The sequence below is a fragment of the Chromohalobacter canadensis genome (assembly GCF_034479555.1).
Classification (GTDB): Bacteria; Pseudomonadota; Gammaproteobacteria; order Pseudomonadales; family Halomonadaceae; genus Chromohalobacter; species Chromohalobacter canadensis.
This window is the reverse complement of the sequence record NZ_CP140151.1, coordinates 1,476,461-1,587,260: the sequence shown is the minus strand read 5'-3', so window position 1 is coordinate 1,587,260 and position 110,800 is coordinate 1,476,461. Positions and strand designations below refer to the sequence as shown.

The following is a 110,800-nucleotide window of genomic DNA, read 5'->3' as shown; positions in this document are numbered from 1 at the left end:
CCAGCAGCAGGTAACCCCCATCCAGCCCTGGCTCGTTGGCGAAGGCGCAAGTGGTCTCCAGCATCGACTTGCCCATGGCTCTGCCGCGCTTGGCCTCGATACGCTCGGATTCATCTAGTAAACGCAGCTGTTCGAGCAGTTCGGCGGCGGACATCACGAGGTGGTCTCTTTATGCAAGTCGCGCGAGCGCGTTTTCGACGGTTCAGTGTGCATCGACAAGATCACATGGCCTGCCATTAACGACAAGGCCCCGCAGATAAGGGGCCTTGTCGTGCTGGCTCAATCCTGCTCGGCAGCTCTAGCTGCCGGCCGGCTGACGGCGCGGGTCGCGCCCCAGCGGATGCGGCTCGCCGCGTTGCTTGGCAAGCTCGATCTGACGCTGGCGTTCGCGGGCACTGGCGCGCGTCTTCTCCGGTAGACTGTCCCAGCAATGCGGGCAGCTTACGCCGGGCTCGTATTTCGCGGAGGCCATGTCGGCTTCGGAGATCGGGCGACGGCAGGCGTGGCACTGTTCGAACTCGCCCTCGGCGAGGTCGTGGCGCACGGTCACGCGATTATCGAAAACGAAGCACTCGCCCTGCCAGCGTGACTGTTCCTCGGGCACCTTCTCCAGGTAGCTCAGAATGCCGCCCTTGAGGTGATACACCTCTTCGAAGCCTTCATTGAGCATGAAGCTCGAAGCCTTCTCGCAGCGGATCCCGCCGGTGCAGAACATCGCCACCTTCTTGTGCTGGGCGGGGTCGTAGTGCGCCTTTACGTAGTCGGGAAACTCGCGGAACGTCTTGGTTTGCGGGTCGATGGCGCCCTCGAAGGAGCCGATTTCCACTTCGTACTCGTTGCGCGTGTCGATGACCAGCACTTCCGGGTCGGCGATGACATCGTTCCAATCCTCGGGCTCGACATAGGTGCCGACTGCCTGGTTGGGGTCCACCCCGTCGATGCCGAGGGTGACGATCTCACGCTTGAGCTTGACCTTGGTGCGATAGAACGGATGCGCGTCGCAGTAGGATTCCTTGTGGTCGACCGCGGCCAGGCGCGGGTCGGCGCGCAGCCAGGCGAGCAGCGCGTCGATGCTTTCGCGCGTGCCTGAGACGGTGCCGTTGATGCCCTCAAAGGCGAGCAGCAAGGTGCCTTTCACGTCGTGGGCACGCATCGTCTCGAGCAACGGCTCGCGCAAAGCCTCGTAATCGTCGAGGGTGACGAACTGATAAAGCGCCGCCACCACGATGGCCGGCGTGTCGTGCGGATCGGTCATGTCTGTCTCCTGGTAATCGTCCCCGTAAAGGACGGACCGGGTAAGGCTCGGCAATAGGCCGAGGCGCGCATTTTACGCATTCCAGGATGGGGATGCATCTGCGGCAGGATGCCGCCCCGACGGGGCGTCTCCTCTCCATGACTCCATGACTCCATGACCTGGCGGTATGGCGCGTTAGACATAAGGCTAGCTTGTTCTGGGTGTGATAATATGCTCTACCGCTTAATGAATCCGTCCGCCGGCGACGCCTCGTCATCCGGCAGACCCGACCTGTCGATATTTCCATGACGCATCGTTACCTCAATACCTCCTTGTTGCTGGGCGCCCTGGGCGTTTCCGGTGTTGCCTTCGCCCAATCCTCCTCGCCGGAGGTAATGGAAGTCACGGCACCACGCCTCGATCGCGAGCTGTACACCACCCCCGCTGCGGTGTCCGTGATCGAACATGATGACATCGCCGCAGGGCAACAGCGCGTGCGTCTCGATGAGTCGTTGGTGCGCGTGCCGGGCGTATTTCTGCAAAATCGTGACAACTTCGCCCAGGGCGAGCGCCTGGCGATTCGCGGCTTCGGCGCACGGGCGCCTTTCGGAGTGCGCGGGATCACGGTGATGACCGATGGCATTCCCTATACATTGCCCGATGGTCAGGCACAGCTCGATGCCATCGATCTCGACAGCGCCGAGCGCATTGAGGTTATTCGCGGTCCGTCGTCGGTGCTTTACGGCAACGCGGCCGGGGGCGTTCTCAGTGTGACTACGGCCGATGGCCGCGATGATCAGAAGACGCGCCTGGGCGCCGAGATCGGCAGCGACGGCTACCAGAAATATCGCTTCAGTGATGGCGGCGTGAATGGGCCCTGGTCGCATCATGTGAGTGTGTCGGCGCTGAATTTCGACGGTTATCGCGATCAGAGTCAGGTCGAGAAGTACCACCTCAACGCCAAGATACGTCGCGAGCTGGGCAACGACCGGGCACTGACGGCCATCGTCAACTTGCTGGACAATCCGCGCTCAGAGGACCCGGGCGGGCTGACACGCGAGCAGGTCAACGAAGATCGCGACCAGGCTGGTGACTTCACTGAGGAATACGATACTGGCCAGAACGTCGACCAGCAGGTACTGGGGCTGCAGTACGAGGATCTTTCTGCGGGGCCGGGCGAGTTGTACGTCAAGGGCTTCTATCTGCAGCGCGACTTCGAGCAACAACTGCCCTATCCCGGCGACAGTCTTCTTGGCTACAAGCGCGATTACTACGGTGGGAGCGCCGAGTATCACCAGGATCTGACCCTCGGCGAGCTGCCGCTGCGCTATGTGGTCGGTGTCGATGTGGCGCATCAAGAAGACGATCGCTGGCGGCGTGACGTCGAGTTCGACGGTACAGTCAGCGGTGAAGCCGCCGACGAGACTCAGGAGGCGACCTCTGTAGGGATTTTCGCCCAGGGCGATCTGGATCTCACCGACAAGTTGACGCTATCGCTGGGGACTCGTTACGACCGCGTCGATTTCGACATTGACGATGACTTCGACAGCGATGGCGACCAGAGCGGCGATCGTACCTTCCGTGAGTGGAGCGGCTCGGCCGGCTTGAGCTACCGTTACCTGCCGACACATCAGATTTATGCCAATACCGGTACGTCTTTTGAAACACCCACGTTTTCTGAATTCGCCAACCCTAGCGGCGTGGGTGGTTTCAACCCGGCCATCGAGCCACAGCAAGCTTGGAATCGTGAAATCGGGCTGCGGGGCAATTTCAACAATGGCGTAGATTACGATCTGGCGCTTTTCTCGGTGCGGGTGCGTGACGAACTGGTGCCTTACAACGAGAATGGGCGAGACTTTTACCGCAACGCCGGTGACTCCTCGCGTGATGGCGTCGAGCTGGCGCTGGGCTGGCAGATGACGCCGAGCTGGCGTCTCGATAGTGCCTTGACGCTGGCCAAGTACGAGTTCGACGAGTACGACACCCAGGATGGCAACTACGGCGGTAATCGCATCCCCGGCTTGCCGGAACAGACTTGGATGAACCAACTCTCCTGGCAGGGTCTCGACGAGCGCTTCGCGACGCTCGAGACGCAGTATATCGGCGACATGGTGGCGGATGACGCCAACGACGTGGAGGTCGATGATTACTGGTTGGTCAATCTACGCGTCGGTGATGGCTGGCACCTGGGCGGCGATACCTTGCTCAAGGGCTACGTTGGCATGCGCAATCTCTTCGACCGCGAGCATTTCGCCAATGTGCGAATCAATGCCAACAACGACCGCTATTTCGAGTCGGCCTCGGGGCGGACCGTCTACGCTGGTATGGAAGTCGCGTTCTAAACGCGTCGCGTCATTCGCTCACTGGTGCGTAGCCTCGGCTAGTGGGCTCGGGATCGATCAGCGATAAAAGAGGGAGCGTATGCGTTATCTATTTGCGGTGGTGGGAACCGCGCTGCTGCTGGCGGGACTCGCCGGCTGCACGGTCAATACCTATGACGATGGCCATCGTGAGGTCAAGAAGGGAGTGCCTCAGAGCGGGCCGACCAGCAATCCGGCGGATGCGTCGCGTTCCAACGAGACGCCGTAAGGCCGCGATAGGGAAGTCGCTGAAACTAGCAGGCCACAAACGCAACACGGCCCCTCAAATGAGGGGCCGTGTTGCGTTGGGGCAGGGCGTGCGCCGTGCCGTCTGGCAGGTGCAGGGATATTTGCACGGCCGGTGCTCTTTTTCACTAGCGTTTATAGCTTAAAGAGGGATCGTTAGTTTCTTGTGTGTAGGCTGAGTTATCCGTTTCAGATACCTTTTGGTAGACAATCTTGAAGCCAGCCAACGCCATGGCGATGGAGATGATCGGCACGCTGTAGTTCAGCACGGCGTAAGGAGCGTATGACCAGGCGCTTATACCCAGTGCGCTATAAACGAAGATGGCATCGGTGCTCCATGGCACCAAGGGTGAGGTGATCGTGCCGCCGTCTTCCAAGGCGCGGGAAAGATTCTTGGGATGCAGCTTTTTGTCGCGGAAGGACTGAGCGTACATTCTTCCTGGAATAATGATGGAAATGTACTGTTCGGCGGTGACCACGTTGGTCAAAAAAGATGAGCCGACGGTAATGGCACACAACGACCTGCCGCTTCTTGCCAGTCTCACGACTTTGCCTACCAGCGCGCTTAGCATTCCGGTACTTTCCATGATGCCGCCAAATATCATCGCGATCATCGCTAGTGACACGGTATACATCATGGATTCCAGGCCACCTTGACTCAGTAGGCTGTCGACAGTTTCGTTACCTGTATCCGATACATAGCCGCCCTGCAGAACGGAAAATAGCGTTTTCATGTCGCCGCCTTGAACCCAAAGATAGGAAAGGCTGCCCAGCACGATACCGATAAGTAGAGTCGGAATGGCTGGCACCTTGCTGGTTGCCAATACCGGAATCAACAAAGGAATGATGAACAGCCAAGGAGAGATGATGTAATTCGCCTGGAGACTATTCACGACAGTGCCGATCGATTGGGATAGTTCATTAGCGTCAGTGGAATGGGCCATGAACATGAACACGATCAAGGCGATGACAAGCCCGGGGATGGTGGTATAAAGCATGTGGCGGATGTGCGCGAAGATATTCGCGCCCGCGATGCCTGAGGCAAGAATTGTTGTGTCGGACAGCGGTGACATCTTGTCGCCGAAAAATGCGCCGGAAACGACCGCCCCGGCAATGGCCGCCGGTGGCAGTCCCATGCTGGTACCGGCTGCCATACCCGCCACGCCCAGGGTGCCGATGGTTGACCAGGAGCTACCCATCATCAGCGTACTGAATGCGCAGATCAGCAGCAGGGCGGGTAGGAAATAGTCGGGTGACAAGAACTCCAGACCGTAATAGGTCATCGCGCCGACAACGCCGCCAGCGACCCAGGAACTGATCAACAGCCCCACCAGTATCAGGATAACGACGGCGGGTAGCACTTTCTTAATGCCATCGTAGATATAGCTTTCAAGTGCCTCCCATGAATACCCATTGAACCAGGCGACGATGCCCGCCGTCACGGCGCCGATCAAGAGAGGAATGTGTGGACTGCCCTCGAAAATCATAATGGTCGTCATCATCGTGACGATCATCACGATGAAAGGCAGCATGGCGGCAAAAAAAGGAATGTCTTGTGATTGTTTGGACATGATGTTCCTTCATTGTAAGGATGGTTTTAGATAACTCAGACCCGCGATACGTGAGTATCGCGGGTGATCTGTCAGTAGCTGGGCAGCAGATTGTCTGGCACTAGCTTGCTGAGTGTACGCGTGAGCAGTAGCTCGGTAGTTGCCTCGATGTCCGGGGCGAAGAAACGGTCCTTGTCGTAGTAATCCACACGCTCACGCAATGCGCTGCGGGCTTTCTCCAGAGGGATGGTGGTGGTGAGATCGTCGCGGAAGTCGAGTCCCTGACAAGCGGCCAGCCACTCGATGGCCACGGTGCCACGCACATTGGCGGCCATCTCCCAAAGGCGTTTACCGGCGGCAGGCGCCATAGATACATGGTCTTCCTGGTTGGCGGATGTCGGCAGACTGTCGACGCTGTGCGGATGGGCCAGGGCCTTGTTTTCGCTGGCCAGCGCTGCGGCAGTGACTTGGGCGATCATGAAGCCAGAGTTGACGCCGCCTTTCTCTACCAGGAAGGGGGGCAGTTGAGACATGTTCTTGTCCATCATCAGCGAGATGCGCCGCTCGGTGAGCGAGCCGATCTCGGCGATGGCCAGCGCCAAGTTGTCGGCGGCCATGGCCACCGGTTCAGCATGGAAGTTGCCGCCGGAGATGATGTCGCCTTCCGCAGCGAATACTAGGGGGTTATCGGAGACGGCATTGGCTTCGACTTCCAAGATTTCGGCGACTTGGCGCATCTGGCGCAGGCAGGCACCCATCACCTGCGGTTGGCAGCGTAACGAGTAGGGATCTTGTACCTTGCCGCAATCAACATGGGAGTCACTGACCCCGCTACGCTCACCCAGCAGGTGGCGATAGGCACTAGCGGCATCGATTTGACCCTGCTGGCCACGAACGTCGTGAATGCGAGCATCGAAGGGCGCGCGTGAACTGAGCGTCGCTTCGACGGTGAGGGCACCACAGACAGTTGCGGCTGCATACAGGTCCTCGGCCTCGAACAATCCACGCAGAGTATAGGCGGTGGAGACCTGAGTGCCGTTGAGCAGTGCGAGCCCTTCTTTGGGCGCTAGTGCCAATGGCTCTAGACCGGCGATGGCTAGCGCCTGGTGTGCAGGCAACCACTCACCCCGATAGCGGGCCTGACCCTCACCCAGCAGCAGGGCACTCATGTGAGCCAACGGGGCCAAATCGCCGGAGGCCCCCACCGAGCCTTTGAGCGGGATACGTGGGTAGATTTCCGCATTAATCAATGTGGTCAGGGCATCCAGCACCTGGCGACGAATACCTGAGAAGCCTCGTGCCAGAGCATTGACCTTGAGCACCATGACTAGCCGCACCAAAGAGTCGTCCATAGGTTCGCCGACGCCGGTAGCATGCGATAGCACCAGTGAGCGCTGTAAGTCTTCGAGATGGTCCTTTTCGATGCGGGTCTGGGCCAGCAGGCCAAAACCGGTATTGATGCCATAGACGGTACGATCTTCCGCCAGCACCTGGTTGACGCAATCCACGCCGTGCTGGATGGCTGCGTTGGCGCTATCCGGCAGGCTGACCTGGATCGGGGCTTCAAACACCCGGCGCATTTGTGCCAAGGTCATCTTTCCTGGGGAAATCTCGAGATGGCTCATCACTTGCTCTCCTGTGCGTCGATCATCGGCAGATCAAGGCTGTTTTCGCGAGCGCTTTCTTTAGCGATCTCGTAACCGGCATCGGCATGGCGCATCACCCCGGTGCCGGGGTCGTTGCGCAGCACCCGGCCCAGACGCGCGTGCGCGTCATCCGTGCCATCGGCGACGATCACGACTCCGGCGTGCTGGGAGTAACCCATACCTACGCCACCACCGTGATGCAGTGAGACCCAGGTGGCTCCGCCGGCGGTATTCAGCAGGGCGTTGAGCAGCGGCCAATCTGAGACCGCGTCCGAGCCGTCCAGCATGGATTCGGTCTCGCGGTTGGGGCTGGCGACCGAGCCGGAATCCAGGTGATCGCGGCCGATGACAACCGGTGCCTTGAGCTCGCCATTCTTGACCATCTCGTTGAATGCCTGACCGAGGCGGGCGCGATCCTTGAGGCCAATCCAGCAGATCCGTGCCGGCAGGCCTTGGAAGCTGATGCGTTCGCGAGCCATGTCGAGCCAGTTATGCAAGTGTGGATCGTCGGGGATCAGCTCCTTGACCTTGGCGTCGGTCTTGTAGATATCTTCCGGATCGCCGGACAACGCCGCCCAGCGAAACGGCCCGATGCCCTGACAGAACAGCGGGCGAATATAGGCCGGCACGAAGCCGGGGAAATCGAAGGCTCTCGTCACGCCTTCATCTTGGGCCATCTGGCGAATGTTATTGCCGTAGTCGAAGGTCGGAACGCCCATTGCCTGGAAGTCGAGCATGGCCTGGACATGCAACGCCATGGACTGCTTGGCAGCCTTGACCACTGCCTCGGATTCGCTCTTGCCGCGAGCCGCATAGTCGTCCCAGGTCCAGCCGGCGGGTAGGTAGCCATGCAGTGGGTCGTGAGCACTGGTCTGGTCGGTGACCATGTCCGGACGCACGCCACGCTTAACCAGTTCCGGGAGCACCTCGGCGGCGTTGGCGCACAGGCCGATAGAGACCGCCTGACCTGCCTGGGTGTACTTTTCGAGTCGCGCCAGGGCGTCGTCGAGATCCTCGGCTTGTTCATCGAGATAGCGCGTACGCAAGCGAAAATCGATGCGTGATTGTTGGCACTCGATGTTCAGCGAGCAGGCGCCGGCCATACTTGCGGCCAGCGGCTGCGCGCCACCCATGCCACCAAGGCCAGCGGTGAGGATCCAACGTCCCTTGAGATCACCGTCATAGTGCTGTCGACCGGCCTCGACGAAGGTCTCATAGGTGCCCTGGACGATGCCCTGTGAGGCAATGTAGATCCACGAGCCAGCGGTCATCTGGCCGTACATCATCAGTCCTTTCCTATCCAGCTCGTTGAAGTGCTCCCAGTTGGCCCAGGCCGGCACCAGATTGGAGTTGGCGATCAGTACCCGCGGGGCATCCTTGTGGGTCTCGAACACGCCTACTGGTTTACCGGACTGGATCAGCAACGTTTGATGATCTTCCAGGCGCTGGAGTGTCTCGACGATCTTGTCGTAGCACGCCCAGTCGCGGGCGGCGCGGCCGATGCCGCCGTAGACGACCAGATCCTCGGGGCATTCGGCGACATCCGGGTGAAGGTTGTTCATCAACATGCGCATTGGCGCTTCGGTCAGCCAGCTCTTGCACGAGAGCTCGGTGCCATTGGGGGCGGCGATCTGGCGGCTGGGGTCGTGACGCTTGTCGGTGTTGGACATGCTTGTGGTCTCTTGGGGTTTTTTAGCAAACATTAGGGCTGGTTGAGACAAATCGGCGGCTGGGAGGCCATGATTCGATCAGCCGGTCAGAGTCAATTGATGGACGAGACGCGCCGCGATCTTGGCGGTGCGATCGTCGATGTCGTAATCGGGATTGAGCTCGGCGATATCGGCGAGCCGTAGCTTGCCGCTATCGCGAATAATCTCGATCAGCGGCTCCAGCAGCGCCAGTGACACGCCTCGCGCGGCCGGCGCGCTGACTCCTGGCGCCTCGGCAGCGGGCAGCGCATCGAGGTCGATGGTCAAATAGAGGTGCTCGCAGCGAGCAATGAAGCGCTTGATGTCACGCACGATAGCGTCTAGCCGTGCTGTGGTGACTTCGCGGTCCTCACGCACCAGCACGCCGAGCGTCTTGGCACGCTGGAACAGTGCGCGAGTGTTGCTTGCGCGGCTGACGCCAAGGCAGGCATAGCGGAACGACCAGCCACGTGCCTCGCACTGATCAAAAATCTGGGCGAAGGGCGTGCCGGACGAGCGTACGTGAGCGGGATCGCGCAGGTCGAAATGTGCGTCGAGATTGATGATGCCGATCTTGGGTGCCTGTCTGCATTGCGCTTCCAAGTGTTTGGCGAGGCCCTGCCAACTGCCATAGGCCACTTCATGACCACCACCCAACACGACAGGCAACTGCCCGGCATCGAGGAGGCTGGCGACACCTTCCGCGAGGCACTGCTGAGCCTGTTCCAGTGCATCGCCTTCGCAAGTGACGGTGCCAGCATCATAAACCGGCCTCTTGCGGTGCCAGGCGAGATTGGCCAGTGCCCGGCGGATCGCCCAAGGCCCGCCGGAGGCGCCCGAGCGGCCGTGGTTGCGCTTGACACCGGCATCCGAGGCAAAGCCCAGCAGGGCGGCGCCGTGCGTCGCGTCTGTTTGCCAGGGTCGCACGCATTGGTGCCAGCGTAGGCTGTCCGGCTCGGGATCGACACGACCCTGCCAAATCGACATGTCGATATCGCCCGTATCGTGAGTTTCGCGATCAGTGCTCATGAGTGATCACTCCCTGGAAGACCCGTTGACGCAGCCGGCCGGGCTGCACGGCATAGGCGAGCTCCGCTGGACGCTGAATATCCCAAACGCAGAGGTCGGCGAGAGCGCCTACCTCGAGCCGCCCGAACTGTTTGGATCCGAGTGCCTGGGCGCCGTGCGCGGTCATGCCCGCCAGCGCTTCACGCGGCGTCAGGCGGAACAGCGTGCAGGCCAGATTGAGCATCAGAGTTGGCTGGAACAGCGGCGAGCTGCCCGGATTGGCGTCGGTGGCGACGGCCATTGGTATCCCGGCTTCGCGTAGCGCCTCGATGGGCGGCTTTTGCGTCTCGCGCAGCGTGTGAAACGCCCCAGGCAGGATCACCGCCACGCTATCGGCATCGGCCATGGCCGTGATACCGGCCTCGTCAAGATACTCGATATGATCCGCCGATAGCGCACCATGTCGCGCAGCCATCGCCGTGCCGCCCAGATTGGAAAGTTGCTCGGCGTGCGCCTTGATCGGCAGGCCATGTGCCTCGGCAGTCTGGAAGACGCGCTCGCATTGCGTGACGGAAAAAGCGATTTTTTCGCAGAATACGTCGACGGCGTCGGCGAGCCCCTCGGCCACTGCGGCGGGGATCATCTCGTCACAAACCAGATCGATGTAAGCATCGCTGGTGTCCTGATATTCCGGTGGCAGGGCGTGGGCGCCGAGCAGGGTGGTCACCACCCGCACCGGAAGCCGCTCACCGAGGCGCCGGGCGACGCGCAGCATCTTAAGTTCGTCGGCGACGTTCAGACCATAGCCGGACTTGATCTCGACAGTGGTTGCGCCGTCGTCGATCAGAGCCTGAAGTCGGGGCAGGGCAAGCTCGAGAAGTTCACTCTCACCGGCTTCGCGGGTGGCACGCACGGTGCTGAGGATGCCGCCGCCGGCCTTGGCGATCTCCGCGTAGCTGGCGCCTTCCAAACGCCGCTCGAATTCGTCGGCGCGGTTGCCGCCGAACACCAGGTGGGTATGACAATCCACGAGCCCGGGTGTCATCACTCCGCCCTGACCAGCGTCATGGGCATCCTGGAAAAGGGACGCATCGAATTCGTGCATTGGGCACAGCGTCTCGATGCGATCACCACGGGTGATCACCGCCATGGGCTCGGGCAATTCCTGCATCCCATCGAATACCGTCATGTCTCGCCATAGCTGCCGTGGTGTCTCCGCCATGTAGGGCTCCATAAAGAATTCCGTCTTGAATTGTATATACAAATAACGAGGCATATCGTCGCCGTCAAGTCGAACCTGGATCGATGCCGGTTCAATCGTATTGAAGCGGCTATATATGGGGGTTGCGTCGGGGTTAGACATTAGTCGAGATGCGAGATGCGGCGCAAGACAACAGGCGGAAGGTTTATTATTGTATATACAAATATCAAGTCACAATAAGAAACAAGGGGACTTCATGTCACACCGAGACAAGACACAAGATGCGAGTGGGGGTCAGGAGCAGAGGTATTCGCTGAAGATCGCGTTATACCTGTTCATTCCTAGCTTGCTAGGCATTCTGATTTTTTTCGTACCTGTGACGCTGGCGGGACGGACCACCATTCCACTCGATCATATGGTAACGGGAGCGCGATACCTGCTGGGACCGTTGGACGGTTGGTATGCCTTGGCACTGATCGTCGCCGGGGCGATATACCCGTTGGCGACCGGGCGCTGGCGGCGTAGTGTCACCGAGCGGATCTTCACCGTGCTCAAGCTATTGGGTGTCGTGGCGGCGGCTATGGCGCTCAGCGGTTGGGGGCCGGCGTTACTGCATACCCCGGACATGCTGCCGTTTCTGTTCGGCAAGCTGGTGATTCCGGTGGGGCTGATCGTGCCGATCGGCGCCATTTTCCTGTCGCTACTGATCGGCTATGGTCTGCTCGAACTGATTGGCATCCTGCTGCAGCCGGTTATGCGCCCTGTCTGGCGTACGCCGGGCAAGTCGGCGATCGATGCCGTGGCGTCATTCGTCGGTAGTTACTCGATTGGATTGTTGATCACCAACCGTGTCTACCAGTCGGGAGAGTATTCGTCGCGCGAGGCAGCGATTATCGCGACCGGTTTTTCAACGGTATCGGCGACTTTCATGATCATCGTAGCCAAGACGCTGGATCTCATGACAGTGTGGAATCTGTACTTTTGGCTGGCGCTGCTGATCACCTTCGTGGTGACCGCGATTACCGTGCGCTTGCCGCCGTTAGCGAACATGGACAATGAAAAGTCGGGTGATGAGCCTAAGATAGCTCGCGGGCGTCGTTTGGCCACCGCTTGGCATACTGGGCTCGATGTGGCCGCCAAGGCGCCGAGCCTGACGCATAGTGTGGCGCTCAACTTCAAGGAAGGGTTGCTGATGGCGATCAGTATCTTACCGTCGATCATGTCGGTAGGATTGATAGGCCTGTTGCTGGCCAAGTATACGCCGTTGTTCGATTGGTTGGGCTTGGTGTTCTATCCGGTGACAGCCCTATGGGGGCTCGATGAGGCGATGGCACTAGCCCAAGCCGCTTCGACGGGGCTTGCGGAAATGTTCCTGCCGGCCTTATTGATGGGCGATGCTGCCTTCGTCGCGCGTTTCGCCACGGGTGTGGTATCGGTGTCGTCGGTGTTGTTCTTCTCTGCTTCGATTCCTTGCATTCTTTCCACCACGATCCCGATTAGTATTGGACGGATTGTGGTGATCTGGTTTCTGAGAGTGGTTTTGAGTTTGCTGCTGGCGGTCCCGGCAGGTTATGCCGTGCAGACATTGACTGCTATTGGATGATGGCAAAAAAATATATTGTCTGTAGCTGTGCTCTTTCAGGGAGTATTTCGATGCACTGAGGAGCGCAGCTTGTAACGTTCACCGGGATGTATCAGTCGTGCATAACTTATTAAGTGATCTCCAGACCATGTGCGGCGTGTCATGCACAAACAGGGGCGTGCAGTATCGATCTCAAGATGGGTAGCCGTTTGCTTATCGACCAGTATGGCTTCAACGATATGCTCGACATCGTTGATGGGGCAGGCGGTCACTAGTACTTCATTGGGTGTATGTAGCGTGAAGTCAGTACTAAGATAATCTGGTACCCAGCGTGGATTGACGAAGCGATCTTCCAGCTGAATAGGAGTGCCATTTTCTCGATGTACTATTAACGTGTGGAAGACTTGGGTGCCGAGTCGTACGCCCAAGCGCAATGCTACCTCGTCATCAGCCTCCATGACGTCGCTCGATAATACGTTGCAGCTATACAAGTGGCCGCGTTCCCTAACCTCTTCAGCGATATTGTGGACTTCGACGAGGGAAGATTCTGATTTCAGGTCGGTGACGAAAGTTCCTAGTCCTGGCTGCCGGGACAGGTAGCCTTGCTGTACGAGGTCGCGGATCGCTTTATTTGCTGTCATTCGGCTAACGTTAAAATTCTTGGCCAGCTGTTCTTCAGGGGGGATCTGGTGATGAGCTTTCCAAGTGCCATTTTGTATGTTTTCTAGTAAATGTTGCTGTATTTTTAAATAAAGTGGCTGTGCGCGGCCCATAGTTAGAGTGTCCCTTTTAGTATACGATAACGGGTTTTAAGTTATATGGATAAAGACATTTTGGTTATTAAGCGCCAAGACCCAAACCATGGGGAAGCATGTTGAATCCTATGCTAGCGTATAATTACAAAAGCCCCTCCTTGGAGGGGCCGTTTTGCGTTGGGCGGTCAGCGTGCCTCAAGCTTCGAAGTTGCTCTCGGAATAGAGCACGCGCAGGCGCAAGGTGTGGTTGACGCGCTTGAGCGCTTCCAGCGCCTTGGGACCGTAGGCCTTGTCGACATCGATGACCACGTAGCCGACGCCGCTGTTGGTCTGCAGGTATTGCGCCGAGATGTTGATGCCCTCGTCGCCGAGTACCTTGTTGATCTCGGACATGACGCCCGGCACGTTCTCGTGAATGTGCAACAGGCGGTGTTTGTCCGGATGGGCGGGCAGCGCGACTTCGGGGAAGTTGACCGAGGTAATGGTGGTGCCGTTGTCGGAATAAGTGATCAGCTTCTCGGAGACCTCGATGCCGATGTTTTCCTGGGCTTCCAAGGTCGAGCCGCCGATATGCGGCGTGAGGATAACGTTGTCCTTGCCGCGCAACGGCGAGACGAACTCATCGTTGCTGCCCTTGGGTTCGACGGGAAAGACGTCGATAGCCGCGCCGAGCAGCTTGCCGCTCTCGAGTACGTCGGCCAGCGCCTCGATATCCACCACGGTGCCGCGCGAGGCGTTGATGAAGATGGCGCTCTGCTTCATCAGCGCCAGCTGGTCGCGACCGATCATCCAGCGTGTGGAGGGTACGTCAGGCACGTGTAGGCTGACGATGTCGGCACGCGCTAGCAGCTCCTCGAGCGAGCCCACCTGGCGGGCATTGCCCATGGCCAGTTTGGTGATCACATCGTAATAGAGGACATCGAAGCCGAGCGATTCGGCGAGCACCGAGAGCTGGGCGCCGATGCTGCCATAACCGATGATCCCCAGTGTCTTGCCGCGCGCTTCATGGGAATTCTTGGCCGACTTCAACCAGCCGCCCTGATGGGCGCGGGTGGATTTCTCAGGGATGCCGCGCAGCAGCATGATGGCTTCGGCGAGCACCAACTCGGCCACCGAGCGGGTATTGGAATACGGCGCGTTGAAGACCGGAATACCGCGCTCGAGCGCTGCGTTGAGGTCGACCTGGTTGGTGCCGATGCAGAAACAACCCACGGCGGTGAGCCGCTCGGCGGCGGCGAACACGCGCTCGGTGAGCTGCGTGCGCGAGCGCAGGCCGATGAAGTGAACGTCGCGGATCTTCTCGACCAGCTCGTCCTCGGACAAGGAAGTGGAGAGCGTTTCGATGTTGGTGTAACCGGCATTCAGGAGGTTGTCCACGGCGGACTGATGAATGCCCTCGAGCAGCAGAATCTTGATCTTGCTCTTGTCCAGAGACGTCTTGGCCATTGTCGGTTCAACCCTTTCGTCGACTGATGCGACGTTTATCTATCGGTATGGTGGTGGCCTGTCCAAGCGGGCGATCCGAGGCCCCGAGGCAAGAAAAGGGGGAGGAGGCCGCCCAGCGACAGGGCCCATATCGTAGCACAGGCGCCCTGTTTGAGGATGAATTCGCTGCACCTTGCGCATGAACGCGTTTGCATCGGCAATGCTTGCGGCCACGCCGGGGCAGACGCGTCCCCGGGGCTTGGGTGTATACTGTGGGGCCAACTCTTGGCAAGCCGGGCCGTGGCATCGGTCCGCACGGATGAGCGAGAAACGCCATGGTGGAAAAGGATGCATCGGTTGGCGATGGCGCCCAGCCCGACGAAGCGGATGTTCAGGACGCTACCCCGGAGGATTTCGCGGCAACGTTGACACGCCTGGAATCCCTGGTGGCTCAACTGGAGTCGGGTGAGCTGTCTCTGGAAGCGTCATTAGTGGCGTTCGAGCGCGGTGTGCACCTGACCCGCGATGCCCAGCAACGCCTGGAAAACGCCGAGTTGCGCGTCAAGGCGTTGCTGGAGCAGCCCGATGGGAGCTTCCATGAGACGCCCTTCGATGCAGGGGAGGTCGATGGTGAGCGTTGAACCCCTGGCCGAGCGTGACATTATCACTACGGCGCGGGCGCGTACCGAGCACGTGCTGGCGCGGGTCTTCGAGCGCACGACGCCGGTCGCCGGCGAGCTCGATGCCGCCATGCGCTATGGCGTACTGGGCGGCGGCAAGCGCCTGCGCCCGGTGCTGGTGTATGCCGCTGGCCGCGCACTAGGCGCTGAGGACACCGCACTGGATGCCCCCGCTGCCGCTATCGAGCTGATCCACGCTTATTCGCTGATCCACGATGACTTGCCTGCCATGGACGACGACGACATGCGTCGTGGACGTCCTACCGTGCATCGTGTCTATAACGAGGCGATGGCCATCCTGACCGGTGACGCATTGCAAACGTTGGCTTTCGAGGTGCTCGCCGAGGCGCGCTCGCCACGTCTGGGGGCCATGGTGGGCGTGCTCGCTCACGCTTCGGGACGTGACGGCATGGCCGCCGGTCAGGCGCTGGATTTGTGCGCGGTGGGCGGCCAGCTGGATGTCGATGCCCTGGCGACCATGCATCGTTACAAGACCGGTGCGCTGATTCGTGCTGCCGTGCGGCTCGGCGCTCTGGCGGCCGTCGATGAAGATGACCCCCGTGTGGCGGCGCTGGATGCTTACGCTGCCGCCATCGGCTTGGCGTTCCAGATTCAGGATGACATCCTCGATGTCGCTGGCGACGCCGCGACCCTGGGCAAGGCCACCGGCGCTGACGCGGCGCGTGCCAAACCCACTTATCCGGCTTTGCTCGGCCTGGAAGGCGCCCGTGCCAAGGCGCACGGCCTGCTCGACGAGGCGCTGGACGCCTTGGCTCCCCTGGGCGAGCGAGCTTTTCCTCTGGCCGACTTGGCCCGCCATATGATCGACCGCGATCACTGATCGGTTGTAAATGACGCTTATGAAGCTGTTCGATGAGATTCCTGCCGAACGTCCGGCCACGCCGTTGCTCGACTCGCTCGAGTCCCCGGCGGCGTTACATGATTTCAATGCGGCGCAGCTGCGAGAACTGGCCGACGAGCTGCGTGCTTACCTGCTCTATAGTGTCGGCTGTACTGGCGGCCACTTCGGCGCGGGGCTGGGTGTGGTTGAGTTGACCGTCGCCTTGCACCATATTCTCGACACACCGTATGACCGCCTTGTCTGGGATGTCGGCCATCAAGCCTACCCGCACAAGATCCTCACCGGGCGTCGTGAGCAGATGTCGACTATCCGCCAGTTCGGCGGACTGGCGGCGTTTCCCAAGCGGGATGAGTCGCCCTACGACACCTTTGGTGTCGGCCATTCGAGCACCTCGATCTCGGCGGCGCTGGGCATGGCGCTGGCGGCGCGAACCAAGGGCGAGAAGCGCCGCGTCTGCGCGGTGATCGGCGACGGCGCCTTGAGCGCCGGCATGTCGTTCGAAGCGCTGGCGCATGCCGGGCATGTCGATGCCAATATGTTGGTGATTCTCAACGACAATGAGATGTCGATTTCCGAGAACGTCGGCGGTATGGCCAGTTATCTGGCACGCATCCTGGTCAGCAAGCCGTATACGGTGATGCGCGAGAACAGCAAGCGCGTGCTTTCGCATCTACCGGGCGCGCTGGAATTGGCGCGCCGCACCGAAGAGCACGTCAAGGGCATGGTCAGCCCGGCGACCTTGTTCGAGGAGATGGGCTTCAATTACATCGGTCCCATCGACGGCCACGACTTGCCGACCCTGGTGCAGGCGCTCGGCAGCATGACGAACCTCGAAGGGCCGCAGTTCCTGCATATCAAGACCTGCAAGGGGCGTGGTTTTCGCCCTGCCGAGGCTGACCCCATTGGCTACCATGCCATTACCAAGCTCGAGAAAACCGCCAGCGAGCCGCCGCCCAAGAAAGAGCCACGCTCGCCCAACGCGGCCATGGCTGAGCCTGAAGCCAAGCCCCAGTCCAAGCCCAAGGCCAAGCCACGCAGCGAAGATGTCATGCGCCCGACCCCGCGCAAATATTGCAATGTCTTCGGCGAGTGGCTCTGCGACATGGCGGCCGCGGATACGCGCTTGATCGGCATCACGCCAGCCATGCGCGAAGGTTCCGACCTGATTCGCTTCTCGCGCGAGTATCCCGAGCGTTACTACGACGTGGCGATCGCCGAGCAGCACGCGGTGACACTGGCGGCGGGCATGGCGTGCGAAGGCATGAAACCCGTGGTGGCGATCTATTCGACCTTCCTGCAGCGCGGCTATGATCAGTTGATCCATGACGTGGCGGTGCAGGCGCTCGACGTCACCTTCGCTATCGACCGCGCAGGCGTGGTCGGCGAAGACGGCCCCACGCACCATGGGGCGCTGGATCTCGCTTATCTGCGCTGCATCCCGGGCATGGTGGTGCTGGCGCCTGCCGATGAAGCCGAGTGCCGGGCCATGCTGAGTGCCGCCTATCATCACGAAGGACCGGCGGCGGTGCGCTATCCGCGCGGTACCGGGCCGGGTGCGACGCTTGCGCCCGGTCTCGAGGCACTGCCCATCGGCGAGGCCGAGACGCGGCGTACCGGCGCGCAGGACGGTGTGGCGCTGCTGGCGTTCGGCAGCATGAACGGTCCCGCCGCCGAGGTTGCCGAACGCCTAGATGCCACGCACCTCAATATGCGCAGCGTGAAACCGCTGGATCGTGACGCGATACTGGCGGCAGCGCGCCGACATCGGCTGCTGGTAACGCTCGAGGAGAATGTCGTCGCCGGAGGAGCGGGGAGCGGCGTCAATGAACTCTTGGCTGCCGAGGGTGTCCAGGTCGAGGTACTGAATCTTGGCCTGCCGGATGCCTTCGTCGAGCATGGCAAGCCCGCCGAATTGCTGACGGCGTGCGGTCTCGACGCCGAGGGCATCGAGGCCGCGGTGCGCCAGCGCTGGGGTGCGCCACACCACAATGACTAACATTTAGCGACAAGACGGAAATTTCATGCTGATCGCCATTTTGATTGGGGCCGGGCTCGGCTTCATGTTCGGTAAATTGCCGGGACTGATTATCGGTGCCATGTTGGGGTATTGGGTCGCGCGGCGTCTGGTACGCCGCGTGGTCGTCTCCAAGCTATCGCAAATGCAGGGTCAGTTTCTCGACTCGACGTTTGCCGTCATGGGGTGCATCTGCAAGGCGGACGGCCATGTCAGCGGCGACGAGCTGCGTGTCGTCGAGGCGCTTTTTGAGCGTTTACGATTGAACGAGGCGCAGCGCGAGAGCGCGAAGGCGGCCTTCGAACGCGGCAAGGCCGATGACTTCGACCTCGACGCTGAATTGGCCACGGTGCGGCGGGTGACCGGCGGGCAGCGCGCGCTGTTGCAGGTGTTCCTGCAAGTCCAGCTTTCGGCCATTGCCGCCGATGGTGAATTGCATCCCGCCGAGCATGAAATGCTACTGCGCGTGGCGCGTGGACTGGGATGCAGCGAAGCCGAGATCGAACAGATCGAGGCCATGCTGCGTGGTGGTCAACAGCAAGCCGGCGGCGGTGCGACAACGCAGCAGGCGCTGACCGACGCCTACCGGGTCCTGGGCGTCGAAGCAGATGCCAGCGATGCCGAGCTCAAGCGGACCTATCGCCGCCTGATGAGTCAGAACCACCCGGACAAGCTGGCCGGTAAGGGCCTGCCCGAGAGCATGCGCGAAATGGCCGAGACTCGTACCCAGGAAATCTCCAACGCCTACGACCTGATCAAGAAGTCTCGCGAAGCGAACGCCTGATCCCGTAGCGGTCTTCACCCATGATGCAGAGAAGCCCTCGGCCAAGGCCGGGGGCTTCTTGCTTTTGTCGGGCTGACGCGACTTCAACTACCGCGGTAGGTGGAGTAACCGTAGGGGCTCAACAGCAGCGGAATATGATAGTGCTGTGAGGTATCGGTGACCTCGAAGGGCACCGGAATCTCGGGGAAGAAGGTCTGGGTGTCGTGTTCGGCGAACCAGTCACCGGTTTCGAAGGTCACGCGATAGATGCCCGGGGTAAAGGCTTGGTCATCGGGATAGAGTGCCGAGATGCGGCCGGACTCGGCCGTGCTATCGGTGGCCAGCGACTTCCAGCCGCTCTCGGTGCGCTTCTCGAGCTGGACCTCGATCCCCGGCGACGGCTGGCCGGACTGGATGTTGAGCACGTGCACGCTCAGCGGGTTATCGGCAGCCAGGGCCGGGGTGGCGGCGCATAGGCCGAGGGCGGCGATCAGCGTGCGGGATAGGCGCATGGTAAGACCTCCTGTCGTGATTGAGGTGTCATCCTGGCAGTGCCGTGCCGTCGACTGCCTGACGGCAGGATTACGACTTTGTAATGGGCAGCCCGCGCGCGACGGGCTAGCCTGTGGCGTCATTGATCGAGAGGCATGCTGCATGCGCATCCTGCTGGTGGAAGACGAGAGCAAGACCGCCGACTACCTAGCCAGGGGGCTGGGGGAGGTCGGGTATCGGGTCGAGGTAGCCCGGGACGGACTGGACGGCCGGCATCTGATCGAGGAGGCCGACTTCGACTTGGTCATCCTCGACGTCATGCTGCCGGGGCTCGACGGTTGGGAACTGCTGCGGCTGATCCGGCGTAATGGTCAAGTGCCGGTGTTGTTCCTGACCGCCCGGGACGCCGTGGAGTACCGGGTCAAGGGCTTGGAGCTGGGCGCTGATGACTATCTGGTCAAACCTTTCTCTTTCGTCGAGCTGCTGGCCCGGGTGAGGACGCTGCTGCGCCGTGGTCCGCTGCGGGAGCGGGAGTGCTTTCAGGTGGCCGAGCTGCACATGAACGTGTTGAAACGTCGGGTCACACGGGGTGAGACGCGGCTGGCGCTGACCAATAAGGAATTCGCGCTGCTGCAACTGCTACTCGAGCGCGAAGGCGAGGTATTGTCGCGGACCTTGATCGCCTCCGAAGTATGGGGCATGAACTTCGATAGCGACACCAATGTGGTGGAGGTGGCCGTGCGGCGGTTGCGAGCCAAGGTGGACGATCCTTTCACGCGTCGATTGATTCACACCGAGCGTGGCATGGGCTACGTGCTGGAGGACCGCGGCTGATGCGCGCGCCGGCCTCCCTCTCGATGCGCCTGTCGTTGCTCTTCGCCCTGGTGAGCCTGGTGCTGCTTGGCGGCCTTGGCGCCTATCTCTACCATGCCCTGGGCCAACAGATCGCCTGGCGCGACGACCAGATGCTGCAAGGCCGTCTTGAGCGCATGGAGGCGCTTCTGGACGACGGCGAGAGCATTGCGGCGCTGCGCCGCCGGCCGCTGCTCTACGCCAACATGCTGGGCAATCGCGAGAGCCTGCTGTGGATGCTCGATGCGCACGGCGTGCCGCTGATCGAGGTCAATCCGCCGGGTTTGCCGGTGCCGGAACTGCCGCCGGCTCCGGAGGGACGACTCGGGGCGCATCCTGCCGCCGAGTCGACGCGTCTGGCCTGGCGCACCCTCGAGCATGACGGGCGCCGCCTGACCCTGGTGGCCGGCAAGACGCTCGACGAGCGCGAGCGGATGCTGGCCGCCTATCGGTTGCGGCTATGGCTCGCCATGGGGGCGGGCGCGGTGCTGGCCTGCGGTCTGGGCTGGGTCGTCGTACGGCGTGGCCTGCGGCCGGTGAGACGGCTGGCCGCGCGGGCGCGCACGATCGACGTGGCGCATCTGCATCGGCGCCTGGAGGCGAACGACGAGACGACGGAGCTGCGTGAGCTGAGCCGTGCGCTCAATCAGATGCTGGCGCGCTTGGAAGAAGGGTTCGCCCAGCTGTCACGCTTTTCCGAGGACCTCGCCCACGAGATGCGAACGCCCTTGGGCAACCTGCTGGGGGCGACCCAGCAGGCCTTGCAGCGGGAACGCACGCGGGAGGAATACCGCCAGCTGCTGGGCTCTCACGTCGAGGAGTACGAGCGGCTGTCGCGCATGATAGAGACCATGCTGTTCCTGGCGCGCACCGAGCAGCCCTCGCGGGCGCTGCCGCGTGAAACGGTCGACCTGCAAGGCCTCGCCGACCAGCTCTGCGACTACTTCGAGGGCATGGCCGACGAGGACGGGCGCGAGCTGATGAGCGACATGCAGGGGCGGGTGAGGGCCAATCTCGACCTGCTGCGCCGGGCGCTCGCCAACCTCATCGATAACGCGCTACGCCATGGGCGCAGCGGCACCGAGATCCATCTAGTGTCGCGGCGAGATGCCGGGGATTGGCACCTCGGTGTGATCAACCACGGGGAACCGATTCCTGATGCGGAGCGGGCGCGGCTCTTCGAGCGCTTCTATCGCGGCGATCCGGCGCGATCCCAGTCGGTGGGCACTGGTGGCCTGGGGCTGGCGATCGTGCGTTCAGTGGCGCAGCTGCATGGGGGCGAGGCCTGGTGCGAAAGCGATGCGGCCGTCAACGCCTTCTGGTTGAGTCTGCCAACGGGCGACGACGACCGCGTTGACAGGTGCCCAGGCCGTGGGCAACGCTAAAGGTGCTAGCGCCCCGCGTGGCGCGACACTGGAGACGTGGATGCCCGCGAGATTGCAAGTGTACCGCGCCATGGCACGCGTTCTGGGAACATTCGACTCCTTGGGATGGCGCGTGGGTTACCGTTATGGTGATCGCCAGTTGTTGGAGAAGGTGATCCTCCCGGCGCTGGCCAGGGAAGTCGGCGTCGGTCATGTGCTGCTCGTCGGCTGCGCCTGGTACACGCGCGATTATCCTGACCTCTTTCCCACAAGCCGCGTGACCACCCTGGACGTCGACCCGGCCAAATCGCCCTTCGGGGCTGAGCGCCATATCGTCGCGGACATGATCGCGTTGGCAGCGCATCTGCCGCCCGAAAGCCTGGATGCCGTGGTTTGCAACGGTGTGCTCGGCTGGGGGTTGGATTCGCCCGACGATATCGAGACTGCCTTTGCCTCGGCGGTGGCCTGTCTGCGGCCCGGTGGTCACCTCCTGCTGGGCTGGAACGATATCCCGCCCTACAACGCTGTGCCCCCGGATGCCGTGGCGGCGCTCGATGAGGTGTACCCGCGCGCGATTCCCGGTCTCGACCAGCACAGCCTGATCGCGCTGGAGCGCAATCAGCACTGCTACCAGGCTTTTCAGAAGCCGGAGGCGAGGTCATGAACTGCGTCGGCGGGTGGCCATGATGCTGATCGTATTCGTGGCCTGGTGCATGTTACTCGGTGTGCTGTTTGTCGCAGCGTGTCTCTGGGGGCTGCGGCGCATGACGCGTGGTCTGGCCCGCGAGGCCGAAGCGCAGTTACCGCCGTGCGGCAGCTTCATCGACACCTCCGGCGGGCGCTTGCATTACATCGATGTCGGCCAGGGGCCGCCGCTGGTCATGATCCATGGCCTGGGTGGCCAGCTGCAGCATTTCACCTATGCCCTGGCCGAGGCACTGGGCAATGATTTCCGTGTCATTGCCATTGACCGGCCGGGGTCGGGATATTCCGATCCCACCGATGACCGGTGCGCCCATTTGGCCTGTCAGGCCCAGGCGTTGCACGAGGCGTGGCAGGCCCTGGGTGTCGAGCGGCCACTCGTGGTGGGGCATTCGATGGGCGGTGCGGTGGCCCTGACGCTGGCGTTGGAGTATCCCGAGGAGGTCGCGGGGCTGGCATTGCTCGCGCCCTTGGTGGCACAGGTGTCGGATGTACCACCGGCGATGCGTCTGTTGGCGATTCGCTCGCCACGCCGGCGGCGCTGGATGGCCGAGACGCTCGCCATTCCCCTGACGCGCGTGACCTCGCGGCAAGCATTGGCGCAGGTGTTCGCACCGGAGGCGGTCCCTGCGGATTACGCGACCCGCGGCGGCGGATGCTTGGCATTGCGTCCCCAAGCCTTCCATGCAGCCTCCACCGACCTGGCCATGCTCGAGCACGAATTGCCACGGCAAGTACCGCGCTATGCGGCGCTGGAAGTGCCAATAGGCGTCATGTTCGGCGCGCACGACCGGATTCTCGAGCCAACGTTGCATATCGAAACGCTGCAGCGTCAGTACCCCGATATGTTCGTGCATGTGGAGCCGGAAGCGGGGCACATGCTGCCCATCATGAGGCCCCAGGCAACGGCGGCTTTCATTCGGCGCATGGCGGCACGGGCTTGGCCTTCCTCTTTGAATTCCTGATACAACCTTTCAGGCTTCCACTCCTGCCCAAAAGACGGCCCAGGCCCCTTCCAGACGTCGTTCGAACGTATCGGCATCGTAGTAGAAGTTCTCGGCGAACAGGCCATCCATCAGGCAGTAGAAGGCGGCGATGAACTGCGCCTCGGGCAGTGCGCGTAGTTCGCCAGCTTGGCGGCCATCTTCGAAAAGTACGTGCAGATGGGCGTTGATGCGCCGCTCGTTGTCATTCGAAATAGCGGCGACTTGTGTCGCCACATCCGTGGGCGGAAAGAGCAGGTAGCGCTTGTAGAAAACGCCCTGGTGCTCGCGACGGATGAAGGTGGCACACGAGCGGATGAGTCGCTCTAGGCGCTCACGCGTGGGCAAGTCGTGGGAACGTGTCAGGCTGTCGTCGATGAGCGCGACGATGCCGCTTTCGACCTCTTCGAAGATCGCCAGGAAGAGCGCCGCCTTGTTGGGAAAATGGTTGTAGATGGACGGCTTCTTGATGCCCGTTTCGGCGGCGATTTGCGCCAGGCTGGTGCCTTCATAGCCATGTTGGGCGAAAAGGGCGAGACCGGTGTGTTTGAGTTTTTCGCGGGTATGCACTGAACGTCCCTGGGCCTGCGTGGATATGCTCATGATCGCGGCTTGCGCGCATGATTGCCAAGTCGTGTCGCCAACTCTATACTAACGACCGTTAGTTAGTTTAGGCGCTCTTGGCGTAAGACGTGCTACTAAAAGCGTGAGGCGCAGTAGAGCAAGGAGGACAGCATGACAATGCGTTGGTTGATTCTACCGTTGGCGGCGGTGGCCGAAGTCGGTTGGGCGACGGGGTTGAAACTAGCCAGTAGTCCGCTTGAATGGCTGGCGACCGTGATCGTGGCTGCCATGAGTTTGCTGCTGGCGGTACGTGCCGTGCGCTTTCTGCCGGCCAGTACCGTGTACACGGTCTTCGTGGGCTTGGGCGCGGCGGGCACGGTGGTGATCGATGCCTGGCTGTTCGGAACACGCTTTTCCTGGCCTTCGCTTGCCTGTATCGGGGTGATCCTGGTGGGGGTCATCGGCCTGCATCAATTTAGCGGCAAGCCCGCCACGCAGACATCGGCACCCCGTGCCGACGCCTCGCGGGAAGGAGTTTCGTCATGACCTGGCATTGGTTGGCCCTAATGGGCGCGGGCATTTTCGAGGTGCTCGGGGTCGTCGGTTTCGCACGCGTGAGTCGAGGCCAGGCGCTTGCCGGCGGCTTGCTCATGACACTGGGATTCGGTACGGCGCTCGGGTTCCTGGCCCTGGCGTTGCGCGGCATCGATCTGGGCATCGCCTATGCCGTGTTCACCGGCATCGGCACCGTCTGCGGTACGCTGCTGGGGATGCTATATTGGGGAGAGTCACGCCATCCCCTGCGAATCGCCTTTACCGCACTGATTGTTCTGGGTGTAGTAGGGCTCAAGCTATTGGCTTGAGCCATGGTATTTTCTATCCAAGCGATAGAAAAAGGCTATAAGTGCGATAGTAAGACTATAGTAGGATAATTTTTAGCGGGCTAATAGAATGTGTCGTGTTCACTCACGACAAGGAGACATTCCCATGGCACGTTCCATCATTGCTATCGCACTACTGGCCGCTGCCCTGCCGCTAGCCGCCCAAGCCAGCACGGCTTCCCAACAAGCCGCCGCCGTCAATCACGAGCCGCTGCAAATGGCCTCTCAAACGACGACTGAGTCGAGCGTGCGCCACGCCGACGCGGCAGGCTATAGCGATGCTGGCATGAGTGTCGCCATGGCGGACAGTCAGCGCGCCGTCGATGCGGATACCCACGACGCCAATCAAGCCGATGACGAGCGTAGCTGGCTGGAGATTCTTTCTGACAACAACCGTGACCTCGGCGCGCCCGCCGGCTGGTAATCAGGACGTTGCGCCACGCCTTGCGCGTTGCATGCGTGCCTCGACGGATGGCGTCGGTGGCCGGAGCGTGCCCGCCGGAGTGGCGGACACGCAAGCAGCTCAGAACTTGTAGTTGATGCTGAAGTAATGACCGGGGCCTGAGGTATCTTGGCGGACCCCGGAGGCATCGGTGTCGTCGCGGTAAAAGGCCATGTTGTTGTAGATCTTCAGGCCATAGCCGATGGCGAAGCGATCCGCGTGGTAGTACAGGCCGTTGAACCACTCCAGGCTGTTGCTGCTGCGTCCCGCCTGGTCGGCCACGGTGTCCGCGCCGAACTTGTAGTCGAGGTACCCCTGGTAGGCGAGAAAGTTGCCGTTGCCAAAGGTGTAGAATGGCTTGAACCAGTCGGTGGAGGCCATGAAACCGTCCCACGAACTCTCATCCGGACCGCCGTAGTTCTCGCGCACGTAGCGCGCGGTAAGGTTGAGGCCGATCTCACCGAACCATGGTACCTCCACGTCCGACCCCAGGCCGACGTAGTGTTCCCAAAGGCCGCCGCCGGGGCCGTTGTCACCGATGTTGGTCACGGTGGCGATATACCATTCCTTGACCGGGCCCACCGAGAGGTCGCGACCGCTCATGGCATCCAGCGAAAAGCGCGGCGCGAGCTTGATGAACATGTTGTCGCCGCCATTCTGATCGTCGCTGCTATCGTCGAGGGCATCGAACATGTCGACATAGCCGTAGAGGTCGACGATGCCCGAGCGTCCGCCGAATTCCATCTCGACGTAGGTATCCTGAGCGTTACGAAACGGCAGGCGGTTGTCCTCGCTGTGCATCAGATTGAAGGTCAACCAGAGGTTGTCGTCTTCATGAATGCCGTCCGAGTAATCCGCGGCCATGGCCGGAGTAGCACCTACCATCGTGGCAAAGCACGAAGCACCAACCCACTTGCTTATTGTGATCTTGTTCATGGTCATTGTTCCCATCTTTACGTTTTGTACGTTGTGGTCTAGAGACGTTCAGCGTTACGCCAAGCTAATGAAAAGCCCCGCAATGGTGGCCGACATCAGATTGGAAAGTGTCCCGGCGAGCACGGCCTTGAGGCCGTAGCGGGCGATTTCCTGGCGGCGGTTGGGCGCCATGAGGCCGAGCCCGCCGAGGAGAATGGCGATCGAGGACAAGTTGGCGAAGCCGCAAAGCGCGAAGGACAGCACGGCGGCAGTGTGCTTGGACATGGCCTCGCCGGTGGCGGCCACGACGGTGTCGCCGGAGATGTACGGCGCCAGATTGATGAAGGCGACGAATTCGTTGACGACGATCTTTTGGCCGATAAATGAGCCGGCCAGCGTCGCCTCGCCCCAAGGGATACCTAGCAAAAAGGCCAGCGGTGCGAAGAGCCAGCCGAGAATCATCTCCAGGCTCAGTGATTCCATGCCGAACCAGCCGCCTACGCCGCCGAGGATGCCGTTGAGCAATGCGATCAAACCGATGAACGCCAGCAGCATGGCGCCGACGTTGGCTGCCAGCATCATGCCGGAGGTGGCACCGGTGGCGGCGGCATCGAGCACGTTGGCGGGTTTGTCATCCGCTTCGATCTTCTCTTCGGCGCGCGAGATACTGTCATCGGGCGTTTCGGTTTCCGGCATCAACAGCTTTGCGAAGAGCAGCCCGCCCGGTGCCGCCATGAAGGAGGCCGCGATCAGGTATTCCATCGGGATGCCCAGACTCGCGTATCCCGCGAGCACCGAGCCTGCGACCGAGGCCAGCCCACCGCACATGACCGCGAACAGCTCGGAGCGTGTCATGGAGGCGATGAAGGGACGTACGACCAGGGGCGCTTCGGTCTGTCCGACGAAGATGTTCGCCGTGGCCGACATCGATTCGGTGCGTGAGGTGCCCAGCACGCGCTGGAGCGCGCCCCCCAGCAGTCGGATGATCCACTGCATGATCTTCAGGTGGTAGAGCACGGCGATCAGCGACGAGAAGAAGATGATGACCGGGAGTACCTTGAAGGCGAAGACGAACCCGACGCTCTCCGGGTCGGCTAGGTCGCCAAACAAGAAGTCGATACCGTCATTGGCATAGACGATGACCTGGCTGACCCCCTCCGAGATCGTGGCCAGGACGGCTTGTCCGAAAGGAATGTAAAGCACGAAGGCGCCGATGGCGGCCTGGATGGCGAAGGCGCCACCCACCGTGCGCAGCCGAATCGACTTGCGATTGGAAGAAAACAGCACAGCGATAAGGATCAGCGTCGCCATCCCTACCAGGCTCATGATAGCGGTCATATCAGCATCCTGATGACGTTCGATTGTGGGTTGTTATACAGGGAACGGCATATGCCAATGTTTGGCTTGTCGTTTTGTTATTAGAGTCACAGTGATGTGCTATTAAAATAACACACGCTGCTCGATGTCAACTTCCTGGGAGGACTTCGTGGGCCGATAAACAAGATTGTCGGCGATTTGTTCTACACTTCACATCCCCGCGTGTGAACGTATTCAAGAACGGAAAAGCCGTCCAGGGGGCTGAGAGGGGTGGCTGGAGGAAGACGGGCCGCCTACGCTGACAGGCTCGTTCCATCCCATCCCGAGGAGTTCCATCATGCATCCGGTCGTGCATACGCTGGTCATCGGCGTCATCAGCTATCTGGTCCTGATCGTCATCATTCGGCTATCCGGCAAGCGCACGTTGTCGAAGTGGAACGCCTTCGACTTTGTGGTCACCATCGCGCTGGGGTCGACGCTGTCGACGGCGTTGGTCTCGACCCAGGTGTCGCTTGCGCAGAGCATCACGGCGTTTGCGATCATCGTGCTGTTGCAGTTCGCTATCACGTTCTCCTCGGTGCGCTCGCCCCGGGTCAAGAACCTGGTCAAGTCGCAGCCGACATTGCTGCTGTACGCGGGTGAATATCGCCATGCAGCGATGCGTCAGGAACGTGTGGTCGAAGCCGAGGTCATGGCGGCTATCCGGGAGAACGGTATTGCCGACATCGAGAACGTACACGCGGTGGTGCTGGAAACCGACGGCACCTTTAGTGTCATTCCCGAGGCTGGCAGGAGCGACTCGGCGCTCGATGGTGTTGCGGGCATGCCGTCGTCGAAGGGTTAGGTTTTGTCCGAAAAGTCGGGTTTGCTAAGGTGCACCATGCCGCAACTGCATAGGTGATGCATGGCAGGACGTTACGAGCTCTCCGATCAAAGCTGGGAGATGATCGAGGATATCGTCTCGCCCTCTCAGCCAATAGGCCGCCCACGTAGGGATGACCGCCAAGTGCTAAACGGGATCTTCTGGATCCTGTGCTCTGGCGCCAAATGGCGCGATCTTCCGGAACGGTATGGTCCTTGGAAGACGGTCCATGACCGATTCCGGCAGTGGCGCGACGATGGCACTTTCGAGGCTGTCCTGGATCGGCTCCATCTCAAGCTGCGTGAAGACGGGCTGATGGATCTGGATACCTGGATGATCGATTCCACGTCGATCCGAGCCACTCGCGCTGCCTCAGGAGGCGGCAAAAAAGGGGGTCGAGAGAACCCGTAGACCATGCACTGGGGCGGAGCCGAGGCGGCCTGACCACCAAGATCCACATGGTCTGTGATCGACATGGTTGGCCGCTGACTTTCACGCTATCACCGGGTCAGGATGCTGACACTCGGCATTTTATCCCCACGATGGAAGCGATTCACTTGCCAGGAAAGGTGGGGCGGCCCAGAAAGCGCTGTCGCTACGTCGTGGCAGACAAGGGCTACGATAGCGATGCGTTACGCCACTACTGTGACCGTTACCATATGAAGCCGATCATTGCTCAGCGCAAGATGAAGCGGCGGCCGCGTCCAGGGCTGCCCCGGGGGTTCGACAAGCCCAAGTACCGGGAGCGAAACGTGATCGAACGTGGCTTCGGCTGGGTTAAGGAACTACGGCGCATCGCCACCCGATACGACAAGCTCGCCAGTAGCTTTAGCGCCATGGTATGTCTGGCTTGCATAGACCGTTGCCTACGTGCTGACTTTTCGGACAAAACCTAGCGAAGGCTCAGGGCGTTTCGGTCGCCGCCACCTCACACTCCAGGAAGCCTCCGGACTGGCGCCGCCATAGCCGTGCGTAGAGGCCATCGTGGCGGATCAATTCTGCGTGGCTGCCCTGTTCGACGATGCGTCCTTGCTCCATGACCACCAGGCGGTCCATGGCCGCGATGGTGGAGAGCCGGTGGGCGATGGCGATCACCGTCTTGCCTTTCATTAGCTGGTCGAGGTTCTCTTGAATCGCGGCCTCGACGTCAGAGTCGAGTGCCGAAGTGGCTTCATCGAGGACCAGGATCGGCGCGTCCTTGAGCATCACGCGAGCAATGGCGAGGCGTTGGCGTTGGCCGCCGGAGAGCTTTACGCCACGCTCGCCGACATGCGCGTCGAAACCGCCGCGGCCCTGGATGTCGCGCAGCGACTCGATGAAGTCAGCGACATGCGCCCCGCGGGCCGCTTTCCAGGCCATCTCGTCGGTGGCATCCGGGCGCCCGTAAAGCAGGTTGTCGCGTACCGAGCGGTGCAGCAACGAGGTGTCCTGGGTGACCATGCCGATCTGCGCGCGCAGGCTCTCCTGGGTTACCTCGGCGATGTTCTGGCCATCGATGCGAATCGCGCCGCCTTCCAGCTCGAAGAAACGCAGCAGCAAATTGACCAGCGTCGACTTGCCGGCGCCTGAGGGGCCGATCAACCCGATCTTTTCACCCGACTGAATGGCAAGCGACAACTCGTCGATGACGCCGCTGCCCTTGCCGTAGTGAAAGCGAATCCGGTCGAAGACGATTTCACCCTGCTCGATGTGCAGTGGCTTAGCATCTTGCTGGTCCTCGATCTGGCGTGGCAGCGACAGCGTCGCCATGCCGTCCTGGACTGTGCCGATATTCTCGAACAGTCTTGAGACCTCCCACATGATCCACTGCGACATCCCCCACAGGCGCATCACTAGGCCTAGTGCTACCGCCACCGCGCCCACGCTCACCGCCTCGTTCACCCATAGCTGAATCGAGAGCCAGCCGATGCTGAACAGCAACAGCGCATTGAGCAAATAAAGCGAGCCTTCAAGGCCAGTGACCAACCGCATCTGGCGGTGTACCGTCACTAGAAAGCCGCCCATGCTCTCCTTGGCGAAGGCGGCCTCCCGCTTGGCATGGGAGAACAGTTTGACCGTCTGGATGTTGCTGTAGCTGTCGACGATGCTGCCGGTCATGCGCGAGCGGGCATCGGCTTGGGATTTGGACACGCGACCCATGATCGGCACGAAGATGCGTAGCAGAACGATGTAGCCGGCAAGCCAGGCCACCAGCGGGACGGCTAGGCGCCAGTCGGCGTTGCCCACCAGGAGCAGCGTACCCAGGAAATAGACAACGACGTAGTTGAGCACGTCGAATAGCTGAATGACGCACTCGCGTACGGCCAGTGCTGTCTGCATCACCTTGGTGGCGATGCGCCCCGCGAACTCGTCCTGATAGAAACCCATCGACTGTCGCAGTAGATAGCGATGCGCCTGCCAGCGGATGCGCATGGGGAAATTGCCCATCAGCGTCTGCTGCTGGAATAGCGAATGCAGCCCCACCATGCCAGGCAGCAGCACCAGCACGATCAATGCCATACCGGCCAGCTTCCAGCCCTGATCGGCAAGGAACGTCTCGCGATCCTGGGCCGCCAGCCAATCGACGATGTTGCCGAGAAAGCCGAACATCCATACTTCGATACCCGCAATCAGCGCCATCAACACCGTGGCGACCATCAGATAAGGCCAGGCGCCACGGGTGTAATGCAGGCAGAAAGCGACCAGAGTGTCCGGTGGGCGTTGTGGCTCTTGGGGCGGAAACGGAGCGAGACGGTTTTCGAACCAGCGGAACATGTGTATTTCCTGGCAGGGTGACGTCGCCGCGCTTTACGCCTGAAACGGCAGCACGGCGGTGTAGACGGCGAAGTAGTGACATACACTGCCACCCAGGACGAACAGGTGCCAGATGGCGTGATGAAAGGGGATCGCGCGGATCGCGTAGAACACCACGCCCAATGTGTAGGTGATACCGCCGGCGACCAAGAGGGCGAGGCCGGGAGTATTGAGGCGGGCGTCGAGTTCGCCTGCCGCCAGTACGATCATCCAGCCCATCAACAGATAGACCCCCACGCGCAGCATACCCAAGCGATGCGGCCATATTATCTTCAGCGCAATACCGCCTAGCGCGAGGCTCCAGATCGCCGTGAATAGCGCCCAGCCCCAAGGGCCGCGCAGGTTGACCAGCAAGAACGGCGTATAGGTGCCGGCGATCAATAGATAGATAGCGCAGTGATCGAATACCTGGAACAGGCGCTTGAGACGTGCACTACGTAGGCCATGATAGAGCGTCGAAGCCGTGTACAGCAGCAGCAGGCAGACGCCGTAAAGGCTGACGCTGACGATCTTCCAAGGATCGACTTCGGCCGCCAGGCTGGCTGCAACGATGAGCACCACCATGCCGGCGAGGCTGAGCACGGCGCCGATGCCATGGCTGATGCTATGCAGTGTTTCTTCGAGACTGGAAAAAGGCGCGTCTTGTTCGGGCGAAACGGATGGGGATTCATGTGACATGGCGAACTCCTGGACGTAATACGTCGCGCTGACATCGAGACAACATGCGCATCAGTATAGTTCGTCAAATGGCAGCGTCAGCGTTCCCGATCACCTTTACGGGTAGGGGAGAAGTCGTCCAGCGTCATCATGTGCCCGAGCTTGCCGACCTTGGTGGCCAAGTACTGCTCGTTGTGGGGGTTGCGCCCCGCAGTGATCGACAGACGCTCGGCGACACGCACGCCATCGCGTGTCAGGGCGTCGACCTTGCGCGGATTGTTGGTCATCAATTTGAGCGCTTGCACGCCGAGGTGGTCGAGCATGGGCACGCAGAGGTCATAGCGGCGCATGTCGGCGCCGAAGCCGAGGTGTTCGTTGGCTTCCACGGTGTCGAAGCCTTGATCCTGAAGATGATAGGCGCGGATCTTGTTGAGCAGGCCGATGCCACGGCCTTCCTGGCGCAGGTAGAGCAATACACCGCGTCCTTCGTCGGCGATGCGCTTGAGCGCCTCCTGCAATTGGTAGCCGCAGTCGCAGCGCATCGAGAACAAGGCGTCCCCCGTCAGGCACTCCGAGTGCACACGCCCCAGCACGGGCTCGGATGTCGAGACATCGCCCAGGGTCAAGGCAATATGTTCCTTGCCTGTCGCCTCGTCCTCGAAACCATGCATGGTGAAGGTGGCCCAAGGGGTAGGCAGTTGAGAGGCGGCGATGAAGCGAATCGTCACGATGAACCTCGGTGATGCACATTACGGTGCGGAAAGGGAAAGCGTCCGGGGCGAGCATTCTATCAGGCCGTGACGCGGGGCTCATCCCGTGAGTGCCGCGTGCGCGCTCACTACGGAAGAATACGTTGCTAGCAGGCTACTAAATGGGGATGCGTCACCGTGAATCAAGTCGTGGCGCTCGGCATTCGTTACAATGAGGGCAAAATCGACGTCTGGAGCTCCCATGCCATTGCAAAATGACCGCCTACTGCGTGCCCTGGCACGCCAACCAGTAGACCGCACACCCGTGTGGATGATGCGCCAGGCGGGCCGTTATCTGCCCGAGTACCGGGAAGTCCGCGGCCATGCCGGCAGTTTCATGGACCTGTGCCGCAACGCCGAGATGGCGTGTGAGGTCACCATGCAGCCGCTGCGTCGCTATTCGCTCGATGCGGCGATTCTGTTTTCCGATATCCTCACGATTCCAGACGCCATGGATCTGGGGCTCTACTTCGAAACGGGCGAAGGCCCCAAGTTTCGCAAGACGGTGCGCAGTGCCGAGGCAGTGGACGCCTTGCAGGTACCGGATGCCGAGCGGGATCTCGATTATGTGATGAACGCGGTGCGTACTATCCGTCACGAGTTGGCGGACAGCGTGCCGCTGATCGGCTTTTCGGGAAGTCCCTGGACGCTGGCTACCTATATGATCGAAGGCGGCTCGAGCAAGGACTTCCGGCACGCCAAGGCGCTGATGTATGGCGATCCGGCGGCCATGCACGCGCTGCTCGACAAACTGGCGCAGTCGGTCACCGACTACCTCAATGCGCAGATTCGTGCCGGTGCCCAGATCGTGCAGATCTTCGACACCTGGGGTGGTGTGCTGTCGACACCGGCGTATCGCGAGTTCTCGTTGACCTATATGGCACGCATCGTCGAAGGGCTGATCCGTGAGCACGATGGACGCCACGTGCCGGTGATTCTGTTCACCAAGCAGGGCGGCCAGTGGCTGGAAACCATCGCCGATAGCGGCGCCGATGCCGTGGGCCTGGACTGGACCACCGAATTAAGCGACGCACGGGCCCGTGTCGGGGATCGTGTGGCATTGCAGGGCAATCTCGACCCCAACGTGCTGTTCGCCTCGCCCCAGGCGATTCGCGATGAAGTGGCGCGTATCCTGGCCAGCTATGGCAGTGGGCCGGGCCATATCTTCAATCTGGGGCACGGCGTTAGCCAATTTACTGATCCCGATCATGTTGCCGCCTTCATCGAGGCGTTACATGAGTTCAGCCCGCGTTATCATGGCTGAACGCGCCATGTTGCTCGTGCTCGACGCCGAGTGCCCATTGTGTCGGCGCGCGGCACACTTCGTGCTGCGCCACGCGCGGGCACCGGTGTACCTGGCGAGCTTGCACGAGGCGTCGGCGCGACGCTTGGGTGAGCACTTCGGCGCCGACCCCGGCCAGCTCGATAGTGTCTGGCTGGTGCGCGCGGGTGATCTGCATCGCGACAGCGCTGCGCTGTGGCGTCTGGCCCAGGGGCTGCGATGGCCCTGGCGTGGCCTGGCGGCTCTGCGTTGGCTGCCGCATGGCTGGCGTGACGGCGTCTATCATGTCGTCGGACGCTGGCGGCATCGGTTGGCGCCGGCGACGGACTGGTCGCAGCAGGTTGGTCCGCACTGGGTATCGCGTCTGGACGAAGTGACCTGCCGGCGGCTGGGATTGCCGCTCGCCTTGGTGGATGACAATTCGGGCCCTGCCGACACACCACAAGGAGAGTGAGTCATGCGTGTTTCCTTTCGCCGTCTTCGCGGGTTATGCCTGATATTGGCTGGTGTCAGCGTCGCCGTGATCGCCTGGGGCAGTCTGACGCCTGGTGCGGAAATGCCACAAAACCTGCCTTGGGATAAGTTCAACCACTTCATCGCCTATGCGGGGCTGGCGGCGCTCATTCGGCTGGGCGGCCTGCGTGCGCTGGCATCGCTGGGCCTGTCCATCGGTTGTGGCCTTTTCATTGAGGGTTTGCAGCTAGGCGTGCCAGGACGTAGCGGCGCCGATTGGGCCGATGCGCTGGCCAATACGCTAGGGGCGCTCGCCGCCGTAGGGGCCTGTCATTGGCTGCTGCCAAGGCGCTTTCTTGTCGCGCGCGGATAGGCTATGTTGCGCGACTTTCCATGAATGCGATTCCGGCCTCTCGAAGGGGCTTAGACGATAGCGATTACGAGGGTTCCCATGACCGAGCGTCTCGACCAGGGCTGGTTCACGGAAGTGTTCGACAGCCACGGCAGTGCCTTCTCACTCATGATCAAGGAGAAGTTGCACGAGGTACAAAGCCCCTATCAGCATCTGGAAGTCTACGCCACCGAGACCTACGGCAACCTGATGGTACTCGACGGCTGCGTGATGCTCAGCACACGTGACAACTTCCTCTATCACGAGATGATCGCGCATCCGGCGCTTTTCTCTCACGCCGCGCCCAAGCGCGTAGTGATCATCGGCGGCGGTGATTGCGGCACGCTGCGCGAAGTGCTCAAGCATCCCGGTGTTGAAGAGGTCATACAGATCGACATCGACGAAGAGGTTACTCGAGCCTCGCAGCGTTACTTTCCCGAACTGACGTCCTCCAACGACGACCCGCGTGCCACGCTCAAGTTCGAGGATGGCGTCAAATGGGTCGAGAATGCGCCGGCCGGCAGCGTCGATGTCATGATCATCGACTCCACCGACCCCGTGGGCCCGGCGGAAGGGCTGTTCGAGGCTGACTTCCTGGCGCGTTGTCACCGCGTGCTGGCCGACGGCGGCGTGCTGGTGCAGCAGAGTGAGTCGCCGCTTTATCACACTGGCTCGATCATTCGCGAGCTGCGCGCCGACATGCAGCGCGCCGGTTTCGATAGTGTCGCCACGCTGCCGTTTCCGCAGCCGGTCTACCCCTCGGGCTGGTGGAGCGTCACGCTGGCCGGCAAGAGTAACGACGTGACGCGCTTTCGTGAGACCGCTGCCGCTGCGGTGGAATTCCCGCTCGAGTACTACAGCGTCGAGACCCATCGTGGTGCATTGGCGCTGCCACCGTTCATGCGTCGTGCATTATCGGTGTGATGCGCAACGTGTGAAAAACGTTAAAGGTACGTGACTTAGGTATATTGGCTAGACTGGCAAGCTCTTTGCTAATGTTAAACGTGGCTCTCGAATAAGCCATCACAATAACGCAAGGAGCTTCTGCATGCTGTACAAGAACAAGTTCATGGTTGCCGTTCCTGCCGCCCTGTTGCTGGGAGGGCTGGCAACAACCTCCCAAGCGGCGACGCTCGATGATGTAAAGGAACAGGGCTCTCTCACTTGCGGGGTGAACGTCGGGCTGGCGGGATTCTCGGCGCCGGACTCCGATGGCAAGTGGCAAGGGCTCGATGTGGAAACCTGCCGAGGGATTGCTGCCGCTATCTTTGGCGATCCCGAGAAAGTCGAATTTACACCGTTGACCGCGAAGGAGCGCTTTACCGCGCTGCAGTCGGGCGAGATCGACGTCCTTTCGCGTAACACGACCTGGACAGCGACCCGTGACAACTCGTTGGGGTTGAACTTCACCGCCACGACCTTTTATGACGGCCAAGGGTTCATGGTGAGTAAGGACCTGGGCATTGAAAGCCTGGAAGACCTCAACGGCGCTTCCATCTGCATCCAGTCCGGCACGACCCACGAACTGAACCTGGCCGACTACTTCCCCTCGCGCGATATCGATATCAATACCGTGACGTTCGACACGCCCGACCAGACCGCCCAAGGGTTTGCTCACGGACGTTGCGATGTGCTGACCTCGGATACCTCCCAGTTGAGTGCACTGCGTTTGCAGCTTCCCGAGCCGGATAGTGTCGAGATTCTCGAGACACTGATTTCCAAGGAGCCGCTGGGCCCGGTGGTACGCCAAGGCGACGATCAATGGCTGGATATCGTGCAGTGGAGCATCTTCGCCATGATCAACGCCGAGGAAATGGGCGTTAACAGCGACAACGTCGATGAGATGCGCGATAACCCGCCCAATCCGGGTGTGGCGCGACTGTTAGGCCAAGACGGTAACTACGGCGAACAGCTAGGCCTTTCCAACGACTGGGCCTACAACATCATCAAGGAAGTCGGCAACTATGGAGAGGTCTTCTCCAGCACGGTGGGTGAGGATTCACCTTTGAAAATTCAGCGGGGCATGAACGCCCTGTGGAACGAAGGGGGGATCCTCTACGCGCCGCCGATCCGCTGATACGGTTCGTTAAGTACTCGGTTATAGCACCCCGCATGATCTGCGGGGTGTCTTCTTGTGCCAGCGTATTAGAGGATCGATATGTCGCGTTCTCCTTCCGGCGACCGGGTTGCGTTGTGGCGTAATCCGGCGTTTCGTGCCTATGTATTGCAAGGTGTGTTATTAGCGGCGTTAGCGGCGTTAATTGGTTTTATCGTCACCAACACGATGGCCAATCTCGAGGCAAGAGGAATCTCCACAGGGTTCGGTTTTCTCGATGAGCGTGCGGGCTTCTCCATTCCGCAGACGTTGATCGAGTATTCCGGCGACAGTACCTATGGACGTACCTTTATCGTCGGCCTGCTCAATACCTTGCTGGTCTCGGCATTGGGCATCGTAGTCGCGACGATCATCGGTTTCGCGGTGGGGATTGCGAGGCTGTCGCCGAATTGGCTATTGGCGCGCTTGGCGGGCGCCTATGTGGAAATCTTCCGTAACATTCCCCTGCTGGTCCAGATCCTGTTCTGGTATTTCGCGGTGCTGCAGGCATTACCCAGCCCTCGCCAAAGCCTCAGCCTGTTGGAAATCGTCTTTATCAATGTGCGTGGCTTGGTCATCCCCGACCCGCAGCCACTAAGCGGCTTCGCGGCGACCCCCTGGGCCCTGCTGGTGGGCATCATTGCGGCGATCACGCTGGGTGTTTATGCGAAGCGGCGCCAGGCTCGCACCGGCAAGGCGTTGCCGATCTATTGGCTGGGTGCGGGCTTGATCATCGGTACGCCGCTATTGGTGTTCCTGCTGACGGGGGCGCCGCTCGAATGGTCCATTCCCGAGCTTACGGGCTTCAATTTCAGCGGTGGCGTGAGAGTCCTGCCTGAGCTGGTGGCCTTGTGGCTGGCATTGTCGATTTATACCGCGTCTTTTATTGCCGAGATCGTGCGCTCGGGCATCCAGTCGGTTCCCGAGGGACAGGTCGAGGCGGCCAATGCGCTGAGCCTGCCGGGCGGCATTACCTTGCGCAAGGTGGTGATTCCTCAGGCGATGCGCGTCATCGTGCCGCAACTGACGAGCCAGTATCTGAATCTCATCAAGAACTCATCGTTGGCCACGGCGATCGGTTATCCCGACTTGGTGGCCGTCTTCTCGGGTACGACCCTCAATCAGACCGGGCAGGCCATCGAGATCGTCGCCATGACCATGGCCGTGTATCTGGTGATCAGCCTGTTGGTATCGGCACTGATGAATGTTTATAACGCGCGTACGTTGCTCAAGGAGCGTTGAGATGGCCGGTGAATCCATGCGTGATGTGATGATTGAAGCGCGGCGTCCACCCAATGCGCATCGGGGCGTCTTGAAGTGGCTACAGCGCAACCTGTTTAACGGCCCCATCAATAGCGTGGTGTCGGTGGTTACTATTGGCGTGTTGCTCTGGGCGTTGTGGCCCTTCGTGCAATGGGCCTTGATCCAGGCCGACTGGCTCGGCGATTCGCGTCAGGCGTGCAGTGGCGAAGGTGCCTGCTGGGTGTTCATCAGCGCACGGTTCGAGTCGATCATCTATGGTTTCTACCCCGAGGCGGCGCGCTGGCGGGTGGATATCGTCTTCGCATTGATGGCGGGGCTGCTTGCCTGGTTGGCGATCCCCCGGATCCCGGGCAAACGCTGGGCCGCGGTCATTGCGGTGGTCGGCTTTCCGATCGCGGCGTATTTCCTGCTTCTGGGTGGCCATTTCGGGCTGATGCACGTTTCGACCCGCAATTGGGGCGGACTGATGCTGACCCTGACCGTGGCCACGATCGGTATCGTCGGCTCATTACCGATCGGGATCATACTGGCCTTGGGGCGGCGTTCGAACATGCCGCTGGTCAGGGCGGTGAGCGTCGTCTTCATTGAATTCTGGCGCGGCGTGCCACTCATCACCGTGTTGTTCATGGCCTCGGTGATGTTGCCACTGTTCGTGCCGACCGAGGTCGAGTTCGACAAGCTCCTGCGTGCCCTGGTGGGGATCATGCTGTTCTGGAGTGCCTACATGGCAGAAGTCATCCGTGGCGGACTACAGGCCATTCCCAGTGGGCAGGATGAAGCGGGCAAGGCGCTGGGACTCGGGTATTGGCATCGAATGGGGCTGATCGTTTTGCCTCAAGCCTTGAAGTTGGTCATCCCAGGGATCGTTAACACCTTCATTGCGCTGTTCAAGGATACCTCGCTGGTCTTGATCATCGGGCTTTTCGATCTGCTGGCGATCATCCGTGCGGGCCTGACCGACAGTGATTGGCTGGGCTTTGCCACCGAGGGGTACGTGTTCGCTGCGCTGGTGTTCTGGGTGTTCTGTTTCAGCATGTCGCGTTATAGCCAGTACATCGAGAAGCGCCTGCAGACCGGCCACACGAACTAAACCAATAACGACTCCCCCTGAATAACGATAATCCTGAGGAACTGCATCATGAGCCAAGCGACTGCTACCTCTCACGACGAGACACCGATGATCGAGATGACGGGTCTCAACAAGTGGTACGGCGACTTCCATGTTCTGCGCGATATCGACCTGACGGTGAAGCGCGGCGAGCGCATCGTCGTGTGCGGCCCGTCGGGATCGGGCAAATCAACGCTGATTCGCTGCATCAACCACCTCGAAAGCCATCAACAAGGCGAGATCGTGGTCAACGGCGTGCCCATGACTCAGGACGTCAAGCGCATCGAACAGATTCGCCGCAACGTGGGCATGGTGTTTCAGCACTTCAATTTGTTTCCGCATCTCAGCGTGCTGGAGAACTGCTGCCTGTCGCAGACCTGGGTGCAGAAAAAACCGCGCGCCGAGGTCGAAAAGACCGCGATGGAGTATCTGGAGCGCGTTCAGATCGCCGATCAAGCGTACAAGTACCCAGGGCAATTATCGGGGGGGCAGCAGCAGCGAGTGGCGATCGCGCGGGCGCTGTGCATGCGCCCTGAGGTGATGCTGTTCGATGAGCCGACCTCGGCGCTTGACCCGGAAATGATCAAGGAAGTGCTCGATGTCATGGTCGAGCTGGCCCGCGAAGGCATGACCATGCTCTGCGTCACGCACGAGATGGGCTTTGCCAAGACCGTGGCTGACCGTGTCATTTTCATGGACCAAGGGCAGATCATCGAAGAGGCGCCACCGGAGACGTTCTTCAATAATCCGCGTTCCGAGCGCACCAAGCTGTTCCTCAGTCAGATTCTCGGCCACTAGCGGGGCGACGTGCTCAAGCGCTAGAGGCTGGGTTCCTGGCGTTGGGAGGGAGCCGCTGGCTGGCGTTTTGCGGTGGCTGGCTGGCGGGGCTGTGTCACGCGCGCTTGGCCCACCACGCCTTCATCGGGGTCGAGCGGCTTCGCCGTGCTGATCCAGGCTTGCTCTGGGTCGTGCATGGCCGGCCGCCGGTCGATGGCGCGTGTCATCACGTCACCGGGGGCAAAGCCGTCTCGGCGTGCCTGTATGTGGTGCGGCGCCATCCATAACTCGGCGAACAGGCGCACCAATGCCATACCAAGCAGCAGCACACCCCCACCGAGCGCAAGCATCGGCCAGCTTTCCTGCCACGATAGCCCGCTTGCCGCCGGTGCATGGCGCCATAGCCAGGCACCGCCGGCCAACAGCAGGCCAATTTGCAGGATACAGTGAGAAAAGATCAACGTCCGTCGCGGTAGTGGGCGACGCATCAATATAAAGTCGCGCATGTCGCTCTCCCTGGCAGATAGCGCTTGTAGCCGGTGATTCCTGTCCAGCGACGCGATGTTAGCAGGTTTACGTCAAGCGTGAACCTGTTGTTGTCATGCCACATAGATGTCGCGGCGTGTCGACGCCTGCCGCGAGGTTGACAGAAATACGCTGGGTTTCGATGCTTGAAGGGTCGCCGTTCGCGCGAAGAGGCGGCCGGACATCAACGGCGCAGGAGGCGCCGTTGTCCCGAGATGCCGGTGAACCCCGATCAAGGAGTCAGACATGAACAAACGTTATATCGTGACCGCCAATGCCTCGCGTGCGCGTGTCTTCGCGCATCAAGCTGGCGTGGTTCGTGAAGTCGATACGTTGATTCATCCCGAGGGCCGTTTGCATACCGGCGATCTGCGTACGGGTGGAAAAGGAGAGTCCGACGATGCGGCATCGCATTCGCCGCGTCAGTCCGGTAATGACGATGCCACGATGGAAAAGCATGCCGCGTTCTTCGCCAAGGAGGTCGCCGACTATCTCCGCCAGTCGCGTACTCAAGGGAAAGCCGATGAGTTCATCATTGCCGCCGCGCCGCACTTCTTGGGCCTGATTCGTCAGAAACTCGATAAGCCAACCCAGGCTTGCGTCATCCATACTTTGGATAAAGACCTATCGAGTGCCGATGAAGCAGAGTTGGCCGAGAAGTTTCGCCCACCCCTAAATTGATGTGAAAATTCGAATCAATATGAATAAGCGTCTCGCTTAAAGTTTTTTCCATGAGTGCCGTTAATCAAAGGAGGTATCCCCCAACGATAGGCACTCATTAATGTTCACATCGCTTCGCACCCGGATCATGGTGGCCTGTGTCGCCATGATCCTGGTCGCCTTGGCCGCCACTGGCGGCGTCAGTTACTGGTTGGTGAGTCAGCATCAACGCACGACCAATATCGATACGCTGAGTTCCGTGGCACGCGGCCATGTCGATGCCATCGAAGACTGGGCCGTGAGCAAGAAGAACCTGACCGAAGCACTGCCTCCGGCTCTCGAGAGCGACGATTTCGTTCCTGCCTTGCAGCAGACTGCCGCAGCCGGGGGCTTCAGCCAGGTCTACGTCGGCTTGCCGGACAAGCGCCTGATTACCAACGATAATTGGGAGCCGCCGGAGGATTATGATCCGACCCAGCGCCCCTGGTATCGCTCCGCGGTAGAGTCTGGCAAGACCACCGCCAGTGCGCCGTATCTGGATATGGTGACCGATAGTCTCGTGGTCTCTTTCGCCACACCGGTCATTGAGGACGGTGAGCCCCAGGCCGTGATCGGCGCCGATGTCAGCCTGGCCGATGTGACCGAAAATGTGACTTCGATCCATCCTACCGATGCCAGTTTCGCGCTGCTGGTCAACCGCGACAGCGATATCGTCGCCTACCGTGATGCCGACCTGGCTCTGGAGCCGGCCACAGCGCTGGACGACAGCCTGACACCGGAATGGTTGGACACACTGGCGCGCGAAGGGCAGCCCAAAGAAGCCACTATCGATGGCCGCGAGGTCCTCCTGTATGCCGTGGCGGTGCCGGAAACCGACTGGCGCTTGATCATCGCGCTGGACCTCGCCGAAGCCAACGCCGGCGTGCAAGGCGTGTTGCATTCCACGCTGGTCGCCATGGTGCTGTCTGGCTTGATCGCCGCCTTGCTGCTGTGGGCACTGCTGTCTCCTGTCTTTCGGCGTTTGCGCCTGGCGCGCGATGCCATGTTCGACATTGCCTCCGGCGAAGGCGATCTGACAAGACGGCTCGAGATCGACGGCCGCGACGAAGTGGCGCAAATCGCCCAGGGCTTCAATGGCTTCGCCGATGCCGTCAACGACGTACTGCTCGAAGTCCGTGCCAGCAGCACCTCGGTGAGCGAGGCTTCTAGTGAAATCGCCCACGGCAGCCAGGATCTCTCGCGACGTACCGAACAGGCGGCTTCCAGCTTGCAGGAAACATCTACTGCCATGGAGCAGATCGCCAGCACGGTGGAAAATACCGCGCATTCTGCCAGTCAGGCCGACCAACTCTCCCAAGAGGCGACCACTGCGGCCAATCATGGTGGAGAGATCGCACGCAAGGCGGTCGATACCATGGAAGAGGTCAATGCCCAGACGACGCAGATTTCCGATATCGTGCGCTTGATCGACGAGATTGCCTTCCAGACCAACCTTCTCGCGCTCAATGCCTCGGTCGAGGCGGCGCGCGCCGGCGAGCAGGGTCGCGGTTTCGCGGTGGTCGCCAATGAGGTGCGCCAACTGGCGAGCCGCTCGGCCTCGGCGGCCGATGACATCAAGAAGCTGATTGATGCCTCGGTGACCCAAACCCGCGAGGGTACCGATATGGTGCGCATGGCGGGTGACAGCATGCAGGAAATCGTCACCGCCGTGGCGCGGGTCTCCGATGTCCTCGCCGAGATCAACGCCGCTACGCAGGAACAAAGCCAAGGCGTGACCCAGGTCAACCAGGCCGTCAACGACCTGGATCAAATGACCCAGCACAACGCCTCGATGGTTGAGGAATCTACCGTTGCTGCCGAGCAAATGCGTGACCAAGCCGGACGCCTGGCCGAGGTCGTGGGGCGCTTCAGCCTGCGTGAGGACGGACATGCGCAGACGCGTCCGGCGTTGACCAAGTCCTAGACCACGCAATCTCTTCACTTCTTTTCATCACGGCCCATCGGCATATGCCGATGGGCTTTTTTGGTCAAGGCACGGCGGGCAGGTCGATGTCGTCGCTGCGCTGAATACCGGCGGTCATCTCACGGCATAGGCGCAAAAACTCGCGCATGGCGGTGGTCAGGTATTTGTGACGATGCCAGATGAAGGTGAATTGGCGCGTCAGGTCGAGCTCCGGGGTGGCGATGGGCACCAGACTGCCGCGCCGGAAGGCGTCGCGCAGGGCCAGGTGCGAGACACAGCCGATGCCAAGCCCCGATTCCACTGCACGCTTGATGGCCTCGGTATGCTCCAGCTCGAGCAGCACATTGAGTCGGCCACGTCGGTGGCGCATTGCTTGATCCAGCGTACGGCGTGTTCCCGAACCCTCCTCACGCATGATCCAATCCTCGCCCATCAGCGTTTCCAGGTCCGCCTGACCGGCGTTGGCAAGGGGATGTCGCGGCGAGCAGAACACGGTGAGTTCATCCTCGACCCAGGGCTGCATGACGATGTCATCGTGTTGGCAGTCGCCCTCGATCAGCCCCAAGTCCAGGTCGTGATGGGTGATGCGGTCGACGATGGAGGCCGTGTTGCGCACGTGCAGGCGCACGCGACTCCCGGGATGGCGGCGCATGAAGTCGCTGATCAGCAGCGTCGCTAGGTAATTGCCGATGGTCAGCGTCGCGCCGACGTCCAGCGAGCCAATGCCGCGCTGACCCTTGAGCAGCTCTTCGATTTCCTCGCCACGGTCGAGCAGGGCCACGGCTTTGGGCAGGAGTTGAAAGCCCAGTGCATTGAGCTTTAGCCGCTTGCCGATGCGATCGAGAAGTTGGCAGTCGAACTGCCGTTCCAGCTCCGCGAGGGCCGTGCTGGTGGCGGACTGCGACATCGCCAGGCGCTGTGCCGCGCGGGATACGCTCTCGTGCTGCGCGATGGCGACGAAGACTTCGAGCTGGCGCAGGGTGTAACGCATGGCGATCTCCTGGCGATCTTATCGACCTTTCTATATCGGCTAGATAGATAACCGATATCCATACAATTCATTTAACAGATATATTGGCTCAGTCTTATAATTGGTGCAACTTCAATTTAAGCAAATAATGCTTTCCGGTTATAAGGTAAGGAGCGGTCGTGAGTAAACTGGCACTCGAAGAAGTTCTCAGCGTTCATCACTGGAACGATACCCTGTTCAGCTTCCGCACCACGCGCGAGCGTAGCCTGCGCTTCAAGAACGGCCAGTTCGTGATGATCGGTCTGGAAGCCGATGGTAAGCCGCTGCTGCGGGCCTACTCGGTGGCTAGCCCCAATTACGAGGATCACCTCGAGTTCTTCAGCATCAAGGTGCAGGACGGTCCGCTGACCTCTCGGCTGCAGCATCTCAAGGTCGGCGATCAGATCATGGTCAGCCGCAAGCCCACCGGTACGCTAGTCGTCGATGACCTGCTGCCGGGTCGCAATCTCTACTTGCTGTCCACTGGCACCGGCCTGGCGCCGTTCATGAGCCTGATTCAGGATCCGGAAGTCTACGAACGTTTCGAGAAGATCGTGCTGATCCACGGCGTGCGTACCGTTAGCGAGCTGGCCTACGCCGACTTCATTACCAAGGATCTGCCGGCCCATGAGTACCTGGGCGAGGAGATCAGCGAGAAGTTGGTCTACTATCCCACGGTAACGCGTGAAGAATTTCACACCATGGGGCGCCTGACCGATCATATCCGTAGCGGTAAGCTCTTTGCCGATACTGGTCTCCCCGAGCTCGACCCCAAGCAGGACCGCGCGATGATCTGTGGGAGCCCGGCGATGCTCGACGACACCAGCGCTATGCTCGACGAACTGGGCTTCAACATTTCCCCGCGCATGGGCGAGCCTGGCGATTATGTGATCGAGCGCGCCTTCGTCGAGAAGTGATCGGCAGCAGTGTTTCGGCGTGACACGAGAAGCCTCTGACATCGTCAGGGGCTTTTTCTATGGGCACTCACAACCACTTGGGCATGGCCTGCTCGGCGCGGGCTTTGACGTCGTCATCAATGTAGACCGACACCGCGATCAAGGCGGCACCGAGCACACTGGCGTCGTCGACGTAACCGCCGGCGGGGATCAGGTCGGGGATGGCGTCCAACGGTGAGATGAAATACCCCAGTGCACCGAAGATCGTGGTCTTCGCCCATACCGGAACGTCGGGACGCTGCAGCACAAAGTAGAGCTGGAGCGCTCGTCGCGTAACCTCACGACCAGCTCGGCGCCCGTAGCGGGTGATCTTGTGCCAGAAACGCTGCTCCTGGAACGTGTCTGCGTAATTGACCGTTTCTCCCGGTACGATATCGTCGGTATCGGTCAGGGGCGTCTCTTCGATGGGGTCGTGGCGTGGCGTCATACACGCTCCTAGCGACAGTAGGGGCATCTTAAGATGCCCCTTGCAATGAGTCACTGCATTGGAATTACGACTTGGCGCCGCCCTTGAACGCGATATCGAGGGAGATCGCGGCGTCCTTGGGCACATTGACCACACTCAAGGCGTGTTGCGTCATGTCACGACGCAGCGCTTCGTACTCTTCGCCGCCCGCCATGCGTAGCTCCTCGAGCTGATGCTCGGTGACTTCTTGGCTGCCGAGGTAGTTCTTGGCTGTCTTGCGCAGGGCATCCCCCGTCTCGCCACCTGCGATCATGTGGAAGTCGTCGGTGTCCATGCCAGCGTTTTCGATGATGATTTCCATTTCGTCATCTCCTCGTCGTGAGTAAAGCGCGACACCTTTATGTGCCGCGCTCCTTCAAGATAGGTGCCATGCTGGGACGAGCTCAAGGACTATCGGACGACCGATAGAGTGTATGTCGTGGTTATATACGCCACTGCAAGGGGTGCGCGTCTACGGTCTGGCCCTGTTCGTCCCAGTCTTGCCAGCCGGTGAAAGGAATCGCTTGCTCCGTTTGCCAGTGGCGCAGACGTGTCTCCCACTGGTGTTTGGCCTGTTCCAGATGATCGTGGAAGGCAGGTTCGTCTTTATAGCTCAAACCGCCACCCTGCACGCCGTATGTAATGTGGGGGGAAAGTACATCGAAACCGACGTAATAGAGAGAGCAAAGGATCGGCCACATCAGTGTGGCGATATCGCTGCTTCGACCGCTGGGAGAAAATGTCGATGCTGGCGCCCCCGTGGTGACCGAACAGATAGCCCGCTTGCCCTTTAGTGGTCCTCGATCATAGCGATGTGTGCCCGAGTAAAGCCCGCCATAAACGAATACACGATCGAACCAGCCTTTGAGCATGGCGGGCTGAGCGTGCCACCAGAGCGGAAATTGCAAGATCACGAGATCGGCGTGTCGCAGTCGGTCGATCTCTCGCTGGACGTCGCCAGGTAGCGTGTCTGATTGAACATGGTGACGTTGCTCGGTCAGCGCCGAGAAGTAGTAGGGGTCTGCACGACCGACGAAGTGCTTGGCGCGTTCCACGGGGTCGAAGTCTTCGGCGTAGAGGTCTGATACACAGACGTCATGTCCTTCACGTGTCAATGCTGTCACGGCGAGGTTGCTTAATGCCGCATTGAATGAGCGTGGCTCAGGATGGCAATGCACGATCAAAATATTCATGGGAAAGCCTTGTAACGACATGGGACTAATTACGCTAGGCTTTGCATAAAAGAAATGACATTCCCTATGAATGAAAGTGAGCTTTGCATGAATGCACAGAGCCTGCCTTGGGATGATCTACGGATCGTACTGGCAATCGTGCGGCAGGAGTCTCTGGCCGGGGCCGGGCGAGAACTTGGAATCAGCCATGCTACGGTGTTTCGCCGCTTAGGGGCGCTTGAAGCTCGGTTGGGGGTGCGGCTATTCGAACGTCAACGCACGGGCTATGTGCCGACGCTAGCGGGTGACGATCTAGCGACGACCGCAGCACGTGTCGCGACAGATATCGACGCCGTGGAAAGGCGTCTCGTGGGGCAGGATGCCAGGTTGTCCGGTACGTTGCGTGTCACTACGACCGACACTTTGCTCATGGGGCTGCTGAGTGATGTCTTTGCAGGTTTCCAGCATGAATACCCTCACATCGTATTGGAAGTGGAAGTCTCTAATCGTGAATATAATTTATCGCACCGGGATGCGGATATCGCGATTCGGCCAACAAAATCACCCCCGGAAACACTGGTGGGTCGCCAAGTGGGACAAATCGCTCAGGCCGTCTATGTCCATCGGCACCACCTTGAGACAAGCGCTTGGGTAGGGCCTGATTCACACTTGGGATACCCCGCCCTGGAGCGGTGGATGGCACATGAAGGGGTAGAAGCTGAATGCCGTTATCGTGTCGATAGCATGTTGGGAATGCTGGCGGGAGTGCGCAGTGGCATGGGGCGCGGTGTTCTGCCGTGTTATCTCGCCGATAGTGAAGATAGCCTCCTGAAAGTCGGTGAGTCGCTGGCCCCCTTGGAGACGCCTTTGTGGTTGTTGACGCATCCCGATTTGCGGCGTACCGCCAGGGTGATGGCTTTTTTCTCCTATCTGTCGGAAGTGCTGAGCACACGACAAGCATGCTTGAAAGGCGAAGTCTCAGCTTCCAAGCCTATTTCACCATGCGACGAGCGCCAGTCCCCCGAGCATGACGGCGATGGCGCCGAGTCGTAATGAGGGGAGGCGTTCTCGGAACCAGTAACCGGCGGCGAGGATGCCGAGGGGAATCGAGAGTTGGCGCAGGGCTCCGTCGTCGCGTGACGAAAGTTTGCGAAACGTCACGAATGGTGCCAAAAATGCCTATAGGGGCTGTACAGAATGCGTCTCTCGCTCATAATCCCTATGTTATTGCGCTCTGTGGCGTCGCCATAACAAATGTCGCGGCAAATGTTACGAGTGGGCCCGTGAGGGGTTCCTCCTTCAAGGACATAACAAATGACGTCCCCGTTTCCTCATCGATCGCGTGCGGTGTCCGCGCTGCTCATTTTGATCGCCTTCGTGCTGGCGTTGTGTATGCTCCCTGCAGCGCAGGCGGCGCCCAACCCGCGCTACGCATCCATCGTCATCGACACCGAGAGCGGCGCGGTCCTGCATGCCGCCAATGCCGATGCGACACGCTACCCCGCGTCGTTGACCAAGATGATGACGCTTTACTTGTTGTTCGAGGCGCTCGAGGACGACACGCTGAGCATGGATTCGCGCCTGCCGGTCTCGCAGCATGCCGCCGCGAAACCGCCGTCCAAGATGGGCGTGAGGCCAGGTGAGACGGTGAAGGTGGAAGATGCCATCAATATCCTGGTGGTCAAATCCGCCAACGATGTGGCGGCGGTGGTAGCCGAGGGGCTGGCGGGTAGCGAGTCCACCTTTGCTGGCCAGATGACCGACAAGGCACGCGCCTTGGGCATGACGCACACAACATTTCGCAATGCCTCGGGGCTACCCGATGACCGCCAAGTCACCACTGCGCGTGACATGGCGATTCTCGCGCTGCGCCTGATGCAGGACTTTCCGAGTTATTATCCGGTCTTCGCCAAGACCGAGTTCACGTGGCAGGGGAGGCGCTACACAGGACACAATCGGCTGCTCGACAACTATGCCGGCACCGATGGCCTCAAGACCGGTTACATTCGTGCTTCGGGTTTCAATGTGGCGACTTCCGCGGTACATGATGGGCGTCGTCTGCTGTCTGTGGTCATGGGCGGTTTTACCGCCCAGTCACGCGATGCTCACATGAGCGAGCTGCTCGATCGTGGCTTCGCGCGTGCCGAATCGGTCGCGGATGGTGACTGGATCGCGAAGGCGGACATTTACGGGGACCGCTTGCAGGCCACCCCAACGAGTGATCCCACACCCGCCGATGACCCCATTCGTGACTTGATCGCCCAGGCGAAATACGAGCACGGTGATGCCAGGGAATCGGCCAACAATGTTGGCGCCTGGGCCGTTCAGGTGGGCGCATTCAGCGACCGTACCCGGGCGCGTCGGCAGGCCGACCAAGCCGCCGATTTCCTGCCAGCCGATCTCGACGGTCGCGTGGCCGTGTCATCGGTGCAAGGCGATGGGGGCATCTTTCGGGCACAGTTGGTGGATCTCGAGGAAACTCAAGCGCGCCGAGGGTGCCAGCAGTTGGCGCGCGAGGGTGTCGACTGCGTCGTGGTCGCCATGGGGGCCGGCCAATGAGGCGTCTCGGCAGGCCTCACATCGCCACTTCCACGCGCAGGCAGATGGCATCGTGTAGCCAGTAATCCTCGTCATACTCGAGGGCGCGGCCCTCACGGTCATGCGTGACGCGCGTCGCGCGTTGCCCTGCAGGGGGCCTCGCGTCTAGCCTAGGAAGGACAAGCCAATCAACGTCATTCACCAAACAAGGATGTGAGGGTGTTATGCAAGAAACCGACCTGGGCATGATGGATGCCGGGCAACTGGCGGCACTGTTTCGGTCTGGCGAGGCCTCGCCGCTGGAAGCCACGCGTGCTGCGCTTGCGCGTATTGATCGCTTCAACGACGCGGTCAACGCCTATGTGTATGTCGACCGCGAAGGTGCCGAGCAAGCCGCCAAGGCCTCGGCGCGTCGTTGGGGGCAGGGCAAGCCGCTGAGCCCCATCGACGGCGTGCCGGTGTCGATGAAAGACTTGACCGAAGTGGCCGGCATGCCGGCCCGCGACGGCTCGTTGACAACTTCGGATGCACCCTGTGAAAGCGACGCGCCGCCGGCGCGCATGCTGCGTGAAGCGGGCGCGATCTTCCTGGGCAAGACCAACACGCCGGAGTTCGGCTGGAAGGCCGTCACCGACAATCGCGTGTTCGGGGCTACCTATAATCCGTGGGATACGCGCCTCACGCCGGGCGGGTCGTCAGGCGGTGCGGCTGCCGCGGCGGCACTCAACATGGGCGTGTTGCATCAGGGTGGAGACTCGGGCGGCTCGATCCGCATACCCGCCGCGTTTACCGGCGTGTTCGGCTTCAAGCCGACCTTCGGCTGGACGCCGCAATGGCCGCCCGCCACGGAACCCTCGCTTTCGCATATCGGCCCGTTGACGCGCAACGTGCCCGATGCTGCGCGCATGCTCAACGTGATCGGGCGTTACGACTACCGTGATCCGTACGCCACGCGTGGCCAGCCCGATGACTGGGGCGTGGACATGGACTGCGACCTGCGCGGCCTGCGCATCGCCTACTCGCCGGACCTTGGCTACGCCCGGGTCGAGCCGCAGATCGCCGCCCGCGTTCGCGAGGCCGCCGAGAAGTTACAGGCATTGGGGGCCGAGGTCGAGGAGGTTCACCCCGGTTTCGAGTCGCCGATCGAGATCTTTCAGAAGATCTGGTTCACCGCCTCGCTGGAGGTCTGGTCGCAGTCCACCGAGCATGAACGCACCCTGCTCGACCCGGGGCTCGTCACTAATGCGCGCATCGCCGAGCGCTGGAGCGCGCTGGACTTCTTCCGCGCCCTGGAATCCCGTGCGCGGCTGACGCAACGCCTCGAGCATTTCAACCAGAAATATCACCTGCTGATGACGCCGTCGGTGTCGGTGTCGCCGTTCGAAGCCAATCACGAAGTGCCACCGGGGAGCGGCATGCGGGATTGGGAAGAATGGGCGCCATTCTCGTATCCTTTCAATCTTAGCCAGCAACCCGCCGCCTCTGTGCCGTGCGGCTTCACCGACACGGGCATGCCAGTGGGATTCCAGCTCGCTGGCGGCAAGTTCGATGACATCCGCGTGCTGCGCGCCTGCCATGCCTTCATGCAGGCGCATCCGCCGCGCTTCCCGACCGTACCGGACCCCGCTCAGACAGGCTGAGCGGGGCCCGGTCGGCCATTGCTCTCGTCCGTTCAGCCGGGCGAGGGCGTATCGTGGTTTTCGAGGAATTTGCGCACACGATCGGTCTTGGGGGTGGTGAAGAAGGTTTCCGGGTCGGCCCGCTCTATGATCAGGCCTTTTTCCAGGAAGACGACCTGATCGGACACCGCGCGGGCGAAGGCCATCTCGTGCGTCACCATGACCATGGTGTAGCCTTCAGCGGAGAGATCCTTGATCACCGCCAGCACCTCGCCCACCAGCTCCGGGTCCAGCGCCGAGGTGGGCTCGTCGAAAAGCATCACCGTTGGCTGCATGGCCAATGCCCGGGCGATGGCCACGCGCTGCTTCTGGCCGCCCGAGAGCGTGTTGGGATAGCTATCGTGCTTGTGCGACATACCCACCTTCTCGAGTAGCGCCGTAGCGAGTTCCTCGGCTTCGCGCTTGGACTTGCCCTGCACGTGGATGGGTGCCTCGGTGACGTTGTGCAGCACGTTGAGGTGTGGCCACAGATTGAAGCCCTGGAACACCATGCCGGTCTTGGCGCGCACCTTGGCCAGTTCGCGCACCGGCATCGGCCGGCCGGCATCGTTGACGCCGATGCGCTGCCCGGCGATATGAATGCTGCCCCGGTCGGGCTGCTCCAACCAGTTGATGCAACGCAACAGCGTCGACTTACCCGAGCCGGACGAGCCGATGATCGTCACCACCTCGCCGGTTTTGACCTCAAGTTCGACATCACGCAATACCTCGACGTCATCGAAGCTTTTCGAAAGATGGCGGATCGAAACCGCAGCCGTCTCAGACGTGTTTGCTTCAGACATTGTCGAACCCCCGTTTGGCGCTGAAACGCCCGCATTGTTTGATGATGATTTCCATCGTCACGCTGATTGCCCAGTAGAAACCGATCACGACGATGAACGCCTCGGTGGGAATGAAGTAGGTGCTCGATAAGCTGTTGGCGGCGGCGGTCAACTCACTCACGGTGATGATGACGAGAAAGGCAGTGTCCTTGAGCGCATAGATCAGTTGGTTGCCCAGTAATGGCCGGGTTTGCATGATGATCTGCGGCAGCAGTAGGCGAAAGAACATTTTGCCCTTGGTGAAGCCGTGCGCCTTCGCAGCCTCGATCTGCCCCGGCGGAAAGGTCAAACGGTTTCCCCGGAAGATTTCGGCGAAATAGGCGCCGTGATACACCGCCAGAGCGCCGACCCCCGACCACCAGGCGTCGAGACGAATACCGACGCTTGGCAAGCCGTAATAAAGCAGATAGGCGAGGATCAAGAACGGCAGCATGCGCATGCCATCGATGAAAATGCGCAGCGGCATGGTCAGCCGCTTGCGGCTGCCTTCGAGTAAATAAAGTAGCCCGCAGCCGATCAAAAAGGCACCCACGATCGATAGGCCAAATATTTCCAGGGTGCTCAGAAAACCACTCCAGAACTGCGCACGCTCATCCCACAGGATGTCCCAGTTGCTCATGGTCGTATCCTCACATTGCCAGCCGATTGGCACGGCGTTCGGCGAGACGTTGTAGCCATACCAGGCAACCGATTATTGCCATGTAGAGCGCGCCGGCGACGAGAATGGGCGGTAGTGGCTCATAGGTCACGGCCGAGATGCGATTGGTCACGCGGGTCAGATCGACGATGCCGATCACCGCGATGGCGGGGCTGCCCTTGATCAGAAAGGACATCTCATTGACCAGCCCTGGCAAGCTGGTAATCACCATCTGCGGCAACATGATGCGGCGAAAGGTAATCCATGGCGTCATGCCCGTTGCCATGGCCGCTTCGCTTTGCTCGCGAGAGAAATTGCGAAATGCGCTGCGCCAGATCTCGGCATTGAAGGCGGTGGTATTGAGCGACAACGCCAGGATACCGGCGACGCTACGGTTGAGATCGAGCCCCAGGTCAGGGGCGCTGAGAAAGATGAAGAGTGCCAGGGTCACCAGGGGAGTGGCGCGAGCCACGCTGATGTAGAGTACGAGAAGTTGATCGACGATGGGAATTCGCGCGAGGCGAATCAGGGCGATGACCAAGCCCGCCACGACCCCGATGGCAATCGAGACAGCGGAGATCCAGACGGTGGTCCAGGCCCCTTCCAGCAACATGTGCCAGGCGCTGGCATTCATGACAGAGTCCCCGAGCTAAGGAATAAGGGCGACGCCGTGGCCGGGCCACGGCGCTGCGGTGACACAGGGGGGCGGCCATCACTTAGTCGTCGAGGCCGGCCAGTTCGTGGAATTGATCGACGCTGGTCAGCGGCTTCTCGGGAAGATCCGGGAAGCTTTCTCCGAACCATTTTTCCTGCAGCTCGGCGAGGCGGCCATTTTCCTTGAGGTGTTCCAGGAAGCCGCTCATGTACTCCAGCAGTTCAGGGCTATCCTTGGGAATCGGCCAAGAAACGTAGCCCGCCCCGGAAACCGCCGGGCCCTTGGCGAAGACGTCCGGCTTGGAGGCCACCAGTGTATTCACCGGTACCGCTGAATCGATGACGTAATCCAGTCGCCCATTGGCCAGGTCGGCAAAGGCTTCGGGATAGGATTCGTACTGCACGACCTCGCCGAGTGCGCCACCGTCCTCTTCGAGCATCGCCTCCAACTCCGGCAGGCGCGAGAGCAGTACGCTTCCGGCCTGGACGCCGACTTGCTTGTCGCTGAGGTCATCGACATCGCTGATGCTGTCATCGTCGGCGCGTTTGATGGCGAAATGCTGGGCGGAGGCGTAGGGCGGGGTGTAGTTGAACACGCGCAAGCGTTCATCGGAGACGGATGCGCCGGTCAAGGCCATGTCGTACTGATCGTTGGAGACCGCTGCCAACAGGCCAGTCCACGGGAGGATTTCCTGACGAACCTCGAAGTCGGCGTAATCGCGCAGCTCTTCGAGCATATCGGCGTTGAAGCCCTTGGCGTTGTCGCCTTCGATGAAGTTGAAAGGGGCGTAATTATCCTCGGTGGCCACCTCCATGTAACCGCGCTCCTGGATTTCCTCCAAGTCTGCTGCCAGGGCGGGCAGCGACAACGACATCAAGGTGCCGGCCACGGTAGCGGCAATAGTCTTGGAGAAACGGACCTTGGGGAAGCGGTGGCGGGGAGTTGCGTTACGAGTCGTGGGAAGCATCATAATCACCTTCGCTGTTGTTGTTGAGATCGTTGGTGGATGAGACCGAAGACGGCTCGCCGTGGCGGCGGCAATCTCCAACGTGTTGAGTCCACCCTAAAGAATTCGACGTTGGTCGCTATAGAGCCAGTTGGGGGACACCGGTTGGCCAGATGTTTCGACGCCTAATCATGTGCCCATCCAGCCAGTGCAGCGTCATGGCGCGCTCCTTGCATCTATTCCGGTGTGATGCCTCATCGGGAGAAAACGATGCTCGACCATTATTTCCATCTCGATTTCGATACCCAGCGCGGGTTGCAGGAACAATTGCGTGAGTCGCTGCTCGACGCTATCCATACCGGGACCATTCCCGCCGACGAGGCGTTGCCGTCATGTCGCCGTTTGTCCCTGCAATTGGGCATTTCGCGCAATACCGTGGCGTTGGTGTACGAAGGCCTGGTCGAGGACGGCTACTTGGTCAGCCGGCCGCGTAGCGGTTACTACCTGCACGACGCTTATCATGACAGCGATACCCTGGCGCTGGCCCAAGCGACGAGCCAGACGACGGTAGATGCACCATCCTGGAGCAAACGCTTCACGCACCGCCCCAGTCACTTGCAGGGCGTACTGCGTCCCAGCAACTGGATGCATTACGAGTTTCCCTTCGTATATGGGCAACTGGATACGCGGTTGTTTCCCCTCGAACAATGGCGCGAGACTTCGCGACGTCTGCTGGGCGGGAATCGCGAGCGTCACTGGCTCAGCGATCGCTACGATCAGGACGACCCTATGCTGATCGAGCAATTGCGCACGCGGGTGCTGCCCAAGCGCGGCATTCATGCGCAGAGCGATGAGATTTTGGTGACCCTGGGATCGCAGAATGCGCTGTTTCTGATCGCGCAGCTGCTGTTCGACCGGCAAACGCGTGTCGCCGTCGAGAACCCTGGGTATCGCGAGGCGGTCAATGTCTTCTTGCGCCAGGGCGCCCAGCTTCACTACCAGCACGTGGACGGCGAGGGCATGCAGCTCGATGCCGAGACTCCACGCTGTGACTATCTCTACGTGACACCTAGCCATCAGGGACCGACCGGCGCCACCATGAGCCGCGAGCGTCGCGAGCAGTTGATTAAACAGATCCAGCGTTTCGATCAGATCGTGCTCGAGGACGACTATGACGCAGAGGTGAACTTCGACCGTCACGCGCAGCCGGCCCTGAAAGCTAGCCGGGCCGGCGGGCGGGTGATCTACATGAGTAGCCTGTCCAAGCCGCTCTCGCCGGGGCTACGCCTGGGCTACCTGGTGGCCGACGCCGAGTTGATCGACGAGCTGCGCGCGCTGCGGCGGTTGATGTATCGCCACCCGCCGTCGAGCTTGCAGCAACAGCTGGCGCAGTTTCTCGCCCAGGGACATTACGACCGCTACCTGCGGCAATTTGCCGACGAGATGCGCCACCGCTGGGAGTGCATGAACGACGCCATTGCCAGGCACTTGACCGATTGCCGGCGCGTCGGCGGCGACCATGCCAGCGTATTCTGGCTGGAAGCACCGCAAGACGTGGATACTCAGCGCCTGGCCTGGCAGGCCGCGCAAAACGGCGTGCTCATCGAGCCTGGTTTTCAGCATTTCTTCGAGCGTGTGCCGCCGCGCAACTTCATGCGCCTGGGGTTCGGCGCCATCGACGCCGAACGCATCGAACCGGGCATCGAACGTCTGGCGCGAACGCTGGGGTAGCGGCGTACCCACGACGACGCCGGGCACAAGGCCCGGCGTATATTCTCTAGCGTTTGTGGCGGCGATGCAGCTCGCTACTCGGGCAATCAAGCGGCGTGCTTGGCCGACATCTCGCCCAGGACTTTATCCAGAATCGCCAGCCCCTGCTGGGCTTCCGCCTCGCTGACGATGCACGGCGGCACCACATGAATGCGGTTCTCGGCCACGAACGGCAGCATGCCTTCGGCGAGCAGGGCGTGCTTGATCTCGCTCATCGCACTCGCTGATAGCGGCGTGCGGCTCTCGCGGTCGCTGACTAGTTCCAGGGCATGAAAGACCCCCAGTCCGCGTGTTTCGCCGACGATGGCATGCTCGCGCGCTAGGCGTTCGAGCCCCTGGCCGAGCACGCCTTCGCCGATGCGGGCGGCATTTTCCACAATCCCTTCGTCGCGCATGGCATCCAGCGTGGCGACGATCGAGGCCATCGCCAGCGGATGCCCGGAGTAGGTCAGGCCGCCGAAGAACATGTGTTCGTCGAAATGACGACTGATGGCGTCCGAGACCACGACACCGCCGGCTGGTACATAACCGGAGTTGACCCCCTTGGCAAAGACGATCAGGTCCGGCGTGACATCGAAGTGCTCGAAGGCGAACCAGCGCCCGGTACGCCCGAAACCTGCCATCACTTCATCGAAGATCAACAGGATGCCGAACTCGTCGGCCAACGCTCGCACGCCCTTCAAGTAGTCCGCCGGGGGCGTCAGTACACCCGCCGTACCGGGGATCGGCTCGAGCAGAATGGCGGCGATGGCGCCGGGGCCCTCGCATTCAATGACTCGGCGCAGGTGCTGCAAGGCGCGCTGGCATTCCTCTTGCTCGTCGCCGGCCCAGAAGTCGCTGCGATAAAGGTAGGGATTGAAGAAGTGCGCATGGCCCCGCGCGAACTCGTTGGGCACGCGACGCGGATCGCCCGTGGCGACGATGGCCGACCCGGTATTGCCGTGATAGGAGCGATACGCCGAAAGAATCTTGTCGCGCCCGGTGAAGCTCCGCGCCATGCGGATGGCGTTCTCGTTGGCATCCGCCCCGGCGTTGGTGAAGAACACTTTGGAGAAGCCTTGCGGAGCACGCTCCACAATGCGCTTGGCGGCCTCGCCCCGCGCCAGGTTGGCATGCGCCGGGGCCACTGTTGCTAGAGTTTCGGCCTGCTCCTTGATGGCGGCGATGACCTTGGGATGCTGGTGGCCGATGTTGGTGTTCACCAACTGGCTGCTGAAATCCAAGTATTCCTTGCCTGCATAATCCCACATGCGACACCCCTCGGCACCGGCGATCACCAGCGGATCGAGCTGCCCCTGCTGGGACCAGGAGTGAAAGACGTACTGGCGGTCGAGCTGGTGAACGAGGTCGTTGGTCGTAGTCATGAGCAAGGTCCTGTGCGGTCGGCAACGAACGGTTTGAAGGATCGATGGCCCTTAGCCTAGGCAGCTTTCCGTATGCCCCGATAGAGCCAGAAAGGTATCGACGTCGTGACAGCAGCATGGCCCTGTTTTACCTCGTAATTATTTATGCCTATCTAGTGGGTAGCAAAATACGAATTTTAACTATCACGGGGATGCTTTAAAAACGTTACACGTCAATAACACATGACTGTCACGCGAAAGTGAGCGCGTTATCCAAGCGCGAGCGCCATCAAGGGGAAAGTAATATGAGCGGAAAATGTCCGGTAATGCACGGCGGTAACACCTCCACAGGAACCTCCAATAAAGATTGGTGGCCGGAAGGTGTTAACCTGGACATCCTGCACCAGCACGACCGTAAAACCGACCCGATGAATCCTGACTTCAATTATCGGGAAGAGGTCAAGAAACTTGACGTTCAAGCACTGAAAGATGACCTCCGAAAGCTGATGGTAGATAGCCAAGAGTGGTGGCCCGCAGATTGGGGAAGCTACGTGGGTATGTTTGCCCGTGTCGCGTGGCACTCTGCAGGCTCCTATCGCTTAGCGGATGGCCGTGGCGGCGGTGGTACGGGTAACCAGCGGTTCGCGCCGCTCAATTCCTGGCCGGACAATGTGAATACCGATAAGGGGCGTCGCCTCTTATGGCCCATCAAGAAGAAGTACGGCAATAAGATTTCATGGGCCGACCTGATGGTCCTTTCCGGTACCATTGCCTATGAAGTCGCTGGCTTGAAGACCTATGGTTTTGCCTTCGGTCGTGAAGATATCTGGCATCCGGAAAAGGATATCTACTGGGGTGATGAGAAAGAGTGGCTAGCGCCCTCTGACGAGCGCTACGCTGATGTCGAAAATCCGGACACCATGGAAAACCCGCTGGCAGCGGTGCAGATGGGGCTTATTTACGTCAATCCCGAAGGCGTGAACGGACAGCCAGATCCGCAGAAAACTGCTGAGCATGTACGTGAAACCTTTGCTCGTATGGCCATGAACGATGAAGAAACAGCGGCGCTAACTGCCGGTGGCCACACGATTGGTAAGTGTCATGGCAATGGTGATGCTGACGAGCTCAGTGCAGAACCAGAAGCAGCCGATGTGGAATACCAAGGCATCGGTTGGATGAATACCAAAGGCCGTGGCATCGGTCGAGATACCGTCGTATCCGGCATAGAAGGTGCTTGGACCAAGAACCCGACCCAATGGGACATGGGGTGGTTCGATATGCTGTTCAACTACGAATGGGAGCTCAAAAAGAGCCCGGCCGGCGCATGGCAATGGGAGCCAGTCGACATTGCCGAAGACGATATGCCGGTGGATGTCGAAGACCCGTCGATTCGCCGTAAGCCGATCATGACCGATGCCGATATGGCGATGAAAGTAGACCCCGTCTACAACGACATCTGCCGGAAGTTCATGAACGATCCAGAGTACTTCTCTGAAACGTTTGCCAAGGCATGGTTCAAGCTTACCCATCGCGATTTGGGCCCGAAAGCACGCTATATCGGCCCCGACGTTCCTGCAGATGACCTGATTTGGCAGGACCCGGTTCCGGCAGGCAGCATCGCTTACTGTGAAGAGGTCGTTAAGCAGAAGATTGCCGAAAGCGGCCTGAGCATCGGTGAGATGGTCAGCACGGCATGGGACAGCGCTCGCACGTATCGCGGTTCCGACATGCGTGGTGGTGCTAACGGTGCACGCATTCGCCTGGCGCCTCAGAATGCGTGGCAGGGGAACGAGCCTGAGCGTCTTGCCAAAGTCCTCGACGTTTATGAGCGGATCTCTGCCGAGACCGGTGCCAGCATCGCTGATGTGATCGTGTTGGCGGGTAGCGTGGGTATCGAACAAGCGGCGAAGGCGGCGGGCTATGACGTGCGCGTACCGTTCGTGAAAGGCCGCGGCGACGCCACCGACGAGATGACCGATGCCGACTCCTTCGCAGCGCTTGAGCCGCTGGCTGATGGCTTCCGTAACTGGCAGAAGCAAGACTACGTGGTGAAGCCGGAAGAAATGCTGCTCGATCGCGCTCAGTTGATGGGGCTGACCGGGCCGGAAATGACCGTGCTAATCGGCGGTATGCGGGTGCTGGGCACCAACCATGGCGGTACCCAGCACGGTATTTTCACCGACCGTGAAGGGCAGTTGACCAACGATTATTTCGTTAATCTGACCGACATGGGCAACACCTGGAAGCCCGCGGGTAATAACCTCTACACGATCCGTGACCGGCAAACGGACACCGTCAAGTGGACGGCGTCGCGCATTGACCTGGTCTTCGGTTCCAACTCGCTGCTGCGTTCTTACGCGGAAGTCTATGCCCAAGACGACAATGGCGAGAAATTCGTCAACGACTTCGTCGCAGCCTGGACGAAAGTGATGAACGCTGACCGCTTCGACATCGCGTAACTCCCCCCTTCCCGGTTAGCGTCTCGCACGCCGGGAAACGCGACACGGCCCTTCAAGACGAAGTGCGCCGTGTCGCGTATCGTAAGCCCTCCGCTTGATGAACTCGATCCGATTCATGCCTTCCTGGTGTGTGCCTTTCAGCACGCCTGTGTTCCGCGTTTAGCGGCGACCAATGCCGACTGCCGTGACGGCGGGATGTCCCATTGGGGCACCGTAACTGGCCCTACCGTGGCTTTTACAGGCTGGCTAGGCTGCTGTGCCAGTGCCTCATTCCCGATCCCAGGAGCTGCCGTGCCCCCGACGCTGACCACCCTTGTCGCTGCGATGAGCCTCGCGCTATTGGCGGGTGGCGTGCGCGGATATTGCGGCTTCGGGTTCGCCATGCTGCTGGCGCTGGGCTTGATGCTGTTCATGCCGCCGATCCAGGCCGTGCCGTTGGCGTTGCTGCTGGATCTCGTCACGAGCCTGGGGCTGTGGCGACGCGCCCTGCGTCATGCCGACTGGCCCTGCTTGCGTCCGTTGTTGCTGGGCATGGCACTGGCGACCGGGCTCGGGGTATGGCTGCTGGCGAGCGTGCCGGCCGCGCCGATGCGTATCGTCGTCGCGCTATTGGCGATGAGCGGTGCCGTGGCCTTGCTCTGCCAGCGGGACGTCGCCTCGCCCGGTCACGGTGCGCAACGGCGTGACGTGGCACTCGGCGCGGGTGGGCTCTCGGGGCTATGCATGACGCTGGCCTCCTCGGGCGGGCCGCCGTTGATGCTGTATCTGCTGTATCGCCGCATGCCATCGCTTTCGATGCGTGCCACGGCCATCGTTTTCTTCGCCGCCAGCAGTAGCGCTTCCCTGCTCGGGCTGGGCCTGGCGGGTGCCTTGCACGCCAGCACTTGGCACTGGGCAGCATGGCTATTGTTGCCAGCGCTGCTCGGCAATGCCCTCGGCCAGTGGCGCTTCGAACGCGCACCGCCGCGTTCGCTCAAGTCCAGCGTTGCGCCGCTGTTGATCGGGCTCTCGCTGTGGGTACTGATCCGCGAGGCGCTTGCCTGATCCCCAACACCGCTCATTTCCACAACTGGAGGAAACCCTCATGACGGATTGTGTCTTTATCACCGGTGCGACGTCCGGTTTCGGCCGCGCCGCTGCGCATCGCTTCGCCGCCGCAGGTTGGTCGCTGGTGCTCACCGGGCGCCGTCTCGAACGCCTGGAAGCCTTGAAGGAAGAGCTGCAAGGCCAGGTGCCGGTGCATATCGTCGCGCTCGACGTGCGTGACAGCGATGCCGTCGATACCGCCGTGGCCGCGTTGCCGGAAGGCTTCACGCGGGTACGCACGCTGCTCAATAACGCCGGCCTCGCGTTGGCGCCGCAGCCCGCTCAAAAAGTAGACCGGCGCGACTGGCACACCATGATCGACACCAACGTCACGGGGCTGGTCAACGTCACTCATGCGCTGCTGCCCACGCTGATCGACGTCGGCGAGGGCGCCACCATCGTCAATGTCGGCTCCATCGCCGGCCAATGGCCGTACCCCGGCAGCCACGTTTACGGCGCCTCCAAGGCCTTCGTCAAACAGTTCAGCTATAACCTGCGCTGCGACCTGCTCGGCACGGGCGTGCGCGTGACCGACCTCGCCCCTGGCATCGCCGAAACCGAATTCACCCTTGTGCGCACCGGCGGCGACCAAGCCGCCTCCGATGCGCTGTATAGCGGCACCACCGCGCTCACCGCCGAGGACATCGCCGAGCAGATGTTCTACATCTCCACACTCCCCCCGCATATCAATTTCAATCGACTGGAAGTCATGCCCACGCGCCAAGCCTGGTCCGCGTTCGCCATCGATTACGATGAGTGAGGGAAAACGAAGCCGCTAACAGTGGATTCACGACTCAACTCTGTGTGCGTCGCTTAAGTCTGCTGAAAGCTGGAGTGAAGAAACCAGCTATTCGCTGGTTTCTTCGTTTCCAGGAATCGATCCAGTTGATCGGTTTTGTTATTATTTCGGTGTTTTTATCTGCCTACATCAAGAGTGACTCTGATTGAAAATCGGAGGCCCAGCGAGAAAGTCTCTTGAAGTTTTGAAAATAATTTAGGATGCATGCTCGGATGGACATCGTTGTCGAAGCCAAAATCAATAGCGGGTGGAAGCAAGCGGCATCAGGAACCGCTTGATCCCCATATGGTGGGGCAGAGTGGATTTTGTCGTAGGCAATGGGCATAGTATTTATATTGCTGCTGAGGAGGGCGTCGAATGCCTTTGGAAACCTACGTGGTCTATCTTTCTGCTGTGGCGGTCTTCTTTGCCACGCCTCCTGATACCAGCCAATTGTTAATCATCTCGAATAGTATCCGACACGGCTTGCGACGTAGCGTATTCACGGCCTGTGGGGACCTGACCGCCAATTGCCTGCAGATGATCGCTGCAGCATTCGGTCTCGCAGCAATCATTGCGACATCTGCAACCGCGTTCCTCTGGATAAAATGGTTCGGTGTAGCCTATCTCATCTGGATCGGGCTTCAGCTCATCCTGTCGAAGGAAGAGGGACGAAAGGTTTCTGTCAGCATCACAGACTCCTCATTTCGACTTTTTCGACAGGGCTTCATAACTTCCATGGCCAACCCGTTTGCTGTCGTGTTCTTCGGTGCCCTCTTTCCTCAGTTCATTGATCCAGGCAGTCCGGTCGTGCCGCAACTTCTCATCCTTGGTCTGACCTATATCGTAGTTGATGGATTAACCTTGCTGCTATGGGGCTGGCTGGGCGTCCGAGCGGCAGCCGCGCTCCAAAGTTACTCGTTCGGCCTCGTAAGCAAGATCTGTGGCGGACTGATGATCCTCGCTGCAACCCTCTTGGCTACCAAGGATCTTCAACCGCGGAGGTAAGAAGCTGGCACACCATGAGCGATACCAACGTTACGGGGCTGGTCGATGTCACCCATGCGTTGCAACCTGCTCGGCACTGGCCGTTCGCCATCGCTTACGATGAGTGAGGGGAAAAGTCGCCACGCCTATGAGCGGTCAACGAAAGGACGACCGCACGCTAACGTCGTGACGGCTATATAAGACGAATGGATACGCTCACGACCTTGCTGACATGTCCACTTCGGATCGTTTCCAGACATTAACCGCCTCTATACCTAACGCTACATTCACTGTAGTCAAAGCGTGTGAAACAACCACGCCGCTGAATGTGTGGCGGCGTGGTGGCTTTTCTGCGACGGCGCTACTCTGAAGGGGTCTGTCTGCTCAATCACCCTTCGCGTTCGAGGTACTTTCTCATGGCCGATCGTATTCTGGTTTTCTACGGGTCCTACCGGTCCGACCGCGCCGGCATTCGGCTCGCCGACTATATTGTCGATGGGTTGAAGAATCGGGGCGCCGATGCCGAACTGGTCGATGCCAAGGCCGTCGATCTGCCGATGCTGGATCGCATGTACAAGGAGTATCCCGAGGGCGAGGCGCCGGCACCGATGGAGGCACTGGCGGTCAAGATTCGCGAGGCCGATGGTTTCATCTTCGTCACTGGCGAATACAACTGGGGCATGCAGCCGGGTCTGAAGAACCTGACCGATCACTTTCTGGAAGAGTGGTTCTGGCGCCCAGCCGGTATCGTCAGTTATTCGGCCGGCCGCCTTGGCGGTGCTCACGCCAATCTGGCCTGGCACGGTACTCTCGCTGAGATGGGTATGGTGGTCATTTCCAGCACGGTCGCGGTCGGCCAGATCGCCAATACGTTGGATGAGAGCGGCACGCCCGTCGGTGATGCTGGCAAATCCTTCGAACGTGCGTTTGGCCGATTTGCGGATGACCTGACATGGTGGATCGAGGCGAGTAAACGCCAGCGCGAGCACCGGGCGCCGCCATTCTAGGTCATCCTACCAGCTCGACGTCAGCCGGCTTTCCAGTTAGGCGCTTTTCCGCCGAGAGTTGGCCTTACCCCAGCAATTGTGGGTTGAGCTGCCAGACGGTGTAGGTCAGCGCCGTGGCCAGCGACACCCAGGCCAGGTAAGGCACCAGCAGCAGCCCAGCCAGCGGACGCACGCGCCAGAAGGCGATGAGCGTGGCGAGGATCATGCCCCATAACAGTATGACCTCGACGAAGGCCAGCGCCCCCTGGTGCCAGGCGAAGAACAGCCAGCTCCACAGCGCGTTGACGGCGAGATGCACGATGAACAGCGCCAGCACGCCTTGCTGCCGCTTCCAGCCGCCTTCCCGCCACACCAGCCATGCGGCGATCCCCATCAATGCAAAGAGAGTCGTCCACACCGGGCCGAAGGCGCCGGCGGGTGGTGCCCAACTGGGCTGCGTGAGTTCGGCGTAGAACTGTGTGGCATCCACTGATGCGATGGCACCGATCCCGGCGGTAATGAAGCTGAGCACCAGCCAGCCGATCAGGCCGAAGGCCTGGTAGCGAGTCGAAATTGCGTGCATGGCGATATCCCTTTCCCGTCGAAACGGTCCTCAGAGTGTGCGATATGGCGATGATATGCCAAGCATTTTTCAGATATTGCGCTGAAACGTCGCAGCGCGTTTGTCTTTCCCTATAAATCGCAAGGAATTGTTCAACCCTGGTTATTCATTCGAAGCATGTTCCCAGAGTATTAACCGCCACGATACTGATCAATCATGGTTAATTTTTGCTTTATTTTCAGGTAGTTATTGTGATTCAGGAGTGCTGGGTATAGGCTGTTTTAAAAGTTGACAAAAATAATCAGGTTTTGGAAACGAAGATACGTTCTCAGCATCGCCTGCTGTGCATTATGGAGACCACATGAATCCTGCGTCGCTGATTCTGTTGGCATTCGCCATGTCGACAGACGCCTTTGCCGCTTCCGTCGGCCGGGGTGCCGAGTTGAGCAAGGTGCGCTTTATAAGCGCGCTACGCATCGGGATTGTGTTTGGCGTGGTAGAAGCGATCATGCCATTGGCGGGGTGGGCGCTTGGCCATGTCGCGATGCGTTTCGTCTCCGGCATCGACCACTGGATTGCCTTTGCCATGCTGGCGTTGCTGGGCGGGCATATGATTTGGGAAGGGCTGAAGAAAGGCGGTGCCGATGCGATAAAAGTCGCTGGGGCTCAGCAGGAAGACAAGTCCATATGGTTGATTGCCGTCACGGCCCTGGCCACCAGCATCGACGCCATGGCGGTGGGGATTACGCTCGCACTGACGGATATCAATATCGTCGTGGCTTCCCTGGCCATCGGTCTGGCGACGACCTTGATGGTCACCCTCGGCACGCTACTTGGCCGTGCCATCGGCACCATCGTCGGCAAGTGGGCCGAAGTGCTGGGCGGTCTAATCCTCATCGCCATTGGCGTTGCCGTGCTCTATGAACATCTGGCGGGGCTCACTTCAGTGTGACACTGCCCATGTCGAACAACGGCATCTTGGGCCTGGCCGCTCATCCTTCTTGCCGCTAACACGACCTTCACGTTCGTCATGAAGCCGAGCGCCAACAAGAACGGGGTGGGCCCAATGGGCCCACCCCGTCTGCTTTCTACGTTACTGCTGTCTTGCTTCTACCGCTGACCGTCAGACATTACTCGTCTTCGTCTTCCGGCAGCGCGTAGACGACGACCTGATCGCCGACCTGGTCTTTCAGGATTGAGTTACCGCCTGCCACGAAAGCGACGTATTCGCGGCCTTCATACTCGTAGACGGCGGGATTGGCGACGGCAGGCGCTTCGGCCTGGTCTTCCCACAGCTCTTCGCCGCTGTCGAGTGAGTAGGCGCGCAGCTTGGCGTCCATCGAGGCACCGATGAAGACCAGGTTACCGGCCGTGACGGCAGGGCCACCGATGGTGGGCGAGCCCCAGCTTTCAGGCATGAAGAAACCGTACTGCTGCGAGGAGCCGATCGGACGACGCCATTTCACGTCACCGGTTTTCATGTCGAGCGCGACGACTTCGCCGAAGGGAGGTTCCCAGCACGGCATGCCGAGCCAGTTACGCGCCACTTCGAGACGCATGCCGTAAGGCGCCCCTGTCTGCGGTGCGAAGCCGCTTTCGTTGCCCGAGCCGCTGTCGGCTTTCTCGTATGCATCGCGCTCGTAGAGCTTCACGTACTGCACGATGTGCGAGGTGTTGACGATGGCCGTCTGACTGACGGGGTCGAATGCGACACCACCCCATTGCACGCCACCGGCACTGTCCGGGTAGGCCAGTGCACCTTCACCTTGGGTGGTGGGCGGTGTGTACATGCCTTCATACGTCAGGTCGTCCCAAAGCGCTGAACACTCGCCACCGCCAACGACATCCGCAAGTTTCCAGATCTTCGGCTTTTCGGATTGGTCGAGCAGCGGAGCGGGTTTGGTCGGGAAAGGCTGCGTATCCGCGTATTCCTCGCCTTTGACGGAGCCATCACCCTGCGGTACCGGACGTTCTTCGATTGGCCAGACATCCTCGCCGGTCAGTCGATTGACGACGAACAGGAAGCCTTGCTTGGTGGCCTGGATCAATGCCGGGATTTCTTCGCCATCCACCGTGATGTCCATCAGCGTCGGCGCGGCGTTGATGTCGTAGTCCCAGACGTCATGGTGCACCCACTGACGCGACCAGACGACTTCGCCGGTATCGACATCGAGCGCGGTGGTCGAGGTTGCCAAGGGCACGTCCTCGGTGCGGTTGCCACCCCAATAGTTGGGTGACGGCGAAGAGATCGGCAGATAAACGAGGCCGTTTTCTTCGTCGGCGGACATATGCGTCCACACGTTGGCGGTACCGCTCTTCTCGCGCATTTCATCGGAGAGGGCGTTGAAGCTCCACTCGCGCTCGCCGGTGCGGGCGTTGATGGAGAACACGGTGCCGGGAGGCGCCTGCTCGAATGCCCAGTCCTTGCCGGCCCAGCCGAGAATCAGGTGATCGCCCACCACGGTCGGCGGCTGCAGCAGCGACAGTGGCCATTTGTCATGGGTGTCGTTCCACTGGTTGACGTCGAGCACGCCGTTATCGGCGAAGCTTGTGCACTTCTCGCCAGTGTCGGCATCAACGGCAAAGAGCTGTGCGTCCATGGTGCCGAGATAGACGATCTTCTGACAGGACTCGCCCTCGACCGGATCATCCGCTTCCCAGTAGGCGACGCCGCGGCTCTTGAGCGCGGGCTGAGTCATTGCTTCAAGCGTGGACTCGGTGTCGAAGCTCCATTTCTGCTCGCCGGTCGCGGGGTCGAGCGCGAGGATGCGATAGAACGGTGTGCCGATATAGAGCGTGTCGTTGGCGAAGACCGGTGTTGCGGACCAGACGGTGGGCGGTAGATCGCCCGAGCCATCGGAGACATCGCCGGTGTGAACTTCCCAGACTTTTTCCAGATCACCGACATTGTCGGAGTTGATCTGATCGAGGGGGCTGTATTTCTGTGCGTTGAGCTGGCCGTGGAAGCTGTCCCACGTTGGCGTGCCGGGGACCAGCGGGATCGATTCGGACGACGCTTGTTTGGATGAATCTTGCGACGACGTGCTTTCTTGTGCACTCGAGGCGTCCTGATCCTGCGCCAAAAGCGGCAGCGGTGTCAGGCAAAGCGCTAGCGCCGTGGCCGTGCCCAGGCGTTGCGCGGTGGTTCTCAATGTTGGCATGGGGCGGCTCCTTATGTATGGGCGGGACGGGCGGTGCGGGTTGCGAGGGCCAGGTCGAGAATCAGCCCGATCAAGCCGACCACCATGGCGACGCAGATCCACCATTGGTGTAGGAGAAGCGCCGCGAAGAAGGTGCCGGCAAGGCCCAGCAAAATCAGCACGCGCCACACGTTGCGCGCGGCGTTCCCTTTCAGTGCAGGCAAGATGAGCGCCATGACGGCCAGGGCGATGTTGGCCAGAATGGCGACAAGCGCGCCAAGTGTGCCATTGACGCCGGTCAACGGGGTGAAATAGGCATAGAGTGCGATGGCAAACCCGACAATCGAGGCTACCAGCAGCACAATGGCGCCCAATCTTTGCGAACGAGATTGTGGCATGACGTTGTTGTCTCCTTGTGGGACAGGAATGATCACCTAGCTCTTTATTCCGCCGTTGGGCCGGGGCATTGCGCCAGGCTCAAGGGTTATGAGCGAAATGGTTGAGCCGTGGCTACGTCTTTGGTCGTAGCTCTCGGATACCATTTTAGTAAAAAACGTAGGACTTTTGTGGCCTTGTTTCTGAAATTATTTTTCTGCTAATGATTTTTGCATTGGAGGTCGCTCCTTAGGCGGCGTACGGGGCCTTGAAGATTGGTCAGGACTTGACGCGCGGCCATACTTTTAGCATGCTAATTGTGTAATGCGACAAAACGCCGCATCACCACCACAATCTAGGAGTGGTTATGAAAGCGCTCAATAAGCTGTTCTCGATGTTGGCAACCATCGTCGTCTCTGCATTGCTGCCGTTCTCAATGGTGGCGGAAAGCGAGGCCAATCAAAATGTTAGTGTCCATAACGACACGGCGAACGTCTCCACACTAAACGAAGATAACCGCCAGGACGACGACGCTTCCTGACGTCACGCGAGTGCCCAAGGAAAGCGCCAGTGATGTAGTCTGTCGGGGTTCATTCACCCGTCACGAGGGTCACGCCATGCTGACGCTCTCCAATACGGTGACGCTCGCCGATTGGGAAATCGATATCAGCCAGATTCGCGCGCAGGGCGCCGGTGGCCAGAACGTCAACAAGGTCGCCTCGGCGGTGCATCTGCGTTTCGATATTCCCCGCTCGTCATTGCCGCCGTTCTACAAGGAACGCCTGATGGCGCTGTCTGACCAGCGTATTAGCAAGGACGGCGTGATTATCCTCAAGGCGCAGCGGTATCGCACGCTGGAAGCCAACAAGGAGGAGGCGCTGGCGCGTCTCAAGGCGTTGATTCAGGATGCGGTGAAGCAGCACAAGGCGCGCCGGCCTACCCAGCCTTCCAAGGGTGCGAAGCGCCGCCGCGTCGACAAGAAAACCCGCAAGGGCAAGACCAAGGCCTTGCGCGGCAAGGTAGAGACGTAATCCAACATACGCAGCGCTTTGACTCGGTTGAGCGGGTAACTAATCACCCGGGACCCGACAACTAGGGAAAGCGATTTGGTTATTCCACAGCTTTAACTATCCTGAAGCAAGGGAGTAAGCGGCTTATGACGATTTTTGATCTATCGGGCAAGACAGCACTGATCACAGGTTCATCTGGTGGCCTGGGCTTTGCTATGGCAAGGGGGTTGGCACAAGCCGGGGCCCAAGTCATTTTGCATGGGCGCAACCAAGACAAGCTTCATGAGGCCGACTTAGCACTGTCCGATGAAGGCTTCAATGTGTTGAAGATTTCCTTCGATATTACGGATGAAGCCGCTATCGAACAGGCCCTTGGTAACCTCAAGGAGGATGGCGTATATGTTGATATTCTAGTCAACAACGCTGGCATGCAGCTGCGAAAGCCGCTCGTAGAGTTGACTCGCACTGAGTGGGATACGGTCATCAATACGAACTTGTCGAGCGCCTTCTTGCTTGGCCGCAATGTCGCACGCCAAATGATAGAGCGCGGCCAGGGTGGCAAGGTAGTCAACATTGGCTCGCTGATGAGCTCCGTTGCTCGTCCTACTGTAGGCGCCTACACGGCTGCTAAAGGCGGGGTGCGGCTATTGACGCAATCGATGGCGGCGGAGTGGGCAGAGTACGGTATCCAGTCCAACGCGATTGGTCCTGGTTATATGATTACCGAGATGACGCAACCGCTAGTCGATGATCCTGATTTCAATGGCTGGATTACTGGACGTACTCCATCGCGGCGCTGGGGAACGCCTGAAGACTTGGTCGGGACAGTGGTGTACTTATCGTCGCCTGCTTCCAACTATGTCAATGGACAAATTATCTACGTCGATGGCGGCATGCTCGCCGTACTTTGATGAGCTCTTACACGCACGTGTTTTACGCCGGCAGTGGGGGAAGCGCGAGCAGTTCGCGTTCCAAGGCGAAGATATGCGGGTCGTCGTGGCCCATCTCGCGTAGTGCTTGGGCGAGGTTGAGCAGGTAATCGCGATTGGGGCCGCTGGGCCCGTGGGATTCGGCGATCTGCCGGGCGATCGCGGTGTCAGGTGCAGGGCCGAGGAAGGCTGCATTGTCCTCGCTGGCGAGATAGACCAAGCCCTCGCGGCTTTCCGGCTGGTCGGCGTCGTCGAAATGTAGTGGGGTGACCACGCGCAGGTAGCCATTTTTCTCGCGCACATCCAGCGGGCCGAGCACGTCCTGGGCGATGCGATAGGCCATGCCGTGGCAGACCGCGCCGGGGGATTCGGTCAACGTGGCGACGCGCCCCGGTGCCTGTGGCGTGCCGCGGTGGTCGTGCGAGCCCTGCCAGAAGCGCCTTTCCCAGCCGATAATATGCGCAGGGCGCCTCTCCAGAAACGAGAAATCCGCCTTCCAGATCAGCGAGCCATAGCCAAAAAGCCAGATTGCCTCATGGTCGTCGAAGTGGGTCATTTGCTGATTGATCGCGGTGGTATCGAGCGTCATGGCTCTCTTGCATACATTGAGTGAATGAACGGGATCTTTTCCCGATTATGCACGTTTTGGCCTCGGTATGGGCGTCATGGGTGAAATGCAAGGTCGTCCGCACGTGCTTCGTTACCTGTCGATCATATGCAGAGTCGTTATATCTCCTTCTTGCACCATCGCGGTGCGCATTCGACTCGACTATGCTCAAGGGCCGATTCTTCGGGCCGTTTCCAGTACACACGGCGGGCGCATGGGCGATGCGCACGTCGTTGTCTCGATTTCATGGAGGTGGGTATGTCGTCGTCGCTGCTGGGTATCTTGATCATGTGCGCTGGGGTGTTGTGCCTGGCTCTGGGCGATGCCGTGTCCAAGTGGCTGGGGGCCACCTACGAGCCGATCCAGATCATCTTCTTCCGCACCTTGATTTCGTTGCCGCTGATCGCACTACTAGCGCGCTTCAATGGTGGTTGGCGCAAGCTCAAGACCCGGCGGCCTGGCGTACACCTGCTGCGCGGGATGATCTTCGCTGGCACCATGTTCTGCTTCGTCACTGGCTTGACCCTCTTGCCATTGGCGGAAACCACGGCCATCGCCTTCGCCGCGCCGCTGTTCGTGACGCTGCTTTCCGGCCCGCTGCTCAAGGAGCGCGTCGAACGTTTGCCCTTCATCGCCTCGCTGGTCGGCTTCGCGGGCGTGCTGGTGGTGGTGCGTCCCGGCGCGACGGGCTTTCAGTGGGGCGCGTTGATCGTCGTCGGCGCCGCGGTGTGCTATGCCTTGATGATGATCACCGCGCGCCGCTACGGCGGCAAGGAGAGCCTATGGGCGATGGTCTTCTACGCCACCCTGGTGCCGCTGATCCTAAGTGCCTTGCTGCTGCCCAACGTCTGGAAGATGCCCGAGGGGTGGGCGTGGCTGGGCTTCATCGGTTCCGGCATCTTCGGCGTGGGCGCGGTGTCGTGCATCACGCTGGCGTTTCGCTATGCACCGGCGGCACTGGCCGCGCCCTTTGACTACACCGCTATGGTCTGGGCCGTGTTGCTGGGCTGGTGGCTGTGGGATGAAGTGCCTGATGTGTGGGTGTTCATCGGCGCCGCCGTGATCATCGGCAGCGGCGTTGCCATCGCGTTGTATGAGCGCCAAGTGGCGATCAAGGCCCGCCCGACGACCTGATGCTGGCGGTCCATGCCGTGAATCCGCGCGTACTTGACGTACATCAAGGTTTGCGATGCGTGCCCTGCCACAGTGGTGGATGATTTTCGACCACTCAAGAGGCAGGGAACTCATGTTGATGACGCTAATGCGCCGTTTCTCGGTGCGCGTTCGCATGGTGGGCGCTATCGTCGTCGTTCTGGTGTTGCTGGGCGTGCTGGGAGGAACCGGGGCATGGGGCATATACCGCTTGTACGACGCCAGTCTGGGACTGTTGGACCAGGGGATCGTGCAGGAGACCCAATCCGGTGTCATGGCCACGCGGCTTGCCGAGGTGGCGCAAGGTTCGCTGTTGTTGTTCGTGGTCGCCGGGCTGGTGACGATCCTGGTCGTGGCACCGCTGACCTGGCTCAACATGCGCGCGATCTGTGCGCCGGTGCGCGAGGCCAAGGACTATGCGACTGCCATCGCCGGAGGAGACCTCACCCAGCCGATCGCCCGCCAGGGACATGACGAGATCGGCGAGCTACAGGATGCCCTGGGCACCATGCAGACAGGGCTCAGTGGCATGGTTTCTCAGGTGCGCGATGCCAGCGATAGCGTCTCTATCGCCAGCGAGGAAATCGCCTTGGGCAACCAAGATCTGGCCACGCGCACCGAGCAGTCGGTGAGTAACCTGCAGCAGAGCGTCGCCTCAATCGCCCAATTGACTGCGAGTATCCAGCAGACCGCGCAGGCCGCGCAGCGTGCCGATGAGTTGGCCACGCATACTGCCGAGGCCGCCGTGCGCGGTGGCGAAGCGGTGAAGGATGTGGTTGCGCGCATGCATGCCATCGCCGAGGCGGAACGGCGTATCGGCGACATCGTCGGACTGATCGACGACATCGCCTTTCAGACCAACCTGCTCGCCTTGAACGCCTCGGTCGAGGCAGCCCGCGCGGGGGGCCAAGGCCGAGGCTTCGCCGTGGTCGCCAGTGAGGTACGCAATCTCGCGGGACATTCCGCCACGGCGGCCAACGAGATCAAGACGCTGATTCGCGACAGCGGCGAAACGGTGGCCGCCGGCGTTAGCCAGGCTGAGGCCACGAGGACTACCATCGAGGAGATCGTCGCCGGGGTGCAGCGGGTCAGCGGCGCGATCAGCGAGATCAGCAGCGCTGCCGGCGAGCAGTCCAGCGGTATCGAACAAGTCAACCACTCGGTGGAGCGCATCGACCGCATGATCCAGCAGAATGCGGCTCTGGTCGAGCAGTCCGCGGCCGCCTCGGCATCGCTGCGCGCTCAGTCGTCGCGACTGGCCAGCGTGGTGCATCGCTTCCGCCTCATGGAGGCGTCGCAGGAGACGCTCTCGCCGCGTGACACAGAGCTCCACCGGGCGTTGCCCGCGAGCCGCGAGGCCGAGCCGCACGTCGCCTGGACATGAGCCGGCCCGTGCCGAGTATCTCGGCGCGTATCTTGCACCGTTATCAAGATCGATCCGGAGCGGAGGTACGACCATGCAGACGTTTTTTCATGCCGAGCAGCATCGCCACCATCCTCGGCTCTACTTTTCGCGCGGCAAGCTGCGCGAGCCCCAGGAGATTCCCGCGCGTCTCGAGGGCCTGCTGGCCGCTGTGAAGCGGCTAGGCTTCGAGGTGCGAACGCCGCCGGATAGCGGCCTGGCGGCGATTCGGGCCGTGCATCATTTGCCGTATCTACGCTTTCTGGAAAGCGCCCACCGACGCTGGACGGCGCTGGGCGATGATTGGGGCGACGAGGTCATGTCCAATGTCTTCGTGCGCTCGCCCAATGCCATGCGTGGCATCTTGGCCGAGGCGGGGCGTTACCTGGCCGATGGCAGTGCGCCGATAGGGGAGGCGACCTGGGATTCCGCGTATTGGGCGGCGCAAAGCGCGATTGCCGGAGCTGATGCGCTGATCCATGGAGAGCGCCATGCCTATGCGCTGACGCGGCCGCCAGGGCATCACGCCCGGGCCGATGCCGCTGGCGGTTTCTGCTTCCTCAATAACACCGCCATCGCCGCGCAGCGTTTGACCACGCGTTATCCGCGCGTCGTGGTGCTTGATACCGACATGCACCACGGCCAAGGGGTGCAGGAAATCTTCTATGACCGCGACGACGTGATGTATATCTCGATCCACGGCGACACCACTAACTTCTATCCGGCGGTGACCGGTTTCGAGGATGAACGTGGTCATGGCGCGGGAGAGGGCTACAACCTCAATCTGCCGATGCCGCACGGGTCACCAGAAGCGGTGTTCTTCGAGCGCCTGGACGAGGCCTGCCAGGTGCTGCGGTTGTTCGAGCCGGATGCCGTGGTACTGGCGTTGGGCTTCGACATCCACGAACGGGACCCGCAGTCCAAGGTGGCGGTTTCCACGCCAGGGTTTGGCAAGCTCGGGCGCGTGGTGGCCGAGCTCGACTTGCCGACGCTCGTGGTACAGGAAGGTGGTTATTATCTCGAGGGGCTGGAAGCCAACGCGGTGAGCTTCTTCGAAGGCCTGACCCAAGGCTGAAAAGGATCGAGTTTATCGATAGGCATTGAATAAGAAGTTTTTTATAAAAAAGAGGTGTTCAAGCTCAAGTATGCCTGCGGGATGTCGATATTGGGTACAGCCGTCCACCACGGCGTCAACATTCCTTAGGTTTTGTCCGAAAAGTCAGCACGTAGGCAACGGTCTATGCAAGCCAGACATACCATGGCGCTAAAGCTACTGGCGAGCTTGTCGTATCGGGTGGCGATGCGCCGTAGTTCCTTAACCCAGCCGAAGCCACGTTCGATCACGTTTCGCTCCCGGTACTTGGGCTTGTCGAACCCTCGGGGCAGCCCTGGACGCGGCCGCCGCTTCATCTTGCGCTGAGCAATGATCGGCTTCATATGGTAACGGTCACAGTAGTGGCGTAACGCATCGCTATCGTAGCCCTTGTCTGCCACGACGTAGCGACAGCGCTTTCTGGGCCGCCCCACCTTTCCTGGCAAGTGAATCGCTTCCATCGTGGGGATAAAATGCCGAGTGTCAGCATCCTGACCCGGTGATAGCGTGAAAGTCAGCGGCCAACCATGTCGATCACAGACCATGTGGATCTTGGTGGTCAGGCCGCCTCGGCTCCGCCCCAGTGCATGGTCTACGGGTTCTCTCGACCCCCTTTTTTGCCGCCTCCTGAGGCAGCGCGAGTGGCTCGGATCGACGTGGAATCGATCATCCAGGTATCCAGATCCATCAGCCCGTCTTCACGCAGCTTGAGATGGAGCCGATCCAGGACAGCCTCGAAAGTGCCATCGTCGCGCCACTGCCGGAATCGGTCATGGACCGTCTTCCAAGGACCATACCGTTCCGGAAGATCGCGCCATTTGGCGCCAGAGCACAGGATCCAGAAGATCCCGTTTAGCACTTGGCGGTCATCCCTACGTGGGCGGCCTATTGGCTGAGAGGGCGAGACGATATCCTCGATCATCTCCCAGCTTTGATCGGAGAGCTCGTAACGTCCTGCCATGCATCACCTATGCAGTTGCGGCATGGTGCACATTAGCAAACCCGACTTTTCGGACAAAACCTAACATCCCTCTGATTAACTCGTCGTACTCCTCCCCAATGAGACGCCGAGCCGGATACGACGATGCGCATCAAGGCCAGTTTCAAGGTCGCTATCTTGTTATTGTTCATCACCTATCGGGTGGTGTGTCTGGTGCGTGCCTGCCGTGTGAAAGGGCGACGCCGCGCCGCCAAACGGCAATCGCCCGTGGCCTAGGCCTTGGAGAGCGGCATCACGCGGGCAAGTGCGTGGCGATGCGTTCGGCCTGCCGATATCGAGAGGCCTGCATGTCCGCCATGCCGTCGAGGACGCGCGCATGGACTGACGCCGGTGCGGTGTCCGGTCGCCCGGCGTCGAAGGGCGGCTCGGGTGCATATTCCAGTGTCAGCTGCGCCGCCTGGGCGGTCTCGTCACCCAGCAGCTCGGCGATGACCGTCAGCGCCAGGTCGATGCCGGCCGTGACGCCTCCGCCCGTGATGAGGTTGCCGTCCCGTACGATGCGCCCCGCGTCGGGGATGGCGCCGAAGAGTGGCAGCATGTCCTGCCAGGCCCAGTGACAGGCCGCGTGTCTCCCCCGCAGAAGGCCGGCTGCGCCCAGGATCAATGAGCCGGTACAGACCGAGGTCAGATATCGCGCGGTACCGGCGAGCCGCTGAATGGCGTGAAGGAATCGTGCATCCTCCGCGGCATCGAGACATCCAAGCCCGCCCGGCACGCATAGCATGTCGCATGCCGTGATGTCCTCCAGATCGGCCAGGTTGGTGAAGGTCAATCCCTGGGCCTCCACTGGCAGGCCGCCGACGGAGGCGACCACGACCTCGGCCTGAGGCACGCGCGAGAAGAATTGATGAGGTCCCGTGAAGTCCAGCTGCGTGACGCCGGGATAGATCGGTATCACGATATGCGTTTTCGACGTCATGGCGGTATCCGTAGGCAAGGGTTGTCTCATACAGAATAGCGCGCATGAAAAAAATCGCCCGTGGTCCAGAAGGCCACGGGCGATCAAAGGTCATAGCGCCGGACAGCGCCTGACCCAGTAGGTCACGTGTAACAGGTTACTTCTGCAGCTTGACCATGCGCAGGTACGGCTTCTTCTCGTCCCAGCCTTGCGGGAAGAGTTCCTTGGCCTTCTCGTTATCGACCGAGGGCACGATGATGCAGTCGTCGCCTTCGGTCCAGTTGACCGGTGTGGCGACCTTCTGGCTGTCGGTCAGTTGAAGGCTATCCAGCACGCGCAGGATCTCTGAGAAGTTGCGACCGGTGCTGGCCGGGTAGGTCAGTGTCAGGCGCACTTTCTTGCTGGGGTCGATGATGAAGACGCTACGCACCGTCAGGGTGTCGTTGGCGTTGGAGTGAATCATTCCGTACAGCGAGCTGACCTTGCGGTCGGCGTCCGCCAGCAGCGGAAAGTTCAGGCCATGGCCCTGAGTTTCCTTGATGTCGCCTTCCCATGCCTTGTGATCGTCCAGCGGGTCGACGGACAGCCCCATGGCCTTGGCGTTGCGCTTCTCGAATTCAGGCTTCAGGCGCGACACTTCACCCAGCTCGGTGGTGCATACCGGCGTGAAATCCTTGGGATGCGAGAACAGGATGACCCAGTTGTCGCCTGCCCATTCGTGGAAGTTGATCGTGCCGTCGGTGCTATCTTGGGTGAAATCCGGGGCAATATCGCCGAGTTGTAGTGCCATGGCGTCCTCCTTTCACTGATTGGCGAAGCATTGAGCATCGCATCATAGACCAGGGCATGGGAAACAATGGATTTCGCTAAGCAAATGCGTCTTGGGTATTTGCCCATGCGTGGCGCTTCCCGCGCCCCTTCTGTTTATAAATATGGTGACGTGGGGCGGCCAACACAAGGGCATGGGCAGCGTCACGATAATCAAGCGCGGATATAGGCCCAGCCCTGTGCCTGCAGCTCGGTGAGCGTGACCACTGCGGCCTCGACTTCCTCGAGGCCGCCGGGGTTCTCCAACGACTGGGCCGTGAGGGTATTGCGGCAAAGCCGCAGCCAGGCATCGGTGGTCGGGTCGGGGGTGTCCAGGGCGGCGGCCACGGCGCCGCCATTGGCCACGATCAGCACCTCGGTGTCGGGTCGTGCCCGGGTCAGGTTGAGTGCATTGCGCCGGGCGCGGGCGAGGCCATCGGCGGTGGGGGCATGCAATACGACACGCAAGGCACTCATGACATCGTCTCCTCGGGGGTGGCGGCAACACCGATATGCTGCTCCAGGCGCTGTATGTGTTCGCGAAAGCCACTCTGCTCGCGGCGTCGGGCGAGCGGCAGATCGATGGCGACGATCTCACGCACCGTGGCCGGCGCAGCTTTGTCGGGTTTGGCCAGTACCACGACGCGGTCGGCGAGGAGGACGGCCTCCTCGATGTCATGAGTGACGAAGACGATCGCCGCGTCGCTGCGCTGGCGCAGCTCGGTGAGTTCGCTCTGCAGGCGCTGGCGGGTCAGGGCGTCGAGTGCGGAGAACGGCTCGTCCATGAACAACACTCGAGGCCGCACCGCCAGTGCGCGGGCAATGCCCACGCGCTGCTGCTGACCGCCGGACAGGGTATGTGGCCAGCGTTCGGCGAGTTCCTCGAGCCCGACTAGTGACAGCGGTTCCATGGCACGGGTACGGCGCTCGTCGCGGGATAGTCCCAACCCTTCCAGGCCCAGCTCGACATTGGCGCGCACGCGGCGCCAGGGAAATAATCGCGGCGCCTGGAAGACCATCGAACAGTCGCGGCTGGCCGACGCCTCGGCGGTGGAGAGGTGGACGTCGCCACGCTGCGGAGCCAGCAAGCCGGCGAAGGCGCGCAGCAGGGTGGATTTGCCCACGCCCGAAGCGCCGACAATGGCCACGAATTCGCGCGGGGCCACTTCGAGGTCGATGTCGTCGAGCACGACGTCGTCGGCAAAGCCCAGACGTACGTCGCGTGCCGTCAGGACGGGCGCGGACGCGTCATTCATTGCTGCCACCGTAGAACCCTCCGCTGAATGCGCATGAACAGGAAGTCGAACAGGGCGTAGAGCGCGGCGATGGTCAGCATGTAGACCACCACCACATCGGTGGCGAGCAGGCCCGAGGCTTCCATCATGCGCTGGCCGATGCCGGGGATGCCGAACAGTTCGGCGGCGACCACCGTCATCCAGCCTTGGCCCAGGCCGGCACGCAGTCCCCCGAGGATGCCCGGCGCCGCCGCCGGCAGACTGATCTTGGCCAGCCGCGCGCTGAAGCCGCCCTGGCCGAAGGCCCGGGCGACTTCGTAATAGCCGTCGTCGATGGCGCGCACCGCGCTGTAGCTGGTGAAGTAATTGATCCAGAACACGCCGATGCTGATGATGAAAGCAGCGGCGGTTTCGGTCACGCCGAACCAGATGATCGCGAAGGGAATCCAGGCCAGCGGTGGAATCGGCCGCAGCAAGCGTGCCAGCCAGCTGTGGGCGGCATCGAACCGGGGCAGCAGCGCCGCGGCCATGCCGACCGCGATGCCCAGCACCGAGCCGATTACCAGGCCGATGCTGTAATGGGAGAGGCTCGACAACACGACGTCGAGCCAGATGCCGTCCAGCACTTCCGCCCACAGGACGCCGGGAATCTGCGAGGGCAACGGCACCAGGTTGCTCGGCAGCCAGCCCACGCGCAGGGCCGCCTCCCAGAGCGCCACCAGGGCGGCGAGGCTGACGGCACTGATCAGGGTGCGTCGATGGCGTACGGGACGCGTCATGGCGCTGCGTTCTCCGTCGAGGACATCACGGCGTCATAGACCGACGTATCGAAGAGCGCATCGACGTCCACGGGCTTCTTCAGCGTGCCGATGCGACGCTGGAAATCGGCCATGGTACGCGTGGCGTCGATGATCATGTGCGGGTCGGCCAGGTAGTTGGACGACGGCGAGGACAAGGCGGCGGTGACCGTTTCCTCGTCGATGAGCCGCTTGCCGATGAACTCGCGCACGTACGGCGCGGCCTGCGCGGGATCGTTCTCGAGCATCTCGGTGGCGCGGACGTGCTGCGCGACCAGAGCCTGGATCGCCTCGGGATGCTCCTCGAGCACGGCCTCGCGCACTGCCAGCACCGCGCCGGGCTGGTGGGGCAGCATGTCGCTGCCGCGTGCCACGACCCGAGCGTCGGGATCGCGTTGCTGCACGACGCTGAGGATCGGCTCGAGGGTCGAGGCGGCGTCCACCGCACCGGCCAGCAGCGATTGCTGAACCCTCGAGGCCCCCATGGTGACGATATCCACTGCGTCTGCGTCGACCCCGACCTGCTCTTCCAGCCAGTAGCGCAGCACGGTGTAGGGCACCGAGCCATTGGGGAAGGTGGCGATCTTGGGCTTGCGGCCCTGCGTCTCGGTGAACTGGGCGATGGCCGCCGCCGGGTCATTGCCCTCGAAGGCGGTGGCGAACTCGCCGCGGGCAATCAGCCCGATCTGCTCCTGGATGCTGGCGGCGAGCACCTTGATCGGTACGCCGTTGGCTCGGGCGACCATGGCCGGCCCAATGCCGAAGTTCATCACGTCGAGCTTGCCGGATGCCAGCGCCTGCACCATGGCCGGACCGCTGGAGAAGCGCGTCAACTCGAGATCCAACCCCGCCTCGTCGGTCCAGCCGGCGCCCTCCATGACGAACAATTGCGCGACCGGCAGAATGGGCATGTAGCCGACCTCGAGGGTGGTCGTTTCGTCGTTCTGGGCCAGGGCCGTACCTGGCAGCAGGGCGCTCAGCGCGAGCGCGCCGATCCAGTGAAGCAGTCGTCGCATGGCGAGTCTCCGGCGTAAGCGATAGGTTCGCCACTATAGCGACTCGCCGATAATAACGAAAAAGCCCCGAATAACGATTTGGTTATAAATATATGCGTGCTATCCGCGTAACGCTCAGGGGGCCGGGCCGGCGGCGCCCAGGTAATGCTGGCGCCAGTAGCGAATGTTCAGCGAGGAGACCGTGACCTCGCGGCCGCTACCGGGCGCATGAATCATCCGCCGGTCGCCCAGGTAAATCCCTACATGAGTGGCGCGACTCCCGCTGCCGAAGAACAGCAGATCCCCTGGTCGCGCCTGCTCGCGATGATCGAGCGTCTGGTACTGCTGATTGGAAGTGCGTGGTACATCGATCCCAGCCGCATGGTATGCAACTTGCACTAGCCCGGAACAATCCACCCCAGTCTCCAGCGAATTGCCGCCCCATTTATAAGGTGTGCCCAGCGCCTGCTTGGCGTTGGAAATGATCAGTGCCCGCTCGATGGAGAGGCCCTCCGCCGTGGTCGGGCCGGGATCGTGCGTCTCGATGCGTTGGCTCGACGAACACCCGGCCAGAACGAGCAGGCATAAAAGCAGCGTCAAAGTCGCTTGTAAGCGCGGCGCAGCCACTGCCGCGGAAGATGAATGGGTGACAGGATCACTCTCCATGCGAGCTCCTACAGTCGGAATCCGATGAGCGACAAGAATGCCAGCAGTGTAGCCAAAGATGCTACGGGGGTGAGAGCGCCAGCTCATACTGGCGCCGCTTTGTTAAGGTCGACCGTTGATCGGGCCTGAATATGGGCTTGCAGGCTCAACGCGAGCTGACGCGTCGCCTCCTTGGGGCGACCGGGACTGCGGTGCAGGGCGAGTTCGGTCATGGGCAGTTCGGGTAAACCTTCGGCGCTGTCGATGATGCGCAGCTCCGAGCTCAGCATGGATGGCGTCAGCACCGTGATGGCAAGCCCCGCACGTACCGCCGCCGTGAGCCCGGATAAGCTGGCACTCGTATACGCGATCCGCCAGGGGAGTCCCACCGCGTCGAGGGCTGACAAAGCACGCTCCCGGAAGATGCAGACGCCATCCTTGGAGACTGCCAGCGGTAGCGGCGTGCGGCGTTGGGTGTCGTGTCCGGGGGCGCCGGCCCACACCGTGGGTTCTCGGCACAGCACTTCCCCGCCGGGGCTTTTGGGCTGACGCGTGGTGATCGCCAAGTCCAGGCTGCCCGCGCGGACGCTTTGCACCAGGTCCACGCTGAGCCCGCAGTCCACTTGCAATTCGACCCCCGGGTACTGGGCCTCGAATTCGGATAGCGCCTCGGGCAAATAGATCACGTAATCGTCGGGAATCCCCAGGCGCACCACGCCATCCAACCGCTGATCGCTGACATCCTGCCAGGCGAGCGAGTTTTGGCGCAGCATCTGTCGTGCGTGCGAGAGCAGACGCTCCCCCGCTGGCGTGGGAATGGGCGTTTTGCGCCCATGTTGCAACAAGGGCTGCCCAAAGGTGGTTTCCAGGCGCTTCATGTGCGCGCTGACCGTCGACTGCGCCAGATACAAGGTATCCGCCGCTGCGGTAAATCCCCCCTTATCCACCACCGTGACAAAGGTATTGAGCACCACGAGATCCAAGGGACGAAAGTTAGCCATTCAGCACCATCACGAATCATGATCGAAATATCGAAAGTCTTCGTTTCCATGATAATTCATGCTGCCCCAGACTGCCCGCGACACATACCAACGGAAGCGCTGAATAAATCGACGAACAGGATGAAGTGCAAGGCGCACGGCGTACAGAAGACGAGACATAACAGGGGTTAGGCGAGTCTTCGAGCACCGCGCAACGCAGCGATTCGTCTGTGCAGGCATTTATACAGTGTTTCCCGCGTCGATCCGGTATAAACAGGAGCGGGCCATGGCCAGCACACGTACATCCGCCGGGCTACTAGCAGGGCTCTTGACCATTACGCTCTGGGCCAGTCTTCCGGTATTGCGCAATTTGATCAGTCTGCCGCCGATGTTGACGGCGGCCGTCGCCATGGGCGCGGCGGCCCTGATGGCGCGATGCGTCGGACAGCGTGGCGGCTCGTCGGCAGGGGCGAAATCGTATCGCGACTGGACATTCTGGCTGATGGGCGTCGGCGGTCTCACGGGCGCGCTGTACTTCTACTTCGCGGCCCTGGGGAAGGGCGACCCGGCCAAGATCACACTGGTGACCTATCTTTGGCCACTGGGCTTCATGCTCGTCGCGGACTTGCTCGCCGGACGTGGGTTTCAAGCACGCACCCTGCTCGGCGCGGCCGTGGCCTTTTCGGGTCTGATACCGCTGGTTCTATCGAACGGCCAGGGCGAACCGACGTCGGTGCTCGGCTATGCACAAGGGGTTGCCTCCGGTATCTCCTGGATCATGTTTTCCCTCTATCTGCAGGGGCGCACCACGATGTCGTGGGTCGATTACAAACACTTGTTCGCCGGTGCCGCCATTGCGTCCTGGGGGCTACATAGTCTCTTCGAAGCCGCTCCCTCACAGACGACGGCCATGGACTGGGGCGTGGCAGCACTCATCGGTGTCGGGCCCTATGGATTGGCGTTTGTGACATGGGGCTATGCCCTGCTCAGGAGCTCCTCCACGTTGCTGGGCGTGTTGACGTATTTCGTGCCCATTATATCTTCCTTGTTCCTGATTTTGGTGGGGCGCGCTGCGTTCAGTATGCCGCTGATCATCGCCTTCGTAGGCGTGCTGGGAAGCGCCGCCATTACGCAGATGAAAAGCCAACGCCCAGGGGCGGCGAGCGCTTGAGACAAACCGCCCCGGTCAGGGCGGCTGTTGACGTGTGTGCCGAGCGCCATGCGCGCACGTGGTCAATGCGCCATCATTTCACGTGCGATGGCGTCGCCGTTCAGGTCGGAAGGATAATACGTCGGCCAGTTCGTGACCTCGTCCAGCAGGGCAGCGCGATCGTCACCCCAGTAAAGGTGATAGTGGTCGGCATCGGTGGGGTAGATGGCGTGGTCGCTGAATTGAATGTAGCGAGGCGCATCGGCGTTGCCGCCGTCGCGCTCGAAGATATAGCGCACGCCGCGGTTGCCTGCCTCGTAGGTCAGGATTTCATGGCCGTCGTAGGAGTACTCCCCCGTGCGCTTGTCGCCATCTTCGTAGAACGAGACTTGATCACCCTCGATCACGATACGGTCGATATCAGTGCGATAACCGGTCGTGTAGTACTGCTTGTAGTCGGCAGCCGTCTTGTCATCGCCTTGCGCGGCCTTGTGCGCAAAGACGTTATCCAGCGTGCCGTCCTGCAGATAGGGATAGACCGACTGCCAGTCGCCCTCCCAGTCCGACAAGGTGCGATCCTCGACCTGATCATCATCGAAGTAACCGGCGTAGATATCGCTGTCGTGATGATCGTGGGAGTGATTGTGCTCATGCTTATGCCCATGATCGTGGCTGTGATCGTGCTCATGTGCATGGTGGTCGTGGTCATCCTGCTGCGCGACGGCCGGTGGCACGCTCGCCAGCGATAGCAGGCCGAGCGCGAGAGCGGCATGAGTGGATAGGTGACGCATCGTGATCTCCTTGTGTGAATCAGCGTTAGTACAGTGAAAAGTGTTTAATGCGTTATAACATAACTTTTGCGGAGGCCAGTTCCAGTGGTCGTTTTTTTGCCGCATGATACCGATTCAGGAATTTGGCTCATCGATAGGGGAGCAGGAAGCGCAATGAAAGGGTGGCTGCTGGGGGTATCGCTGACGTTACTGGGTGGGTGGAATGTGGCACTGGCGCAGGATGACGCGCCGGACAGGCAAGCTCGCGAGGTGCTCGATCCCATCATCGCGTCGTTGATGGAGACGCAGCAGATCCCCGGCATGGCGGTCGCCCTCGTCGGGCCGAAGGGCACGACGGTCGCCCATTACGGCGACGCCAACCGCGAGACCGGCACGCCGGTCGACGACGACACCCTGTTCGAGATCGGCTCGCTCAGCAAGACATTGACCGCGACCCTGGCCTCGTTGGCCGCCGTCGAGGGCGAGCTCGACCTCGAGGCGCCCGTGAGCCGTTACCTGCCTGAGCTCGAAGGCAGCGCCTTCGACAGGATCGATGGGCTCAACCTCGGTACACACACTGGCGGCGGGCTGCCGTTGTTCGTGCCCGACGAAGTGACCGACCGTGCATCGCTGATAGCCTGGTATCGAGACTGGCAGCCAAGCGAGCCCATCGGCGAGAGCCGTACCTATTCCAATCTGGGGATCGGCCTGCTGGGGCTGGAGACGGCGGCGAGCCTGGATGGCGAATTCGTGCCGACGATGCGCACCAAGGTGCTGGCGCCGCTCGGCATGCGGGACACCTTGTACGACGTTCCCGGGGCGCGAATGGCGCATTACGCCATGGGCGAGGACACGGAGGGCCAGCCGACCCGTGTCTCGCCCGGCGTGCTCGACGACGAAGCCTACGGAATCAAAACCACGGCCGCCGATCTAGCCGGACTGGTGCGGGCCAACCTGCATCTCGCGGATGTCGACGCCGAGCTTCAGCAGGCCATCGATGCGACCCGCCAGGGCCATTACCGGATCGGCGATATGACCCAGGCTCTGATCTGGGAACAGTATCCACTCCCCGTCGCGCTCGACACGCTTCTCGCCGGCAACGGTTACGACATGATCCTCGAACCCAACGCGGCCGAGGCGATCGTACCACCGCAGGCGCCACGCGATGATGTCTGGGTCAACAAGACCGGCTCCACCAATGGCTTCGGCGGCTACATCGTGATGCTCCCCGGCGAGCATACGGGGCTGGTGATGCTGGCCAACAAGAACTACCCCAACGGCGCTCGTGTCGAGGCGGCTTACCGGATCCTGTCCGGTCTCGAGGTCCTCGATACGCCGTAGGGCATGAGGGGCCGCTGGGCCTTGAAGCGACGCCCAGCGATCGGGTCTCTCAGTCCGGCGCCGGGGTCTCGAAGGTGTCGCGCCGGCGCACCGTCAGCGTGGTGCCGATCGAGGCGACGATGATCAGGCCGATGGCCAGCCACTGCAGGCCGCTCAGGAGCTGGCTCAGGAACAGCAGGCCGGAGAGCGCGCCGATCGCCGGTTCCAGGCTCATCAGGGTGCCGAAGGTCTGGGTCGGCAGGCGCGGCAGCGCCACCATTTCGAGCGTGTAGGGCAGGGCGGTGGAAAGCACGGCGACGGCGAGTGCCAGTGGGAGGACCTCCGGCGCGAAAATCGCCGTGCCGACGTCGATCAGGCCGACGGGGGCGATTACCACCGCCGCGATGGTGATGCCCAGCGTGGCGCTCTGGGCGCCGTTGACCGAGCCCGCCTTTTGCCCGAACAGGATATACAGCGCCCAGCAGACGCCGGCCCCCAGCGCACAGGCCGCGCCGTAAGGGTCGACCGCGCCGTTGCTCTCATCGCCCAGCAGCAGCAGACACGCCAGGCCGAGCACGGCGAATGCCACCCACAGCATGTCCAGCCAACGCCGCGAGGAGAGCACCGCCACGGCGAGCGGCCCGGTGAACTCCAGCGCCACCGCGATCCCCAGCGGTACCGTCTGCAGCGCCTGGTAGAACAGCAGGTTCATGACGCCCAAGGCGACGCCGTAGATCACGGTCGACTTCCAGGCGCGGCGGCTGAACCGCTGGCGCCAGGGCCGCATCACGACCAGCAGTATCAGCGCGGCGAGGATTAGGCGAATCGAGGTCGTGCCGGTGGCGCCGATGACCGGGAACAGGGTCTTGGCGATGGACGCCCCGGTCTGGATCGAGCACATCGCCACGATCAACATGGCCACCGGCCAGACCCTGGCCACGAATTCGCGCACGGCGACTGACATGACACCTCCTTTGTTCTGCGGCATGCTGCCCTTCTGACGGCGCCAGTCGCTTCCCGCTGACATGGTCGGACGCTGGCATTCGAGAGAACCGCGATTGTACGGATGGGCAATATAGTGCACAAGTCTAGCGAGCGCCCCGATGTCCTGGTGCACGTCGCCGCCAACGTGAGGCGTCTGCGACAGGGGGCGTCGCTGAGCCAGCAGGCACTGGCCGAGCGGGCCGGCGTGAGCCGGCGCATGCTGGTCAATATCGAAAAGGGCGACGTCAATGTTAGCCTGAGCACGCTGGATCGACTCGCCGAGGCGCTGGGGGTGCTGTTCTACGCCCTGGTTCAGCCGCCGGACAGCGAGGACTCGGCGCGCATCGATGAAGTCGCCTGGGTGGGGCGTTTCCCCGACAGTCACGCCCGGCTGCTGGCGAGCAAGCCGGCGCGACAGGAAGTCGAGCTGTGGTCCTGGTCGATGGAGCCGGGAGACACTTACGAGTCCGTCGCCGACGGCACCGGCTGGCACGAGATGCTGGTGGTGATCGAGGGCACGCTGACCCTGGAACTCGCGGACCGCGAGGTGACGATCGAGGCCGGTGACTTTCACGTCTACCCCAGCGACCAATCCCACCGTTACCGCAACGACGGGCCGGGTCGGCTGCGTTTCATCCGCAACGTGGTGCACTGACCTTGGTCCGCGCTCCGTGGTAGCGGTAAGACTCGACTACAGTCCCGCCTTGTCCAGACCGAATGCCTTGTCGGCAGAGCCGGGGATTGCCTGGAAGGCGATACTGAGACGGTTCCAGCCGTTGATGGCGACGATCAGGAATGTCAGGTCCGAGAGCTCCGCTTCGGAGAAGTGGCTGCGGGCATGGTCGTAGGTGCCATCATCGACGCCGTGCTCGGGCAGCCGAGTCAACGTTTCCGTCCAGGCCAGCGCGGCACGTTCGCGAGGGGTGAATAGCGCCGATTCTCGCCAGATAGCGACATGGTGAAGTCGCAGCTCGCGTTCGCCGTCGATCTTCGCCTCCTTGACGTGCATGTCGACGCAGAATGCGCAGCCGTTGAGCTGGGAGGCTCGCAGCGTCACCAGGTGCTTGATCTCCTTGATCACGTCGCTCTGCGACAGCGCCATGTTGAAATCGATGTACTTCTGCGCGGCCTTGGGAGAGGTCTGGTAGTAATTCACTCGGGCTTTCATGTCGTTCACCTGTCTGGGCAGTGGTCGTGGGGAAGATGCGAACTGAACACTGGGACAGAATGAAATGCAGGAGCGAGGTCGCACAGAGCCAAGAACGGTGATGATTTCTAGGCCATGGCAGGACGACCCGCGCCGCTTCACGTCATGAGCGTGGCCAGCCGAGCGGCCAGAGCGTCGGCGTGGGCGGCATCGGTGACGTTGGTGAAGCTCAGCAGTAACCCGGACCGTCGTGCCGGTGTCAGGGTCCACTGGGATAGTGCGTGCCCACCCAGACCCGCACTGGCGGCCCGGCTCGCGACCGCCACGTCATCGATATCGTCGGGCAGGCGGGCCAGAAGGTGCATCCCGCCGGCTTGCAGGTCGATACGGATGCGGTCGCCCAGATGATACTCCAGCGCCTGGCGAAGGTTTTCACGGCGGACTTGGTAGAGCGCCCGCATCCGCTTGAGGTGGCGGGCGAAATGGCCTTCTTCGATGAAATCCGTGACCACCGCCTGACTCAGCGTCGGGCAGCCATGGCCCAGTCGCTGCATGGCGTGCTGAAAGATCTCGACCCGAGAGAGTGGCACCACCAGGTAGGCCAGTTTGATGGCGGGAAACAGAACCTTGCTGAAAGTGCCGGCATAAAGCACGCGGTCATCGTGATCGAGACTCTTCAGTGCCGGTACGGGATGGCCGTGATAGCGATATTCGCTATCGTAGTCGTCCTCGATGATCCAGGCGTTTTCACGACTTGCCCACGCCAATAGGGCCTGGCGCCGGGCCAGCGTCATCGTCACGCCGGTGGGACTCTGGTGAGTGGGCGTGACGACGGCGAAGCGGGCGCTGGTGGCGCGGGACGCTCCCTCTTCGACGTTCAATCCTTCGGCGTCGACGCTTACCGGCGTCAGGTGCATTCCCTCGTTCAGCAGTCGTTCACGCGCCATCAGATAGCCCGGCTCCTCGAACCACCCACTGTCGCCGGGTTTCAGCAGTGCCCGGCAGATCAGGCCAAGCGTGTCTCGATAGCTGTCGGTGATGAGGATCTGTTCGGGCTGGCAGGCGATGCCGCGCGACACGCCAAGATAGGTCACCAGGGCGCGCTTCAGAGCCGGGTGGCCCGTCGGCGGCGGGTAGTTGAGTTCGGCGCCGGTCTGGGCTCTCAGTCGGCGATGGGTCAGGCGTGTCCACAACTTGTTGGGGAAGGCGTCCAGCGCCGGAAGCCCCAATTGGAACGGTAGCGGAGGTGCGAGACCAGGCTTTGGTTCTTGCCCGGTCGCCGTCTCCGATGTCGCCGCCGGTTTCGTGGACTCGGGCAAGTGTGGCGAGACGATGGTGCCCGCCGGGCCTCGCGTCAGAAAATAGCCTTCGCTGACGAGCAACTGATAAGCCAGCTCGACCGTACCTCGTGACAGATTCAGTTCACTGGCAAGACTGCGTACAGAGGGAACGCGTTTGCCGGGTGGGAGGCGCCCGTCCGTCATCGCTTCGCGGAAGCGCTGATACAGCTGCCGGTAGACTGGTACGTTCTGCGTGCGGTCGGGCCGAAGGTGCGTATTGGACATGTCGATGTCCTAGAAGATCGAAGATGTCTTGGCGCTGCCAAGTGGATCGCCCCGATTCTAACCTGAGTCCTCTTTTAGGAGGATATCCGATGACGACCGTTCGATTATTGCCGGTGACCACGGAGCATGAGTGTCTGCGCTGCTTCGATGTCATGCACGAACTTCGTCCGCACCTTGCGGCGCCGCAGGCTTTCGTTAGTCAGGTCATGCGGCAGATGGCCATGGAGTATCGGCTGTTGGCCGCGTGGCAGGAAGATAGGGTCGTCGGACTGGTGGGCTATCGTCTGACCGAAAACTTGCTGTATGGCCGCTTCGTCTATGTCGACGATCTCGTTGTCAGCGAAGAAGGCCGACGCCATGGATTGGGTGCGCGGCTGATAGCAGCGGTGCGCGAGGAGGCGAGACAAATGAGATGTCGTCATCTGGTGCTGGATACCGGGCTGGGCATGGCGCTGGCACAGCGCTTCTATTTCCGGCAAGGGCTGCTTTCCCGGGGTATGCACTTTGTGGAAGCCTTGAACACCGAGGAGACGGGGTCGTGACGATGCGAACACTGCTCGTGACCGCCAGCCCGCACTGCGACGAGGCCTTGGGGAACCGCCTGGCGCGGAAGATTGCGGCGCGAAAGGGAGGCGACCTGCTGGTACGGGATCTCGCCGCCGAGCCGCTGGCGCCGTTGACGATGGACTATGCCCGGGCGCTGACGCTGCGCGATCCCTTGCCTCGCTCGAGCGCGACGCTGGCGTTGTCCGAGCGCCTGATCGAAGAGCTCGAATTCACCGACCGGCTGATCATCGCCACCCCCATGCATAATTTCGGTATGCCCGCGGCGCTGAAGCTCTGGGTCGATTACGTGCAGCGCATTCATCGAACCTTCGCTCCGACTCTGCAGGGTAAGGTGGGCCTGCTGGCGGACCGACCGACGCTGGTCATCGTCAGCTCCGGCGGCTTTCACCGCGCCGGAGAGTCGAAGCAGCCCAATTTCCTCACCCCGCATCTCGAAGCCGTGCTGAGTACGCTAGGCATTCGAGCGCCGGAATTCGTGTATCTGGAAGGGCTGGTCAGCCGACGCGCCACTCCCGAGGCGATGATCGCAGAGGCGACCGCTGCGTTAGGCAACGTCTGGTACTAGTGTAAGCAGATTATATCGAAATGGCCCAAGAGATCGCTAAGCCTTGCAGGGCCACAGCGACCAGTTCCACCGTTACCACAACGAGGGCACGTGTCCGCTTACTCCGCGTCTACATGCACCGTCAGTATCGTGTCATCGAACGCCAGCCGGCCGGTAATCGTGTCCATGTCCGCCAGCGGGTTGGCGTATTGCCAGGCGATGTCGGGATGCTCGTCAGTGCTGTAGTAGGTGGCGTCGCCCTTGAAGGGGCAGTGCGTCACGGTGGCCGAGCGGATGAGATACGCCATGTGCACGTCGCTTTCGGGCAGGTATTGGCGTGGGGGATACCCGCGCTCGCGCAGTCCGACGGCGCGCGTGCTGTCGGCGAGCAGTGTGTCGCCGTCCCATACCCGAACGCGACGCGTGTGGGAGTGCAGGCTGATGCGGTCTTGCGTGGTGTCTGCTGACATGGCGCCTCCCAGGCTATTGAGTGTCTTCCGACAAGAGGGATCCAGAGAGTGCGCGTTGCACGGCGGCCTCAGCATGCAATGCCGTGGTGTCGTAGAGCGGCACCTGGGTGTCGGTTGCCTTGATCAGCATGGCGATTTCGGTGCAGCCGAGAATCACTGCCTGCGCGCCCCTGGCATGTAGCGCGTCGATCACGGCGAGAAACGCCTCCCGCGAGGCGGGCTCGATGCGCCCGAGGCAAAGCTCCTCGAAAATCACTCGGTGTACCTGATCGCGCTGGGTGTCATCGGGCACGACCACGTCGATACCGTAACGCGCGCTCAGGCGCTGCTTGTAGAAATCCTGCTCCATGGTGAAGCGTGTGCCCAGCAGCCCGACCCGCGTGATGCCGTCGGCGGCCATGCGCTCGGCCGTGGCGTCGGCAATGTGCAGCAGCGGGATGTCGATGGCCGCTTCCACTTGCGGCGCCACCTTGTGCATGGTGTTCGTGGCGATCAGCAGAAAATCCGCTCCGGCGTGCTCGACCTGACGCGCGGCGGTGGCCAGCGCCTCTCCGGCCGCGTCCCAGCGCCCTTCGCGCTGCAGAGCCTCGATCTCGGCGAAGTCCACGCTGACCATCGCCACCTTCGCCGAGTGCAAGCCGCCCAGCGCCTGCTTCACGCCCTCGTTCAGCGCCCGGTAGTAGCTTTCGGTGGATTCCCAGCTCATACCGCCGAGCAAACCGATAGTCCGCATGATGACGCACCTCCTTGCATGAATATGTGAATGATCCGCCGCCGCGGTCGGTCGATCCGCGAGACGGATTGTCGCACCTCGTTCCACAGCATAGCGCTGCAGGTCGCCTCTGGCCTGGGTCGCACATGGGGGCATCGCGCGTAGCCACGCGCACTCGCGATCATACGGCTGTGTTCGGGAAAGGGCTGCGCTAGTATGGCGCGCGTCTGACGGTCCCACGGTCGAGTCCATGTCCTTTTCCCCGCGTACACCCATGCATCGTTTCACCGCCTGGCTGAGCCTGCTCGCCATGCTGCTGGTGGTGTGCGGCCCGGTGATCGGACAGGCCAGTGCGTCCCTGCGGCATGGTGCGATGCCCGCACACGGGATGATGCACGCCGAGGTTGGGCATGCCAGCCACTCGCGAGGCGATCCCGTCACAACGATCGGCCTGCACGATCAGTGTCCCTATTGCTCCTTGTTCGGCCATTTCCCGGTCATCGAAGGGGCTTCCACTGCCTCGCTCTCGGACAACGCCACCGTCGTCGCGCCGCGCGTGCCGAGGGTGCTGGCGTCCCAAGCCGTGACGACCACCTTCCCCAATGCGCTGACCCGTGCCCCGCCGTTCACGTGCCATCACGCATAAGCGGTGTCGATCCCGGTCCGGATGTGTCTGCCTGGCGTATCGGTAGGCCGAGATCGGCCAATGATGGTACGCAGCTACCCCAAGGTGGCTGAAAGCACCCTGCGAGGGCTCTATGTCTCGTTCTTCGTCTCGTTCTTCACGTGACGCCAGCGACCTCTATCGGGCGGTCTGGCGCTGGCATTTCTACGCGGGTCTCATCGCGATTCCTTTCCTGATCTCGCTGGCGGTGACCGGCGGGCTCTATCTCTTCAAGGATGAGATCGACCAGTGGCTCAACGCGGACATCGTGCGCGTCGAGGCGCAATCCTCACCGACGGTATCGCCGCAGCAACAGATGGATGCCGCTGTGGCGGCGCATCCCGGCGAGGCGTTCCGTTACGTGCCGCCGGCCGCCGCTAATCTCGCGGCAGAGGTCGACATCACTACCGACGGTGGTAAGCAAGCCGTCTACGTTGACCCTTACACTGGCGAGGTCACCGGCACGATCCCTTATCGTGGCAGCGTGATGTGGATCGTACGAAGTATCCACAGCCTCACCTACTTCGGCGAGACAGCGAGCCTGATCATCGAGATCGTCGGCGGCTGGTCGATCCTGCTCGTGCTGACTGGGGTCTATCTGTGGTGGCCGCGCGGTCGACGCGGTGGCGTGGTGACGGTGCGCGCGACCCCGACGAAGCGGATGTTCTGGCGTGATCTGCACGCCGTCACCGGGATCTTCGTCGGGGGCTTCATTCTCTTTCTGGCGATTACTGGCATGCCGTGGACCACGGTGTGGGGCAGCAAGGTCAACGAACTCGCCAACGGCCACAACTTCGGCTATCCGGATGGGGTGCGCGTCAACGTGCCGGTCTCCGATGAACGCTTGGCGGAGCGGGAAATGACCACCTGGTCGCTGGAGCAGGCGCAGCTGCCGGAGTCGACTCCTGGACGCGAGGGCGCGACGGGCATCGGCCTGGACGGTGCGGTAAAGGCGTTCGACGACCTCGGACTCGCATCCGGCTATGCCGTCAGCCTGCCGAGCGACCCCACCGGCGTCTATACCGGCTCGATCTACCCTGACGACCTTTCTCGGCAGCGCGTCGTGCATCTGGATCAGTACAGCGGCGAGCCACTGCTGGACATGAACTACGCCGACTACGGCCCGCTAGGCAAGTCGCTGGAGTGGGGCATCAACGTGCACATGGGGCAGCAATACGGGCTCGCCAATCAGTTGATTCTGGCGTTGGCCTGCGCAGGGATTGTGCTGCTGTGCGTTTCGTCAGGCGTGATGTGGTGGAAGCGCCGGCCGAGCGGCAAACTGGGGATTCCCCCCGAACCCAAGGATCCCCGTCGCTTGCGCGGCGTGCTGGCGTTACTCGCCATCGGCGGCGTTATCTTCCCGTTAGTGGGAGCCTCGATGATCGTCATGGCGGTGGTGGATGCGCTGGTACGTCGTCGCAGCGCCAGGCGCGCGGCAACGGCCGCCTAGCCAAGCGGCCGTGGGCAGCAGAACATGCCCGCCCGCGTTAGACGAGGGCGGGCACGCTGGCTCACTTCATTTCGAAGCCGCGCGAGACGAGGAAGTCACGCATGTGGGGGCGCACCTTGTGCTCGAACAACGGCGTGAGGTTTTGCGACCAGGTGGTGTCTTTTTGCGTGTTGCTGCGCGCTTGGTAGTACTCGCGCATGGAAGCGTCGAAGGCTTCGACATGGGCCTGGTCGTCGCAGTAGTAGTCTTCCTTGAGGATGGCCTCGACCGGGAGGCGCGGCTTGACCTCCGAGGTCTGATCCGGATAGCCGAGGCACAGTCCGAAGACTGGATAGACGTGCTCGGGCAGGTGCAGCAGATCGCTCACGGCTTGCGGGTTGTTGCGAATACCGCCGATATAGCAGATACCCAACCCTTCGGATTCGGCGGCCACGACGACGTTCTGCGCCATGAGCGCGGCGTCCACGCTGGCGACCAGCAATTGCTCGGTCATGCCGCGGGTGGCGTCGGCGCCGGCGCGTTCGGCGGCCTCGGCGGGGCGCTTCATGTCGGCGCAGAACACCAGGAAATCGGAACAGGTGGCGATGTAGTCTTGCCCGCCCGCCAGTTCGGCGATGGTCTCGCGATTGGCCGGGTCCTTCACGTGGATGACGCTATAGGCCTGCACATGGCTGGATGTCGCGGCGCTTTGCCCGGCCTGGATGAGCTCCCGCAGCAACTCCGGGGTGATCTTGCGATCGGTGAAGCGGCGGATCGAGCGGTGTGCGTTGAGTAGTTCGATGACGGGATTCATGCAACCTCACGTTGGGTGATTTAATTAGCTTACTAAGCAGTATACCGCATTGGTCGTCGCGTCTCATCCGGGGCATGCCCCGTCGAGCCTGGTGGCGCGTCCCATCGTAGCCCTCGTCGGGGTCGAGTATTATCCTAAAGCGCACGCGATTGTTTCACCGACCGGGAGCCTGCGATGAAGGCCGCCACCAATCGTCCCACCACGTTGTCCGCCGCCTGGAGTCTATGGACGCTGCTGCTCGGCGTGGGGCTTCTAATGATGGGCAATGGCCTGCAGGGCTCGCTACTCGGGGTGCGGGCCTCGGCGGCGGATTTCGGCAACATGGTGACGGGGCTGGTGATGTCGTCCTACTTCGTGGGCTTTTTGCTGGGCTCGGTGCTGACACCCCGCAAGCTGCGCGAGGTCGGTCATGTGCGGGTCTTCGCGGCGCTGGCATCGATTACCTCGGTGGCGATTCTGATTCACGCCCTGTTCGTCGAGCCCATGGTCTGGGCGGCCATGCGCTTCGTCACCGGTTTCACCTATGCCGGACTCTACGTGGTCGCCGAGAGCTGGCTGAACGGTTATGCCTCCAACCGGCTGCGCGGGCGCTTGCTGGCGATCTACATGGTGATCAGCTATCTCGGCATGGGTGGCGGGCAACTGCTGCTGGGCAGTGCCGATCCGTCGGGCATGGCGCTGTTCCTGCTGGTGTCGATCCTGGTCTCGCTCGCCCTGGTGCCGATCTTGATCAGCTACACGCCGCAGCCCGAACTCAGCCAGCCCGAGGCGATGAGCCTGCGTGCGCTGTATCGGCTCTCGCCGCTGGGCACGGTGGGCTGCTTCATGACCGGTATCACCAATGGCGCCGTCTTCGGCATGGGCGCTGTGTTTGCCACCAACAGCGGCTTGAGCGTCGCCCAGGTGTCGGTCTTCATGAGCGTTTTCATCTTCGGCGGCGCGCTTTTGCAGTGGCCGCTGGGCAAGTTATCCGACAAGGTCGACCGGCAGTGGGTGATCGTCGGTGTCGCCCTGGTCGCGGTGGTGCTGTCGCTGGCCGGCGCGCTCGTCAGCGGCTGGTCGCCGATGGCATTGACGCTGCTCGGGGCGTTGCTGGGCGCGACGACGCTCACGCTCTACTCGATCTTTCTGGCCTGCGCCAATGACTTCCTGACCGACCAGCAGACCGTGGCGGCCAGTGCGAGTCTCGTCCTGGCGTTGGGCATCGGCGCCATTCTCGGGCCGGCCAGCGCCGGGGTGCTGATGGAATGGCTGGGGCCGGATGGCTTCCTGTGGGACCTGGCCGTCATGCACATCGTCATGGTGCTGTTCGGGCTTTATTGCATTCGCCACTATCCCACCAGCGAATCGCCCGAGCAGGGCCACTACGTGATGGTGGCCTCGGACACCACGCCGCTGGGTACGGCCTGGACGGAAGAAGCCGCGCAGGAAGAAGGGCAACTGGAACTGGCGTTGGAGCTGGAGCTGGAGGAAGAGAGCAATGAAGGGTCGACCTGAGCGTGCCTAGCCCCGCTTGTGCCATAAGGTCACAACCGGGGCGATGCGGCATCAAATACTGACCAGCGATTCCCACCAGCGGGTGAGGGTGCGTTGCCAACCGGGGGTGTCGTTGGCGTCCTCGCGGGTCTCGTTGAGGTAGACGGTGGCGGTGAGCCCGGCGGAGAGTTTGACGTCGTCGGGCAGGTGGTCGAACTCGATGCGTACGGGAATGCGCTGCGAGAGTCGCACCCAGTCGAACGAGGCATTCACTGCGGCGAGCCCGCTATTCTGGTTACTCAGGCTGTTGTCGGAGATGCCACGTGCGTAGCTGTCGACGTGCCCCCAGATGGGGGTGTCATTAGACATCAGTTTTACCCGGGCCGGGGCGCCGATGTGTACGTCGTCGAGCTTGGTTTCCTCGAAATAGCCCAGTGCATAGAAGCTGTTGGCGTCGACCAGCGTCAGCGCATCCTCGCCTGCCGAGACGTATTGCCCCGGACGTAGCAGCAGGTTGGTGACATAGCCATCTACCGGCGCCCGGACGGTAGCGCGCTTGAGGTCCAACTGCGCTTGCTCGACCTCGACCTTGGCCTGCTCGACTTCGGCCTGGGCGGTTGCCAGGGAGAAGCGCGCATCGTCCTTGTTCTCTTGAGACACATAGTCCTTGAGCTTCTGGCGGCGGGCATTGGCCGCGCGGGCCTCGTCGCGCTGCTGCTGTAGGCGGTTCAGGTTGGCGCGCGCGTTGTCCAGCGCCAACTGATAGCGCTGGCGATCGATGGTGAACAATACCTCGCCAGCCTCGACGTAGTCGTTGTCCTCGGCTTGCAAGTTCTCGACCAGGCCGGTGACATCGGTGCCCAGGTTGACTACATCGGCCCGGATGCGGCCATCGCGTGTCCAGGGATCATGCATGTAGTGCTGCCAGATCTGCGCGATGGCGACGACGGCCAGGGCGAGGATCACGAGAGTCAGCAGCGGTCGCATGATCTTGCGAACGCTTGCGGGTAGGGTCATAACCTCATCCTTCCTTTGGAGGCGCGATCGGCAGGGCGCCGGCGAGGGCGAGCACCGACCACAACAACAGTGCGTAAAGTCCGATATCCAGCAGCACGGGCTGCCAGAACCAGTGATAGAGCCCCAGGCGCACGAACACCCGCCTCAGCAGGAGGTACAGCCCAAGGGCGATGAGTACGGGTAACGCCAGCGGCGGTACCAAAAAACCCAGCAATGACCACTCAGCCAGCATGAGGTGCCTCCTCTCGATGTGTGTCGGTGGGGGGCGTGCTGGTGTCTTTTTGCGCTTCCAGACCCGCGCCGGGGGCAGTGCGCATGAGATGACCGAGCATGGCCATCTCGCCGACGGTGGCGACGGGAATCTTCGGCTCATGGTAGAGCGTATCCACCCATGCCCGCGCCTGATCGGAAAGCTGCTCCCACACCGCCGGCGCATGGTGCTGGTGAGCCGTGAGGCGGGCGCCGATGTCGTCCAGCCAATCCTCGATATCCGCGCGGTGCGGGCCGAGCGCCTCGCGTAGGCGGCGAATACGCCACACGCACAAGGCGAGGGCATGCAGGTCGACGGCTTCGCGCACGTTGTCGTCGCTACCGCCGAGGGCGACGATGCGCCCCAGGCGATCGTACAAGCGGCTTTCCAGGCGCGCGCGATTGGGCAGCGAGGTCTCGCGCATCAGGCGTGCCAATCCTTGCCAATAGGCGCCCATCAGCGTGCGAATGCGCTCGGCAGGGGAACGCTGGCGCATCAGCGAATAGGTGAGCATCGCCGTAGTAGTGCCGATGATCGAGGCCACCCCGCCGTTGATGTAGGTCGCGGGCGAGAAGGTGTAAGTGCTGTGCAGATTCAAAAGCGTCATTAGCGTGACAGCCCCGGAGAGCCCCATGGCCGCCCAGCGGGGGCGCGTCGTGAGCAGCGTGCCGATCATCACCGGGATGCCGATGGCGATGGCCAGCAGCGGAAAGCCACTAATGATTGGGAAGATCAGAAACAGCAGTATGCCGCCCAGCGTGACGGCGGCGAGCGTGCCCCACAGGAACTGGTAGACCACCGCGGCGGGGTTGGGCGCCTTGGCGAACAGCATGGTGAAAACGCCCAGCAGCATCATCGCCAGATAGCCGGATTGCCAGCCGCTATGAATCCAGAACTGGCCCAGCAGTTCGAAGGCGACGAACACGCGCAGGGCGTTGTAGCGAGCCACGAAGTGCTCGTTGTGGGTGGCTCGCGAGCGCCGCCGCCGGGGCAGGGAGTGCACGCGCGAGGAGGCCGGTTTTTCCAGGGCATGGCGCAGTTGGCGACCGTGTTGCAGCAAGCCCAGGACCTCGCCCAGGCGCTGGCGCACCAGTTCCGCACGGACACGGCTGCGCGGCGCGACGGCGTGGGTATCCCAGGCGAAGGGCGTCAGCGTGGGTCGGCCCTCGGGGGCGGCCTCGTGATGCTCGGTCACGGCGCGCAGCCAGGCCACGCTGTCTTCACGTAAATGTGCCAGCCAGCGGTCGCCATCGTCGCACTCGCGCAGGTAATCCAAGGCGACTTCCAGTTCGCGAATGGCGGTAATCAGCGCCAGGCTGTCGCTGGCGAAGCGGTCCAGCGCGGGGATGAAGTGGCTCAGGCGGCGGGTTTCGAGGCGCGTCAGCCCGCGCGATTTTTCGAACCGCTGATGGCGGCTCAACAACGCCTTCAAGTGTTGGGCGCGTGTCTCGTGTGGGCGCTGCGCGTCGAGGGCCGCCAGGGTGTCGTCGGCGGCGTCGCTCAACAAGGTCGACAACGCCCCGGGCAGGTCACGGCTGCCGAAACGTGGCGCGATCAGCACGTGCATGAGCAAGCCGCAGCCGATACCCAGGGCGGTTTCCGTGAAGCGCGCCTGAGCGATGGTCCAGATGTCATCGACCCCGGTGCCAAGGGCGGTCAGCGATACCAGCGTGGCGGTATAGCCACTGAGCATCATCACGTAGCCCCAATACTCGTCTTGTTCGAGCATCACCCAATACATGCAGAACGCCAGCCAGGCCCCAGCGAACAGCAGGTACAGCATCGGCTGCTGACCGAACAGCGCGATCAGCACCAGGCCGGCCACGGCCCCGAACAAGGTGCCGAAGAAGCGCGCGATGCTGCGCCCGATGATGATGCCGATCGGCGGAGTGCCACCGGTAAACATGACCGGCTGCAGGGTCACGATCATCACCGCGAGTATGGCCCACGCGGGTTGATAGAGATCCAGGCGTAGCGACAGAAACAGCGCCAGCCAGACGGCCAACACCGTGCGTAACGCCAATAGCCAATGGTCGGTGGAAATGCGCAACATAACGTCATCCGGCCCCGACCGCGTGGCCGAGGCAATCAGGGAAAAAGCGAGATAAATATTAGGCTGCGAATTATCACAGCCCGTGCGACATTTGTCTAATGGTGCAGGCCCTCGCTCGCCAACGGCCCCCTGGAAATTTCATCGAGTGCCCTCATCTTCCCTCCCAACGAAACACTGACTCATATTTCCGCGATCAGGAGGACGCCATGAGTTTTCAGGGCGAACAGTACCCCGGCGTGCAAACGCCGTCGGCCGAAACCCAAGGGTTTCGCTTCAACCACACCATGCTGCGCATGAAGGACCCCGAGCGTTCGCTGGCGTTCTACTCGCGAGTCTTCGGAATGCGTGTGCTGCGTAAGCTCGACTTTCCGGAAATGCAGTTCTCGCTGTACTTTCTGGCCAACGTGGACGACAACGACGCCGTGCCGAAAGACACCGCCGAGCGCAACGCCTATACCTTCGCGCAGAAGGGCATCCTCGAGCTGACCCACAACTGGGGCACCGAGGACCAGGAAGGCTTTGCCTACCATGACGGCAATGCCGAGCCACAGGGCTTCGGGCATATCTGCTTTTCGGTGCCGGACCTGTCCGCCGCGGTGGCGTGGTTCGACGCCAACCAGGTCGAATTCAAGAAGCGCCCCGACGAAGGCAAGATGAAGGACGTGGCCTTCGTCAAAGACCCCGACGGCTACTGGATCGAGGTCGTCCAGCCGGAGCTCTCCAAGGAACTTGGCCAGTAACGCCACGACGCGCGACCAGCGTCGAACGCCCGGTGCCGCATGGCACCGGGTTTTTTATGCGTATTCGTCAGGGTGGCGCGGTTACGTTGAAAGTACGCAAGCGTGGCATGATGCGGGAACCGTTTGCCTCGGGTAACGTCTGATAAAGGTGTTTGGCAAGGAACTCCCACCTTCTTGGTAGAGACGCTCTATGATGGATCGACGCACCTTACTCAAGCGCTCGCTGGCCTTGGCGGCCTTTTATGGACTGCCCGCCGCGCCGCTACTGGCGGCGACGCGCGACATGCCCGAGATCGCCGATGGCGAGCCAAGCGAATTCAGCTTCGAATGGTTGCAGCGCCTGGCCAAGGAAATGGCCAATTCCAGCTATCAAAATAACGTACGTGAGTTGCCCTCGACGCTGGCGAATATGACCCCGCAGGATTACAACGCCATCGGTTACGATCCGGGGCATTCGCTGTGGCACGGTCTCGATGGCGAGCTCGACGTGCAGTTCTTCCACGTGGGCATGGGGTTCAATCAACCCGTGCGCATGTACGCCCTCGATCCGGATTCTCACCAGGCTCGCGAGATCCACTTCGACCCCGAGATCTTTCGCTACGACGATGCGGATGTCGACGTAGCCCAGCTCGAGGGCGAGGACACATTGGGCTTTGCCGGCTTCCGTGTCTTCAAGGCGCCCTCGCTGACCGAGCGCGACATCGTCTCTTTTCTCGGCGCCAGTTACTTCCGCGCGGTGGACGACACCTACCAATACGGCATCTCGGCACGCGGCCTGGCGGTCAATACCTTTGCCGAGTCGGAGGACGAGGAGTTCCCCACCTATACGCGTTTCTGGCTGGAGACGCCCGAACCGGACAGCACCACCTTTACCGCCTATGCCCTGCTCGACTCGCCCAAGGTGGCCGGTGCCTATCGCTTCGTCATCCACTGCGAGGCTGAGCGCGTGGTCATGGAGATCGACAAGCACCTCTATCCGCGTGAGGCTATCGAACAGCTGGGAATCGCACCGATGACCAGCATGTTCAGTTGCGGCACGCACCAGCGGCGCATGTGCGACACCATTCATCCGCAGATTCACGACTCCGACCGTTTGACGATGTGGCGCGGCAACGGTGAATGGGTCTGCCGGCCGCTCAACAATCCGCCGAAACTGCAGTACAACTCATTCGCCGACGATGCACCCAAGGGCTTTGGATTGTTGCAGACGGAGCGTGATTTCGACGCTTATGAAGACGTGATCGGCAATTACCATGAGCGTCCCAGCCTCTGGGTCGAGCCGCGCAATGACTGGGGCAAGGGCGAGATTCAGATGATGGAGATTCCCACCACTGGCGAAACCATGGACAACGTGGTGGCGTTCTGGAAGCCCAGCAAAGCCGTCGAGCCGGGCGATTCCCTGAACTTCACATATCGTCTTTACTGGAGTGCGCAAGCGCCGGTGACCACGGATCTTGCGCGTATCCGTGCGACCCGCAGCGGCATGGGGGACTTCACCGAAGGCTGGGCGCCCGGCGAGCACTATCCTGAGGAGTGGGCGCGGCGCTTCGCGGTGGATTACGTGGGCGGCGACATCCTGCGTATTGCCAAGAACGGCCCCCCGATCATGGCGCAGCTGGACGTGTCGCGCGGCAAGACGAGCGACATTCAGATCTTTCAGGTCGAAGAGTTCGAGGGCATTCGCGTGATTTTCGATTGGTATCCCACGGAGGATTCGGTCGATCCCATCGATATGAGAATGGTCCTGGAAGGCGACGGCGATGCGCTGAGTGAAACCTGGCTTTACCAGTACTTTCCTCCGCCTCCGGAGCAGCGCGAGCACCCGCCGCATCCGCTCGATGCCTGAGCGTTCGAGGCCGCCGAGAGGGGTGATCGTCTAGAAATCGCACTCACATAAAACAGTGTTATCATGCCGCGCGCTCCCAATAAAAACCAATTAGGTAAGGAGAACTGGCATGAACGCATCACCTTCTCTGGTCTCTCGCGGTACACGTGCCGTGCTACTCGGCGCTTGTCTGGCTGCTGCCCCGCTTGGAATGGCGCAGGCCCAGGACGATACGACCGAGGTGCGCTTTTCAGTGCCGCCGTGGCCAGGCGTCACGGTGAAGACCGAACTCGCCGCGCAACTACTCGAGACGCTGGGCTACACGCCACAGCAAGAACAACTCGGTACCACCATCACCTATCAAGCGCTCAACGAAAATGAGCTCGACGCCTTCCTGGCGGGCTGGTTGCCAGCACAGCAAGGTATGTACGACAAGGCCATGGAGGAAGGCACCCTGGTCGACTTGGGTAATAACGTCGACGGCGCGCGCATCGGCTTTGCGGTGCCCCGTTATGTGGCCGAGGCCGGCGTGACCTCCGCCGAGGACCTCGACACCCCGGAAAACGCCGAGCGCTTCGGCCGCACGGTGTATTCCATCGAGACCGGCACGGGCATGAGCGAGCAGCTCAACGCTGGCGTCGACAGCGACATGTACGGCCTGGGCGACTGGGAGCTTTCCGAGACCTCCACGCCGGGCATGCTGGGCGCCGCCGACAGTGCCATCAACAACCAGGAATGGATCGTCTTCGCTGGTTGGACGCCGCACTGGATGAACATCAAGTATGATCTCGCCTACCTCGACGACCCGAAAGACCTATGGGGCGAAGACGGTGGCCGCAGCGATGTGCGCACCTTGGTCACGAAGGAATTCTCCGAGGCGCACTCCAACGCCACCAGACTGCTCGATCAGTTGGACTTCACCGCCGACGATCAGAGCGACATGATTCGCCGCTACGATCAGGACGAAATGCCCAAGGACGAAGCCGCCATCGCCTGGATGCGCGATAACGCCGATAAAGTGGAAGGCTTCCTCGATGGCGTCACCACGCGTGACGGCGAGCCCGCTTGGCCGGTGGTGAAAGAAGCATTCGATCTGTAAGGCCACACTGGTAAGCGATACGCAAAAGGGCGGTGCCTTGGCACCGCCCTTTGTCGTTTCCGGAGGGGCTCAGTCGTCGAGGGCTTGCGTCAGCTCGTCGACGTTGTGTTTGAACATGCCGAGGTAAGTGCTGGCCTCGCCGTCACTGGCCAGGGCGCCCGCATAGAGCGTGCCGCCGATGGCGACGCCGGTTTCGTCCGCGAGTTGTTCGAGAAGTGCCGGATTGGTCATGTTTTCCAGGAATAGCGCTTGGACGTCGCGTTCCTGGATCTGTCGGATCAGCTTGGCCATATCGGCGGCGCTGGGCTCTGCGGCGGTGGAGAGTCCTACCGGGGAGAGCACGTCCAGCCCATAGGCATTGGCGAAATAGCCGAAGGCATCGTGATTGGTGATCAGCACGCGATTGGCCTCGGGAATCTCGCCGATCCGCTGTTGAACCTTGTTATCCAGAGCGTCGATGGCCTCGATGTATTGCCCGGCGTTGCGGCGATAGTCATCGGCGTGGGCGGGGTCCGCCTCGACGAGCGCGTCACGGATGTTCTCCACGTACCGCTTGCCGTTTTGCAGGTCCTGCCAGGCATGCGGGTCTTCCGGGCCATGCTCTTGGTCAGCACCATGGCTATCATCGTGGTCGTGGTCGTGGTCGTGGTCGTGGTTCGCGTGTTCTTCGCGCTCTTCGTCGAAGCTCAGGGCGTCGATGCCCTGGCTGGCGATGACGACCGGCCCTGCATAACCGCTGGCCTCCACCAGGCGGTCCAGCCAGCCTTCGAAATGCAGGCCGTTGACGACGAACAGGTCGGCCTCGCCCACGGCGCGTGCATCGGTGGGGCTGGGGGAGAAGACATGGGCATCGCCATCCGGGCCGACCAGGGTGGTGACGTCGATATGCTCGCCGCCGATGTTCTCGACCATATCACCGAGAATGCTGAAGCTGGCGACGACGTTCAACGGCGCCTCGGCACGCGCTGCGCTGGAAAGCGTCAGGACGGCGGCGCCGAGCAGTAACGTCAAAGACTTGGACATGCAGTTTCCCTCTTGTCGGTGATAAGGCCGGTCAGGCTCATGATGGCGTGCAAGTTTTCTCGTCTGTTTCCAACGGCGTGGCGCGACGCCGTACGCGTGCCAGCAGACTGCCGTGACGACCACACAGCGCCGAGGCGAGATAGGCAAGGCCGGCGACCAGGATGATGCACGGGCCGGAGGGCAGGCCCAGATGATACGAGACCAGCAGGCCGCCGGTGCTCGAGACCATGGCGATGAGGATGGACAAGCCGATCAAGCCCTCCAGCCGCTGCGACCAGAAGCGTGCAGTGGTGGCGGGCAGCATCATCAGGCCCACCGCCATCAACGTGCCCAGCGTCTGAAAACCGGCGGTGAGGTTGAGCACCATCAGCCCTAGAAAAACGCCATGCACCAGGCCGCCGCGAATCCCCTGGCCGCGCAGGAAAAGCGGATCGAGGCATTCGACCACCAGCACGCGGAAGATCAGTGCCATGACCAGCAGCGTAGCGCTGGCCACCGAGGCGATCAGCCATAGCGCGGTGTCGTCGATGGCGAGGATGGAGCCGAACAGCACATGGGTGAGATCGACACTGCTCCCGCGTAGCGAGACCAGCATGACCCCCAGCGCCAGAGAAATCAGATAGAAGCTAGCCATTGCCGAGTCTTCGCGATGGCCGGTCATACGCGACACGCTGCCCGCCAGCCCGGCCACCAACAGGCCGGCCACCAGGCCGCCGAGACTCATCGCCGGTAGCGAGAACCCCGCCAGCACGAAGCCCAGTGCCACGCCCGGCAGTACCGCATGGGCCATGGCATCGCCGACCAGGCTCATGCCGCGCAGCATCAGGAACACGCCCAAGGGAGGTGCTGCCAACGACAGCGCCAGGCCGCCGACCAGCGCGCGGCGCATGAAGGCGTAATCGGTCAGCGGGGCGATGAGCCACGCATCCAGCGTGGTCAATAGGTCGAGCATGGCGGCACGTCCGGCAGGTTCAGGGAAATAAAAGGCGCCTGGGTATGCGCGTGGCGGCGCGCTGGCGCATGATGCCGCTCGAGCAGTGTGGCCGGCTCGACCCACTGGCCGTGGCCACCCGCCAGCAGCAGTACGCAATCCGCCAGGCGTGCCAGCTGCTCCATGTCATGCAAGACGACGATGACCGTGGCGCCGGCATTGGCGACGTCGCGCAGGCTGTCGCAGAGAATCTCCACGGTGTGCGTATCGACATTGGCGAAGGGCTCATCGAGCAGCAGCAGTTCCGCCTCCTGCATCAGTGTGCGACCGAGTAGCGCCCGCTGACGCTGGCCACCGGAAAGCTCGCCGAGCGGTCGGTGCGCCAGGCCGCTCAGCCCCAGGCGCTGCATGACCCCATGCATGTGTCGGTAGTCGTCCGGGCCGTAGCGTTTGAAGGTGCCGTGAGTGGGCCAGCGCCCGGTCAGCATCAACTCCTCGACGCTCATCGGGAAGGTGAGATCCAGCGCTAGCTGTTGCGGCAGCCAGGCGCGGCGCTCCTTGGGCATGGAGCAATGCACATGGCCGGAAAGCGGCGACAGTAACCCCATGATCGCCTGGATCAAGGTGCTCTTGCCGGCCCCATTGGCACCGACCAGCGCGGTGATCGCGCCATCCTCGAACGTCCCGCTGACGTTCTCCAGCACCGTGCGCCCGCCTTGGGCGAGTGTTAGATCCTCGAGCGTCAAGCGGCTCATGCAAAGGCTCCCATGGCCCACGCCACGGCCAACCACAACAGGCCCAGCGGCAGCAGTGCCAAAAGCACGCGGCGCCCGGCGCCCATCGACATCAGTGAAAAGTGACAAGGCCCATCCGGGCGGTGACGATGTGGCATAACAACTCCTTTGAATGACGGGGAGGTTATAACATAACAAAACGCTTGCCAAGCGCTTTACCGCTACCTGTGAAAAAAGCGTAATAGGATAGCGTTTTCGGTAGAGGAGGGGGAAGTATGCACTTGCTTCGCCCGTGGGCGATGGGGCATGAGTTTTTCTATGCGCGATGGCCGATACGCGGCACAAGGCTTGACTGAGGCATAAAGAATTGTTTTCTTTATACGCCTGTTCAATAAACGGCACTTTTCCGTATTGCTTCTAAGCTAGTAGAAGCGGCGTGCCGAGTCGTGCGTCTGCTGCCGTGAACGCAAACCTTGCCTGAACCAGATCAGGAACTCTTATGACGACACAATCCAATAATGAGGCGCCGTCACGCGATCGCCTCAATGGGCCGGTGTTCTACAGCTCGGTGGTCGGTATCGTCGCCTTCTCGCTGTGGGCCATGATAGCCACCGACCAGGCCAATACGGTCATCAATGCCATCCTCGGCTGGATCTCCAATACCTTCGGTTGGTACTACTTTCTGACCGTGGTGATCTACCTGGTCTTCGTGATCTACCTAGGGTTCTCGCGCTACGGCAATATTCGCCTAGGTGTAGGGTCCCGGATGATCAGATGAGCTATAGAAGTTATCCTTTGCTGGCCGCCAAGGAGCTTCTTCACCAGTTCATCCGGGAGCAAGGATATGGACATCAAGCTACATAAACAGGCGACCACCACTCCGAAGATCCGGGCCGAGATCCAGGCAGCGCCTTCCAGCATCAGCGACAGCGAGCTAGCACGCCAGTACGGCGTCGCCGTCTCGACCATCCGGCGCTGGCGGTACCGTGACGATGTCCAGGACCGACCGCACACGCGTCACAACCTGCTGGCCACGCTCACTTCCGAACAGGAAGAGGTGCTGATCGCGGCGCGCGAATTCCTGCGCCTCGGCCTGGATGATCTGCTCGTCGTGGCGCGTGAGTTCCTCAATCCTGGCTTGTCGCGTTCTGGTCTGCATCGCATGCTCAAGCGGCGCGAGGTGCCGACACTGGCAGAGCTGTCTAGACGGGACGCGGGCGACGATGAGAAACCCCGGCACAAGCCCTTCAAAGATTATGAGCCGGGCTACGTGCACATCGACATCAAGCACCTGCCCCGGATGCCCGATGAGGAGCAAAAACGCTACCTGTACGTCGCCATCGATCGCGCCACGCGCTGGGTCCATCTGGAGGTGAGACGCAGCCAGTCCGCGAAGGATGCGCGGGCGTTCATGAAGCGGGTGGAGGAGAAGGCTCCCTTCCAGGTCCAGACGGTACTGACCGACAACGGCAAGTCATTCACCGATCGCTTCACGCGGGCGGGGGAGCGCAAGCCCAGCGGGAATCACCCGTTTGACCAAGAGTGCCAGGCCCTTGGTATCGAGCACCGTCTGATCAAGCCGGGAAGACCGCAGACAAACGGCATGGTGGAGCGCTTCAACGGCCGTATCAGCGATGTGCTGGCGACTCGGCGCTATACCTCAGGCGAGGACCTGGAGCAGACGCTCAAACGCTACACCTGGCTGTACAATCACCACATCCCGCAGAAGGCGCTGCACCATCAATCACCGATTGCGATGATGAAGGAATGGCAGACCAAGCGTCCTGAGTTATTTACCAAGCGGGTAGTCAATCACACGGGACCCGACACCTAGGGCCTGAACACTCACGACCCGACTTCAATATCTTCTCGTGGTCGGCGATGCTGTTCTCTGCGGGGATCGGCATCGGGGTGATCTTCTTCGCGCTGGCCGAGCCGCTGACGCAGTTCTACAACGCGCCTAACGCGCCCGAGGATCAGGTCGCCGCGGCGCGTCACGCCATGGAGTTGACCTTCCTGCACTGGGGGCTTTCCGGCTGGGGAATCTATACCCTGGTGGGCATGGCGCTGGCCTTCTTCAGCTACCGGCACAACCTGCCGCTGACCATCCGCAGCGCGCTCTACCCGATCTTCGGTAACAGGATCTACGGCATGATCGGCCACGTGGTCGATACCGCCGCCGTGATGGGCACGGTCTTCGGCATTGCCGCTAGCCTTGGGATCGGGGTCATCCAGCTCAACTTCGGGCTGGACTATATGTTCGGCATCCCAAAAGGCACCTGGACCCAGGTGGTGCTGGTACTGGGCATCGTGCTGTTCGCGACCATCTCCGCGGTGACCGGGGTGGAGCGTGGCATCCGCCGCCTTTCCGAGTTCAACATCCTGCTCGCGGTATTGCTGCTGCTGTTCGTGCTGTTCGCCGGCAAGACGATCTTCCTGCTCAATGCGCTGGTGATGAACATCGGCGACTACCTGACCAACTTCGTCAGCCTGTCGTTCAATACCTATGCCTTCGACCGGCCGACCGGCTGGCTGAACGGCTGGACGCTGTTCTTCTGGGCTTGGTGGATTGCCTGGGGTCCGTTCGTCGGGCTGTTCCTGGCGCGTATCTCGCGTGGCCGTACCATCCGCACCTTCGTGCTCGGTACCATGACGCTGCCGATCATCTTCATGTTCCTGTGGATGTCGTTGCTGGGTAACAGTGCCATCGACATGGCGATGAACGGCGCCAGCGAGTTCGGCGAGCAAGTGATGAACAATCCGCCTGCGGGGATCTACTTGTTCCTCGAATCGTATCCGCTGCCAATCCTGACTACTGCGGCGGTGAGTATTCTGGCGATCGTGTTCTTTATTACCTCCGGGGACTCCGGGGCGCTGGTACTCTCGAACTTCACCTCGAAGCTCAAGAACGTCAACAGCGACGCGCCGATTTGGATGCGCATTCTGTGGTCGGCGGTGATCGGTGTGCTGACCCTGTCGCTGATACTCGCTGGGGGACTAACGACGCTGCAGAGTGCGGTGGTGATCACCGGCTTGCCGTTCTCGGTCGTGCTGTTCTTCATGATGGCAGGACTGCTCAAAGCACTGAAGCTCGAGGCCTTCAAGGAAGACAGCCGGCGTCTGAGCCTGGCCGGCCAACTTTCCGGGCGTACCGGTGGCGGTGGAGAACGCGATACCCGCAACTGGCAGCAGCGTCTCCGGCGCGCCATGAGCTTTCCTGGCAAGAAGCAGGCGCGGCGCTTCATGGACGAAACCTGTAAGCCGGCCATGGAAGCCGTACGCGATTCGTTGCAGGAGCAAGGCGTATTCGTCGAAATTAATGAAGGCGTGCAGAATGGCGACGACTACATGTCGCTCAACGTCGACTTCGAGGACGAGCAGAACTTCACCTACCAGATCTGGAGTCAGGGCTTCTCGACGCCTGGATTCGCGATGCACGCCCCGCATGCCGACTCGCGCTACTACCGGCTGGAGGTTTATCTGCTCGAGGGTAGCCAGGGTTACGACCTGATGGGCTACACCCGCGATCAGGTGATCGGCGACATCCTCGACCAGTACGAACTGCACATGCAGTTCCTGCACCTCAACCGGATCGAGCCGGGCAACATCAACATGCCCGACAGCCCGGAACAGCCACCTTCATAAGGTGGGCTCGGTCGGCCGTTATGCGCGACCGGTCTCTTAAAAAGCTTGAGCCCCCGGTCGCGATGCGGCCGGGGGTTTTTGCGCGAGAGGGACTAGTAATACCAAAGGCTGCGAATCGTCTGGGCGTGCGGTTACCGAGTACGATCCTTTGTTTTTCGTATACCGAGTCTATACACTATACGAATGATCAAGAGCTTCCGACACAAAGGTCTGCGCAAGTTCTTTGAAACCGGCTCCACTGCTGGCATTCAGGCAAAGCACGCAACCAAGCTGCAAATACAGCTAACTGCGCTGGATAGCGCGACAGGCCCTGATGACATGAATGCGCCGGGTTGGAGGCTGCACCCCTTGTCCCGAAGCCTGAAAGGGCACTGGGCTATCATCGTCAACGGGAACTGGCGCCTCACCTTCACTTTCGAGGGTGAGGACGCCATTTTGGTTGATTATCAGGATTACCACTAGGAGGTCGTCGCATGAAGCGTATGCATAATCCTGCGCACCCTGGCGCCGTCTTGCGCGAGTACATTGGCGATCTCTCTATTACCGAGGCCGCCAAGCGACTGGGTGTAACGCGCGCTACGCTATCTCGGATTCTCAATGGCAGCGCCGGCATCTCGGCGGATATGGCGTTACGCCTCGAGCAAGCCCTGGGTACCAGCGCAGAGATGTGGCTGGAGATGCAGCTCAAGTATGAACTGTGGCAAGCATCGCAGCTGCCTCGCGCCCAGGTGACACCACTGCACGCGACGGGGTGATCGGGAGGTGAAGGACTGCTTGCTCACGCTTATAGGAAGTCTCTCGAATCTAGGAAGTCTCCCGAATCAATAAAGCCACTGGCGTAGGGCTTCGCGATTGCCGAGTTCGATTTGCTGGGCACGGGGATCGCCTTCCACGTGGCGATGATTGATGCCGTATTCGCGCAACACGTATTGGGCGAGCGCGCAGCGGCAGGTGATCGCCAGCATGTGCTCTTCCATGGCGTAGTCCTGCGCGATGGCAATGCCTCCAATGAGCCGTTCCCCGCAGGCGCAGGGATGAACCGTCTCGAAACATGATCCGGTAGGGTTTGCGGATCCGTTCCCCGCAGGCGCGGGGGTGAACCGTAAGCGCAAAATAGTCGGTGGGATTCAGGGTAGGGTGCGTTAGGCGTCGTCTTCTGGTGGCTGGCTACCTTTGCGTTGCTTTTCCAGAATGCGAGGAGCAACGAATATCGCGACCATGCCCACGAGATCCAGCGTTCCGATGACGCCCGCAGCAACAGAACTGAAGGGTGCGATCACGGTGGCTGCCACGAGGCCGACGATGGCAACGGTCAACCCGTATCGTTGTCCACGTTCATCTTTCTTGATAGCACCCTCTAAACCCTTGCTACGCATGTCGTGCGTATGGTGCTGCTCGTCGACGGCCATATTTACGATGAGGCGACGTGTTTCCTCATCATAGGCATTCAGTTGCTCTGGAGGCGGGAGAGGGCCTTGATAGCTCACTTGCCGCATCATGGCGACAGATTGGTTTTGTGGCTCGGGTGTGGGGGCACTGACGATCAGGTCGCCTAACCGTACCTGCTCTTCCTCGGAAAGCTGTCCATGATGCAACTGCTCAATAAGGCCGACGAGCTCCTTTTGAGTTTCCTCGTCGACCTGTTGCCCGTCTTGAAGGGAGAGGTCGCGTTGAGAAGGCTGCTCACCGTTTGGTGGCGTGGTTGAAGGCATATTGGCTCAAGGCTGAACGGAGGTGACTGCCAACAGTTGTCCAATGTTGGGCAATACGTTCTTGATCACTGCCCTTGGGCATGTATTGGGCGTAGTTTTCGACTGGCCAAACATCCATCACGGAGCCTGCTGCACGCAGGGTACGGCTGCTCGTTACGCGACGTTTCATGACCTTACTCCTGAATAATGTTTTCCAACGCTATACGTTCAGCACGTTATCTTGCCGACGTTGCAGCGCTAGGAAGATAGAATCCTATGTCAAAGATAGCGCAAAATAAACCGTACAGTGCGAGACCATTTTCGCGTGACTTGGCCATATGCGTGTTATCACTGTGCGAATCTCAAAGCGCCAGGCTTCATCGTCCAAGCCCCGCAAACGCAGGTGTCGCTCGCCTCAATAAAGCCACTGGCGTAGGGCTTCGCGATTGCCGAGTTCGATTTGCTGGGCACGCGGATCGCCTTCCACGTGGCGATGGTTGATCCCGTATTCGCGCAACACGTATTGGGCGAGCGCACGTCGGCAGGTGATCGCCAGCATGTGTTCCTCCATGGCGTAATCCTGCGCGATGAGCTCGCGTTCCGCATCGCTGAGGCGTCGATCGGGGATGATCTCCAGTGTCAGGCGGCGCTCCCAGTCTTCGTCATTCTCTTGGGCCGCGGCGGGCAAGGCATCGCCGATGGCCTCGGGGACGCCGCGAAAGCGCGATAACACGAAGTCGCGAAACGCTGCATTTTTCTCGCAATACGCGCGGACATGCCAGCGGCCCGCGGCATAGACCAGCGTATGCGGGGCGATGATTCTGTCCTCGCCACTTGGCGAGGAAAAGCTCGCGTACACCACCTCCAGCCGCTGCCGTTCACGTGCCGCCGAGACCACGGCCCGCACGACCTCGGGCGAGACATCCCGAATCGGCATCGGCACCGATTCCGTATTGGCCGCGCCCAGACCAAGCCCCACGAACTGTGGATTCAACGCATCGTGCGTGCCGAGCAGGTGCAGATATTCATCCACATGGCCGCGAATGAAGTGCGGGGTGAACTGCGGTGTCGGCACCCAAGCCTTGCGGGAGGTGTCATAGATGAGGTTATCCACCGCGACATCCTCGCGATAAGCGCGTAGCACCTGCTGCGCTCGGTCTTTGCCCAGGTGGAACGCCTCGC

At 61.2% G+C, this 110,800-nt stretch carries 116 protein-coding genes and 1 pseudogene (2 of these 117 cut by a window edge); 60 read left to right on the top strand and 57 right to left on the bottom strand.

The features are described from left to right. Positions 1–154 carry the 5' end (the start) of an AlbA family DNA-binding domain-containing protein gene (locus SR908_RS07560; RefSeq protein ID WP_246924937.1) on the bottom strand. 881 nt of this gene lie to the left of the window's left edge, so 154 of the gene's 1,035 nt are visible here — the first part of the coding sequence; it begins with the start codon at positions 152–154; its stop codon lies off the left edge, out of view. 144 nt (positions 155–298) lie between these two features. After that, positions 299–1,255 (bottom strand): oxygen-dependent tRNA uridine(34) hydroxylase TrhO, encoded by a 957-nt coding sequence (gene trhO / locus SR908_RS07555; RefSeq protein ID WP_246924933.1) that lies wholly within the window; start codon positions 1,253–1,255, stop codon positions 299–301. Between the two features lie 284 nt (positions 1,256–1,539). Between trhO and SR908_RS07550 the strand changes: the two genes are divergently transcribed. Next, positions 1,540–3,576, top strand: coding sequence for a TonB-dependent receptor family protein (locus SR908_RS07550; protein ID WP_246924929.1), 2,037 nt, complete (start codon positions 1,540–1,542; stop codon positions 3,574–3,576). Positions 3,577–3,655: 79 nt separating this feature from the next. Further along, positions 3,656–3,823 carry a hypothetical protein gene (locus tag SR908_RS07545; protein WP_179702984.1) on the top strand — a complete coding sequence of 56 codons (168 nt, stop codon included), beginning with the start codon at positions 3,656–3,658 and terminating at the stop codon, positions 3,821–3,823. A gap of 145 nt (positions 3,824–3,968) precedes the next feature. Here SR908_RS07545 and nhaC read toward each other — a convergent pair whose 3' ends face one another. The 5 genes from nhaC to hutI all read right to left on the bottom strand — a co-directional run bounded on the left by nhaC (position 3,969) and on the right by hutI (position 10,954). After that, positions 3,969–5,411, bottom strand: a complete 1,443-nt coding sequence (gene nhaC / locus SR908_RS07540) for a Na+/H+ antiporter NhaC (RefSeq protein WP_246924926.1) — start codon at positions 5,409–5,411, stop codon at positions 3,969–3,971. A 71-nt stretch (positions 5,412–5,482) separates the two neighbouring features. Further along, a complete protein-coding gene (gene hutH / locus SR908_RS07535; protein WP_246924923.1) occupies positions 5,483–7,015 on the bottom strand; it encodes a histidine ammonia-lyase in 1,533 nt (510 codons plus the stop codon). Beyond that, a complete protein-coding gene (gene hutU, locus SR908_RS07530; protein ID WP_246924904.1) occupies positions 7,015–8,706 on the bottom strand; it encodes a urocanate hydratase in 1,692 nt (563 codons plus the stop codon). The genes hutH and hutU overlap by 1 nt, the downstream gene beginning before the upstream one ends. 78 nt (positions 8,707–8,784) lie before the next feature. Next, entirely contained in the window at positions 8,785–9,753 is a 969-nt protein-coding gene (hutG, locus tag SR908_RS07525) for a formimidoylglutamase (RefSeq protein WP_246924901.1), read from the bottom strand. Then, entirely contained in the window at positions 9,743–10,954 is a 1,212-nt protein-coding gene (gene hutI, locus SR908_RS07520) for an imidazolonepropionase (RefSeq protein WP_246924898.1), read from the bottom strand. The genes hutG and hutI overlap by 11 nt, the downstream gene beginning before the upstream one ends. A 235-nt stretch (positions 10,955–11,189) precedes the next feature. Between hutI and SR908_RS07515 the strand changes: the two genes are divergently transcribed. Continuing rightward, on the top strand, positions 11,190–12,536 hold the full coding sequence (locus SR908_RS07515; protein WP_246924895.1) for a YjiH family protein: 1,347 nt from the start codon (positions 11,190–11,192) through the stop codon (positions 12,534–12,536). A 35-nt stretch (positions 12,537–12,571) separates the two neighbouring features. On the opposite strand, the gene hutC is transcribed toward SR908_RS07515, so the two are convergent. Further along, entirely contained in the window at positions 12,572–13,288 is a 717-nt protein-coding gene (hutC, locus tag SR908_RS07510; RefSeq protein WP_246924891.1) for a histidine utilization repressor, read from the bottom strand. A gap of 177 nt (positions 13,289–13,465) precedes the next feature. Further along, a complete protein-coding gene (gene serA / locus SR908_RS07505) occupies positions 13,466–14,716 on the bottom strand; it encodes a phosphoglycerate dehydrogenase (RefSeq protein ID WP_097021606.1) in 1,251 nt (416 codons plus the stop codon). A 314-nt stretch (positions 14,717–15,030) separates the two neighbouring features. On the opposite strand from serA, the gene SR908_RS07500 reads away from it, so the two are divergent. Genes SR908_RS07500 through djlA form a run of 4 tightly spaced genes read left to right on the top strand, consistent with a single transcriptional unit; the run spans position 15,031 to position 19,035 of the window. Next, the gene (locus SR908_RS07500) at positions 15,031–15,336 is read left to right on the top strand and encodes an exodeoxyribonuclease VII small subunit (RefSeq protein WP_097021607.1); all 306 of its coding nucleotides are present in this window, start codon (positions 15,031–15,033) and stop codon (positions 15,334–15,336) included. Next, complete coding sequence (gene ispA / locus SR908_RS07495; RefSeq protein ID WP_246924887.1) at positions 15,323–16,216, top strand: (2E,6E)-farnesyl diphosphate synthase; 894 nt, start codon at positions 15,323–15,325, stop codon at positions 16,214–16,216. The genes SR908_RS07500 and ispA overlap by 14 nt, the downstream gene beginning before the upstream one ends. A 19-nt stretch (positions 16,217–16,235) precedes the next feature. Further along, a complete protein-coding gene (locus SR908_RS07490; RefSeq protein WP_246925083.1) occupies positions 16,236–18,233 on the top strand; it encodes a 1-deoxy-D-xylulose-5-phosphate synthase in 1,998 nt (665 codons plus the stop codon). Positions 18,234–18,258: 25 nt separating this feature from the next. Beyond that, entirely contained in the window at positions 18,259–19,035 is a 777-nt protein-coding gene (gene djlA, locus SR908_RS07485; protein ID WP_097021610.1) for a co-chaperone DjlA, read from the top strand. An 83-nt stretch (positions 19,036–19,118) separates the two neighbouring features. Here the strand turns inward: djlA and uraH are convergent, their stop codons facing one another. Further along, entirely contained in the window at positions 19,119–19,526 is a 408-nt protein-coding gene (uraH, locus tag SR908_RS07480) for a hydroxyisourate hydrolase (RefSeq protein WP_246924882.1), read from the bottom strand. A gap of 142 nt (positions 19,527–19,668) precedes the next feature. On the opposite strand from uraH, the gene SR908_RS07475 reads away from it, so the two are divergent. Genes SR908_RS07475 through SR908_RS07460 form a run of 4 tightly spaced genes read left to right on the top strand, consistent with a single transcriptional unit; the run spans position 19,669 to position 23,389 of the window. Further along, the gene (locus SR908_RS07475; protein WP_246925080.1) at positions 19,669–20,340 is read left to right on the top strand and encodes a heavy metal response regulator transcription factor; all 672 of its coding nucleotides are present in this window, start codon (positions 19,669–19,671) and stop codon (positions 20,338–20,340) included. Further along, positions 20,340–21,743, top strand: a complete 1,404-nt coding sequence (locus tag SR908_RS07470) for a heavy metal sensor histidine kinase (protein ID WP_246924880.1) — start codon at positions 20,340–20,342, stop codon at positions 21,741–21,743. The genes SR908_RS07475 and SR908_RS07470 overlap by 1 nt, the downstream gene beginning before the upstream one ends. Positions 21,744–21,783: 40 nt before the next feature. Then, entirely contained in the window at positions 21,784–22,386 is a 603-nt protein-coding gene (locus SR908_RS07465) for a class I SAM-dependent methyltransferase (protein ID WP_246924877.1), read from the top strand. 19 nt (positions 22,387–22,405) lie between these two features. Continuing rightward, entirely contained in the window at positions 22,406–23,389 is a 984-nt protein-coding gene (locus SR908_RS07460; RefSeq protein WP_281505399.1) for an alpha/beta fold hydrolase, read from the top strand. A 9-nt stretch (positions 23,390–23,398) separates the two neighbouring features. Here the strand turns inward: SR908_RS07460 and SR908_RS07455 are convergent, their stop codons facing one another. After that, positions 23,399–24,010 (bottom strand): TetR/AcrR family transcriptional regulator, encoded by a 612-nt coding sequence (locus SR908_RS07455; protein WP_246924865.1) that lies wholly within the window; start codon positions 24,008–24,010, stop codon positions 23,399–23,401. Positions 24,011–24,142: 132 nt separating this feature from the next. On the opposite strand from SR908_RS07455, the gene SR908_RS07450 reads away from it, so the two are divergent. From SR908_RS07450 to SR908_RS07440, 3 genes are all read left to right on the top strand, one after another. Continuing rightward, positions 24,143–24,517 carry a DMT family transporter gene (locus SR908_RS07450; RefSeq protein WP_246924861.1) on the top strand — a complete coding sequence of 125 codons (375 nt, stop codon included), beginning with the start codon at positions 24,143–24,145 and terminating at the stop codon, positions 24,515–24,517. After that, positions 24,514–24,834 (top strand): DMT family transporter, encoded by a 321-nt coding sequence (locus tag SR908_RS07445; protein WP_246924849.1) that lies wholly within the window; start codon positions 24,514–24,516, stop codon positions 24,832–24,834. Before SR908_RS07450 ends, SR908_RS07445 begins: the two co-directional genes overlap by 4 nt. Before the next feature lie 124 nt (positions 24,835–24,958). Further along, complete coding sequence (locus SR908_RS07440) at positions 24,959–25,276, top strand: hypothetical protein (RefSeq protein ID WP_097021626.1); 318 nt, start codon at positions 24,959–24,961, stop codon at positions 25,274–25,276. A 99-nt stretch (positions 25,277–25,375) separates the two neighbouring features. Here the strand turns inward: SR908_RS07440 and SR908_RS07435 are convergent, their stop codons facing one another. Continuing rightward, positions 25,376–26,158 (bottom strand): outer membrane protein OmpK, encoded by a 783-nt coding sequence (locus SR908_RS07435; protein ID WP_245798074.1) that lies wholly within the window; start codon positions 26,156–26,158, stop codon positions 25,376–25,378. Positions 26,159–26,284: 126 nt separating this feature from the next. Continuing rightward, entirely contained in the window at positions 26,285–27,547 is a 1,263-nt protein-coding gene (locus SR908_RS07430; RefSeq protein WP_246924846.1) for a NupC/NupG family nucleoside CNT transporter, read from the bottom strand. Positions 27,548–27,863: 316 nt separating this feature from the next. Here SR908_RS07430 and SR908_RS07425 point away from each other — a divergent pair, with 316 nt between their 5' ends. Both SR908_RS07425 and SR908_RS07420 read left to right on the top strand, forming a co-directional pair. Then, entirely contained in the window at positions 27,864–28,370 is a 507-nt protein-coding gene (locus SR908_RS07425; RefSeq protein ID WP_246924844.1) for a DUF421 domain-containing protein, read from the top strand. Positions 28,371–28,430: 60 nt separating this feature from the next. Beyond that, positions 28,431–29,284, top strand: a protein-coding gene (locus SR908_RS07420; RefSeq protein WP_097021830.1) for an IS5 family transposase whose coding sequence is annotated in 2 segments (ribosomal slippage) — positions 28,431–28,785 and positions 28,785–29,284 — 855 coding nt in all. Because the reading frame shifts where the segments join, the coding sequence is not laid out codon by codon here. Between the two features lie 7 nt (positions 29,285–29,291). Here SR908_RS07420 and SR908_RS07415 read toward each other — a convergent pair. From SR908_RS07415 to ribA, 3 genes are all read right to left on the bottom strand, one after another. Continuing rightward, positions 29,292–31,142 carry an ABC transporter ATP-binding protein gene (locus tag SR908_RS07415; RefSeq protein ID WP_246925704.1) on the bottom strand — a complete coding sequence of 617 codons (1,851 nt, stop codon included), beginning with the start codon at positions 31,140–31,142 and terminating at the stop codon, positions 29,292–29,294. A gap of 33 nt (positions 31,143–31,175) precedes the next feature. Then, positions 31,176–31,859 (bottom strand): PAQR family membrane homeostasis protein TrhA, encoded by a 684-nt coding sequence (gene trhA / locus SR908_RS07410; RefSeq protein ID WP_097021630.1) that lies wholly within the window; start codon positions 31,857–31,859, stop codon positions 31,176–31,178. Between the two features lie 77 nt (positions 31,860–31,936). Then, on the bottom strand, positions 31,937–32,566 hold the full coding sequence (gene ribA / locus SR908_RS07405; protein WP_246925702.1) for a GTP cyclohydrolase II: 630 nt from the start codon (positions 32,564–32,566) through the stop codon (positions 31,937–31,939). 223 nt (positions 32,567–32,789) lie between these two features. On the opposite strand from ribA, the gene hemE reads away from it, so the two are divergent. The 8 genes from hemE to SR908_RS07365 all read left to right on the top strand — a co-directional run bounded on the left by hemE (position 32,790) and on the right by SR908_RS07365 (position 39,977). Then, entirely contained in the window at positions 32,790–33,851 is a 1,062-nt protein-coding gene (gene hemE, locus SR908_RS07400) for a uroporphyrinogen decarboxylase (protein ID WP_246925695.1), read from the top strand. After that, complete coding sequence (locus SR908_RS07395) at positions 33,823–34,323, top strand: thiol-disulfide oxidoreductase DCC family protein (protein ID WP_246925692.1); 501 nt, start codon at positions 33,823–33,825, stop codon at positions 34,321–34,323. The genes hemE and SR908_RS07395 overlap by 29 nt, the downstream gene beginning before the upstream one ends. Before the next feature lie 3 nt (positions 34,324–34,326). Beyond that, complete coding sequence (locus SR908_RS07390; RefSeq protein WP_097021634.1) at positions 34,327–34,695, top strand: VanZ family protein; 369 nt, start codon at positions 34,327–34,329, stop codon at positions 34,693–34,695. 78 nt (positions 34,696–34,773) lie between these two features. Next, positions 34,774–35,637: a polyamine aminopropyltransferase gene (gene speE / locus SR908_RS07385; protein WP_097021635.1), complete on the top strand. Its 864-nt coding sequence runs from the start codon at positions 34,774–34,776 to the stop codon at positions 35,635–35,637. 124 nt (positions 35,638–35,761) lie between these two features. After that, positions 35,762–36,790: an amino acid ABC transporter substrate-binding protein gene (locus SR908_RS07380; RefSeq protein ID WP_097021636.1), complete on the top strand. Its 1,029-nt coding sequence runs from the start codon at positions 35,762–35,764 to the stop codon at positions 36,788–36,790. Positions 36,791–36,871: 81 nt separating this feature from the next. Next, on the top strand, positions 36,872–38,050 hold the full coding sequence (locus SR908_RS07375; protein WP_246925689.1) for an amino acid ABC transporter permease: 1,179 nt from the start codon (positions 36,872–36,874) through the stop codon (positions 38,048–38,050). Position 38,051: 1 nt separating this feature from the next. Then, positions 38,052–39,161, top strand: a complete 1,110-nt coding sequence (locus tag SR908_RS07370; RefSeq protein ID WP_246925683.1) for an amino acid ABC transporter permease — start codon at positions 38,052–38,054, stop codon at positions 39,159–39,161. 87 nt (positions 39,162–39,248) lie between these two features. Beyond that, entirely contained in the window at positions 39,249–39,977 is a 729-nt protein-coding gene (locus tag SR908_RS07365; protein WP_097021816.1) for an amino acid ABC transporter ATP-binding protein, read from the top strand. Between the two features lie 20 nt (positions 39,978–39,997). Here the strand turns inward: SR908_RS07365 and SR908_RS07360 are convergent, their stop codons facing one another. Further along, the gene (locus SR908_RS07360) at positions 39,998–40,462 is read right to left on the bottom strand and encodes a hypothetical protein (RefSeq protein ID WP_097021638.1); all 465 of its coding nucleotides are present in this window, start codon (positions 40,460–40,462) and stop codon (positions 39,998–40,000) included. Positions 40,463–40,727: 265 nt separating this feature from the next. Here SR908_RS07360 and SR908_RS07355 point away from each other — a divergent pair, with 265 nt between their 5' ends. Together SR908_RS07355 and SR908_RS07350 are read left to right on the top strand one after the other, a co-directional pair. Then, a complete protein-coding gene (locus SR908_RS07355; RefSeq protein WP_097021639.1) occupies positions 40,728–41,162 on the top strand; it encodes a host attachment protein in 435 nt (144 codons plus the stop codon). Between the two features lie 100 nt (positions 41,163–41,262). Continuing rightward, positions 41,263–43,104 (top strand): methyl-accepting chemotaxis protein, encoded by a 1,842-nt coding sequence (locus SR908_RS07350; RefSeq protein ID WP_246925680.1) that lies wholly within the window; start codon positions 41,263–41,265, stop codon positions 43,102–43,104. Positions 43,105–43,168: 64 nt separating this feature from the next. On the opposite strand, the gene SR908_RS07345 is transcribed toward SR908_RS07350, so the two are convergent. Next, positions 43,169–44,095 (bottom strand): LysR family transcriptional regulator, encoded by a 927-nt coding sequence (locus SR908_RS07345; RefSeq protein ID WP_040240596.1) that lies wholly within the window; start codon positions 44,093–44,095, stop codon positions 43,169–43,171. A 158-nt stretch (positions 44,096–44,253) separates the two neighbouring features. On the opposite strand from SR908_RS07345, the gene SR908_RS07340 reads away from it, so the two are divergent. After that, the gene (locus tag SR908_RS07340; RefSeq protein ID WP_246925676.1) at positions 44,254–45,030 is read left to right on the top strand and encodes a ferredoxin--NADP reductase; all 777 of its coding nucleotides are present in this window, start codon (positions 44,254–44,256) and stop codon (positions 45,028–45,030) included. A 67-nt stretch (positions 45,031–45,097) separates the two neighbouring features. On the opposite strand, the gene SR908_RS07335 is transcribed toward SR908_RS07340, so the two are convergent. The 3 genes from SR908_RS07335 to SR908_RS07325 all read right to left on the bottom strand — a co-directional run bounded on the left by SR908_RS07335 (position 45,098) and on the right by SR908_RS07325 (position 46,707). Then, positions 45,098–45,496, bottom strand: coding sequence for a YkvA family protein (locus SR908_RS07335; protein ID WP_097021642.1), 399 nt, complete (start codon positions 45,494–45,496; stop codon positions 45,098–45,100). A gap of 64 nt (positions 45,497–45,560) precedes the next feature. After that, positions 45,561–45,836 (bottom strand): hypothetical protein, encoded by a 276-nt coding sequence (locus SR908_RS07330; RefSeq protein ID WP_097021643.1) that lies wholly within the window; start codon positions 45,834–45,836, stop codon positions 45,561–45,563. Between the two features lie 121 nt (positions 45,837–45,957). Beyond that, positions 45,958–46,707, bottom strand: a complete 750-nt coding sequence (locus SR908_RS07325) for an NAD(P)H-dependent oxidoreductase (RefSeq protein ID WP_246925674.1) — start codon at positions 46,705–46,707, stop codon at positions 45,958–45,960. A gap of 87 nt (positions 46,708–46,794) precedes the next feature. Here SR908_RS07325 and SR908_RS07320 point away from each other — a divergent pair, with 87 nt between their 5' ends. The 3 genes from SR908_RS07320 to SR908_RS07310 all read left to right on the top strand — a co-directional run bounded on the left by SR908_RS07320 (position 46,795) and on the right by SR908_RS07310 (position 50,864). Continuing rightward, positions 46,795–47,739 carry a LysR family transcriptional regulator gene (locus tag SR908_RS07320; RefSeq protein WP_246925672.1) on the top strand — a complete coding sequence of 315 codons (945 nt, stop codon included), beginning with the start codon at positions 46,795–46,797 and terminating at the stop codon, positions 47,737–47,739. A gap of 261 nt (positions 47,740–48,000) precedes the next feature. After that, on the top strand, positions 48,001–49,245 hold the full coding sequence (locus SR908_RS07315) for a D-alanyl-D-alanine carboxypeptidase (protein WP_246925669.1): 1,245 nt from the start codon (positions 48,001–48,003) through the stop codon (positions 49,243–49,245). A gap of 203 nt (positions 49,246–49,448) precedes the next feature. Next, complete coding sequence (locus SR908_RS07310; RefSeq protein ID WP_246925665.1) at positions 49,449–50,864, top strand: amidase; 1,416 nt, start codon at positions 49,449–49,451, stop codon at positions 50,862–50,864. Between the two features lie 32 nt (positions 50,865–50,896). Here SR908_RS07310 and SR908_RS07305 read toward each other — a convergent pair whose 3' ends face one another. The 4 genes from SR908_RS07305 to SR908_RS07290 form a co-directional block, all read right to left on the bottom strand. Then, positions 50,897–51,685 (bottom strand): amino acid ABC transporter ATP-binding protein, encoded by a 789-nt coding sequence (locus SR908_RS07305; RefSeq protein WP_246925663.1) that lies wholly within the window; start codon positions 51,683–51,685, stop codon positions 50,897–50,899. After that, the gene (locus SR908_RS07300) at positions 51,678–52,343 is read right to left on the bottom strand and encodes an amino acid ABC transporter permease (RefSeq protein WP_246925661.1); all 666 of its coding nucleotides are present in this window, start codon (positions 52,341–52,343) and stop codon (positions 51,678–51,680) included. The genes SR908_RS07305 and SR908_RS07300 overlap by 8 nt, the downstream gene beginning before the upstream one ends. Positions 52,344–52,353: 10 nt before the next feature. Beyond that, on the bottom strand, positions 52,354–52,995 hold the full coding sequence (locus SR908_RS07295; protein WP_246925653.1) for an amino acid ABC transporter permease: 642 nt from the start codon (positions 52,993–52,995) through the stop codon (positions 52,354–52,356). Positions 52,996–53,077: 82 nt separating this feature from the next. After that, positions 53,078–53,983: a transporter substrate-binding domain-containing protein gene (locus SR908_RS07290; RefSeq protein WP_246925651.1), complete on the bottom strand. Its 906-nt coding sequence runs from the start codon at positions 53,981–53,983 to the stop codon at positions 53,078–53,080. 249 nt (positions 53,984–54,232) lie between these two features. Between SR908_RS07290 and pdxR (SR908_RS07285) the strand changes: the two genes are divergently transcribed. Continuing rightward, positions 54,233–55,693: a MocR-like pyridoxine biosynthesis transcription factor PdxR gene (pdxR, locus tag SR908_RS07285; protein ID WP_246925650.1), complete on the top strand. Its 1,461-nt coding sequence runs from the start codon at positions 54,233–54,235 to the stop codon at positions 55,691–55,693. A gap of 86 nt (positions 55,694–55,779) precedes the next feature. Here the strand turns inward: pdxR (SR908_RS07285) and SR908_RS07280 are convergent, their stop codons facing one another. Continuing rightward, positions 55,780–57,096, bottom strand: a complete 1,317-nt coding sequence (locus SR908_RS07280) for an aspartate aminotransferase family protein (RefSeq protein WP_097021649.1) — start codon at positions 57,094–57,096, stop codon at positions 55,780–55,782. 284 nt (positions 57,097–57,380) lie between these two features. On the opposite strand from SR908_RS07280, the gene katG reads away from it, so the two are divergent. The 5 genes from katG (at position 57,381) to SR908_RS07255 (ending at position 63,392) form a co-directional block, all read left to right on the top strand. Then, positions 57,381–59,534, top strand: a complete 2,154-nt coding sequence (gene katG, locus SR908_RS07275; RefSeq protein ID WP_246925647.1) for a catalase/peroxidase HPI — start codon at positions 57,381–57,383, stop codon at positions 59,532–59,534. Between the two features lie 291 nt (positions 59,535–59,825). Further along, a complete protein-coding gene (locus SR908_RS07270; RefSeq protein WP_246925644.1) occupies positions 59,826–60,578 on the top strand; it encodes a sulfite exporter TauE/SafE family protein in 753 nt (250 codons plus the stop codon). Positions 60,579–60,618: 40 nt separating this feature from the next. Further along, positions 60,619–61,380, top strand: coding sequence for an SDR family NAD(P)-dependent oxidoreductase (locus SR908_RS07265; protein ID WP_246925641.1), 762 nt, complete (start codon positions 60,619–60,621; stop codon positions 61,378–61,380). Between the two features lie 396 nt (positions 61,381–61,776). Beyond that, positions 61,777–62,406, top strand: coding sequence for a LysE family translocator (locus SR908_RS07260; protein ID WP_246925635.1), 630 nt, complete (start codon positions 61,777–61,779; stop codon positions 62,404–62,406). A gap of 395 nt (positions 62,407–62,801) precedes the next feature. After that, a complete protein-coding gene (locus tag SR908_RS07255) occupies positions 62,802–63,392 on the top strand; it encodes an NADPH-dependent FMN reductase (RefSeq protein ID WP_246925633.1) in 591 nt (196 codons plus the stop codon). 64 nt (positions 63,393–63,456) lie between these two features. Here the strand turns inward: SR908_RS07255 and SR908_RS07250 are convergent, their stop codons facing one another. Next, positions 63,457–63,954, bottom strand: a complete 498-nt coding sequence (locus SR908_RS07250; protein ID WP_246925623.1) for a TspO/MBR family protein — start codon at positions 63,952–63,954, stop codon at positions 63,457–63,459. Positions 63,955–64,294: 340 nt separating this feature from the next. Here SR908_RS07250 and SR908_RS07245 point away from each other — a divergent pair, with 340 nt between their 5' ends. Continuing rightward, the gene (locus SR908_RS07245; RefSeq protein WP_097021657.1) at positions 64,295–64,885 is read left to right on the top strand and encodes a manganese efflux pump MntP; all 591 of its coding nucleotides are present in this window, start codon (positions 64,295–64,297) and stop codon (positions 64,883–64,885) included. Positions 64,886–65,063: 178 nt separating this feature from the next. On the opposite strand, the gene SR908_RS07240 is transcribed toward SR908_RS07245, so the two are convergent. Together SR908_RS07240 and SR908_RS07235 are read right to left on the bottom strand one after the other, a co-directional pair. Continuing rightward, positions 65,064–67,094, bottom strand: a complete 2,031-nt coding sequence (locus SR908_RS07240; RefSeq protein WP_246925620.1) for a pyrroloquinoline quinone-dependent dehydrogenase — start codon at positions 67,092–67,094, stop codon at positions 65,064–65,066. Between the two features lie 11 nt (positions 67,095–67,105). Further along, a complete protein-coding gene (locus SR908_RS07235; RefSeq protein WP_097021659.1) occupies positions 67,106–67,471 on the bottom strand; it encodes a hypothetical protein in 366 nt (121 codons plus the stop codon). Positions 67,472–67,815: 344 nt separating this feature from the next. On the opposite strand from SR908_RS07235, the gene SR908_RS07230 reads away from it, so the two are divergent. The 3 genes from SR908_RS07230 (at position 67,816) to SR908_RS07220 (ending at position 69,369) form a co-directional block, all read left to right on the top strand. Further along, complete coding sequence (locus tag SR908_RS07230) at positions 67,816–67,989, top strand: hypothetical protein (protein ID WP_175575818.1); 174 nt, start codon at positions 67,816–67,818, stop codon at positions 67,987–67,989. A 76-nt stretch (positions 67,990–68,065) separates the two neighbouring features. Next, positions 68,066–68,479, top strand: coding sequence for an alternative ribosome rescue aminoacyl-tRNA hydrolase ArfB (arfB, locus tag SR908_RS07225; protein WP_246925617.1), 414 nt, complete (start codon positions 68,066–68,068; stop codon positions 68,477–68,479). A gap of 125 nt (positions 68,480–68,604) precedes the next feature. Next, positions 68,605–69,369, top strand: coding sequence for an SDR family oxidoreductase (locus SR908_RS07220; RefSeq protein ID WP_097021661.1), 765 nt, complete (start codon positions 68,605–68,607; stop codon positions 69,367–69,369). 22 nt (positions 69,370–69,391) lie between these two features. Here SR908_RS07220 and SR908_RS07215 read toward each other — a convergent pair whose 3' ends face one another. Continuing rightward, the gene (locus SR908_RS07215) at positions 69,392–69,976 is read right to left on the bottom strand and encodes a gamma-glutamylcyclotransferase (RefSeq protein WP_097021662.1); all 585 of its coding nucleotides are present in this window, start codon (positions 69,974–69,976) and stop codon (positions 69,392–69,394) included. A 276-nt stretch (positions 69,977–70,252) separates the two neighbouring features. Between SR908_RS07215 and SR908_RS07210 the strand changes: the two genes are divergently transcribed. From SR908_RS07210 to SR908_RS07200, 3 genes are all read left to right on the top strand, one after another. Continuing rightward, entirely contained in the window at positions 70,253–71,128 is an 876-nt protein-coding gene (locus SR908_RS07210) for a DMT family transporter (RefSeq protein ID WP_179702989.1), read from the top strand. 112 nt (positions 71,129–71,240) lie between these two features. Next, positions 71,241–72,530, top strand: coding sequence for a methyl-accepting chemotaxis protein (locus SR908_RS07205; RefSeq protein WP_246925615.1), 1,290 nt, complete (start codon positions 71,241–71,243; stop codon positions 72,528–72,530). Positions 72,531–72,603: 73 nt separating this feature from the next. Beyond that, a complete protein-coding gene (locus SR908_RS07200; RefSeq protein WP_246925612.1) occupies positions 72,604–73,623 on the top strand; it encodes a histone deacetylase family protein in 1,020 nt (339 codons plus the stop codon). A gap of 125 nt (positions 73,624–73,748) precedes the next feature. Here SR908_RS07200 and SR908_RS07195 read toward each other — a convergent pair. Then, a protein-coding gene (locus SR908_RS07195) for an IS5 family transposase (protein ID WP_097021830.1) occupies positions 73,749–74,602 on the bottom strand; the annotation gives its coding sequence in 2 pieces (ribosomal slippage) (positions 73,749–74,248 and positions 74,248–74,602; 855 coding nt in all). Positions 74,603–74,725: 123 nt separating this feature from the next. Here SR908_RS07195 and SR908_RS07190 point away from each other — a divergent pair. Further along, complete coding sequence (locus tag SR908_RS07190; protein ID WP_261507965.1) at positions 74,726–74,857, top strand: hypothetical protein; 132 nt, start codon at positions 74,726–74,728, stop codon at positions 74,855–74,857. Between the two features lie 16 nt (positions 74,858–74,873). On the opposite strand, the gene SR908_RS07185 is transcribed toward SR908_RS07190, so the two are convergent. From SR908_RS07185 to SR908_RS07150, 8 genes are all read right to left on the bottom strand, one after another. Beyond that, entirely contained in the window at positions 74,874–75,560 is a 687-nt protein-coding gene (locus tag SR908_RS07185) for a DJ-1/PfpI family protein (RefSeq protein WP_246925822.1), read from the bottom strand. Between the two features lie 136 nt (positions 75,561–75,696). Beyond that, positions 75,697–76,329, bottom strand: a complete 633-nt coding sequence (locus SR908_RS07180) for a peroxiredoxin (RefSeq protein WP_246925826.1) — start codon at positions 76,327–76,329, stop codon at positions 75,697–75,699. 191 nt (positions 76,330–76,520) lie between these two features. Continuing rightward, complete coding sequence (locus SR908_RS07175; protein ID WP_246925829.1) at positions 76,521–76,823, bottom strand: DsrE family protein; 303 nt, start codon at positions 76,821–76,823, stop codon at positions 76,521–76,523. Further along, positions 76,820–77,602 (bottom strand): ABC transporter ATP-binding protein, encoded by a 783-nt coding sequence (locus SR908_RS07170; protein WP_246925832.1) that lies wholly within the window; start codon positions 77,600–77,602, stop codon positions 76,820–76,822. The genes SR908_RS07175 and SR908_RS07170 overlap by 4 nt, the downstream gene beginning before the upstream one ends. After that, positions 77,599–78,360 carry an ABC transporter permease gene (locus SR908_RS07165; protein WP_246925836.1) on the bottom strand — a complete coding sequence of 254 codons (762 nt, stop codon included), beginning with the start codon at positions 78,358–78,360 and terminating at the stop codon, positions 77,599–77,601. The genes SR908_RS07170 and SR908_RS07165 overlap by 4 nt, the downstream gene beginning before the upstream one ends. After that, complete coding sequence (locus SR908_RS07160; RefSeq protein ID WP_246925845.1) at positions 78,357–79,394, bottom strand: ABC transporter substrate-binding protein; 1,038 nt, start codon at positions 79,392–79,394, stop codon at positions 78,357–78,359. Before SR908_RS07160 ends, SR908_RS07165 begins: the two co-directional genes overlap by 4 nt. A gap of 114 nt (positions 79,395–79,508) precedes the next feature. Then, the gene (locus SR908_RS07155; protein WP_246925849.1) at positions 79,509–80,039 is read right to left on the bottom strand and encodes a C40 family peptidase; all 531 of its coding nucleotides are present in this window, start codon (positions 80,037–80,039) and stop codon (positions 79,509–79,511) included. Between the two features lie 83 nt (positions 80,040–80,122). Further along, complete coding sequence (locus SR908_RS07150; protein ID WP_097021672.1) at positions 80,123–81,019, bottom strand: LysR substrate-binding domain-containing protein; 897 nt, start codon at positions 81,017–81,019, stop codon at positions 80,123–80,125. A gap of 265 nt (positions 81,020–81,284) precedes the next feature. Here SR908_RS07150 and SR908_RS07145 point away from each other — a divergent pair, with 265 nt between their 5' ends. Next, positions 81,285–82,169 carry a DMT family transporter gene (locus SR908_RS07145; RefSeq protein WP_246925852.1) on the top strand — a complete coding sequence of 295 codons (885 nt, stop codon included), beginning with the start codon at positions 81,285–81,287 and terminating at the stop codon, positions 82,167–82,169. Positions 82,170–82,231: 62 nt separating this feature from the next. Here SR908_RS07145 and SR908_RS07140 read toward each other — a convergent pair whose 3' ends face one another. Further along, positions 82,232–82,939, bottom strand: coding sequence for a ZinT family metal-binding protein (locus SR908_RS07140; protein ID WP_246925854.1), 708 nt, complete (start codon positions 82,937–82,939; stop codon positions 82,232–82,234). Between the two features lie 153 nt (positions 82,940–83,092). Between SR908_RS07140 and ampC the strand changes: the two genes are divergently transcribed. Next, positions 83,093–84,259: a class C beta-lactamase gene (ampC, locus tag SR908_RS07135; protein WP_246925857.1), complete on the top strand. Its 1,167-nt coding sequence runs from the start codon at positions 83,093–83,095 to the stop codon at positions 84,257–84,259. A gap of 49 nt (positions 84,260–84,308) precedes the next feature. Here the strand turns inward: ampC and rhtA are convergent, their stop codons facing one another. After that, complete coding sequence (gene rhtA / locus SR908_RS07130) at positions 84,309–85,202, bottom strand: threonine/homoserine exporter RhtA (protein ID WP_246925859.1); 894 nt, start codon at positions 85,200–85,202, stop codon at positions 84,309–84,311. A 114-nt stretch (positions 85,203–85,316) separates the two neighbouring features. Between rhtA and SR908_RS07125 the strand changes: the two genes are divergently transcribed. Further along, positions 85,317–85,877 carry a helix-turn-helix domain-containing protein gene (locus SR908_RS07125; protein ID WP_246925861.1) on the top strand — a complete coding sequence of 187 codons (561 nt, stop codon included), beginning with the start codon at positions 85,317–85,319 and terminating at the stop codon, positions 85,875–85,877. 36 nt (positions 85,878–85,913) lie between these two features. On the opposite strand, the gene SR908_RS07120 is transcribed toward SR908_RS07125, so the two are convergent. Beyond that, a complete protein-coding gene (locus SR908_RS07120; protein ID WP_246925865.1) occupies positions 85,914–86,390 on the bottom strand; it encodes a carboxymuconolactone decarboxylase family protein in 477 nt (158 codons plus the stop codon). A gap of 137 nt (positions 86,391–86,527) precedes the next feature. Continuing rightward, positions 86,528–87,934 (bottom strand): MocR-like pyridoxine biosynthesis transcription factor PdxR, encoded by a 1,407-nt coding sequence (pdxR, locus tag SR908_RS07115; RefSeq protein ID WP_246925868.1) that lies wholly within the window; start codon positions 87,932–87,934, stop codon positions 86,528–86,530. A gap of 89 nt (positions 87,935–88,023) precedes the next feature. Between pdxR (SR908_RS07115) and SR908_RS07110 the strand changes: the two genes are divergently transcribed. Both SR908_RS07110 and SR908_RS07105 read left to right on the top strand, forming a co-directional pair. Continuing rightward, a complete protein-coding gene (locus SR908_RS07110; protein ID WP_246925870.1) occupies positions 88,024–88,476 on the top strand; it encodes a GNAT family N-acetyltransferase in 453 nt (150 codons plus the stop codon). Positions 88,477–88,478: 2 nt separating this feature from the next. Then, positions 88,479–89,066 carry an FMN-dependent NADH-azoreductase gene (locus SR908_RS07105; RefSeq protein WP_246925912.1) on the top strand — a complete coding sequence of 196 codons (588 nt, stop codon included), beginning with the start codon at positions 88,479–88,481 and terminating at the stop codon, positions 89,064–89,066. Positions 89,067–89,164: 98 nt separating this feature from the next. Here SR908_RS07105 and SR908_RS07100 read toward each other — a convergent pair whose 3' ends face one another. Both SR908_RS07100 and SR908_RS07095 read right to left on the bottom strand, forming a co-directional pair. Beyond that, positions 89,165–89,515 (bottom strand): DUF427 domain-containing protein, encoded by a 351-nt coding sequence (locus SR908_RS07100; RefSeq protein WP_246925872.1) that lies wholly within the window; start codon positions 89,513–89,515, stop codon positions 89,165–89,167. A gap of 13 nt (positions 89,516–89,528) precedes the next feature. After that, the gene (locus SR908_RS07095; protein WP_246925874.1) at positions 89,529–90,248 is read right to left on the bottom strand and encodes an aspartate/glutamate racemase family protein; all 720 of its coding nucleotides are present in this window, start codon (positions 90,246–90,248) and stop codon (positions 89,529–89,531) included. Positions 90,249–90,477: 229 nt separating this feature from the next. On the opposite strand from SR908_RS07095, the gene SR908_RS07090 reads away from it, so the two are divergent. Next, the gene (locus tag SR908_RS07090) at positions 90,478–90,873 is read left to right on the top strand and encodes a DUF2946 domain-containing protein (RefSeq protein WP_097021680.1); all 396 of its coding nucleotides are present in this window, start codon (positions 90,478–90,480) and stop codon (positions 90,871–90,873) included. A gap of 112 nt (positions 90,874–90,985) precedes the next feature. Then, on the top strand, positions 90,986–92,341 hold the full coding sequence (locus SR908_RS07085; RefSeq protein WP_097021681.1) for a PepSY-associated TM helix domain-containing protein: 1,356 nt from the start codon (positions 90,986–90,988) through the stop codon (positions 92,339–92,341). A 61-nt stretch (positions 92,342–92,402) separates the two neighbouring features. Here the strand turns inward: SR908_RS07085 and nfsA are convergent, their stop codons facing one another. Beyond that, positions 92,403–93,134 (bottom strand): oxygen-insensitive NADPH nitroreductase, encoded by a 732-nt coding sequence (gene nfsA, locus SR908_RS07080; RefSeq protein WP_246925877.1) that lies wholly within the window; start codon positions 93,132–93,134, stop codon positions 92,403–92,405. Positions 93,135–93,308: 174 nt separating this feature from the next. Here nfsA and SR908_RS07075 point away from each other — a divergent pair, with 174 nt between their 5' ends. Further along, the gene (locus tag SR908_RS07075) at positions 93,309–94,631 is read left to right on the top strand and encodes an MFS transporter (RefSeq protein WP_246925879.1); all 1,323 of its coding nucleotides are present in this window, start codon (positions 93,309–93,311) and stop codon (positions 94,629–94,631) included. Positions 94,632–94,682: 51 nt separating this feature from the next. Here SR908_RS07075 and SR908_RS07070 read toward each other — a convergent pair whose 3' ends face one another. From SR908_RS07070 to SR908_RS07060, 3 genes are read right to left on the bottom strand one after another with little or no spacing between them, the layout of a single operon-like run. Further along, the gene (locus SR908_RS07070; RefSeq protein ID WP_097021684.1) at positions 94,683–95,627 is read right to left on the bottom strand and encodes an efflux RND transporter periplasmic adaptor subunit; all 945 of its coding nucleotides are present in this window, start codon (positions 95,625–95,627) and stop codon (positions 94,683–94,685) included. A gap of 4 nt (positions 95,628–95,631) precedes the next feature. Beyond that, positions 95,632–95,859 carry a DUF1656 domain-containing protein gene (locus SR908_RS07065; RefSeq protein ID WP_179702991.1) on the bottom strand — a complete coding sequence of 76 codons (228 nt, stop codon included), beginning with the start codon at positions 95,857–95,859 and terminating at the stop codon, positions 95,632–95,634. After that, on the bottom strand, positions 95,849–97,930 hold the full coding sequence (locus SR908_RS07060; RefSeq protein ID WP_097021686.1) for an FUSC family protein: 2,082 nt from the start codon (positions 97,928–97,930) through the stop codon (positions 95,849–95,851). The genes SR908_RS07065 and SR908_RS07060 overlap by 11 nt, the downstream gene beginning before the upstream one ends. A gap of 206 nt (positions 97,931–98,136) precedes the next feature. Between SR908_RS07060 and gloA the strand changes: the two genes are divergently transcribed. The 3 genes from gloA (at position 98,137) to SR908_RS07045 (ending at position 101,594) form a co-directional block, all read left to right on the top strand. Continuing rightward, the gene (gene gloA, locus SR908_RS07055) at positions 98,137–98,670 is read left to right on the top strand and encodes a lactoylglutathione lyase (RefSeq protein ID WP_246925880.1); all 534 of its coding nucleotides are present in this window, start codon (positions 98,137–98,139) and stop codon (positions 98,668–98,670) included. Positions 98,671–98,860: 190 nt separating this feature from the next. Next, entirely contained in the window at positions 98,861–100,516 is a 1,656-nt protein-coding gene (locus SR908_RS07050) for a glucan biosynthesis protein (protein ID WP_281505563.1), read from the top strand. A 109-nt stretch (positions 100,517–100,625) separates the two neighbouring features. Beyond that, positions 100,626–101,594, top strand: a complete 969-nt coding sequence (locus SR908_RS07045) for an ABC transporter substrate-binding protein (protein WP_246925890.1) — start codon at positions 100,626–100,628, stop codon at positions 101,592–101,594. A 69-nt stretch (positions 101,595–101,663) separates the two neighbouring features. Here SR908_RS07045 and SR908_RS07040 read toward each other — a convergent pair whose 3' ends face one another. Genes SR908_RS07040 through SR908_RS07025 form a run of 4 tightly spaced genes read right to left on the bottom strand, consistent with a single transcriptional unit; the run spans position 101,664 to position 104,440 of the window. After that, positions 101,664–102,617 (bottom strand): metal ABC transporter substrate-binding protein, encoded by a 954-nt coding sequence (locus SR908_RS07040; protein ID WP_246925892.1) that lies wholly within the window; start codon positions 102,615–102,617, stop codon positions 101,664–101,666. A gap of 37 nt (positions 102,618–102,654) precedes the next feature. Continuing rightward, positions 102,655–103,569 carry a metal ABC transporter permease gene (locus SR908_RS07035; RefSeq protein ID WP_246925895.1) on the bottom strand — a complete coding sequence of 305 codons (915 nt, stop codon included), beginning with the start codon at positions 103,567–103,569 and terminating at the stop codon, positions 102,655–102,657. Beyond that, the gene (locus tag SR908_RS07030) at positions 103,554–104,303 is read right to left on the bottom strand and encodes a metal ABC transporter ATP-binding protein (protein ID WP_246925898.1); all 750 of its coding nucleotides are present in this window, start codon (positions 104,301–104,303) and stop codon (positions 103,554–103,556) included. Before SR908_RS07030 ends, SR908_RS07035 begins: the two co-directional genes overlap by 16 nt. Next, positions 104,300–104,440, bottom strand: a complete 141-nt coding sequence (locus tag SR908_RS07025; protein ID WP_246894977.1) for a hypothetical protein — start codon at positions 104,438–104,440, stop codon at positions 104,300–104,302. The genes SR908_RS07030 and SR908_RS07025 overlap by 4 nt, the downstream gene beginning before the upstream one ends. A gap of 341 nt (positions 104,441–104,781) precedes the next feature. Between SR908_RS07025 and SR908_RS07020 the strand changes: the two genes are divergently transcribed. The 5 genes and pseudogenes from SR908_RS07020 (at position 104,782) to SR908_RS07000 (ending at position 108,682) form a co-directional block, all read left to right on the top strand. Next, complete coding sequence (locus SR908_RS07020) at positions 104,782–105,060, top strand: BCCT family transporter (RefSeq protein WP_322527391.1); 279 nt, start codon at positions 104,782–104,784, stop codon at positions 105,058–105,060. A 66-nt stretch (positions 105,061–105,126) separates the two neighbouring features. Further along, positions 105,127–106,116 (top strand): IS481 family transposase, encoded by a 990-nt coding sequence (locus SR908_RS07015; RefSeq protein WP_322527376.1) that lies wholly within the window; start codon positions 105,127–105,129, stop codon positions 106,114–106,116. Beyond that, positions 106,107–107,927: pseudogene (gene betT, locus SR908_RS07010) on the top strand (choline BCCT transporter BetT); the annotation flags it as partial. The gene SR908_RS07015 and the pseudogene betT, both read left to right, overlap by 10 nt. A gap of 183 nt (positions 107,928–108,110) precedes the next feature. Next, complete coding sequence (locus SR908_RS07005) at positions 108,111–108,389, top strand: type II toxin-antitoxin system RelE/ParE family toxin (RefSeq protein WP_040240736.1); 279 nt, start codon at positions 108,111–108,113, stop codon at positions 108,387–108,389. Between the two features lie 11 nt (positions 108,390–108,400). After that, positions 108,401–108,682: a HigA family addiction module antitoxin gene (locus SR908_RS07000; RefSeq protein ID WP_040240739.1), complete on the top strand. Its 282-nt coding sequence runs from the start codon at positions 108,401–108,403 to the stop codon at positions 108,680–108,682. 66 nt (positions 108,683–108,748) lie between these two features. Here the strand turns inward: SR908_RS07000 and SR908_RS06995 are convergent, their stop codons facing one another. The 4 genes from SR908_RS06995 to SR908_RS06980 all read right to left on the bottom strand — a co-directional run. Continuing rightward, the gene (locus SR908_RS06995) at positions 108,749–108,904 is read right to left on the bottom strand and encodes a hypothetical protein (protein WP_179702992.1); all 156 of its coding nucleotides are present in this window, start codon (positions 108,902–108,904) and stop codon (positions 108,749–108,751) included. Positions 108,905–109,069: 165 nt separating this feature from the next. Continuing rightward, positions 109,070–109,639, bottom strand: coding sequence for a DUF2335 domain-containing protein (locus SR908_RS06990; protein ID WP_246894979.1), 570 nt, complete (start codon positions 109,637–109,639; stop codon positions 109,070–109,072). Beyond that, positions 109,611–109,808, bottom strand: a complete 198-nt coding sequence (locus SR908_RS06985; protein ID WP_178998341.1) for a hypothetical protein — start codon at positions 109,806–109,808, stop codon at positions 109,611–109,613. The genes SR908_RS06990 and SR908_RS06985 overlap by 29 nt, the downstream gene beginning before the upstream one ends. A 225-nt stretch (positions 109,809–110,033) precedes the next feature. Further along, positions 110,034–110,800, bottom strand: the 3' portion of a protein-coding gene (locus tag SR908_RS06980) for a WYL domain-containing protein (protein ID WP_246923994.1). The gene runs 100 nt beyond the window's last position; the window shows 767 of its 867 coding nt (coding positions 101–867); its start codon lies beyond the right edge, outside the window; the stop codon is at positions 110,034–110,036.

Coding starts and splice junctions, on each gene's coding strand:
- SR908_RS07030 (WP_246925898.1), bottom strand. CDS start 104,303: ATGAGCCGCTTGACGCTCGAGGATCTAACACTCGCCCAAGGCGGGCGC.
- SR908_RS07075 (WP_246925879.1), top strand. CDS start 93,309: ATGAAGGCCGCCACCAATCGTCCCACCACGTTGTCCGCCGCCTGGAGT.
- speE (WP_097021635.1), top strand. CDS start 34,774: ATGACCGAGCGTCTCGACCAGGGCTGGTTCACGGAAGTGTTCGACAGC.
- pdxR (WP_246925868.1), bottom strand. CDS start 87,934: ATGTCCAATACGCACCTTCGGCCCGACCGCACGCAGAACGTACCAGTC.
- SR908_RS07250 (WP_246925623.1), bottom strand. CDS start 63,954: ATGCACGCAATTTCGACTCGCTACCAGGCCTTCGGCCTGATCGGCTGG.
- gloA (WP_246925880.1), top strand. CDS start 98,137: ATGAGTTTTCAGGGCGAACAGTACCCCGGCGTGCAAACGCCGTCGGCC.
- SR908_RS07090 (WP_097021680.1), top strand. CDS start 90,478: ATGTCCTTTTCCCCGCGTACACCCATGCATCGTTTCACCGCCTGGCTG.
- SR908_RS07335 (WP_097021642.1), bottom strand. CDS start 45,496: ATGACGCCACGCCACGACCCCATCGAAGAGACGCCCCTGACCGATACC.
- SR908_RS07320 (WP_246925672.1), top strand. CDS start 46,795: ATGAATGCACAGAGCCTGCCTTGGGATGATCTACGGATCGTACTGGCA.
- SR908_RS07545 (WP_179702984.1), top strand. CDS start 3,656: ATGCGTTATCTATTTGCGGTGGTGGGAACCGCGCTGCTGCTGGCGGGA.
- SR908_RS07000 (WP_040240739.1), top strand. CDS start 108,401: ATGAAGCGTATGCATAATCCTGCGCACCCTGGCGCCGTCTTGCGCGAG.
- SR908_RS07120 (WP_246925865.1), bottom strand. CDS start 86,390: ATGAAAGCCCGAGTGAATTACTACCAGACCTCTCCCAAGGCCGCGCAG.
- trhA (WP_097021630.1), bottom strand. CDS start 31,859: ATGTCACATGAATCCCCATCCGTTTCGCCCGAACAAGACGCGCCTTTT.
- hutI (WP_246924898.1), bottom strand. CDS start 10,954: ATGGCGGAGACACCACGGCAGCTATGGCGAGACATGACGGTATTCGAT.
- SR908_RS07180 (WP_246925826.1), bottom strand. CDS start 76,329: ATGGCACTACAACTCGGCGATATTGCCCCGGATTTCACCCAAGATAGC.
- SR908_RS07395 (WP_246925692.1), top strand. CDS start 33,823: ATGAGTTCAGCCCGCGTTATCATGGCTGAACGCGCCATGTTGCTCGTG.
- hutU (WP_246924904.1), bottom strand. CDS start 8,706: ATGTCCAACACCGACAAGCGTCACGACCCCAGCCGCCAGATCGCCGCC.
- SR908_RS07550 (WP_246924929.1), top strand. CDS start 1,540: ATGACGCATCGTTACCTCAATACCTCCTTGTTGCTGGGCGCCCTGGGC.
- SR908_RS07070 (WP_097021684.1), bottom strand. CDS start 95,627: ATGACCCTACCCGCAAGCGTTCGCAAGATCATGCGACCGCTGCTGACT.
- nhaC (WP_246924926.1), bottom strand. CDS start 5,411: ATGTCCAAACAATCACAAGACATTCCTTTTTTTGCCGCCATGCTGCCT.
- SR908_RS07040 (WP_246925892.1), bottom strand. CDS start 102,617: ATGTCCAAGTCTTTGACGTTACTGCTCGGCGCCGCCGTCCTGACGCTT.
- SR908_RS07165 (WP_246925836.1), bottom strand. CDS start 78,360: ATGACGCGTCCCGTACGCCATCGACGCACCCTGATCAGTGCCGTCAGC.
- SR908_RS07065 (WP_179702991.1), bottom strand. CDS start 95,859: ATGCTGGCTGAGTGGTCATTGCTGGGTTTTTTGGTACCGCCGCTGGCG.
- SR908_RS07425 (WP_246924844.1), top strand. CDS start 27,864: ATGCATCCGGTCGTGCATACGCTGGTCATCGGCGTCATCAGCTATCTG.
- SR908_RS07035 (WP_246925895.1), bottom strand. CDS start 103,569: ATGCTCGACCTATTGACCACGCTGGATGCGTGGCTCATCGCCCCGCTG.
- SR908_RS07155 (WP_246925849.1), bottom strand. CDS start 80,039: ATGGAGAGTGATCCTGTCACCCATTCATCTTCCGCGGCAGTGGCTGCG.
- SR908_RS07200 (WP_246925612.1), top strand. CDS start 72,604: ATGCAGACGTTTTTTCATGCCGAGCAGCATCGCCACCATCCTCGGCTC.
- SR908_RS07475 (WP_246925080.1), top strand. CDS start 19,669: ATGCGCATCCTGCTGGTGGAAGACGAGAGCAAGACCGCCGACTACCTA.
- SR908_RS07160 (WP_246925845.1), bottom strand. CDS start 79,394: ATGCGACGACTGCTTCACTGGATCGGCGCGCTCGCGCTGAGCGCCCTG.
- SR908_RS07515 (WP_246924895.1), top strand. CDS start 11,190: ATGTCACACCGAGACAAGACACAAGATGCGAGTGGGGGTCAGGAGCAG.
- SR908_RS07305 (WP_246925663.1), bottom strand. CDS start 51,685: ATGTCTGAAGCAAACACGTCTGAGACGGCTGCGGTTTCGATCCGCCAT.
- hutG (WP_246924901.1), bottom strand. CDS start 9,753: ATGAGCACTGATCGCGAAACTCACGATACGGGCGATATCGACATGTCG.
- SR908_RS07175 (WP_246925829.1), bottom strand. CDS start 76,823: ATGAGTGCCTTGCGTGTCGTATTGCATGCCCCCACCGCCGATGGCCTC.
- SR908_RS06990 (WP_246894979.1), bottom strand. CDS start 109,639: ATGCCTTCAACCACGCCACCAAACGGTGAGCAGCCTTCTCAACGCGAC.
- SR908_RS07210 (WP_179702989.1), top strand. CDS start 70,253: ATGTCGTCGTCGCTGCTGGGTATCTTGATCATGTGCGCTGGGGTGTTG.
- rhtA (WP_246925859.1), bottom strand. CDS start 85,202: ATGTCAGTCGCCGTGCGCGAATTCGTGGCCAGGGTCTGGCCGGTGGCC.
- SR908_RS07145 (WP_246925852.1), top strand. CDS start 81,285: ATGGCCAGCACACGTACATCCGCCGGGCTACTAGCAGGGCTCTTGACC.
- SR908_RS07370 (WP_246925683.1), top strand. CDS start 38,052: ATGGCCGGTGAATCCATGCGTGATGTGATGATTGAAGCGCGGCGTCCA.
- SR908_RS07245 (WP_097021657.1), top strand. CDS start 64,295: ATGAATCCTGCGTCGCTGATTCTGTTGGCATTCGCCATGTCGACAGAC.
- SR908_RS07295 (WP_246925653.1), bottom strand. CDS start 52,995: ATGAATGCCAGCGCCTGGCACATGTTGCTGGAAGGGGCCTGGACCACC.
- pdxR (WP_246925650.1), top strand. CDS start 54,233: ATGCTCGACCATTATTTCCATCTCGATTTCGATACCCAGCGCGGGTTG.
- SR908_RS06995 (WP_179702992.1), bottom strand. CDS start 108,904: ATGGAAGAGCACATGCTGGCGATCACCTGCCGCTGCGCGCTCGCCCAA.
- SR908_RS07045 (WP_246925890.1), top strand. CDS start 100,626: ATGAACGCATCACCTTCTCTGGTCTCTCGCGGTACACGTGCCGTGCTA.
- SR908_RS07105 (WP_246925912.1), top strand. CDS start 88,479: ATGCGAACACTGCTCGTGACCGCCAGCCCGCACTGCGACGAGGCCTTG.
- SR908_RS07445 (WP_246924849.1), top strand. CDS start 24,514: ATGACCTGGCATTGGTTGGCCCTAATGGGCGCGGGCATTTTCGAGGTG.
- SR908_RS06985 (WP_178998341.1), bottom strand. CDS start 109,808: ATGAAACGTCGCGTAACGAGCAGCCGTACCCTGCGTGCAGCAGGCTCC.
- SR908_RS07005 (WP_040240736.1), top strand. CDS start 108,111: ATGATCAAGAGCTTCCGACACAAAGGTCTGCGCAAGTTCTTTGAAACC.
- SR908_RS07060 (WP_097021686.1), bottom strand. CDS start 97,930: ATGTTGCGCATTTCCACCGACCATTGGCTATTGGCGTTACGCACGGTG.
- SR908_RS07465 (WP_246924877.1), top strand. CDS start 21,784: ATGCCCGCGAGATTGCAAGTGTACCGCGCCATGGCACGCGTTCTGGGA.
- SR908_RS07240 (WP_246925620.1), bottom strand. CDS start 67,094: ATGCCAACATTGAGAACCACCGCGCAACGCCTGGGCACGGCCACGGCG.
- serA (WP_097021606.1), bottom strand. CDS start 14,716: ATGGCCAAGACGTCTCTGGACAAGAGCAAGATCAAGATTCTGCTGCTC.
- SR908_RS07470 (WP_246924880.1), top strand. CDS start 20,340: ATGCGCGCGCCGGCCTCCCTCTCGATGCGCCTGTCGTTGCTCTTCGCC.
- uraH (WP_246924882.1), bottom strand. CDS start 19,526: ATGCGCCTATCCCGCACGCTGATCGCCGCCCTCGGCCTATGCGCCGCC.
- arfB (WP_246925617.1), top strand. CDS start 68,066: ATGCTGACGCTCTCCAATACGGTGACGCTCGCCGATTGGGAAATCGAT.
- SR908_RS07235 (WP_097021659.1), bottom strand. CDS start 67,471: ATGCCACAATCTCGTTCGCAAAGATTGGGCGCCATTGTGCTGCTGGTA.
- SR908_RS07355 (WP_097021639.1), top strand. CDS start 40,728: ATGAACAAACGTTATATCGTGACCGCCAATGCCTCGCGTGCGCGTGTC.
- SR908_RS07205 (WP_246925615.1), top strand. CDS start 71,241: ATGTTGATGACGCTAATGCGCCGTTTCTCGGTGCGCGTTCGCATGGTG.
- SR908_RS07330 (WP_097021643.1), bottom strand. CDS start 45,836: ATGGAAATCATCATCGAAAACGCTGGCATGGACACCGACGACTTCCAC.
- hutH (WP_246924923.1), bottom strand. CDS start 7,015: ATGAGCCATCTCGAGATTTCCCCAGGAAAGATGACCTTGGCACAAATG.
- ampC (WP_246925857.1), top strand. CDS start 83,093: ATGAAAGGGTGGCTGCTGGGGGTATCGCTGACGTTACTGGGTGGGTGG.
- SR908_RS07140 (WP_246925854.1), bottom strand. CDS start 82,939: ATGCGTCACCTATCCACTCATGCCGCTCTCGCGCTCGGCCTGCTATCG.
- SR908_RS07290 (WP_246925651.1), bottom strand. CDS start 53,983: ATGCTTCCCACGACTCGTAACGCAACTCCCCGCCACCGCTTCCCCAAG.
- SR908_RS07150 (WP_097021672.1), bottom strand. CDS start 81,019: ATGGCTAACTTTCGTCCCTTGGATCTCGTGGTGCTCAATACCTTTGTC.
- SR908_RS07190 (WP_261507965.1), top strand. CDS start 74,726: ATGCGCATCAAGGCCAGTTTCAAGGTCGCTATCTTGTTATTGTTCATC.
- SR908_RS07085 (WP_097021681.1), top strand. CDS start 90,986: ATGTCTCGTTCTTCGTCTCGTTCTTCACGTGACGCCAGCGACCTCTAT.
- SR908_RS07110 (WP_246925870.1), top strand. CDS start 88,024: ATGACGACCGTTCGATTATTGCCGGTGACCACGGAGCATGAGTGTCTG.
- SR908_RS07310 (WP_246925665.1), top strand. CDS start 49,449: ATGCAAGAAACCGACCTGGGCATGATGGATGCCGGGCAACTGGCGGCA.
- SR908_RS07015 (WP_322527376.1), top strand. CDS start 105,127: ATGGACATCAAGCTACATAAACAGGCGACCACCACTCCGAAGATCCGG.
- SR908_RS07435 (WP_245798074.1), bottom strand. CDS start 26,158: ATGGCCGCGGATTACTCGGACGGCATTCATGAAGACGACAACCTCTGG.
- SR908_RS07315 (WP_246925669.1), top strand. CDS start 48,001: ATGACGTCCCCGTTTCCTCATCGATCGCGTGCGGTGTCCGCGCTGCTC.
- SR908_RS07415 (WP_246925704.1), bottom strand. CDS start 31,142: ATGTTCCGCTGGTTCGAAAACCGTCTCGCTCCGTTTCCGCCCCAAGAG.
- djlA (WP_097021610.1), top strand. CDS start 18,259: ATGCTGATCGCCATTTTGATTGGGGCCGGGCTCGGCTTCATGTTCGGT.
- SR908_RS07095 (WP_246925874.1), bottom strand. CDS start 90,248: ATGCGGACTATCGGTTTGCTCGGCGGTATGAGCTGGGAATCCACCGAA.
- katG (WP_246925647.1), top strand. CDS start 57,381: ATGAGCGGAAAATGTCCGGTAATGCACGGCGGTAACACCTCCACAGGA.
- SR908_RS07265 (WP_246925641.1), top strand. CDS start 60,619: ATGACGGATTGTGTCTTTATCACCGGTGCGACGTCCGGTTTCGGCCGC.
- SR908_RS07280 (WP_097021649.1), bottom strand. CDS start 57,096: ATGACTACGACCAACGACCTCGTTCACCAGCTCGACCGCCAGTACGTC.
- SR908_RS07185 (WP_246925822.1), bottom strand. CDS start 75,560: ATGACGTCGAAAACGCATATCGTGATACCGATCTATCCCGGCGTCACG.
- SR908_RS07020 (WP_322527391.1), top strand. CDS start 104,782: ATGACGACACAATCCAATAATGAGGCGCCGTCACGCGATCGCCTCAAT.
- SR908_RS07440 (WP_097021626.1), top strand. CDS start 24,959: ATGGCACGTTCCATCATTGCTATCGCACTACTGGCCGCTGCCCTGCCG.
- SR908_RS07360 (WP_097021638.1), bottom strand. CDS start 40,462: ATGCGCGACTTTATATTGATGCGTCGCCCACTACCGCGACGGACGTTG.
- SR908_RS07220 (WP_097021661.1), top strand. CDS start 68,605: ATGACGATTTTTGATCTATCGGGCAAGACAGCACTGATCACAGGTTCA.
- SR908_RS07350 (WP_246925680.1), top strand. CDS start 41,263: ATGTTCACATCGCTTCGCACCCGGATCATGGTGGCCTGTGTCGCCATG.
- trhO (WP_246924933.1), bottom strand. CDS start 1,255: ATGACCGATCCGCACGACACGCCGGCCATCGTGGTGGCGGCGCTTTAT.
- SR908_RS07390 (WP_097021634.1), top strand. CDS start 34,327: ATGCGTGTTTCCTTTCGCCGTCTTCGCGGGTTATGCCTGATATTGGCT.
- ispA (WP_246924887.1), top strand. CDS start 15,323: ATGGTGAGCGTTGAACCCCTGGCCGAGCGTGACATTATCACTACGGCG.
- SR908_RS07050 (WP_281505563.1), top strand. CDS start 98,861: ATGATGGATCGACGCACCTTACTCAAGCGCTCGCTGGCCTTGGCGGCC.
- nfsA (WP_246925877.1), bottom strand. CDS start 93,134: ATGAATCCCGTCATCGAACTACTCAACGCACACCGCTCGATCCGCCGC.
- SR908_RS07380 (WP_097021636.1), top strand. CDS start 35,762: ATGCTGTACAAGAACAAGTTCATGGTTGCCGTTCCTGCCGCCCTGTTG.
- SR908_RS07455 (WP_246924865.1), bottom strand. CDS start 24,010: ATGAGCATATCCACGCAGGCCCAGGGACGTTCAGTGCATACCCGCGAA.
- hutC (WP_246924891.1), bottom strand. CDS start 13,288: ATGGGCCGCGCACAGCCACTTTATTTAAAAATACAGCAACATTTACTA.
- SR908_RS07365 (WP_097021816.1), top strand. CDS start 39,249: ATGATCGAGATGACGGGTCTCAACAAGTGGTACGGCGACTTCCATGTT.
- SR908_RS07460 (WP_281505399.1), top strand. CDS start 22,406: ATGATGCTGATCGTATTCGTGGCCTGGTGCATGTTACTCGGTGTGCTG.
- SR908_RS07230 (WP_175575818.1), top strand. CDS start 67,816: ATGAAAGCGCTCAATAAGCTGTTCTCGATGTTGGCAACCATCGTCGTC.
- SR908_RS07325 (WP_246925674.1), bottom strand. CDS start 46,707: ATGAATATTTTGATCGTGCATTGCCATCCTGAGCCACGCTCATTCAAT.
- SR908_RS07375 (WP_246925689.1), top strand. CDS start 36,872: ATGTCGCGTTCTCCTTCCGGCGACCGGGTTGCGTTGTGGCGTAATCCG.
- SR908_RS07345 (WP_040240596.1), bottom strand. CDS start 44,095: ATGCGTTACACCCTGCGCCAGCTCGAAGTCTTCGTCGCCATCGCGCAG.
- SR908_RS07170 (WP_246925832.1), bottom strand. CDS start 77,602: ATGAATGACGCGTCCGCGCCCGTCCTGACGGCACGCGACGTACGTCTG.
- SR908_RS07215 (WP_097021662.1), bottom strand. CDS start 69,976: ATGACGCTCGATACCACCGCGATCAATCAGCAAATGACCCACTTCGAC.
- SR908_RS07430 (WP_246924846.1), bottom strand. CDS start 27,547: ATGACCGCTATCATGAGCCTGGTAGGGATGGCGACGCTGATCCTTATC.
- hemE (WP_246925695.1), top strand. CDS start 32,790: ATGCCATTGCAAAATGACCGCCTACTGCGTGCCCTGGCACGCCAACCA.
- SR908_RS07490 (WP_246925083.1), top strand. CDS start 16,236: ATGAAGCTGTTCGATGAGATTCCTGCCGAACGTCCGGCCACGCCGTTG.
- SR908_RS07255 (WP_246925633.1), top strand. CDS start 62,802: ATGGCCGATCGTATTCTGGTTTTCTACGGGTCCTACCGGTCCGACCGC.
- SR908_RS07300 (WP_246925661.1), bottom strand. CDS start 52,343: ATGAGCAACTGGGACATCCTGTGGGATGAGCGTGCGCAGTTCTGGAGT.
- SR908_RS07025 (WP_246894977.1), bottom strand. CDS start 104,440: ATGCCACATCGTCACCGCCCGGATGGGCCTTGTCACTTTTCACTGATG.
- SR908_RS07500 (WP_097021607.1), top strand. CDS start 15,031: ATGGTGGAAAAGGATGCATCGGTTGGCGATGGCGCCCAGCCCGACGAA.
- SR908_RS07100 (WP_246925872.1), bottom strand. CDS start 89,515: ATGTCAGCAGACACCACGCAAGACCGCATCAGCCTGCACTCCCACACG.
- SR908_RS07450 (WP_246924861.1), top strand. CDS start 24,143: ATGACAATGCGTTGGTTGATTCTACCGTTGGCGGCGGTGGCCGAAGTC.
- SR908_RS07260 (WP_246925635.1), top strand. CDS start 61,777: ATGCCTTTGGAAACCTACGTGGTCTATCTTTCTGCTGTGGCGGTCTTC.